Consider the following 115,343-nt stretch of genomic DNA (forward strand, 5'->3'; position numbering starts at 1 on the left):
AACTCTTTTCATAATAAAAACACTCCTATCAAATTCATTTTAATATGAATTCAACAAGAGTGCTTTTTTATTTTGTCTCACTAAATGGGGTCAGTTCGATGCGAAGAGGCTTTAGTAAAATCATAATTTTTATAATGTTAAGATGACAAAAATTAATATTCGTACTTATCCAACTTTAAGTATAACTATTATCTCTATGTTTTAAGACTTAAAAAAGATTATATCTAGGCGGTGGCATGAAAATGCAGAACTTTAAGTTTTTAAAAGAAACTAGTATTTTAAACAATAAGGTTGAAGAAAAAGTAGAATGTATTATTAAAAAATATAGTATAACTTTAAAGGATTTAATTTGTTAGAAGTTTTGTTTAAATATGATGATATGAATGTATCAGAAATAGATGAGTATATTTTCTGGAACAAGTCTTCAGCTTCTGTCAATCTTAGAAGTCTCGAAAAAAAGGGATTGATTACTAAAATGAGACAAGAAAAAGACGAGAGAGTAGTCAAAGTAAAACTTTCCAATGAAGGGCTCGAATTATTTGGAAGACTCAAAGTTGAAATCGAAAATGATAAAGAAATTAGCAACCTAGTGAGTAAATATACGCACCTTAAGTTCTTAAATTTTTCAAATCTATATTAATATTGATAACATGACAATACTTTAATTTATATTAAGAATGCAAAATCTAATTTACACTATTTTTCTTATTATTGTATTTAGATTCATTATTTATTATATAGAGTTAATAAGTATAGTTTATTTAATGATATTAATAAATCATCAACATTAAATTATACATTAGATTTTGACTAGAGAATTTTAAAATAATTGCTTATAAAGTGATAGTTAATGCCTAAGGAAAGGCAAAGATTTCATTGTGGGAGATTGGAAATATTGGATAAATTAAGGTCTTTTTTAGAGGTTCAAATTAAATTAAATAAAATCGAGGATGAATTTGAGCTCATCTGTAAAAAATATGGTATTACATTAAGAGAGTTATTTATATTACAAATTTTGTATGAGAATAAGAAGCTTAATATTACTGAATTAAAGCAGTATAAATTTGGTGAAAATACAGGCATGTCGCAACATATCAAAAAACTTCAAGTTAGAGATTTGGTTGATAGAAAAAGATCTAAAAATGATGATAGGGTTGTGGAAGTTAATATAAAAGATAAAGGTATTAAAGTTATAAAAGAAGTAAAAGAAGAAATTGAAGAGAATAAAAGTCTCGATGTAGTTTTAGAACCCTTCATTGAAATTTGAAAGATTTTCTAGTTATTGCCAAGTTTCCTCGTCACTTTTTAGTTATAAATAAGGGACTGAATCCTATGATAATTTAAGTTAGAATTTTTTTGAAAATAATGGTTAAGATATTATCTATAGCATTATGCAGTATTATTTTTCCAATAAATTTTTTGCCTGGATTTCATAGGAAAATGGAAGGACTATCTTTAGTGTCTTATATCAAAAAACTATATTTCTTTATCATTCTCTTTTAACTCTTCTTTAGAACTTTTTTAATTACTTTATCTTTAGTTTACTAACTCAAAGCGTTCTGACGCACCTTTTGAAAATTTTAAAAGAGAACGCAATTCATTCAAATTAAGATATAGAGTATTGCGTTCTCTTTGTTGTTTTTAAATAAAACGATTTGTTTTGTAGTTGATTATATCTGTAGCTACTATATATGATTTTTTATTTAAGAATAATGAAAGAGAGCAAAAAAATATAATTTTTAACTATAACAGCTAGCTCAGAAGAATGTTTCATATTTTAGTTTTCATATTTCGAAATACTCAGTTAGAGCCTGATCAATTTTTTTGTTATCTTCTTCGGTACCGATGGTTACACGGACCCCTATAGGAGGGGTCTGGAGATAACACCATATCTAATAAAAGTGTTAAAAAGGCTTTGGGGGTTATCAGTTTTAATAAAAATAAAGTTTGTCTCACTAGGTAATAGATGATGACTATAAGGTTTGGAAAATAGGCGTTCCCTCTCTCTTTTATTATCTTGTACATATTTATTCAGGTAGTCTTGGTCAGCCAGTGCTGTTTCGGCTGCTAATAGTGAGAGAGTAGTGACATTGAATGGCAACTTTACTTTATTGAATTCATCTATATATTCCTTTGATGTCATCGCATATCCTACACGCATAGAGGCAAGTCCATACGCCTTAGAGAATGTTCTGAGTACGATAAGATTGGTGTATTTTTTTAATAATGATACACCGTCAGGGTAGTCATCTGCTAAAGCGAACTCGAAATAAGCTTCATCTAATATTACGGTGATATGCTCAGGAACTTGGTCAAGGAAAGTTATTAACTGCTGTTCCGATACATATGTTCCTGTAGGATTGTTAGGATTACAAATCCAGATAATATTAGTCTTATCATTGATAGCAGCAACAATGCCTTCTAAATTAAACCGACCATCTATTAACGGAATAGCTTTTAGTTGGTTATCTTCGATTAGTGCATGTGTTGTATACTGGATGAACGTTCCTTCGCTCGTCAGTACTTCCCCACCTGGGACAAGCATTGCACGAGAGATAGCCATGATAACTTCGTCAAGACCTGCCCCAATAAAAATCTGTTCTTGAGTTATATTATAAAATTGAGCCAATTTTTCTTTTAAAGATAGTGCTTCTGGATCTGGGTAATAGTTAAGTGCAGTGATATTCTGTAACAATACTTCTTTAACTTTCGGTGTAGGACCTATAGGATTTTCATTTGATGCGAGACGGCTGAATTTACCCTTATAGCCCGTTTTGCGTTTCAGAGCCTCATCGGATAAACCGGCTGCATAAGCCTGTATATTTTTAAGTTGCGGTTTCATCATATTCCACCTTTCTTTGGAGTTCTTAATAATCTAAATATAATGATATAGAACATTTGTATATTCTTCAAACTAAATAAATTTTCTATAAATAGAATTTTAAAAATATTTATGATAGGATATAAACTATTATTCAAGATTAGAATCTTTATGGGATAATATCTTAATCTATTAATAAAGCGAATATATTATAGATCAATAGCATGAACAAAGATTTTAAGCTAGATCACATAATAAATAAAAAAGAGGTAATGATAATGAAATTAGGAATTATAGGTACTGGAAGAGTAGGGAGCCAAATACTAACTGATATACAATATTTAAATTTATTCACAGATATTATTTTGATTGATACTAACCAAAACGTTGCTGAGGGAGAAGCGTTAGATCATCGACATGCTCAAGGATTGAGCACAACGAATCATATTAATGTAAAGAGTGGCAGTTATGATGATTTAAAGGATGCAAGTGTAATTGTTGTTACGGCAAGTGCTCCAATGAATCCTAATATGCCTGATCGTACGGCATTAACTAAAAATAATATCTCCGTTGTTGAATGTATTATGACTCAGATTTCTAAAGTGACAAAAGAGGCAATTATTATCCTGGTAACAAATCCGGTTGATGCCATGACTTATCTGGCAAGTCAAACTGAAGGTTATCCTCGTCACAAAATTATAGGAACAGGAACATTATTAGAAACGGCACGTTTCAAGACTTTAATTGCTGATCATTATAATATTGATCCTAAAAGTGTAGAAGCATTTGTAATTGGTGAGCATGGGCAACATGCTGTACCTGTCTGGAGTAAAGTATCTATTGCAGGGATGACTCTAGATGAATTTGAAGGTATTTCAGGCAAAGAAAGAATAGATAAAGATTTTATTGGTGAACAGATTGACCAAGTATCATTTAATGTATTAAGGAATAAAGGATGGACGAACGCAGCTATTTCAAAATCAACGGTGGAAATCATTAGAAGTATTGTGCTCAACGAAAAAAGTATTTTTCCTTTGACTTCACTTAATCAAAAAGAGCAAGTTGCTATTAGTTTACCTACATTAATTAACGATGAGGGCATCGTTCAAGTATATGATATCCATTTATCAGATGATGAACAGAAGAGATTTAATAATGCTAAAAACTTTATAAAAAAAACAGTTCATATAAAATATGAATTGTAATCAATTTAATTTTTAATAGGTTGACTCACAAAAAATTTTCGATAAACTTATAAAAAGGTGATTTAGCAAGATAAAGTGTTAAAATTGGAATTATGAATATAGCAATTGTTATATTTAAAAAAATAATATGAGGAGAAACAATCATGACAATAGCAACGTTTGCCGGTGGGTGTTTTTGGTGTATGGTGAAACCATTTGATAGATTTGATGGTGTTAAAAAAGTCATTTCTGGATATAGTGGAGGACACAAAGAACATCCAACTTACGAAGAAGTATGCTCGAATACAACAGGTCATAGAGAGGCTGTTCAAATAACTTATGATGAATCGGTGATCTCTTATAGAGAAATTGTTGAAATCTTCTTTAAAACCTTTGATCCAACAGATGCAATGGGTCAGTTTGGTGATCGTGGAGAAAGTTACAAGCCTGCCATTTTCTATCATTCGAACGAACAGAAAGAAATAGCCTTAACAGTTATAGAAGAATTAGATGAGAAAAAAATATTTAATGCGCCAATAATTACACCAGTGATTCCTTATAAAAATTTTTTCCCTGCTGAGGAATATCATCAAGATTTCTACAAAAAAAATCCTCAACGATACCAAGAAAATCATCAAGTTTCAGGTCGTTCAGATTTTTTAGATAAACATTGGAATTAAAATACACTCCTGCCCAATGAATTTTTAATGATTGGATAGGAGTGCTTTTTTATATGAGGAAGTATAGCTAGTAATTCTAACTGAGTATAATCATAGTCCTACTATCGGTTTTTTTTGAATTAAATCCGCTTAGTAGTTATTAAATTTTGCGGCATCTAATATATCAGATTTTTGTCCTATACTAGACTGCTTTTTTTGGATGCAAAGACCAATACGATACCATACGGACAAGATACTCTAGTGGGCCATATTTGAAGTGTTGCATATATCTATGACTAGCCACCATTTGTAAAATATAAAATATTAACGCGATTAGAAGTGATAATGTAAAGCTATTATCTCCGAAACGGTGTAATCCAAATCCATAATATATCCATGCATGAAAAATGGATTGTGAAATATAATTTGTAAGCGATAACTTGCCTACAGACTCAAAGTAATTAAAAATTTTTGCATCTTGATATCTATAGTATACAAACATAAATAAAGCGATATAACTTAAACTAACAGCGTAAGTAGAAAGAGTCCCCAAATCAGTTGTCCAGCTATTTTGTGGATAAAATAACATGATACTTTTAAATAATAGAAATATTGGCATAAGTATAATCATAATTTTTATGAATTTTGTATTATTCGCACTAAAGAAATTATTTTTAGCAAAAATCATTCCCATAATAAAGAAGATAGGAACATAAAAGATAGATATAAATGCTGATATTGTGGATAACTCTGTTTCCTCTGAAGTAAATGGGTAATCTTCTGTCTGGAAGAATTTTCTTCTCTCATAAGTATTTCCGTATTTATAAACTTTCATTTCTTTAGAAAGAAACTGCTCTTGCTTCAAACTAAGCTGATTGTGTGTTGTCAATTGTGTGTTTTCGGATTTATCATTATATGAGAAAAGCCCCATGCAAAGAATAATTAGTATACACAATCCAATCATGGCATACATTACTTTAATATGTCTTTTCACTAGCCAAAAGAAACATAATAACATACATCCGTATAATGATAATATATCACCGTTGAACAAAAAGATTGCATGCAGTATCCCGATAACAAATAACATAATACCGCGTCTTATTAATACTAGATTTACTGATTTGTTTTGTCTCATTAAACTTTCGCTCATTTTAACGACACCGAAGCCGAATAGTAGTAAAAATATTGGCATTGCACTGTCGTGTATGAGTACATAATCTGTATATAAAAGTATTTTATCGATTGTATTTAATCCATAAAAGTCTGGATATTTTGCTCCAGTTATTCCAAACTGAAATATTAAAAGGTTGGCAAATAATATACCAAGTAAACTAAACCCCCTTAAACTATCAACTATTGTTAATCTTCTCATTATTTTCTCCTTTTATCATAATATTCATCATAATTATTTATTCATAAGGAATATTCATCTTAAATTATTTTCATATAAAAAACACCGTACAAAATGTCAAAATCAAAAAATAACATTTTACACGGTATTTTATAATACGTATTTATATAATATAGTATATTTTACTACTTACGGATTTCGCGAGATAGTAAGTATACTATTTCATTTTCACCAGAAGCAGCAAACTTATTATTTATTTTTTTGTTATTTACATACACATCATAGTATGTTCCTACTGTTATTTTATTGATGAATGATGCAGTTCCATCATTTTTTGTAAATGATTGTCTAACTTTATTTTTACCACGGTAAAGTTCAACTTTTTGTTTCTTTAAAGGTTGTCCGTTCTCGTCTATTACTTTTACGACAGCAGGTTTTGTAGGGATATTATATTTTCCTGTACCTTTTCCTTTAACGAAGAATGTTCTTTCAAATACTGATCCTTCGATGCCACGGATTGTATAACCTTGGTTTTTACCATCGATAAACACAGCAAAGTTATGTTCGTCTGGTAAATTTTTGAATGTAACAATTCCTGAATTTCCAACAGTTTTCGTAGCATAATCTATTCTTTTGTTAGTAATATCTACTAACTTAACTTTCTTACCTTTTACGAATTGATATTTTTCGTTTAGGATATATGCTTTAAAAGTAACACCTTTTGTTTTTTTAGCAGCTAGTTCACTACTTTCAACATAAACACGTGAATCAGTCCCTTTTTGAACTTTATTATTAGGGATATTGATGCCTTCTACTTTCGCATCTAAATATACTTTGTCGGGTAAATTTGTGAAAATTGCATTGCCGTTCGCATCTGACATACTTTCCGCAACTTTTTTACCATTGTTAAATAATTCAACTTTAACAGAGGAAACACTTTCACCATTTTCATTTGTAACTGTAACAGTTGTTTGTGACATTGTTTCTTCTGCTTGCGCTTGACTAGTTAATAGGGGAGCAACAGCAGAGAATAATAAAGCAGAGCTTATTGTTAATTTGCTAATAGATTTTTTCATTATGGGGCCTCCTAAATAGTAATTATTACGATTTAAGTATATATCAGTAATATTAAAAAGCAACTCTTTATTTTTGTATTTTTTATGTCTTAATTAAAAAAATTTAGACGTCATTGTAATGGATGTATTTAATAATGATATTCTTTACATTTATTAATAAAAGTAGTATTGTGACTGATGGACAAATAATTTAAGATTAGCTTGGATTATTGTTAATTAATCAACAGATAAGAGGGTTTTATGATGCAAGATGTTTTTGATTATGAAGATATTCAATTAGTTCCTAATAAATGTATTGTGAAAAGTCGATCTGAATGCGATACATCAATTCAATTTGGACCATTAAAATTTAGAATTCCAGTAGTACCAGCAAATATGCAGACAGTAATGAATGAAGAGCTTGCAGAAAAATTTGCTAGAAATCATTATTTTTATATTATGCATCGATTTGATGAAGCAGCACGTATTCCATTTATTAAAAAAATGCAATCTCAAGGACTATATGCGTCTATTTCAGTAGGTGTGAAACCAAATGAATATAAATTTATAGAAACATTGGTAAAAGAGAATCTGACACCGGAATACATTACAATTGATATTGCGCATGGCCATTCGGATCAAGTTATTGATATGATTCAGTATATTAAAGGGAATATTCCTAACACATTCTTAATAGCGGGAAATGTGGGTACACCTGAAGCAGTTCGGGAATTAGAAAATGCAGGGGCCGATGCTACAAAAGTAGGCATAGGGCCAGGACGAGTTTGTATTACTAAAATCAAAACTGGATTTGGCACTGGCGGATGGCAATTAGCAGCGCTCCGACTATGTGCCAAAGCAGCACGTAAACCTCTAATTGCAGATGGTGGTATTCGTACTCATGGAGATATCGCTAAGTCAATTCGTTTTGGAGCTTCAATGGTGATGATCGGTTCATTACTTGCTGCCCATGAAGAGTCTCCAGGGGAAACCATTGAAAAAGATGGTAAATTATATAAGGAATATTTTGGTAGTGCTTCTGAGTTTCAAAAAGGTGAGCGTAAGAATGTGGAAGGGAAAAAAATATTTGTTGAACATAAAGGGTCACTTAAAGAGAAATTGATGGAAATGGAGCAGGATTTACAATCGTCAATTTCATATGCTGGTGGTAAAGATTTAAAAGCAATCAGTACAGTTGATTATGTGGTTGTTAGAAATTCCATTTTTAACGGTGACAAAGATTATTAAGATTTTATAAAAAGAATAAAGCGAATTCTATATTTCAATGTGAAGAGTAGAAAGGCAGGCACATCAAATGATGTGTCTTTTTTGGTAAATAAATTAACCACCTCCTTAACCGATACGCTGAAAGTTATCACAAATGATGCGGTTATTTTCTAGAAAATATCGCAGCCTTTAGAGATACGCACAAGCGTGTTATAAAATGAGAATTTTTTGCATGAAAGTTAAAAAGACCTAATATCTTATTCATAAAATAAGATATTAGGTCTTTTTTGATAAATTATTATTTGTAAATTTATATATTAATCAAATAATTACTCTAAATCATTTGTATAAGATAAATATAAAAATTCAGTAGCATAGTATTTACCTTTAATTTTCTCAAAAGTAATATTCACATACCCATTTCCTAAATATTTTTTACCATTTCTAGTTACTGTTTTGAAATCCTTATTATACAGTGGGTAAATCTTAGAATACTCATATTTTGTTGTTTTATTTTTAATAGTTATCATACTTAGGCGACTGTTATTGTATTGATAATTAAGGGTGACATTATTATTTTTACCATAAATATAAGAAGTTCTTTTATATTTTTCTGTCTTAGTTAATTTAGGAGTACCCCATTTTTTAATAACGTTCGATTTGCTCATGAGGAAATTAACACCATAATAACTATAAGTATGATTATTAATTGCAATAACTGTTTTTGAATTTGTAAGGTTCGGAAGTTTTAAATCTTTATTTGCCATATTTAACTGGTTTGCATTGGCCTCAGAAACTGTCCCCAATATCATAATAAGTAATAATGAAATGGAAACAAGAATAAATTTAATTTTTTTCATTCGATATACTCCTACTTATTTTCTACTTTTACAAATTTTTCGTTAATGTATCCATATAATATGTCATTTTTATCATACAATGAAAGATATTTATTACCATCCGGTAAGTTATAATAGTACTTTGCTTGAAATACTTTTCCTAACATTCCTGAAGTGGACGATTTTTGTAGAGAAAGTGCTAAGTTACTCCAAATTTTTTCGTTCTCTTTATTAATAGTAACTTGAACTTTAGAATCCCCATATATTCTTCCTGGATATGCATTCATCCAATATAGTAAATAGTCATAGGTTTCTTCTGTAAATTTGATTCCTTTATTGTACTTTTGGTTTAATACGCTTGAAGTCTGATCTGGACTAGTAGACGTAGTGTGTAATCCCACTAATAGTTTTGCACTATTCCAAATAGGAGAACCACTCTGTCCATGATATGTATCAAGATCGTGATAAAAAATGTGGTCAGTATAATCGATCATTTTTCCTTTAGTACTATACATTGTATTTTTATTCAAATCAGTTGGATAGCCAGCTGTTTCAAGTGTTTCACCTTTAAACAACATTGTTGATAAACCCATCCAACCTGTAACATTACCTAGTTTTGTATCTAATTTAATCATTCCTATATCACTATCATTATTTACCTTTGGACTAATCCACTTTTTTGGAATCAAAAATTTATTGCTTAAACCCATCCCTTTACTATAAGTAGTGTTTGATGTGAGGCCTACTACAACTTCACATTTTGTTGCAAATTTTTCTGATGATATGTCATACAAAAGGTGTGCAGCGGTAAGAACTGAATCACTGCTTATTATTACACCAGTGCCCTCTTGGATAGATTTATCGGTATAAGAACATACTACTTTTGTTATGTGATTGTAAGGGTCAACAGATAAATTTTTAACTATTTTTCTATCATCGATAGGCCCAATGACGGATCTTTCTAAATAGGCAGGAGAAGTAGTCTTCGAATTTAGTTGTTTATAAGTTAAACTATCTTTTGATAAAATACCTGGTTGAGCCAAGTCAATCGGTTTATGAGATTTTAGAGAAATTCTAGTTTCAGATTTCTTTATTTCATCATTGATAACAAAGTTACTCAAAGTACCAGTATTAGCATAACTTATATTTGTTTCTACTAACAAATATAAGGATGTAGCTAGTAAAAATGCAGATGTTTTTTTCATGAATCCTCCGAAAATTATTGATTATAATGGGTACTAAATGAATTAAATATAGAATCTGTTGCTAATATAACCAACAGATTCTATACATTTAAATTTTTAAAAATTATTGTGCTGTTTAGATACATTTTTTTTTAAAAACAACATGAAAAGAGAGTTACATATCGTTAATAAAAGAACTACCTTTATACCGGTTGAACCCAAATCAATAATTTTATATATCTGCAACACAATTATAAGCACAAATAATATATTGATTATCTTAGAAGCTTTAGAATATTTATTCATCGCATTAATCTTTCCAAATACCGAAACTATATTTGAAATAATTTGTGACATTCATATATATTTTGCTTTTTTGATGTGCACTATTGTAGTTACGTAAATCATGAGCTAATAAATCTGCATAGCCAGCAGAAGGTATTCCAACAACGGCAACACCTGGTACTAAAGACATAAGTAGAATTCTTCTAGATGCTGATTCCCATTTTCCAGCTTGATAATCTACAGCTGCATTAGTTCTAAAGATGTGTTTTACACCCCAATAATATTTTTTAATTTGATGGGAAGGGCGTTTAGAACTTTCTAATAAGCTTGCTTCATTTACTATTTCTTTTGTTGTTGGATCGATAAAATTGCCAGAAGCGGATAAACTATCATTTGTAGTTTTTAATGAATTGTTAATGCTTTTAACTATTTCAGCAGGAGTATCACTAGGCAGATTGGCAACATATTTTCCTTGAGAAACTGTAATGTATTTATCATACTTTTGTAAATCTACTGTTGTATTTTCGGGGGTTGTTGAATCAGCATGTGCAATTTTGTGATCTTGTAAAATGATGTTAGATAGAGATGTGGAGATAATAACTGATGCAATTGATACAGATAAAAGCTTTTTATTCATTATGAGTGCTCCTCAGCAAAGAAAATTATATTACTCTCGAAGTATAAATCTAATTTTTTCCAAAGTAAACAGTAATTTAAAAAAATGTTTAAATTAATAATTTGACTCTATGTGAATTGTAATTATTAATAGTATTAGTTATATTATCAAAAAAGAATAAAATGACATCATTCTTTATAATTTGTCTTTGCCCAATTACAAAGAGATAAAAATTGTGATGATTAATTTTTGAAAATTTAATTCAAAATCGAAAGTTCAAAAATTTAATTACATTAGTATTGTAATTAAATATATAAGTAATATCCTTGAAGTTAATTCTAATAAACAAATAATGGATATAGAGATACGCTCAGAGTCTTTTATGAAATAAAAATTGATGAGTATTTAAAAATGATGCATAACGTATCTGACATAAAAGACGATATTGTAAAATTGATATATGATTTAGGCAAAGAATATTTCGTTGAAGCAGAAGTAGCTTATACTACTTCTGCAATGTATTGGAATTACTGTAACTCAGGTATGGATAGAAGAATGTATGATTACATCAAAAGTTAACTAATGACGTATAGATAAATACTTTAATGAATTATGCAGCATATTAGAGATTATAACAATTAAAAGTATGTGCCTATTATTAAAACAATATCATAAAAATGATATAATGAGAACAAATGTTCTTATGAGGTGGTAATTATAGAATTACAAGATATTTATAATAAAATAATAGAATTATTTGAAGATATGAAATTACTGGGATATGAATATAGAGATGGGCAAGAGACATTGATATACCATATTTTAGACGCTTTTGATAAAAATCAAAATCTAATCGTCGAAGCATCAGTAGGTATCGGAAAGTCACTAGCATACCTTTTGCCGGGCATTTTAATTTCTAAAATGACTAAAAAACCCCTTATAGTTTCTAGTTCTACCATTCAACTAACAGAGCAGTTAGAAGAAGATGTACTACTTGCGAAAAAACTTTTAGATTGCGAAGTTGAGTTTGTTATTGGTAAAGGTACAAAAAATTATGCATGTGAATATAAAGTTTCCAATAATACAGATATATCTTTTGAGAAGAAAACATTACTTCTGGAAGAGATAAAAAAGGGCGCAACTAAGCAAAAACCACTAAAAATCCCTTTGTCTGACTGGAAAACTGTTGAAATCGGTGAATGTAAGTTTGATAAATGTAATTATCGCCATGATTGTATATTTTATAACATGAGGCAAAGTATAAATAAGAATAATATAGAAAGGCTAAATAGTAGCTATATTCCAAAGGTAATTATTGTGAATCATGATTTACTTTTAGCACATTATAAGAAAACTGAAAATTCTATCAATGGTTTAATTTATAATGATCCTTGTATGATAGTTATAGATGAAGTTCATAATTTAGAAGAAAAGCAAAGAACAGCAGTAACAGATAATATTAGATTTGATAAAGTCGAAGATGATTTACGTGAACTTTTAAATGTTACAAAAAAGTATTTAGATAATAATAACAAAATAACTAATAAACAACAAATTGACGAGTTAGGATCTTGTATTAAAGTAGAGAAAACAAAAATATTGTCTAGTATAGAAGAGGGAGTAACAGAAGCACGCACAAAAATTAATGACACATTATATTCATTAGAAATACATAGTGTAATAAAAGAATTGATTGATGTATATGATATTTTTTCTACCAATACTTTTAATAATAGATTTAGAACAATAACTGAAACCAAATTAAACCGAATTAGATTATTTGAAAAATACTTATTAATCGAGAAGAAAAAAAGAAAGGGATTTATTGTATGGGCAGAAGTGAATAAAAACAAAGTGGATTTGTCGTTTTGCCCTGACAATCAGTCAGAATATTTACAGGAAAGTTTATTTTCGAGAAGTGTAAAGTGTCCGGTAATTTGTGTTTCTGCCACTATCAGAGTACCGGAAGCAGAAAGTGGAGGTTATGACTACATAATAAAAAGTATAGGATTTGATATAAATAAAAAAATAGGTGACTATGAGCATGCATTAGAAAATGATTTTAACTATAACCATAGTCGTTTATATATTCCTCCTCACCTTCCAGATTATAATATAAAAAACGAATCATATTATCACAATATTGCAAATCATATTGCTACGGTAACTTGCAATAACAAAGGCGGAACGCTTGCATTATTTACATCAAAAAAAGATATTCAAATTATTTATGATTTGCTAATAAAAAATCATGATTTGCCCCAAAAAATATTTATAGATACTGGTCAGATGAGCCAAAGAGATATTATCGAACAATTTAAAAAAGAAAAAGGTCTAATTTTAGGGACAGGTGTTTTTTGGGAGGGAATTGATTTGAAAAAAGAGTACCTCACTTCCTTAATTATTGTTCAATTACCATTCCCAGTACCAGATCCTATTATTGAAAACAAAATACAGAGAATCGGCGATAGAGATAAAGTTGTATTACCTGAAATGTTAATTAAACTTAAACAAGGTGTAGGTAGGTTAATAAGAAGTCAATCAGATGTAGGTCTACTTACAATATTGGACAATAGAATGAACAAAGAGAGTTATAGATTTCGCCAAGCTATTATTAATTCTTTATCTATAAAAAATGAAATAACATCAAATGAAATCGAAGACTTTCAAAAAAATATTAATCAAAAATATTTTAGTGTATAGATTATAAGAGTCATTCAACTATTTCATGGGTTGAACGCGTATGACGATTTTAAGTACAAATAAATATATGATTAATAATAGAACAGAGAGGAACAATTGAATGAATATATACATACTACAACACGTACCTTTTGAGAATCCAGGTATTCTCGAAGCATTGAATGCAAAAGTTATTAACTTATATGAAAACAATCATATTTTACCTGATGAAAAGGATATCGACATGCTTATTGTGCTGGGTGGTCCGATGAGTGTACACGATGATATCCCGTGGCTTAATCATGAGAAGGAACTAATAAAAGATTTGATAAAAAATAATAAGCCTTTACTTGGAATATGTCTTGGTGCTCAGTTAATCGCAGAAGTTCTTGGTGGAGAAGTATACCCAAACTCTAAAGGAAAAGAAGTAGGATTTGGTGTTATTAAAAAACAAACTAATGATTACTCATTCCTGCCACAACAGTTAGATGTATTGCACTGGCATGGAGATACCTTCACATTACCTGATAAAGCAAAAAGACTATACAGTTCAACCCATTGTGAGAATCAAGCCTTCATCTATAATGAAAATGTGATTGGATTACAATTCCATATGGAAACGACAAAAGAGACGTTAAGTGATTTGGTGGAAGCGGATCGTGAATATATAACTGGTAATGTTTTAAACAATACAGAGGAAGATATTATGACATATGATATCCCTGCTGAAAATCAGAAAGTATTACTGAGTATGGTGAATTACATAAGTGGAGGTCGTCTAAGTGGAAAGTAGAGTACATAAAGAACTATTAGAAACATTTAAGAAACTGACACCGATGGATTTGTCGGAAGAAAAGCTTCCTTCAATACGAACAGCTAACAAACTGTTAATTCAACCTTATATTGATGAAGCGATTACGCAGAACGAATACTTTGCTGAGCATGATGAGGAGAATATACAAGTTAGGCTCAAAGTCTATGCTCCTGTGAACCAAACAGATACATTACCGGTCGTGTTATTTATCCATGGTGGTGGTTATATGTTTGGTTCGGTAGAGGGTAATGATGCTAAGTGTGCACGATATGTAAAAGACGTGAACTGTGTTGTAGTTTCGGTGGATTATCGATTAGCACCAGAGAATCCATATCCTGCAGCAATTGAAGATTGTTATCTAGCACTTCAATGGATTGTTGAAAATAAAGACCAACTTAATGTTGATGTTGATAGACTTGCAGTGGTTGGAGGAAGTACAGGTGGTGGACTAACGGCAGCCTTGTCATTATTAGCAAGAGATCGTAAAGGTCCAAAAATTAAGTTTCAGATACCGTTATTCCCAATGATTGATGATAGCTGTACAACATATTCAAGTAATGAGTTTAATGATAAAAGAGTGTGGAGCAAGGAACTGAATCAGTTTGCCTGGTCTATGTATCTGAAAGGCGTGGAAGGTGAGACACCTAAGTATGCTGCACCAATGCGTGAAACAGACTTTAGCAATTTACCACCTACATATACAACAGTTGGCTCACTTGATCCGTTTAGAGATGAGACGATGAACTATGTAAGAGTATTAACAGAAGCAGGCGTACCTGTTGAGTTTCATTTATATCCAGGTGGATACCATGAGTTTGAAGCGATGGTTCCTGATTCTGAGATAAGTAAAAGAGCTATATCAGATTCTATTAGAGCGCTAAATGAGGCTTTAAATACAAATTAATATGTAAGGGGTATTTGAAATGTCGGAATATCTTTGGTTTGTTGTTTTCATACCATTATTTATTGCTTTGATAGTCGCATTTAATAATAAAGATAATAATCAATAGATGATTAGCTTTTCTTAAGAACCATTTTAGGTATAAGTATTATCCACTTAGTGATCTTTGGAGGTTTTATTTTGGAATCCAATAATATATGGAATAAAATTTTTGAGGGTAGAGAAGTTGTTATAAAACAAGACAAATGGAACGAAGAGTATGAAGGTTTAAATATTTCAAGTGGAAATTTTAATTTTAAAAGTAGATTAGCAAAGAAAACTCCTAAGAAACCGGGATATTTCGTTGCTATATGGAAGAAAGATTCCCTTAATAAAAATATACCTTTTAATGACGATGATATTGGCGATTACCTTGTAATTAATATTCTCGATGACTATAATGAAAGTCAGTTTGTTTTCCCTGTTTCGATCCTAATCGAAAAAGGTATTGTCAAAGCAGATAATTCAAAAGGGAAAATGGCTTTTAGAGTCTATCCGCCAGGGGTCAAAGATTTGAATAAAACTGCAATGGCTAGTCAGAAATGGCAGATTGAACATTTTTATAAGATGGGTGAATATAAGTTTGAATAATAAGCATAAATTAAGTCCAAAGCTAATAAAGCTTTGACTTAATTTTATACTAATAATTCTTTGCTATTAATTTCCTTTTTCAATTCCTTAATAAATGTTGTGATATCTTTTGATACATTCTCTGACTGACCGTATTTTCTAACAGATAATGAATTATTATTTTGTTCCTCATCACCCACTACAATAGTGTAAGGGATTTTATTCATTTGACTTTCTCTAATTTTCTTACCTAGCTTTTCGTCTCTGTTATCAATATTTACTCTGATGTTTTCCTGTGCAAGTACTTTTTGAATTTGTTTTACATATTCAATATTATTTTCAGATACTCCAATAAGATTCACTTGAGTTGGTGCCATCCATAATGGAAATGCCCCTTTAAAGTGTTCAATCAATATTCCAAAGAAACGATCAAGTGATCCAAATATTGCACGATGAATAACTACGGGTGGTTCTTTTTCATTGTTTTCATTTACATATGTTAAATCGAATTTTTCAGGCATTTGGAAATCAAGCTGTACAGTAGCACATTGGTGACTTCTGTTAAGTGCATCTTTAATATGAATATCTATTTTAGGACCGTAGAAAGCACCATCACCTTCATTAATACTATAAGAGAGATTCAAGTGATCTAAAACATTGGATAATGATTTTTCAGCTTCTTCCCATAGATTTAAATCTCCAAGATATTTTTCCGGACGTGTTGATAGTTCTATTGAATATTCGAATCCAAAAATTTTATACAGGTAATCAATAAGCTCTAATACATTTTTAATTTCCTCTTGGATTTGAGATTTCATTACAAACATATGTGCATCGTCTTGACAGAACGTTCTTACACGAAGTAATCCATTTAGAGCTCCACTGAATTCGTGACGATGTACTTGTCCAAATTCAGCAATTCTTAGTGGTAAATCTTTATAAGATTTTAATTCATTTTTAAATATTAGCATATGACCAGGGCAATTCATTGGTTTTAATGCAAAATCATTTTCATCGACTTTTGTAAAATACATATTTTCATGGTAATGATTCCAATGTCCAGAAGCTTCCCAGAGTCTTTGATTCATCATCAAAGGTGTTTTAACTTCTTGGTATCCTCTTTCTAATTGTATTTCTCTTAAAAAATCTTCCATTTTATTTTTAATAAACTGACCATTTGGTAAATAGAAGGGCATTCCTGGTGCGTCTTCAGAAAACATGAATAGTTTTAGTTGCTTACCTAGCTTTCTATGGTTTCTTTCATCTGCTTCTTTCAAGAAGTCAAAATAATTATCTAGTTCTTCTTTGGATGCAAAAGCTACACCATATATTCGTTGAAGCATCTTATTATTACTATCACCTTTCCAGTAAGCACCTGCAACTTTTGTTAATTTAAAGTGATTTACATATTTAGTACTTGGTACGTGTGGACCTGTACATAAGTCTGTAAATTCACCTTGTTGATATATTGAAAGTTGCTCTTCTTTATGGCTTTCTATGATATTCACTTTATAAGAATTATCTTTAAATACAATCTTAGCTTCTTCATAAGATACCTCAGAACGAATGAATGTAAGATTTTCTTTCTGAATTTTTTTCATTTCTTTTTCGATTTTACTTAAGTCACTCTCACTGATAGATTGATCTAAGTCTATATCATAATAAAAACCATTTTCAATAACTGGTCCAATTGATAGTAGTGCATTTGGATAAATTCGTTTAATCGCTTGAGCTAAAATATGTGCTGTGGAGTGTCTCATCACTTCAATACCTTCGGCAGTATTTATATTATAGAAACTAAGTTCTGAATCTTGATGGATGGGATAGGTCAAATCAACTAAGGTTCCATTGACGCGGCAAACAATGGCTTCCTTGAATAAAGAATTACTAATCGATTTTGCAACTTCACTTGCAAGAATTCCTTTGGGATATTCTTTTTTACTTCCATCTGGAAATTTGATACTAATTTGTTGATTTGACATTTAAATCTCTCCCTAAATTTTATTTTTATAATAAAAAGACCCGTCCCTCAAAAAAGGGACGAGTCTTCTATTACCCGCGGTTCCACCCAAAATTCCATCATTAATGATGACACTCTAGCATGTTTAACGCACATGAACGTGACATGTTTCCATATCATTTATTGTTAAGGTAGTAATTTTATTATCTAATTTAGGAATCTCTCAGCAATTATTCCCTCTCTGTTAATCGACCAAATAAAATCGTGTCCTTGTATGTAATATTAAATTAAACATATGATATAATTGATTGAATATTTTGTCAACATTTTTTGAATTGGAAATCCTAAAAGTAATTTCTGATGGAAATTTTAGATTATACACAGTGCTTTGAATATTCATAGATTCGATGTAGAACTTTATTATTTCTTTACACACGGTATCTTGATGGAATCCTTCAGTCTAAAATCGATGGTATAAAAAATAGATTTTCTCCATTTAACTCGTACTCTTATTTCCATACGATTTTTTTATTGGAAACATGACAGTTAGAATGAACATTCATAAAACGGTAGTAGACAGAATTTATGAGTATAAAGGATATGTAAAAATTCTTAGGGGGTTTTAGCATGAAAATAGGTAGTATTGCCATACCAAATAAAATTGCAGAATATATAAAAAATCAGAGTTATAAAATTGATAATATTGGTCGTTCCCATTCCTCTGTTATTATCTTTGAAGACTATGTTTTGAAGATAGAACCCATATCATTAGAGTCTAAAAACGAAATAAAACTAATGAAATGGTTGAAAGGACGTTTACCTGTTCCAGTGATAATTGCTCACTGTGAAAATAATGATACTAGTTACTTACTTATGTCACGATTAAATGGAGAGATGCTATACGAAGTTAATAATTCACTTGAACTATATGCGAAAGCAATAAATGAATTAAAAGAAATTGATTTCAGAAATTGTCCTGTAGATAATCGACTACAACATTATATAAAGAAAGCTGAATATAATGTTGAAAATGGCTTTGTTGATATTGAAGATGCTAATCCAGATACGTATGGACCTGAAGCATTTAAGGATCCTCAAGAGTTATTAACTTGGTTGAAAGATAATCAACCAGATGAAGAAATAAGCTACACGCACGGTGATTTATGTATGCCGAATATTTTAGTCAATAATGGCAAGGTTTCTGGTTATATTGATTTGGGACGAGGTGGTCTAGGTGATCCTTATCGAGATATAGCACTTTGTTATAGAAGTTATCTTTATAACACAGATATTAATGAAGAAGAATTGAAGAATGAGTTAGAACGACTTTTAGGTTTCAAGTTAGATATGCAAAAGATTAGATACTATATTTTAATTGATGAGCTCTTTTAATTGAGGAATAGTTTATAGTACTTTAAATGTAAACAGTGTTTAATTTGAAATTAATTCTGAATTTGCTAGAAGTAAAGAGCAAAAGTAGCGCTTAATTAATTAAGTCGCTACGTTTACTTTTAATATTTTTTTAAGACACTATTCATTAATTTCTCGAAATCCTCATTTTTAATATTCGATTCCGTTAACGTTATTTGATAACCATCAAGATCTTCAATTGTCATTTCCATCGCATTCCACGGCATCTGTTCTAACGATTGTAATACATACTTCTCAGAAATAGAATGTGCAATGGTTTTTATATCATCAACAAGAATATTGATGAAACAACCATTACCACTTTTAAAGTCATCAGACTGAATCAGCATGATATCCTGATATTTTTTCAATCGTAAGTGATACATAATCACTTCATTTTCTTCATTGCGAAATTTGAAAACACTTTGAAATCCTAAGTTGTGACGATACCACTTCTCAGCTTTTTCAATATCTCTCACCAATATTTTATTAAACAACGGCATCTGATAGAATTCCATGTCATCACCTCCTTACTTTAATCGTAAGGTATGACGTGACGTTAGAGTAAAGTATATAAGAAGCTAAAATTAAAAATAATTTTGAAATATAAGTAATTCAATGATATTTTAGTAGTGAATGTAAAAACACAATATTGGTTGGTAGTCCAATAGCACTTGATAAAGTGTAAGTAACCTTCCCTCCTCGGGTCGTCCCTCATTCGTAATAAATTTAGAGGAGGTGCCATTTATGGAAATGAACATTTTTCATAATGGTCAATTTTATATTGGTGTTATTAAGTTTGAGAAAGATGGGAAGATTTGTTATGTAGAGCGAGTATTTGGAATGGATCCTGATAAAGAGACATTAGATCAATTTATTCATCAGGAATTGCTATATTTAATTGATAATGTGAAAACAGAAGGATACAAAGACAAGAAGGTTTCAAATCGAATAAATCCTAAAAGGTTGCAAAGAAAAGTATCAAAGGAAAGAAAAATGTATCAACTTTCAACAAAGACTCAGGATTTTTTGAAGAAAGAATATGAAACGAATAAGAAAATTAGAAAGAAATTATCAAAAGAAAGAAAAGAAGCTTTTGAAGAGCGAAAGAGAATGTTGAAAAGAAAGAAGGCAAAACAGAAACACAAAGGAAAATAATTAATAACTCTCATCGTAAAGTAGTCCTGTAAAATTTAGTTCTAGGGCTACTTTATTTATTGAGAATCAACAACACATGTTTAAATGAAATTGATGAATATTTGGTAAATAAACGATTTGAAACAGCGTATGCAATGAAAGGTGTCATAAGTGCAATAATATCGTGCGGTATTGCTACCGTTTGGTAACGGAATGTCACTAAAAATAATCTTAAAATGATATCAGGAGATGATTTACATTTATGATTAATAAACAGATAAAAGTTCTGCGAAATAACCATAATTACACACAGGAAGATTTAGCTGAAAAATTGAATGTATCAAGACAGACAATTTCAAAGTGGGAACTAGGAACTTCAGAACCAGATTTAAACATGATTATTCGTTTATCAGAGTTATTTTCTGTTAGTACAGACTACCTTATTTTGGGAAGTGACTATGTAGCATCAGAAAATGAAGTAAATTCCAATCAGAATATGGATTTTTGGATGTTTGTCTCTGAAAAGTGGTGGCTAGTTATTATTATCTTATTAATAATCTGTGGAACAATAGGACAAGTTTATTCAAATTGATGTAAATCTCTCTAACATTTTGGGAGGTTATATTATGAGTTTAAAAAAATTTTTTAAGGTGATTTTGGCCGTTCTTGCTTGTTTTATATTTTCTGTATTAATACAAAATATCACGATGTTGTGGCATATAAAGAGCATTTGGAGTATCGAGTATATTTTTCATGCTTTAACTTATATACTCTTGTCTTACATATTAATTAAATGGTTTATTGAAAAGATTCTTAAAAGTAATTTAGAAGTGTATAGAATCTTACCTATAAGACTTTATAGACTTTGTTTTATTAGTGGAATGGTCTTAATACTCACAGTTGATTTGGTATATATTTTTTTAATTCCCGGGAAATTGGTAATGACGCATTATTCAAGCCCTGTTGAATACATGGAAATGTTCTTTAGTGCGTTTTTAATTACTGGGGTTGCAGCACCAATACTAGAGGAAATGATATTCAGGGGAATATTAATGGGATACTTTGAAAAACAGTATGGATTTTTGGCAAGTATAATTGTACCATCAATTTTATTTTCTTTAGTTCATTTATTTAACGGTAAGTTACATGGAGCAAGTCTCCTTTTGTTATTAATAGGAGGAACTCTCGCTGGAATAATGTATGCTATTACTGCATGGACCTTTAATAGCGTTTGGGCTTCAATTACTTTACATATGTTTTGGAATATTAATGGATTGTTCAATATCACTAATCAGGATGATCATTGGGGAATGTATCAATATATTTTAGATACAAATAATATTCTTATTACAGGAGGAGAATACGGCATTGATACTTCATTAATATCTATAATAGGTTATCTTGCAATTATTTTTGTAATGGTTAATAAAAAAATAAAAAGATCAATAAGAAATCATCTCGAAACATTTTAAATAATTTCTATTGATAAATTTATTATAGATTTCGCACTCTTAAAAGATACACTGAAAGTTATCACAAATGATGCGGTTTTTTCCTAGGAAATACCGCAGTCTTCAAAGATACGCTCGAGCTTATCATAAATAACATATTTATAAAATTGCCTTTATATAATAAAAGGAATAAGGGAAGATCTATCTTACTGCGTCTAACTACGCGGATAGAGGCGAAAGACATGTCATTTTTGGCATGTCTTTTTTAATTTTATAGAGAAATTTTAATACTAGTTATAACCAAACTGTCCACTTTGAAAAGCTTCTTTCCTTTACAACTCTCTCTATAGAACTAACTTATCATCTGCCTTACCATTGGTTTATCTGTGATGAGATATAATGCTTTTGATTTTCAAGAGCAGCAAACCAGTCATATTTACTTCATAATTGATACCTTCTAATACGTCTAGATCTTTTGTCACTTTCTTCATAGCCGTAAGTAGACATGCGTTGTATAAGAGTTTGAGTAATCATTCGGCTGTCTGTTCACCAGTTTAGTAATATAATCATATTAAATAATATTTACAAGGTATAGATTGAGAAATATATGAGTATTACATACTCGTTTAACGAGAATATTTAATGGTATAATAAGGATAATAGTTAGCAATTTATAGATTAATGCTAATTATGGGCACAGCTATATTTAAGCTGTTTTACAGTAAAGGAGGATTTATGAGGCCTATTAAACTAATAGTTATAAATAGTATAGCATGGTTCACAGCACATATAATCATAGCCTCGTTATCAGCGAATATTTCAGACAGATATTTTCAACATAATAAATTATTTAAAACTTTCAAGGTTGAACGCTCAGGTGACATTTGGAACGAGTTGTTCAAGGTTAAAAAATGGAAATCATTTTTACCTGATGGTTCTATTCTTATAAAGCACGGCTATAACAAATCAGAATTACCTGACTTCAGCTCTTCGACTATTAATAAATTCATCATTGAAATGCGACGTGCTGAGTTTACACATTGGATCTCAATGTTACCTGCACCGTTATTTTTCTTATTTAATCCACGTTATGCAGCATGGATTAACGTATTCTATGCATTAATTAGCAATTTTCCATTTATAATTACACAACGTTATAATAGGCCAAAACTCGAAAAAATTTATCACTATAAGCAAAATAGAAAATAAAGATTAAATAGTAAGAGGGAGATTATGTGGATAAAAGAATTTCGAGGAAAGATGAACATATTCAGTTGGCTCTAGGACATCCAGATATAGAGGTATCAGATTTTGATTCTATCCATCTTATTCATCAATCTTTACCAGAATGTGATGTTAAAGATGTTAAGTTAAACACGAGAATTAATAGTATCAATTTGAATACTCCAATCTATATAAATGCAATGACAGGTGGAAGTAAATGGTCTCAAGAAATAAATGAGAAACTTGCTATTGTTGCGCGTGAAACTGATAGCGCAATGGCAGTAGGATCTACGCATGCAGCGTTAAAAAGCAATCAATTAAAAGAAACTTATTCAGTTGTCCGTAATATATACAAAGGTCCTCTATTTAGTAATGTTGGGGCTGATGTTCCTGTAGAATTCGCTAAAAGGGCAGTAGATTTCTTGCAGGCTGATGCACTTCAAATTCATGTGAATGCTCCTCAAGAACTGATTATGCCTGAAGGTAATAGAATATTTAGTAATTGGCTAAGTCATATTGAATCCATTGTGAATGAGATAGATGTTCCGATTATTGTTAAAGAAGTGGGCTTCGGTATGAGTCGTGAGACTATGCTCAAGCTTAAAAGTGTGGGAGTAACGACGATAGATGTAAGCGGAAGTGGTGGAACTAACTTTATTCACATAGAGAATGAAAGAAGAACCTTGAAAGACTTCTCTTATATGAAAGGGTGGGGCCAAACTACTGCTATATCCTTGTTAGAAAGTAAAGGAACTGGATTAGAAGTTTTAGCCAGTGGTGGCATTAGAAATCCACTTGATGCTTTGAAATGTATGGTTCTTGGTGCGCAAGCAGTAGGTATTTCCCGCCCAATATTACTTAAAGTTGAAAATGAAGGTATAGAAGATGCAATTAAATATATTAATGATTTTAATGAGCATTTAATAATACTTCTCACCATGTCAGGTAAAACTTGTATACAGGATTTGACTTCAATTAACTATATTCTCAAAGGTGATGTATGGAGTTGGTATCAACAAAGAAATGAGAACATGGGGTGGAATACATGAAAAAAGTAATAGTTATAGGAGCTGGTGTAGCAGGACTTGCTAGTGCAATTCGTTTGCAGCATGAAGGTTATGATGTAGAAATTTATGAAAAAGAGTCTTTGCCTGGTGGGAAAATGCATCAGATTGAAAAGGATGGTTTTTTCTTTGATGTAGGACCGACAATTGTAATGATGCCTGAATTGTATCGGGAAGTTTTTGAACTGGCTGGTAGAAATCCAGATGATTATATACCGATGCAAAAACTGAACCCAATGTTCTCAGGATATTTTAATAATGGAAGAGAGAAAATCGATATTTCCAATGATTTAGTAGAACTTATGCAACTTTTTGAGATGTCTAGTGAAAAAGATGCAGAGGGATTCTTAAGATATATCAGCGATTTATACAGCCGCTTTAATATTGCAAAAAATTATTTTCTTCAAAGGCCATTTAGAAATAAAAAAGATTTTTATAACCTTAATATGATAAATCAGGGATTAAAGTTGAGAACACTAGGTAATGCAGAGAGCACGATGAATAAGTATATAAAAAATAAAAAGCTTAGAGATATGATTAGCTTTCAAACATTGTACATCGGAATCTCACCTTCTAAAAGCCCATCTTTATATACAATTATCCCGATGATAGAGTTTCTGTATGGAATCTGGTTTATTAAAGGTGGAATGCATACAATGGCAAAAGCCATGGAGCGCTTATTCATAGAGCTAGGGGGTAAAATTCACTATAAAACAGAAGTCCAGGAAATAAAAATAGAAGATGGTATTGCCCAGGGAATTATGATAGATGATGAACTTATACCTTCAAACTATGTAATGTGTAACGCTGACTTTCCATATGCTATGAAATCACTTGTGACATCAAAAGAAGCTAAAGGAAAGTATACGGATGAGAAGATAGATGAATTAGATTACTCATGTTCATGCTTTGTTTTATATTTAGGTACAAACCGTAAATATGAAGAAATTGAGAATGTTCATAACTTTGTATTTGCTGAAGATTTGGATGACAATATAAAAAAAATATTTGATGGGCGCAAGATAGAAGATCCATCTCTCTATATGTATATTGCTTCAAAGATTGATCCATCACTTGCACCTCCTGATAAAGATGGGTTATATGTACTTATGCCTGTATCAGAGCTTTCTACTGCACAATATGAATGGAATGAGGAAACAAGGAAATTCTATAAAGATAAGATTCTCGATAAGTTAGAAAAACTACCTGGTATGAAAAATATCAGGAATGAGATTATCACTGAAATGATGATGACACCAGCTGAGTTTAAGAAAAATTTCAATGCTTATAATGGTGCAACATTTGGTTTGCAGCCTACACTTTTTCAGAGTAATCATCTACGTCCTCAAAGCAAAGCCACGCACTGTGAGAACCTATATTTTACTGGCAGCAGCACCCACCCAGGAGCAGGTGTACCTATCGTACTCCTGTCATCTAAAATTGCTGCAGGCGAGCTTATGCTGGATGACAAAGGTTAAGGTGAGACTATGAATGCAATCTATACAGACTACAAATATTGCAGAGAAATTATAAAACGTCACTCAAAATCATTTTATTATGCTTTTAAGCAGCTCCCGGAAGATGATGCAAATGCAGTATATGCAATATATACTTTTTGTCGTATGGCTGATGACATTGTAGACCGGACTGCTTCTGTTGATTATAGAAAAGCAGTTCTTGATACTTTTAACAGTAAACTTCTCCAGTTTGAAGAAGGAATCTTGATTGATGAACCCATGTGGCGCGCATTAAAAGATGTACATCAACGATATCCCCTTGATTTGACAGCTTTTAAGATGCAGATAACAGGTCAACAGATGGATTTAATGTATACACAACCTGAAACGATTAAAGATATTGAACGTTATAGTTTGTATGTTGCAGGTTCTGTCGGAAGAATGCTGCTGCCGATTCTTTCGACTAATGTTACTTTAGAAATGAAAGAAAATGCAGAAAAACTAGGCATTGCGATGCAGATTACCAACATCTTGAGAGATATCGGAGAAGATTTTAAACGATACCAACGTGTCTATATTCCAAAACAGATTATGAATAAGTTTAACTATACAAATCAACAACTAGCATCCTTTGAGATCAACAGTGATTTCATCAATATGTGGGAATATCTTGCTGAATATGCTGAAACCCTTTATGATGAATTCCTTCATTATATAAACCAATATCACATTCATGCACGACTACCTCTATTATTATCTATGCTCGTATACAAAGAGATACTAAATGAAGTCAGAAGGAATAACTATGATTGCCTTACTAAAAGAAATCATGTTTCAACATTAGACAAGTATCGTATACATCAAGAAGCAATAGTATATTTGAAAGGGGAGAAATAATCATATGAATAATAAAACTGTAGTAGTTATTGGTGGAGGTCTGGGAGGTTTATCTGCTGCAATTACATTAAGGCAGGCAGGGTTCAATGTATCGTTATACGAAAAAAATCGTCATTTTGGTGGAAAGCTTAATCGTCTCACCCAGGATGGCTTTGGATTCGATCTTGGACCTTCTATTCTGACAATGCCATATATCTTTGAGAACTTATTTAAAGGTAGTCACAAGCGAATGGAGGATTACGTTGATATCATTGAACTACCATTACAATGGAGATGTTTCTTTCCATCCGGTCATATCTATGATCTTTATAAAGATCTTGAAGCAATGCAGGAAAACAACGAACATCTCACTGCCAAAGATATAAATGAGTATAGAAATTTTCTGACATATGCAGGACGTATTCACGAATTGACAAAAGATAGTTACTTTGACCAGGGTATCGATACAAAATTAAAGTTAATCAAACATCATGGACCTATTAAAGCGTTTAAAGGTTTTGATTATTTCAGTACGATGCAACAGGCTATCAATCGCTATATATCGAATGAGGAATTTAGGGATATAATCGGATATTTTATCAAATATGTAGGCTCTTCCTCTTATGATGCACCTGCTGTGCTCAATATGATGAGTCATATGCAATATCAACAAGGAGAATGGTATGTTCCTGGTGGTATGCATCTGCTAGGAGAAGCAATAGTAAAGCTCGCTGAAGAGATAGGGGTCAAACTTCACCTAGATAGCGAAATAGTAAAATTAGAAACAGAAGGCAAACGTATAGTCGCTATGGAACTTGTGGACGGTAAGCGCATAACTGCAGATTATTTCGTTTCTAATATGGAAGTTATACCGTTATATGAAAAGCTAGTGAATCCACCAAAAAACTTAACATCATTAAAGAAAAAATTTAAACCTGCAAGCTCAGGTCTTGTACTTCATATTGGAGTAAATAAGGAATACCCTCAGCTTCAGCATCATAATTTCTTTTTTTCTAATAATTCTAAGAAAAATTTTGAACGTGTATTTAATGAAAAAAAACTACCGATTGATCCTACGATTTATGTAGTAAACACTAACAAAACAGATAAAGCACAAGCGCCAGTGGGGCATGAAAATATTAAAATACTACCGCATATTCCTTATATTCAAGATAAACCATTTACGAAGAAACAATACCAGGAACTAAGAGAAAGTGTTTTAGTAAAGCTTGAAAATATGGGACTTGAAGATTTACGTCGACATATCGTTACAGAAGATATGTGGACACCTCATGATATTGAAGACATGTATCTTTCAGATCGTGGTGCGATTTATGGTACGTTATCTAATCGTAAAAGCAACAATGGATTTAAGCATAGAAAGCACAGTGAACATTTTGACAACCTTTATTTTGTTGGTGGCACAGTTAACCCAGGTGGAGGTATGCCTATGGTAACATTGAGTGGACAACAGGTAGGCAGAATGATAAAGGAACAAGAACAATGATTGTTCTGTGGAGTTTAATAAGTATTGTATCAGGATTACTGCTATTTGTTCGCAGACCGCTCATTAACACGATTCCGACACACAGCCGTAAAGTCAGTGTGATTATTCCTGCGAGAAATGAAGCACATAACTTAACAAAATTGCTCAGTTCTTTTGATTTATCAGATGTATATGAATGTATAGTTGTAGATGACGGATCAACGGACGATACTGCTCGGATTGCAAAAAGTTTAGGTGCGATTGTCATAAGTTTTGATAATCAATCTGACTGGAAAGGGAAGTCAGCAGCATGTTATAGAGGTGCTGAAGCAGCGAATGGAGATATTCTTTTGTTTTTGGATGCTGACACACATTTCCATGACACAAAAGCAATCCAGCGTATTACTACTGCCTACAAGGGTGGACTCATGTCGATACAACCATATCATGAAATGAAACAATGGTACGAACAAGGATCATTATATTTTAATATACTTACAGTATTCGGTCTAAATGCGACCTCAATCTTTAAAGGTGAAGATGGTGTGTTTGGACCATGTGTGATATGCAGAAAGCAAGATTATATTACAACGGATGGACACCGTGCAGCAGCAGGTCAATTGATTGAAGGTTTTGGTCTAGGCACAGTATTCAAAGCACATCAGTTTAAGCTTTATAATCATATCGGTAAGAATATAATCCATTTTCGTATGTATCCAGATGGAATACATGCTATGACAAGAGGATGGATGAAACATTTTGCTGCAGGTTCTACCGCAACAGATAAGCGTGTGTTAGCACTTATCATTTTATGGATGTCAGGAGCTTTTATTCCCTTATTAGTAGTGATATGTCCAGAAAAATGGTTAATAATAATAATACTTTATCTTATGTATACAATTATCTTATACTGGATATCTAGTATGCTTGGAAATTTTAAATTACTAACAATTATGTGCTATCCGTTAGTTCTCGCTTATTTCGTATTTGTATTTACGAAATCCATTGTCGCGATTTATATCAAAAAAGAAGTGAAATGGAAAGGTCGTAATATTAATCTGTAAAACTTAGAAGAGATTGTAATTATATAGTTTATTAATATCATAAAAATTAAGGAGTAAATATATGAATAATAATCACTATGATGTCATTTATATTGGTAGTGGTCATGCAGCATGGCATGGTGCACTGATATTAAATCAAATGAAAAAACGTGTAGCAATTATTGAGAAAGATAAAATTTCAGGTACGTGTACGAATTATGGGTGTAATCCTAAAATCTTATTAGAAGGTCCATTTGAAGCGGTAGAATCTCTGCAACATTATAAAGATATTGTGAAAAACACACCACAAATTGACTGGTCAAAATTGATGGAATACAAACAACAAACGATACGTCCTCTGCATAAAGGATTAGAAAGTATATTTGAATCACAAGGTATCGATATTATTAAAGGTGAAGGTATCCTAAAAGATAATCATACTGTAAATGTAGGCGATACGGACTATAAAGCAAAGTATATTGTAATTGCAACAGGTCAAAGAAGTAATGAGCTTGACATAGAAGGTAAGGAATTAACTCATAATAGTACAGATTTCTTAGATTTAATAGAATTTCCAAAGCGTATTACATTCTTAGGTGGCGGTTTCGTCAGTATTGAATTTGCATCTATTGCTGCGAAGATGGGCAGCGAAGTTTCAGTTGTTGTACACTCTGATAAAGTGTTAAAGCCATATCACCAGCCTTATGTGAAGAAACTGATTGAGAAACTTGAGGCAGAAGGCGTAAAATTCTATTTTAATATTGATGTCACGAAATTAGAGAATATCGAGAATGGTTTAAAGTTATCGGATGATAAAGCATTCCAACTTGAAACTGATTATGTAGTAGATGCAACAGGCCGTATACCAAATGTTGAAAATATTGGACTTGATCAAATAGGAATAGATTATGATAAGCATGGTATCAAAGTAAATAAATATATGCAGACAAATATACCTAACATCTATGCAAGTGGAGATGTTGTAAATAAGAAAATACCGAAATTAACGCCAACTGCTACATTTGAATCAAATTATATCGCGCTGAATATACTAGGTAGAGATGCAGATATGAAAAAGTTCCCATTAAAAGCACTTAAACTTATACCGATTAAATATCCGGCAATTCCAAATGTGGTGTATTCACTACCAAGGATTGCACATGTTGGTATGTCAGTTGAGGAAGCAGAACGAAAACCTGGATATAAAGTAAAAACCGTTAAATTTGGAGAACAGTTGGAATTTCAGTATAAACACGAACGTGAAGCAGAAATGAAGGTTGTTCTTGATAGTAGAAATAGATTAAAAGGTGCGGTTATCTATGGCAGTGCGGCAGATGATCTGATTAATATATTGACAATTATCATTAATAAAAAAATGAGCGGACGTGAAGTGAATAAGATGATATTTGCTTTTCCAAGTGCATCAAGTGGTGTTATCCAACTGATTGGTATGCATATGTTGGGTGTAGATATTAATTTATAATATTAGCCCCCAATCGACTGTAAACAGAGTTTTTAAACTAATGTAAAGCAAAGCTAAGTATTTTAAAAAACAGGAAATTTATAAATAAATATTGATAAAAGAGTTTTATGGATTAACGATATATTAAAAATGAGGGGGAAAACATGATGACTGATTTGAAAAAGATAACGAGAAGAGTATTACCACTTGCAGGGGGATTAATTATAGGAAGACTGACAGCTAAAGCCCAAGATGATTATAAACAATATAAAAAACCACCATATTCACCACCAGCTATTGCTTTCCCTATTGTATGGCCAATACTTTATACATCAATGGGTATAGCATATGATAAAGCATATGAAAAAGCGGAAGATAAAGCAGAAAGAAAAGAACTAAAAAGCGTGCATTATACTCAGTTAGGCCTAAATTATGCATGGTCTTTATTGTATTTCAATTTAAAATTAAGAAAAATATCATTGCTTGAAAGTTATGTATTACTAGCCGCAAGTAATATTGCAGCTAATAAGTTCTACAAATTTGAAAAAACAGCAGGATTATTGATGATCCCATATGTTTCATGGTTAAGTTATGCGAGCTATCTGAACGGTGGTAATTGGATTTTAAACAAAGATAAAGAAGGTTATACAAGGGATTAATTAAATAGAATTTAATATATTTAATAATTTCTCCGACGGCTCATAAGATTGGAGGAATTTCTTTCGTAGTTAATATATTATTTCAAGAAGATTGGAATGAAGAATATGAAGGTATGAATTTATCATGTAAAGTATTTAGTTTCAAAATAGATTAGCAAAGAAAACTCCTAAGAAACCTGGATATTTCGTTGCTATATGGAAGAAAGATTCCCTTAATAAAAATATACCTTTTAATGAAGATCATATTGGCGATTACCTTGTAATTAATATTCTTGATGACTATAATGAAGTTCAGTTTGTTTTCCCTGTTTCGATCCTAATCGAAAAAGGTATTGTCAAAGCAGATAATTCAAAAGGCAAAATGGCTTTTAGAGTCTATCCGCCATGGGTCAAAGATTTGAATAAAACTGCAATGGTGAGTCAGAAATGGCAGACTGAACATTTTTATAAGATGGGTGAATATAAGTTTAATATGTAATATATAGAACAGTAGCGATTTAAAATTCTAATCGCTACTGTTTATTCTAAAAGTTTTTAGAAGCACTATTCATTAATTTATCAAAATCCTCATCTTTAATATTCGATTCCGTTAATGTTATTTGATAACCATCAGGATCAATAATAGTCATTTCCTTCGCATTCCACGGCATCTGTTCTAAAGGTTGTAATACATACATATCAGATATCGATTTCGATATTGTTTCGATATCATTAACAAGAGTATTAATGAAACAACCATTTCCACTAGTAAAGTCATCAGACTGAATCAGCATGATATCCTGATACTTCATAAGTCTCAAGTGATTCATAATTACTTCATTCTCTTCATTGCGAAACTTGAACACACTTTGAAAACCTAAAGTGTGAAGATACCACTTCTCAGCTTTTTCAATATCTCTCACCAATATTTTATTAAACAACGGCATTTGATAGAATTCCATGTCATCACCTCCTTACGTCAATCGTAAGGTATGACGTGACGTTAGAGTAAAGAGGAAAATATATTGGGAATGATAAATGTTAAAAGTTCTTTACATTTTAGTGTAAATATTATACTATAAGAATGTAAAGAACTTTTAACATTTTGAGGAGGGATTTAGATGAGAATACCAGATGAGATGGAATTACATCAATCAAACCAGAGCATTAAATTCAGTTGGTTTTTCGGTATGGGAATGCTGCTCATTATGAGTATCTATCACTTTGTTGTTAATGGTAATCTTTCTAATTCATTTTTAGTGATGTTATCAATGTTGATAGTTTATCGAGTTAATATAATGATGATGCAAAGCAAAATGGGAAATGACAAAATAAAACCTATTTTAATAACAATGTTCCTTGTATTCGCAATTTGTCTTGTACTAGGTTTGGTATATGGATATTTAAGCTGATGAAAAACAATTTGAAGATATTAAGAAAAGAGAGAAAAATAACCCAAGAGCAATTAGCAAAATCAATGGGTGTAACGCGACAAACTATTATTGCTATAGAACAAGATAAATACGATCCAACCCTAAAACTGGCATTAGCTTTAAGTGAATACTTTGAAATGACGGTGAATGAAATCTTTTATACGAAATAGAACATCTCTAAGGAGGATAATATTTATGAATAAAGATCTGAAATTTACTGATTCTGAAGAAACGATTAAACCAGGAGAAAGAGTTATTATCGAGTTTGATTTCCCAAAAAATTTGAACTTTGTCGGAAGAGCGGATAGAGTGCTAGAAAAAATTATTAATGAAAATGATGGAATAATTAAGAAAGCATACCAATAATACAATGGTCAGCTTTCTTGGTATGCTCTTTTACCTCACTCTAAAACGATACGCGCAAGTGTATCATTGTTAATGAGGTTATTGGGTTATTTTTGAACCTTAGGATTAACCGATACACTGAAGCGTACCACAAGTGATGCGGTTTTTATTATTACATACACATGATAAGAGACCTCTCTATAATTATAGGAAGGTCTCTTTGTCTATTTTCTGATTCTTATCACTCTAAATTCGCATGATTATTCTGCATTGTTTCTTCGTCAACATTTAGTGCTTCTTGAATCGTTAACACGACACTGTCTAAATAGATTTGACTGCTCTGCTCAAAGAGACTTCCTAAAGGTTGTTTTGAACCTTCTGCATCGTATTTTGTACCAGCAGGTAATACGATGGTTAAGTCTGCAATATCAGCAATGGGTGATTCGTCTTTTGTTGATAATAATAATACGTATGCTTCATTATCTTTCGCTGTTTGTGCGAGCAATTTTAAATGAGCTGTAGATCCTGAACCTGATGCTATAACAAAGACATCATTTTTCTGGATTGATGGTGTATTTGTTTCACCCACGACATATGCCTTTTTGCCTAATTGGTTTAATCTCATGGCGAAGCTCTTAATAACGAGACCAGAACGGCCTTTACCAGCTACAAATATTGATGATGCATTCATAAGCTTTTTTGAAAATTTTTCTGAATTTGTTTCATCAACATGTGATAATGTCTGCTTTATTTCATTTAAAATTAATTCAAAATGATTAAGCATGTGCATCAACGATTTCACGACATTTTTTAGCAGCAGCTTTTGGATCATCAGCATTTGCGATACCGCCACCTACGATGATTAGGTCAGGTTTTTCGGCTGCTACTGTTTCGATTGTATCAGGTTTAATACCTCCAGCTACAGCTACTTTAGAATTTGAAATCACTGATTTCACAGTACGTAAACTTTCTAAAGGTGATACTCCTTCAGCTTGTAAATCATAGCCAGTGTGAACTGCGATATAATCAGCACCCATTTTATCTAATTCAGCTGCGCGCTGTTCTAAATTTTGAACTGCGATCATATCAACTAATAGTTCTTTACCGTGTTTGTGTGCTTCTTCAATAGCGCTTTTAATTGAAGCATCTTCAGCCACTCCTAAGATTGTTACGATATCAGCACCAAACTTTATAGCTTGGCTGACTTCATATCCAGCAGCATCCATAATTTTTAAGTCTGCTAATACTTGTGTGTTATTAACTGATTTACTCATATGTTCAACGGCAGATAGCCCTTCGTTTATAACGATAGGTGTTCCAATTTCTACGATATCAATATATTCTTCTACTTCTTGAGCTAACTTTGCTGCCTCTACTTGATCTAATAAATCGATTGCTAATTGTAATTTCATAATAATTTCCCCTCTCTATCTTTTATAATGCCATTATGATACTATAGATTACAAATAACAATACTGACATTTTAGTCACCATAGAAAGGAGGAATGAATATGTTCATTGAATATAATAATAAAGAATTTTATACATCGAAAGATTTGGCGTTATCTGTAATTGGAGGTAGATGGAAAATTGCAATCATTTATCATCTCTTACATGATGATAGATTAAGATTAAGTGAATTACAAAACAAATTGCCGGACATCAATCAACGTATGTTAATCAGACAGTTGCGAGAATTAGAGCACGACAAAATTATTGAAAGAACCGTCTATCCAGTCGTTCCCCCTAAAGTAGATTACAAGTTAACAGAAATAGGATTAAAACTTGATAATGTTGTTTCTTCAATTTGTAATTGGGGTGATGACTTTTTGGCTACAATTAATCTTGATAATGGCGATAATTCAAATGAAAAATAAGATTTATTTAAGATGCTATTAGAAATTAAGATTTATGTATGTAGTATAGCTAAAACAGACTTTAATAAAATCCGATAATCAGGGTATATAAACTATAAATTACTATGGAGTGATTCAATGAAACCGATCAAGATTATTGGAGCAAAGCAGAATAATTTAAAAGATATATCTCTTGAGATACCGAAACATAAACTGACTGTCTTTACAGGACGCTCGGGTTCTGGGAAGTCTTCTCTAGTATTTAATACGATTGCTGCAGAAAGCGAGCGCCTATTAAATGAAACGTATAGTACTTATATACAAAATCAGCTTAATCATTATGATAAACCTGTTGTCGATCGTATTGAGAATTTGCCTGTATCAATGGTCATTGGACAAGATAGAATTGGTGGAAACTCAAGATCCACGGTAGGAACAATTTCAGATATCTACTCTGGTGTGAGATTATTGTGGTCACGTATTGGACAGCCATTTGTAGGATATTCTATGGATTTTTCTTTTAATAATACGAATGGTATGTGCAAAACGTGTGATGGGTTAGGTTATTTAGAAGATATTGATTTAAATGAGTTATTACATTTCGATCGTTCACTAAATGAAGATGCAATCAAGTTCCCATCTTTTGGACCTAATACATGGCGTGGTAGACGTTATTTAAATACGGGATTATTTGACAATGATAAGAAATTGAAAGATTATTCTAAAGAAGAGATGGATACATTTTTGTATCAAGAACCTATAAAATTAAAAAATCCACCATCAAACTGGCCGAAGACGGCTAAATATGAAGGATTAATTTATCGATTCAGAAGATCATTTCTAATCAACGATACATATGAAAAGAAGAAATTTATTAAAGATGTGAATCGTATCGTTACAAAGCAGGTTTGCCCGGATTGCAAAGGTAAACGTCTAAATGACAAAATATTAAGTTGTAAAATCAATGGCTTAAACATTGCTGATTTTTGTGAACTAACGATAAATGATGAAATTAAGTTCTTGAATAACATTGTTGATCATAAAGCACAGTATATTATTGAACCTTTAGTCAAACAATTAGAAGCGTTAAAACGTGTTGGTTTAGGCTATTTGACATTAAGTCGAGAAACGACCACTTTATCAGGGGGAGAATCTCAAAGAATTAAGTTAATTCGTCATTTAAATAGTCCACTTACGGATTTAGTCTATATTATTGATGAACCAAGTGTGGGCCTACATCCTGAAGATATTGAAAATATTAATCAAATCATGCTGTCAATTCGTGATAAAGGTAATACCGTGCTCGTTGTTGAGCATGATCCTGATGTCATTAAGATTGCAGATTATTGTGTTGATATCGGACCAGGAAGTGGTAAGCATGGAGGAGAAGTTATATTTACCGGGAAATATAATGAATTGCTCAAAGGTAGTAGCCCGACTGGTAAGGCGTTATCTCAGCCACACGTATTTAAATCCGAAGTAAGAGTGTCAAATGAAAATCTAGCACTAAAAAATATTACGAAGAATAACTTGAAAGATGTATCAGTAAATATCCCTAAACATGTTTTAACTGTTGTAACAGGTGTTGCAGGTTCCGGTAAAAGTACGTTAATACAAACAGGACTGCGTGAAAGAGAAGATGTGATTTATATCGATCAGAAACCTGTAAATGCGACAAATCGCTCCAATTTACTTACCTACCTCAATGTCTTTGATGATATTAGATCATACTATAGCAAAGAGACAGGGCTTAATAAAGGAATGTTCAGCTATAATTCTGAAGGTGCATGCCCAAATTGTAACGGTAAAGGGGTCATAAAGACGGAGCTTGCATTCATGTCAGACTTTGTTCAGCTATGCGAAGTATGCCACGGTAAACGCTATCGTCCAGAAGTACTTGATGCAAAAGTTAAAGGATATTCTATCGCAGACATGCTTGAACTCTCAGTAGAAGAAGCAATCGATTTCTTTCCGATAGCAAATGTTAATCAAGTGTTGAACAGTGTAAAGCGTACAGGACTAGACTATATGACTTTAGGGCAGTCATTAGATACTTTATCAGGTGGGGAAAGTCAACGTGTGAAACTTAGTCGATATATTAATGAGGGTGTGGAAGATAAAATATTTATCTTTGATGAACCTACAACAGGTTTACATGAAGCGGATATTGATAACTTAAAAAGCATCTTTGATTATTTAATTGATGAAAATAATACGGTGATTGTAATAGAGCACAATTTAACAATGATGACTTATGCAGATTGGATGATTGACATTGGACCACGTGCAGGGTTAGACGGAGGAAAAGTACTCTATAGTGGAGTGCCTAGTGAAATTGTTTATGAAGAAAAATCATTAACAGGTAAGCATTTGATGAGATTTGTTAATCAAAACAATTAAAAATATTGCACATAAACAGATGCTTATATACAAAAAACAGCTATTAGCTTAATTGCTAGTAGCTGTTTTAATATTAAGCAGGTACTTCTACACGTTTTTCACTATGTTTTCTAAATGTCACTGCAAGGAGTGTAGAGATGGTTCCAAACACTGCTAGTAGCTGTTTATTACTCCAAGTACGGGGTACTAATTTCGTATGTAACACAATATAAAAGGGGAGTGTTGTATATGAAGGCAGTAACATTTCAAGGTAAGAAGAAAATGAAAATGAAAAAAGTTCCAGATCCAAAGATAATTGAGCCAACTGATGCAATTATTAAGATTACCGCTTCGGGTATATGTGGGTCGGATTTACATTTATATCATCAAGGCGATATGTTTATGGATAAAGATTTTGTTATCGGGCATGAACCGATGGGAATTGTTGAAGAAGTCGGTAAAGACGTTAAAAAACTAAAAAAAGGTGATCGTGTAGTCATTCCGTTTAATATAGGTTGTGGTGACTGTTTCTACTGTAATAATCAAATGGAATCGCAATGTGATCAATCTAATGAAGAACCTGCCAACTGGAAGATGGATAACGGTGCATTATTTGGTTTTGGGAAGATGCACGGCAATTTCTGGGGTGGACAAGCAGAGTATTTAAGAGTTCCTCATGCTGATTTCTCTTCATTTGTAGTCCCGGATAGTGATTTAAAAGATGAACAAGTATTATTTTTATCTGATGTAGTACCTACTGCATATTGGAGTGTTGAACATGCAGGTGTGAAAGCAGGAGATACTGTTATTGTATTAGGATGTGGTCCTATTGGATTAATGGCACAAAAATTTGCAAAGCTAAAAGGTGCTGATCGTGTTATAGCAATAGATAATGTCGAACATAGACTAGAGCATGCCAAAAAATATAATGGTGCGGAAGTTTATAATTTTGATAAAGAAAAAGAAATAGGAAAGTTATTAAAAGAACAAACAAGTGGTGGTGCAGATGTGGTTATCGATTGTGTTGGATTTGATGGCGCACAATCAAGCCCGGAACCAAAACTTTCAAAAAAATCTCAACAGAGAGGAACAATTAGTCCGATTATTACTGCTGCAGAATCAGTTCGTAAATTTGGTACGATTCAACTGACAGGAATTTATGGTACACCAGCTGATAACTTTCCACTTGATTTAATATTTAATAGGAATGTTCGTTTAACTACTGGGCAGGCACCAGTTATTCACTTAATGCCTAAATTATATGAAATGATTAAAGATGAAGTATTTGATCCAACTGAAATTATCACGCATACTTTCCCACTAGAAAAAGCGGATGAAGCTTATAAAGTTTTCGATAAAAAGCGTGATAATAATATTAAGGTTGTATTTAAGCCAGAATAATTATTTAAGGATAAGTTAGGAGAGCAATACGTTGCTCAAAAGCGTTAAATCTGAAAAGATATAAAACTGATTTGGCTATATATTTGAGACTGGTCTGGCGGTTTTTATTGACGAGATTATTTTTTATTAGTTTTTGTAGTGGGAACACTGTTATGATGAGATGACAAAAGAAATCTGTTCAGCATCTGATGGTGTATTATTAACTGCGATGTGTGGCTTTGTTGTAATGCCATGTTTATTTTTACATACCGACGCATAAAGAAAGTAGTCAGATATACTAGCAATTCTGGATAGGCAATGCAGTAATAGGCATAGGTACTTTTCAGATTTATGATGGAATTATTAATTTAAAAAGGTCTGGTGCATAAGTAAGTAAACCTTCGATTTACCATAGCTAAGCGAAATTCGAAAAAAATTTTCGGGTTTCGCTTTTTATATATACATACATAAAAAATATTAACCATAGGAGAGATGGTTATGAACTGGAAAGAAAATTTCATGAAATCTATTAATAGGCATTGGATAATGTTTTGTATCAAATTATTTTATCTGATGATTTGAGACGATAGACGAATCAAATATGTATATTTTATTTGTTTCAGCATTTTACATATAATACCAAATGATGTAAAGACCTCTTTTTTAGGGTAATTAAAAACTAAAGGAGGAGATTTTATGAAAGATAAAGCACTTTATATCATCCAGACCATCGAAAGGTTAGCGAAAACTTCAAAAGGTGGTAAGCGTGCGCATACGAAAGGATTTAATTATTCTGGAGAAGTTAAACTGAATGTTGAAGGACAAAAGGTTTTAGGTCAGTATCACAATGCTCGTGTTAGATTATCGGATGCTTTAACAACTAAAAATCATATTACAACGTTAGTTCCACTAAAAGGTATGGCGATTCGTTTCGAAGGGTCTAATCCCTTCGATTTAGTATTAGTGACATTTCCTTATTTTCCGTGGACTAAGGCCGACTCAATATACAAGATTGCACAATATAGCAATGCAATTCATGATGAAGATAACGTAGGTGTTAAGCTTAATTTATTCAGACATTTAATGAAGATTGAAGGATTCAATAAAGATTTGAAGAAATTTATCTTCAATCAACCTATACTGCCAACGTTTAAAGAGAAAACGTATTACAATCTACATTACTTTAAAACGAATGAGGGTAAATTTGTAAGATTTAGAACAACGTTAAAAGGTGAAAGGATTATTTTACAAGCAGAGATTCACCAACAACCCCATCCTATCTCTGAATTACCGAATGATTATCAGTTGGTTGAAATAGGTACTATTCAAATTAGAGAAGCGGTTAAAGAAAATATTGAGGTCTTTGATTTATTTCAAACGGGTTCTAACTTAACTCCGTTAGCTGATGATGAGATAATTCAATTAAGATCAGAACTTTATACAATTTCACATCAGAGAAGGATTGCAGAAGGTATTGATTATGATAATGTTATACCTTTAGATAAGCTGGATTAATAAACAGTCGATTTGAATGTGTTATTTATTGCAAAAAGTGAAATGCGATATTTAATCGTATTTCACTTTTTTAATATGAGAGAATTAGTATATATAATTAAGTAAGAGCAAAACATTAGTATTTACAAATCACACCACGTACTGTGTGTTTGCCGGAAGATAGACGTTTCTTCCCCTGAATACCGAAATACTCTTCTAATGTTACGTTATTATATTTGATACGTGCTGCATGTGTACGTCCTACATATCGAATATGCCAAGGTTCATACATAAATCCTGTGATTTGTTCTTTACCTTTTAGATATCGGATGATAAATCCGTATTTATGAGCATTTTTCTGAAGATATTTTGACGCAGCGGTATATTCAAATGATGTCGATAATGTACCATAATTCGTGCCATCTTTAATATCCATAGCAAGCCCCAATTGATGTTCACTTGTACCAGGTCTTGCTGAAATACGGTTTGCATAAGCTTGTCCGTAAGATGCGACATAACTATTATAAAGATATTGCTGTGTTGCATACGATCTATAGCCATATGCTCCAGTTTGACCAACGATTTCAAGATTGATACCTTGCTTTCTAGCATCTGCTTTCATCTTGTTGTACCACTTAATCATCGTTTTATTGGCACCTGGATTATATTTTCTTGACATATAGTATTGTTTATTCGCTATAGGTATACCATTGATTTTAGATATTGTCTTATTACTGACATGAATAGAACAACTTTTATGGTTAGCTGCATGTGTCTCATGTAATGGGGATGTTGTGGCGACAATTAAACCAACCAGGCTCAATTTAGCAAATGCATTCATATGAAGTCTCCTTATAATATGTTCTTGTTATATTATACTATGCTTTTTATGTCCCGCAATACGTCTGATATACTCTGTCAGTTGGAGGGGCTGGACTTAAATACTGTGCCTCATGATGATCATCGAAAGGATGACTTAATGCTTCAAGTAATTGATGTAACTTCGTATAATCCTGAGCAAGTGTAGCATCACTCAGTGCTTCTTCTACGAGATGATTTCTTGGGATTACTGCAGGATTGACGGATTGCATTAAACTAAATGCATCGGTTGATTCATCTTGTTGAATAATATCTTCCCATCGTTTATACCAGGCTTGTACATCATCGTGTTTAAAGCATACTTCTTCTTTAAATGTGTGAGTCGCTAAACTTCTGAAAGTCTTCGTAAAGTCGAGTTCATATTTCTCTAATAATGCAAGTAAATCAATCACGAGTTGGAAGTCTTGTTGTTGAATGTTCTCAATGCCAATCTTTTGACCAAAGCGTTTCATATAATGAGAAACATATAAATCCTGAAACGTACCAAGTGCAGTTTCTGCATATTGTATTGCTAGTGCATCATCATCATCAATTAATGGAATAAGCGTTTCAGCAAAGCGTGTTAAGTTCCAAAGTGCGATACTCGGCTGATTATCGTAAGCATACCTACCATATTGATCGATTGAGCTAAATACAGTCGATGGATGATACGTATCCATAAAAGCACAAGGACCATAATCAATTGTTTCACCACTAATCGTCATATTATCTGTGTTCATTACACCATGGATAAATCCAATCGATTGCCATTGTGCGATAAGAGAAGCTTGCTTTTCAATCACTATGTTAAGTAAAGAAAGATATGGGTTATGATTGTGCTTTATTTCTGGATAATGACGTGATATTGCGTAATCTGCTAATTGTTTAATATTATTTTTATTCTCAGTGCGCACTGCATATTCAAATGTGCCGACGCGTAAATTACTTTGAGCAATGCGAACAAGTACAGCACCTGGTAAAGATGTTTCACGGTAAACATTGTCTCCGCTGAGGGACGCTGCAAGACTTCTTGTAGTAGGAATATTTAATTGATACATCGCTTCACTAATAATATATTCTCTAAGCATCGGACCAATAGCAGCGCGACCATCGCCTGAACGAGAAAAGATTGTACGACCAGAACCTTTTAACTGTATATCATAACGCTTGTTGTCTTCTGTCAAATGTTCACCAAGCACATGTGCACGTCCATCTCCAAGCATTGTGAAATGACCAAATTGATGTCCGGCATATGCATGTGCAGCAGGTAGACTTCCGGGCAGTATCTCTTTTCCTGATAAATATTCAGGATGATCTTGAATGGATACATCTATATTAAGTTGCTCCGCTAATTTTGTATTAAATATAACAACTTCAGGTTGAGCGGGTTTGTCGGGCTGACTAATTTCATAAAAGTCATCAGATAACTTTAAATAAGAGTTGTCGAAACGAAGATTAAACATGTGAACCTCCTTGAAAGGATATTGTAGTTTCATCTTAACATTAAGACGGACAAAATGATGATATTTTAAATTAATGATAAAATAATGATGGATAAGATATTACTGATATTTTCTTATAAAGTCTAACAAGAAAGAGATGATCTGATGCGTTACGTGATTAAAAGTAAAAACATATTTACTGAAGAAGGTATAGTTGATGGTTATATTGTTATTAATAATAAAAAGATAGAAGCCATTCAAACGGGTTTATATTCTGGAGAAGACAGTGTATGTGATTATCATGATGCTTATATAATGCCAGGATTTATAGATATTCATATTCACGGTGGATATGGTGAAGATGCTATGGATGCATCATTTGAGGGACTAAAGCATTTATCGAAATCTTTGCTGAGCGAGGGCACAACATCATTTCTTCCCACAACAATGACACAATCGAATGACAATATTATTCAAGCACTTCAAAATATAAAAAATGTGCACAATGATGAATATGAAGGTGCAGAAATATTAGGAGTACATTTAGAAGGTCCGTTTATTTCTGAAGAGAAAATTGGTGCACAAAATCCTAAATACGTTCAGCAGCCAAATGTAGAACAACTCAAAACATTCCAGGAACAGTCAGGAGATTTAATAAAGATTATTACATTTGCACCTGAAAAAGAGGGTGCAAAAGAAATGATTGAAAGTTTCCCTGAGATTATATTCTCAATTGGGCATTCTGCTGCAACTTATGAACAGGCGGAACAAGCAGTAGCTAACGGTGCACGACACATTACACATCTTTATAATGGCAGTTCAGGTTTCCAGCACCGTGAACCTGGTGTAGTAGGAATGGCGCTTACTAATGATAATATTCATACGGAATTAATAGTAGATGGATTGCATGCACATCCGGCAAGTGTAAAACTTGCCATAACAGCAAAAGGTAATGAGAAATTTTATTTAATTACAGATGCAATGAGAGCGAAAGGAAAACCAGATGGTGTTTATGATTTAGGGGGCCAGGCAGTAACTGTGAAAGATGGAGAAGCCAGAATAAGTTCTGGCGCACTTGCAGGTAGTGTATTAAAGATGAATCATGGTCTTAAGCAATTATTAGAATATAGTGGGAAAGATTTAAGCGAACTTTGGCGAGTGACAAGTCTAAATCAGGCGATTGCTTTAAAGATAGATGATAGTAAGGGTTCAATTAAAGAGGGAAAAGATGCGGATATCGTTATACTAGATGAGAATTTTGAAGTTATATCGACGATCAAGTCAGGTAAACGATATGAATTCAAATTATGAATTAAATTATAAATCTTGTGATAGAAGGGAATGTAAAATAAACTGCGAAGTAGAGGTGTACGCACGCTACTCACACAGTCTATTTTACATTCCCTAAAATTGGTGTTTTTATTATTATAGAGACCAATTTATGACTCGGCCACTTTCTTTATATTTTATAACTCTATAGATTTATTGATTGAAGTATCGCTACCAGTATCGTTAGAAACTAATGATTTAATACCTTCTACAACAGTTTTAACTTTATCATCTGTTGCCCAGTATTCAGCTGAATCTGGTACAACTTTAATAAGCACTACATTTGGATCATCATGTGATGTGCTTAAGAATAGTTCAATCCCTTTACTCCAATATTCTTTTTTCTTCGCATCATCATTTATAATTTCAGCATGTCCTGCGATGGATACATAACCTTTTTTCGTAAATGCTAAATTCACACGATTATCTTTTTTTATTTCTTCAGTTTTCTCTGTAAGTGTTGATAAGAACCATATGTTACCTTGATCATCTACATCTTGATAACTCATCGGTCTAGATACTAATTTATCTTGGTGGATTGTTGTTAACATTGCAATATCGTTCTTCTCGATTAACTCAAATAACTTATCATAAGATTGCTTGCTGCTCATACTTAATCCCTCCATATTATTGATATTATTATAATACCCATCTTAATGGGAGATTATTCATATATATATATAAATTTATTGACTATAATGATATATACTTGAATGTAATAGACGGTATTTATTAAAGTGTTATGCCCAAGTATTCGGAGCAATAATGGTAGAATAACTGAAGATATTATATTGTATGCTGAAAAAAGGTGATGATCATATGGATATTAAGCAGTTAAAATACTTTGTAGAGATTGTACAACACAAAAGCATGACAGAGGCCGCTAATCAATTATATATGTCACAATCTACATTGAGTAAGGCGGTTAGAGATTTAGAAAAGGAATTTAATACTTCATTATTCACTCGTCAAAACAGACGTCTTATACTTACAGACGAAGGAAAGTTACTATATGATCAATCTTTAGAATTGATTCGGTTATACAATCAATTACCGGATGAATTACATCAAAAAGACGGTAATGAAACCGGGCATATTCGTTTTGGATTATCTACGATTGCAGATGCTAATAAATTCATGAATACTTTTCAAGCTTATCATGATAGATATCCGAAGATTACTTATCAATTGACACAGGGCGGTGGAAAGTCAATTGAGCAGAAAATATTGAGTAATCAATTGGATCTTGGTATAACATCACTTCCGGTTGATACAAATAATTTTGATTACTTACCGATTTATAAAGAGCATTTCTATATTGTTTTATTAAAGAATCACGTGTTATGCAGTAAAAATGTTATTAAATTAAACGATTTAAAGGAAGAATCGTTTATTATGTTTGATGAAGCTTACTATATCAATGATTTAATTCAGACAGTATGCAGACAACAGGGGTTTGTACCGAAAGTCATCGCTAAGATAACGCAATGGAATATTATAGAGTATTTAATTACATCGAATATAGGTGTAACGATATTACCGGAAAATATTGCTAAGACACTCAATAAAAACCCTGAAATAACAATTGTACCGATTGAAAAAGAGATACTTTCATGGGAAATCGGTGTAATCTGGAAAAAGAATGTTTACTTAAATCAAGTATCTAGAAAATGGATTGATTATATGACGATTCATTTAAATCAATGATACATGAATTTTTTTCATAAAATCTATCGATAATTGCTATTTTTATCGATAGATTTTTTGTATTACAATAGTATAGCTGGGGGGCGAAATGAATGGCGAAAAAAATCATGATTACGCTATTTCAATTACTATTGATTATTTTAATTACGAGTGTGGGCAACTTACTGCAACAATTTCTGCATCTACCGATTGCAGGTAGTATTATCGGTCTTGTATTATTTTACATCTTACTTATGACTGGCGTGGTAAAGGAAACCTGGATTAAATCAGGTGCCAATTTATTTTTGACGACAATGATATTCTTCTTCCTGCCTTCTATTGTAGGAGTAAAGAATATTATAGGCCAAATGGATAGTAACTTTGTAATTTTCTTTTTATTGATCGCATTTGGTACTGTCACTGTTGCCTACTTATCAGGTTATATTGCAGAGAAATCTATCAATCGTATAAAAGGTCGTGTACAAGATGTTAGTCATTAAAACAATTAGCATGATTATTATTACAATAGTTTTCTTTATCATCGCCAAGATGATACAAAAAAAGTGGCATTCACCTTTACTGAATCCCGCAATTATAGCAGGTATTGGTATAATCGTGATTCTACAACTATTTCATATCAGCTATAACACGTATATGTTGGGTGGGCAATGGATTAACTACTTATTAGGCTGTACAGTAGTGAGTTTGGCTTATCCTTTGTATTTACATACCGATAAAATAATAAAATATGCTCCGACGATTTTTTTGAGTGTATTTTCAGCGATTATCCTTAACTTTTTACTTATATTCAGTACGTTAAAAATCTTAGGATATGCTAAAGAAGATATCGCTACTTTACTTCCGCGATCAGTTACGGCAGCAGTGGGATTGCAAATTTCTAAACAAATTGGTGGAGATGATACCATTACGATATTGTTTATATTGGCGACAGGGATAATTGGCAGTATTTTAGGTTCCTATCTCCTCGAGAAATCAAACTTTCAATCAAGTATCGCTAAAGGAATGTCTTTCGGGAATGCATCTCATGCTTTTGGAACTGCAAGAGCTTTAGAAATTGATAACGAATCAGGTGCATTTAGTTCTGTAGCAATGATACTTTCAGCAATATTAAGTTCATTTTTATTACCTATATTTTTAATGTTTTTATATTGAAAAGAGACCTTTTATTGATATTAAAAGGTCTCTTGTTTTATGAGTGTATAATCTGATTTTATGGTTTACTATTAATGTTTTGTATGAAAGTCTTTACCTGTTCGTTGATAGCTTCATCCTGGAACCATCCATCTTCTCGTTGACGACGTTTATTGTAACTAATAAGCAATTGCCATTCATCCTTCAGCTCTGCACCCATAATACTTAAGTGTCTATTCAGTGCTTCAACTGCATGCTTACCAATAGGTGAATGAATAACAAATGCGACTGGTTTTTGCATGAGCGTAGCTTCTGATAACATCCATTCTAATGCATTTTTAAGAATAGCAGGAACGCCCCCCATATATTCAGGGCTGACAATGATTAAAAAATCAGCTGCTTTAATTTTATTTCTCATTTGATTAACGATTTCATAGCGCTCCTGAAACTCAGTTTGAGGATTAAATAACGGTAATTCTTTTACTTCATAAATGACATCAAATGAATGACCTAATATAGTAAGTTCGCTACCAATTTTCTCGAGTACTTTTAAATTGGTTGAATTTGGATAAGGATTTCCGCTAATGCCAACAATTTTCATGGGTTTGTCTCCTATATTTTTTATTTATTGTATTGAAATAGTATTGTAAAACAACCTTTTTATCAAGCAATCAACACTTTTAATATTACAATCGATACTTTACTGATATAATCAACAAAGTTGAAACGGACACTTCTCTCATATATAATTTGCTCATATGATATTATTAGAGATTAAGGAGAAAAACATGGCTGTATTACCAACACATAAAGAAGCTTTATCAAATAAACAAGAAGAAAAGATAGATAACTATATAAAATTTCAAGACGAAAAAGAAATTAAACATTTAACGATAGATTATCTGAATGAATTAATAGCACACTATATGTTAAAAGTTCCTTTTGAGAATATTAACGTTCAAAATAAACAGGAAATCAATTTAACACTCGATGGACTTTATGATAAAATCATCTCAAATCATCGAGGAGGTTACTGTTATGAAATGAATACATTCTTCAGACATTACTTGCAGAAAAAAGATTTCGTTGCCTTTAATACATCAGCAACGATTGTTACACCAAAAGGAAGAAGTCGTGAAGGTTCCCATATGACAACTATCGTAGAAATCGATAATAATAGTTATATCGCTGATGTTGGCTTTGGAGATTTACCGATGAAAGCTATTCCAATTGGTACTCATGAACATTTTGAAACTGTTATGGATATTAATGGAACATTTCGTGCCATTCAGATAAACAATCAAATTTTCGTACAAAAGCTTGTTGACGGGGAATACAAAACGAAATATGAAGCAAGTATTCATGCACAGGAGTTACAGGATTTTAAAGACAATATAGAATATAATCAATACAATCCGGAATCTATTTTTGTTAAGCAGTTGTTAATTACAATGCCAAATCCTGATGGACGTAAAACCATGACGCATCGTCAAATGACAATAACAGATCACGGGGAAAAAACAACAACTCCCGTGAATAAAGATAATTATCGTAAGCTTTTGGAAGAAAACTTTGGGTTAAATATAGATATTAAACGAATTGATGAACAGTAAAAAATGCCTCGGTTGCGATTGCAACCGAGGCGTTATTTCATTATTAATCTAAATCTCTCGTATTTAAGCGTATATTTTTAAGATTTAATCGACCTAAGTAAGCGAAGTATAGCAGGCAACCGGCAACGATTCCAATTATAGCGATAATTGTGATAGCTGTATTAATCGGAATATTGCCTTCAAAATCGAATATTGATTCTCTTAATGCTTTGATGACATAAGTCATCGGTGAATATGTGTGTAGTGTCTGGAAGAATTTATTAGTTAACTGTATCGGGAAAGTCCCTTCACTTGAACCAAGCTGTAAGATTAATAAAATAATCGCCAGGAACTTTCCGATGTTGCCGAATGCTGCTACCAAAAATGATACGATCAGTACTGCAGCAATAGACCAAACGATTAAAGTAAGTGTGAAGTATCCACGATTGGCAATTTCGATATCTATTACGTACTGTGTAAATAAAGATAAGAATAAACCTTGTAACAAACCGTGTATTAACATTAAGCCAAGTTTGTTCAGCCACCAGTTAACAGCGCTCTTTGATTCCCCTACGCGTTTATCGACTGGATAAATTGTAACAAATGCTATGGCCCCGACATATAGACTTAAACTTAGTACATAAGGTGCGAAACTTTGTCCGTAGTTTTCTACCTTTGTGACATTATGTTCAACTGTAGTGACTGGATCACTAATGGTCATTGCATTATCTTTGCTAAAAGATAAATTGTCGGTTTGCTTTAATGATTTATCGATATTTTTAGTGATTTGATTTGTATTTTCAGCGAGTTTATTTAATCCATCAGTGATTTGACTTGAACCTGTGATCAATTGATTAAACTGCTCATTTTGTAATTGAGGTAATGCAGTTTGGGTTTTAGCAAGCCCACTATCAACTTGTTTAGAACCATTTGCTAAATCAAGCTCAGCTTTTTCCATCTTCTTTAAACCACTAGAAAGCTCTTGAGATTGACCACGCATATCTTTAATTGAACCAAATATTTTCTTTAAATAAAGTTCACGCAAAGATAATGAAATGTTATCTTTAACCGCTTGAATACTCTTGTCACCAATACTTTGTCCGGAATAGCTATAACCTGGGTTAGTTTGAACGTGCATTTCCATATGTTTAGGGTTTGGATTGAGCATTGTAGAAGCATCATCTGAGAAGTTTTTAGGAAACTCGATGACAGCAAAGTAATCTCCTTTTTCAATGCCATTTTTAGCTTTTTTTGAATCGATGAATTCCCATTTGAAATCATCATTTTCTTTGAGTTTCTCGATTACTCGATTTCCAAGATTCTCTTCTTTGCCTTGAATCTTAGCGCCTTCATCATTGTTAACGATTGCAATGGGAAGATTTTGTGTCTGACCGTAAGGATCCCACATAGAGTAAATGAATACGGCACTATAAATAATCGGTAAGAATAAAATAACGATTAGCGATAAAAATAAGACAGGATGTTTCTTTAAAGCCTGAAAGTCTTTGAACATGTTTATTTACTCCTTTTTATTATATTAGTAAAATAAAAATATTATTTGCAGACAATTATTATAATTTTTATTTCAAAATATATTTTACTAGTATATTATATGTAAAATTACAACACAAGTTATTTGTTCTAAAGCATTTAAAAAATTAACTTTTATTCAACACAAAAAATAATAAAATTAGACAACGCTAAAACTTTAGATTATACAAAAATGAAATGGGTATGATGAAAATAATATAAAAATTAAGAAGCGGGAGGTTTGTTATGCATAACGGGAAATTATATTGGCCGGAAACTTACGTAAAGAAAAACTATTTGGATGAAACTGAATCGCATTATGATGTAGTGATTATTGGGGGTGGAATGAGCGGGGCATTGACAGCATTTAGAGTTGCACAGGCAGGACATCATACATTACTCATTGATAAAGGTGAAATAGGGAGCGCGAGCAGTGCAGCCAACACTGGGTTAATGCAATATATGAGTGATAAATTGTTGCATGAATGTGTAAAAGACTTTGGAGCGCTTGAAGCCTATCACTTTTATAAAGCAAGTAAAGAAGGTCTGGAGGATATCGAAGCGATTTCGAAATTATTAGACGCGCGCGTAAATTTCATTAAACGTGACAGTCTATTTATCGCTTCTACTAAGCGTGATAAAAAAATCATTAAAGATGAATACGAGGCATTGAAACACTTTGATTTCCCGGTAGATTACGTCGATTCAGAGCAACTTGAAGAAGTATATGGAATTAAAAAATACAATGCACTTATTACACATGAAGATGCTGAAATCAATCCTTATGTATTTGTGAATGAAGTCGTAAAATACGCACATAGTAACTTTCATTTAGATGTTCTTGAAAATACTGAGTTAGTGAAGTATGAGAAGAAGGAAGAACAAATATTATGTCAGTTAAATGATAGAGTAATTATAACTAATAAACTAATTATGACAACAGGATATGCGAAAAATAAAATAACGAAACGTTATATTCATCGTGAAGAATTTGTCGCGAGTTATGCAGTTGTGACGCAGCCGATTGAAGAAAATCAATTCTGGAAAGATAAAGCGATGATTTGGGAATCTGCAAGACCATACTTATACATAAGACATGTCCCGGGAAATAGAGTGTTAATTGGTGGATTGGATGAGAAGACAGATAAGATACCTAATGAAAAGCATATTCAAAAACAAGGTAAACGATTAATTAAAGCGTTTAACAAACTGTATCCGGACATTGAATTAGAAGTAGCGTATGCGTACGGTGCAAGATTTGGTGAAACGAAGGATGGGAAACCATTTATCGGGAAGATAGAAGAAGATGCTGAAGTATATGGATTATATGGATATGGTGGCAATGGAACAGTTTACTCCTCATTTGGTAGCAAACTACTGCTGGATATGATCGAAGGGAAGTACAATCCTTTATCTGAGATTTTTAAGTTGAAGCGATAGACTATATTACTTTGGTTTTAAATGAATAATATGTATAAATGTAATAAAAATAATTCGAGTAAATCTTTATTGTTATATTTTGGGGGTATATAAGAAGTATTAAATTTTCTTAGGAGGAATTACAAATGAGTAACAATCCATTAAATAAGTATTTTAACGAAAAATATGAAGAGCAGCCACAGGAATATCCTGGTATTCAAAGTAAGATGACACCTGTTCCTGATTGTGGTGAAGAGAGTTATAAAGGTGCTGAGAAGTTAGTTGGAAAGAAAGCGCTAGTTACAGGCGGAGATTCTGGTATAGGTCGTGCTGCTGCTATTAGTTATGCTAAAGAGGGCGCAGATGTTGCAGTTAACTATCATCCGGATGAACAGTCTGATGCTGAAGAGGTTAAACAAGTTATCGAAGCAGCTGGTCAGAAGTGTGTATTAATTCCTGGTGATCTTCGTGATAAGCAATTTGCTAAAGATATGGTAGATAAAGCTCACGAAGCGCTTGGTGGGTTAGATATATTAGTATTGAACGCTGGTATGCAGCAATATGAATATGATATTGAAAACTTAGATGAAGCGCAATTACGTGACACTTTTGAAGTGAACGTGTTCTCTGGTGTCTTCTCAATTCAAGCTGCATTGAAATATTTACAACCTGGTGCAAGTATTATTTTGACAAGTTCTATCCAGGGTGTAAAACCAAGTCCACATTTATTAGACTATGCAATGACGAAGAGCTGTAATATTTCATTGACGAAAGCATTAGCAGCACAACTTGGCCCTAAAGGCATCCGTGTCAACGCTGTAGCACCTGGTCCAGTTTGGACACCACTTCAAATTTGTGGTGGACAACCGCAAGAGAAAATTCCTGAATTTGGTAAGAAAGAACCGTTACAACGTGCTGGTCAACCTGTAGAACTTGCTGATGTATACGTGTTACTTGCGAGTGATAATGCAAGCTTTATTACAGGTCAAGTGTATGGTGTAACTGGTGGTTCTCCAATTAATTAATATATTTATTAAATTTATTAAAATTAACGACTTATTTGCATATAGATATGAAAAGACATGCCAGCCGGCATGTCTTTTCATTATGGTTTTTATTGTTGTGTTTACTATTTCGTTCGTGAATTCGGTAAAGTCAATGCCATGATCCAATCATAAATAAGATTAATGCTGTATTGAATAATCGTCTTGTAGAATATTTAGACGTTAAGTAAGAAAATTGGAATCATAATACCATAAATGAGCATAAATATTGTCGTCAACCTTTCACTTGTAAACGGACACTATTCTCACTTATAATAATCACATCAGTAATATTTGTCAATAAAATGATTTTTGGAGGTGACGTATGAAGCAACGAAGTGATGCCATGCATAATAAAAAACGTATACTAGAAACAGCAAATCGTTTATTTAGTGCAAATAGTATCAGTGAAGTGGCGATGAAGCAAATTGCTATGGATTGTGGTATTGGACAGGGCACTTTATATCGACATTTCAGTAGTAAAGCAGAGATTTGCCAAGCTTTAATGGATGAAGCGATAGAGGAGATGTTTGTAGAGATTAAACAGATTCAACAAACGCAGTTATCAGATTCTGAAAAGGTGAAGGAAATCCTTCATTCATTTGTTACATTAATAAGTGATAATCGAGAGAAGTTAGAGGAAATGAAAACTGAAGGCAGTAAGCGTAAAGTTATGATGGACTTACATTTCTATCCGCAACTTAAAGCTGCTTTATTAAATTTAGTTGAAGCATTGAATATTGTAAAAGATGCAAATTTCCATACAGATATTATGCTAAATTCATTTTCGAAAGACGTATTTGAACACCATTGTATTGAAAAAAACGTTCAACCTAAAACATTTGCAGATAGAATTCACTACATATTTATTGAAAGATTAATGGAATAATTTAAATACGAATCTAATAATAATAACGGAAAAAGATGATAGACTTTAAAAAAACAGCACTTGTATTAATCGATTAACAAAAAGGAATATCAGTATGGATATAATCAATACTTTATTACAGATATGATGAGTGCGCCTAGAGCAGATTTACATCAATTTCCGATTGATAATGTATTTCCTGTAATGGGTCAAACGATGACACCTGAAGCATTTTTAGATTTAGTGAAGTAACAAAAAAGACGTCTACGTAAGTGTAGGCGTCTTTCATCTATTAGTCAGTAGTTACTGATAATTCAATATTAATGCTTTCTTTTAAAGCTTTTGAGTAAGGACAGAAATTGTGTGCTTTTTCTACGAATGATTCAGCAGTCGCTTGATCTAAACCTTCAATGCGGACTTCTAATTCAGCAGCTAACTTAAAGCCACCATCAGATTCATCTGAAATTAACTTTGCAGTACCTCTTACTTCAGGGTCGATATCGGTATGACCGGCTTTTTTTAATAGTAATGTTAAAGCACTGTTAAAGCATGCTGCATAACCTGCTGCAAATAATTGTTCAGGATTTGATTCAGTTGTACCTTTACCGCCTAATGCTTTTGGTGATTCGATGTCTAAATAGAATGTGTTATCTTCACTAAACACCTTACCGTTACGACCACCTTTACTAATCACTGTTGTTTCATATAATACTTTATCCATTCTAAAGACTCCTTTTCGATTTATTAATCGCGCGCGATTGATAAATATAATATTAAACTTTATAATCTTTGAGGTCAAATGATATACTTATTAAAATAAAATATCGTGAACGATTGGAGGAAAAGATGAATACGCAAGGAAATAATTTGTCAAAACAATTATGCTTTTCATACTATAATGTGAATAGATTGTTTAATCAGTTTTATAAATCGTCATTAAAATCATTTAATCTGACTTATACACAATACTTAGCATTAGTCAGTTTATGGGAGAAGCCGAGTCAAACTTTAAATGAATTAGGAAAAGAGCTGGATCTTGCAAGCAATACATTAACGCCACTACTTAAACGTTTAGAAGATAAGGGGTATGTGATGAGATTACGCCCTGAGAAAGATAAACGCCAATTGATCGTGCAGTTAACTGAAGAAGGGCGTATGTTACAAAAGAAAGTTGAAAACCATCTGTTAACATGTTTCTCAACGATTGAAGGTTTGACTGAAGAGAGAGCAAGTGAATTGATAGCAGAAAACAATCGTTTGATAGAGGCGATTCAAAAGAGTAATCTTAAGTGAATATCTTAAAGAGATGAGATATTATAAGGTGATATAATGAGTATAAATATGATGAGGAGGTCTGAGTGTGTTAAAAGAACAGCTGGATGGAGTATTCATAAAAGAAGAAGATGGTTATTTTGATGAAGATAAAGTCGGTGCACTATTCTATAGTATGATTAAACAATTATCTGGAGAAGAAGCATATCAGTTAATCGATGAAGCGATTAATTATTTATTGCAATCAACAGATACTGAAGTTATTGCATATATGCTGGAATTTATCTCAAGCCTATATGGTATTGCCGGAACAAACGAACTGACAGATTTACATGAAATTAAAGCTTCCGTCATTGATCGTCAAGTAGAAATCTATGGTAATCAGTTTACGCATAATGTATTAAATAATTTAAAACGAGAATTAGGCACTGCGACGTAAAGGGTCGTTCATATGTTATCTGTATGGAAAATATGTATATAGTAATCTTCTAATTATAAAATTAGAAATGTCAGTGTAGATATTATAAGGAGGACATAATGGATCAACTATATAAAAAACAAAGTTCCTCTAATAAAAACTTTAAAACAAAAGATTTTATAAAGTTTGTAACAAAGATGAATCCTAAAAAGAGAGTATTTATGATAGGTATGTTTTTTACGCTATTAACGAGTGGTGCAGCACTTATCGTACCTCAGCTTACAAAGAATTTAGTGGATGGTAGCAGATTAACTCAGATGAATATGTCATTGCTTTTTACTTTGATTCTGGCATTTGTTGCTCAGCTTGGATTTGGAGCATTAGGTAGCTATTTATTACGCTTTAGTGGTGAACATACTGTAAAGTCATTACGTGAACAACTGTGGGATCACTTGCTTACATTGCCAGTTAAGTATTATGATGATCATAAATCAGGAGAAACGAGTTCAAGATTAGTCAATGATACGACTGTCATTAATGAATTGATGACCTCACATTTCCCTAACTTTATTTCTGGGGGAATTCAGTTGATTGGCTCGATGATTATTTTATTCATCATGGACTGGAAGATGGCAGGATTAATGTTCTTAGCCGTACCAGTAATCGGGCTGATTATGGTACCAATCGGGAGAATGATGTCTAAAATCGGTCGTCAGTTACAAACAGCGACTGCAGCTTTTAATGCAGATGCCAGTGAGAAATTATCAGAAATTCGTTTAATTAAATCGAGTAATGGTGAACAATATGAGAAACAATCTGGACGAAATCTCATTATGAACGTATTTAAGTTAGGGATTAAAGATGCGAAGATTGAAGCGGTCTTACAACCGATTATGATGACAGCAATGATTGGATTATTCGTAGTAGTATTAGGATACGGTGCGGTACGTGTACAAGATGGTAGTTTAACAAGTGGACAGTTCGTTGCGTTCTTGCTTTATCTATTTAATATAATGATGCCAGTCGGAAGTTTCGCGACATTCTTCTCTCAATTACAAAAAGCAATGGGAGCGACAGAACGTGTTGTTCAATTAATGAATATGCCCTCAGAAGCCATTGATAAAGGTATGACAAAAAATGTTTCAGGTGAAACAATTATGTTTAACAACGTTTCTTTCCAATACGAAGAAGATCGTCCAATCTTGAAAAACGTTTCGTTTGAAGCGAAAGAAAATACCGTCGTAGCGTTTGTCGGACCAAGTGGTGGTGGGAAATCTACTATCTTCTCATTACTAGAACGTTTCTATCATCCGAGTAACGGTGAGATTAAGATTGGTAACACCAATATTGATGATGTACAACTCCATTCATGGCGCAGTCAAATAGGATTCGTGTCACAAGACAGTGCAGTGTTTGCAGGTACGATTCGAGAAAATTTACAGTACGGTTTGGATCGCACGTTATCTGATGATGAGTTATGGAATGGATTATCTTTAGCGTATGCAGCATCATTTGTTAAAGATTTCCCGGAACAATTAGATACTGAAATTGGTGAACGTGGTGTGAAATTATCTGGCGGACAGAAACAAAGAATTGCGATTGCACGTGCATTCTTGCGTAATCCACAAATATTAATGCTCGATGAAGCAACAGCATCACTCGATTCACAATCTGAAGAGCAAGTTCAGCGTGCATTAAATCAATTGATGGAAGGACGTACTACACTCGTTATTGCGCACCGTTTATCAACCATTGTTGATGCTGATAATATTTACTTCGTTGAAAAAGGTATGATAACAGGATCTGGTACGCATCAGGAATTAATTGCAACACACGTATTATATCGAGATTATGTGAAAGAACAAATCGTTAATTAATGCCTATGATGAATGTCGAATCCCCTTTATAATAAAATTAATATATGAGGGGAGCGTTGGAATAATGAAAGTACTATTAATTGAAGATAATGAAACATTAGGTGGATTTCTCAAAGATATTTTAACTTTGAAAAAATATAATGTTGAATGGCTAAAAGATGGTAACGATATTGAATATTATTGCCAATCGGGCGGATATGATATTTTATTATTAGATTGGATGTTACCATCTACAACAGGTATTGAAGTTATTAAAAAATTACGTGCACAACATATTCTGCTTCCAGTCATTATGCTGACTGCAAAATCTGAAGTGACTGATAAAGTTGAAGGACTTACTATAGGCGCAGATGATTATTTAACAAAACCGTTTGATATGGACGAGTTAGAAGCGAGGATGATAGCAGTCGTAAAACGTTATCAAGCGATAGGAAATAATACTAAATCCATCGGAAATATAACTTTTGATATTATCAAGCATGAATTTTTAATTGAGTCATCCGTAATTAATTTATCACAAAAAGAATATCAATTATTAGAACTATTATTTTTAAATCAAATTGTTTCACGTGATATGATTTTGGATAAAATTTGGACGATTGATCAAATTGTAGGAGACAATAATATAGATGCACTCATCCGTTTATTAAAGAAAAAGCTGGAAGCTGTCCATGCCACTGTAAAAGTTAAAAACATACGTGGGGTTGGATATAAGCTGGAAGTGATAAAATGAAATCCTATCATTTTAGAGATGCTTTCATCCGATACACTATTTTACTCTCATGTATTATGCTTGTTTTATATGGAAGTTTAGTATTTGTCTATAATGCACAAGTAAATACTGAAATTAAAGAAACTTCTGAACAAAATTTAAAAGATTTGAAGTTAGTTATTCAATCTAAAGAGATTATCAATCAAGGTAGATATTATATTATTGAATCAAAGGGACATATTGAAAATCATTCGAAATTATCCGGACACACGGTTTCGGGAATATTAGATAAAATGAAAAATCGTAATACATTCAAATACGAAGGATCAGAAGGTATTTTTAATATCAATAAAGATAGTGTGAATCGTCAAACGATTTATAGCATTACTGACGTATCTGATTACGAGGAGACAAAAGATTTATTATATAATCTGATGTTATTTCTAATGCTATTTACACTCATTCTTATTGTCGGCGCTGCCTATTATCTTGCGATTAAACCGATTAGAGCATATGAAGAAATGTTACAGGAACATCAGACATTTATTCAAAATACAACACATGAAATGAAGACACCAATTGCTTCTGTGTCGCTTGGTATAGATTATATTAAAGCGCTGGAATCAGATCTTTCAGAGCAAAGCTTACAATCATTAACTAAAATGAAGCAGGAAATTAATTACATGCAATCATTAATCTCTAAAACTTTAAATATTTCTTCTGAAAAAGATACTGTACCAGTTGATATTATTCCGATATTAAATTATACGATTGAACAATTTGAAAATTTGTTTCAAATTAAAGTTGAGAGAATCTATGAAGCGTCAATAATTTATGCTGTCGACCAAGAAGATATAAAACAAATTATGACTATATTATTGGATAACGCAATTAAACACAACGATTCTTTAGTGAGTATTTCTGTGAAAGCTATGATAAAAGAACAACGATTGGTTTTAGAAGTTGCCGATAATGGTGTTGGCATTCGACAAGATCAAATCCCATTTGTATTCGATCGTTACTATCGAGGTAATAATGAAACAGAAGGGTCAGGTATAGGATTAGATATATTAAAAGTAATTGTAAAACAATACAGTGGGACGATTGAAGTACAATCAGAACAAAATAAACAAACCAAATTCATTCTAATTTTATAGAATGAATTTGGTTTGTTTTCAGTTTCATTTCAGTTTCTATTGTTATATTCATTTCAACAAATAAGTAATGGAGATGAAAACAATGGATGCAAGAACGAAAACAATGTTGAATAAAGTGCCTCAGATTACCGTATTCTTTTGGATTATTAAAATTTTATGTACGACTGTCGGAGAAACATTTGCAGATTTTATAAACTTTAATATCGGATTAGGATTAACGGTTACAACTTTAATTATGGGTGTAGCTTTGATGATTGCTTTAATACTACAATTCAAGTCGATTCGTTATCGCCCTTCAATTTATTGGGTTACTGTTGTACTGTTAAGTGTTTTTGGGACGTTGGTGACAGACAATTTAACAGATAATTTAGGAGTACCGTTAGAAGTTAGTACAATTGTATTTTCAATTTTATTAGGATTAACATTTTTACTATGGTATATTAGTGAAAAAACTTTGTCGATTCACTCAGTTTTTACATTAAAAAGAGAAGCGTTTTACTGGTTAACGATTCTTTTCACATTCGCATTAGGTACTGCAGTTGGAGATTTATATTCTGAACAACTAGGATTTGGTTATTTATATACAGGTATTGGAGTTTCATTGATTATCGCAGCAATTTATATTGCATTTAAATATTTTAAACTCAATAGTATATTAGCATTCTGGATGGCATACATTTTAACGCGTCCGCTCGGTGCATCGTTAGGTGATTTATTATCTCAACCTAAGGCAAATGGTGGTTTAGGGTTTGGTACGACAATGACAAGTATTATTTTCTTAGTAGCCATTTTGGGCATTATCATCTATTTAGCAACTTCAAAAATAGATAGAGTGGAATCAACGAATGTTGCAACGACAACTCTTAATCCTCAGCAACAAAAACGTGTTTTATTTCAGACGATAATTGTACTTGCTTTATCTTTAGTATTAGGTGTTGGCGGGTACTCTGTAAGAATGCACAATATTAATCAGGCTAATCATAAAGTAAGTTTTAAATCTGAAATGAAACAGTTTGCAGCGATAGAATCGAAATTAAATGATGCTTCGAAAAAGCAGGATTATAATCTTGCAAGTCAAAAAGCAGACCAATTAGAGCATGATTGGGATAAACAAGAACCAAAACTTAGAGCATTAGACAGTAAGCAATGGACACAAGTAGATGTGACGATCGATAGGGTATTATCAGCAGCGAGAGATAGTCACCCAAGTACAGCAAAAATTGCAAGTGCAGTGAAACACTCTCAAGATGTAATCCATACGCTTAAATAAAATCGTATGAAGGAGGTTGTTTCATGATAGATTATCGTTATTCCAAACGATTTATTATCATTATTTCAGTATTTTTCTTAAGTATATTTTTAAGTATCTCAGCAGGTTTGGAATTAAAAGTAAAATGGATTCATCATATGGATTTATCTACATTTAATTGGTGGATGTATCATTTTGGAGAACCACAAATGAATTTTTCGAGTGGGTTTATTACTGGTTATTTTACGATATTTGCAAAATACTTTGATGTATTGACTGTAGTCGGTATGACATTAGTAACAGCGGTTTATTTTATTCGTAAACATTACTATGTTTTCAGTATATGGCTAATTACAGTAGTAGCATCAGGAGGAATATTAGGCATCCTATTAAAAAAGTTGTTTCATAGACCAAGACCATATGATCATCTTTTACAGGATACTGGATTTTCATTTCCTAGTGGACATTCGCTTTCAAGTACCTTGTTTGTATTGATTGTATTAATCATCTTAATTCCTAGATTGCAGAAATTTTTTCCACAATTTATAGCGAATGTTTTAGTGCTTGTATGCTGGTGGAGTATTTTACTAAGCAGAATGTACTTTCATGCACACTTTTTAACAGATGTTATCGGTGGTGTTACATTTAGTGTGTTCTGGATAATGCTCTGTATGGTAATGTATGACAAGATATTTGAACCGGTTGGAAATAAAATAATAAAAAATAATAATAAGTTAAATTTAATGAAATAAAAAATAGCTGATGGATAGACGGTATGTCTATCTGCAGCTATTTTTATAGTTGTATCTGTTAAGAATTTATAGTAAATGTAATTATATACTATATCTGATAATATTGGTGTATATTGTTGCCGTTTATTAAATTAATGGAACTAATAAATGGCTATCATATTGTCCACCTGTATAAATGGTATGTTTGCCGTTATTGATTGTTTCTGTATGTTCGTATCGTGTTTTTAGTCCGAATGAGCTATTACCTTTAACAATTTCACTCGCTTTAATAACTACTTGAATACTCTCACCAGCTTTAAAAAATGTGCCTGAAGGTAATAATTCAATTTCAACTGAGACTATTTCATGTGGAGATAGTTTTAACTGACGTTCATGTTTTAGCCAAGGCTGTAGTGGTGTAGATTTTGTTTCATCTAATTCTCGATGTGATACACGTAACCAACCTGTGGCAACTTGACCATTTTCAATGTGGTTGAAGTCAGGAAAATACAGTTCGTTACCATGTTTATCTAATTTCTTAATACCAGCAAATAAATCCATATCTTCATTATCAGTAGATACCCATAATTTTAATTTCATATTACCAGTAAGTTCAGTATCTTGTTCAAATACTTTTGTGAATCGTACTTCATCGTTTTCAGATGATGTATCATATGAAATACTTTCCTGTTCATCACTAAGAGTATCTGTCATTTTTAATGTTTTCGCATCTAAATAATAAGGCATTGCTTTTGTTTCTGGTAATGGCCAATTTGATGCAGTTTTACGTGTACCTTTATAGAATTTATCTCTTAATTCATATGTAACACTTGGCGTTTCTTCCCAATCGTTATCCATATCTTTTAAGAAGTGGTCAAAGAACGCTTTTTGCATTTCTAATGCTTCGCGCGTGTAGTATGTTTCCCACTCTTTACGACCGTGAATGTATAACCATTTTTGTTTTGACCCTGCTTGTTTAAATCCTTCAAAACTACCACGATTATGAAGACCTTGTGTTGACCAACTTGCACAAGCTAGAATAGGAACCTGGATGTCTTTTAAGTTAGCTTGCTTACCTCTCCAATAATCATCAAACAATGTATGATTATTTTGAAGTTCAACTAAATTTTCTATTTGTTTATTGTCTGGCCATCTTGTAACTAAACCTTGATACCAGAATCTAAAGAAGCCTGTATCGGGAATACCACCATGGAACGCTACTTCACGATACATATCATTTAACCCTTCCCAAGGAATCATTGCTTTTAAATGATTCGGTTGTAATGATGTTTAAGCTAGATAAAGATAGTTGCATAGAGAGGAAACTTTATTTATTATTGAATGAACATTTAAATAAATTTATGAAACGCAATGAAACAATAGGTGATATACCTTTTGATTACTTTATGAGCTATATTACAGGAGCGGGTATTGCTTTGATAAAATACTGGATATTAGATACTAATAGGATACCAAGCGAAGATTTAATTAAACACTTTTATAAAATTGTCACACGAGGTCCAGCACAAATTATTGCCGAGGAAGTAGAATAATATTTAATAATTCAACGTTCTTATAGATAATAGGAGTGAAAATAGTGGAAACTTTCAATAATCTTAAATGGACACGAGCCCCAAAGATTTATGATATTACAGATGAACGTATTCAAATCACGACAGAACCTAATACAGATTTATGGCAAAGGACGTATTATGGGTTCCGAAATGACAATGCTCCTGTATTACAAATGACAATGACAGAAACTTATTTCTCGTTTACAGTAAGAACAGATTTTAATACGAAACGTCGCTTTGATCAATGTGGTGTGGTGATATATTTAGATAGTGACAACTGGTTAAAAGCATCTATTGAATATGAGGATGATACGTTTCAGCGTTTAGGTAGTGTTGTCACAAATAATGGTTATTCTGACTGGTCATCATTTGATATTACTAGTGACATAACTTCTATGTGGTACAGACTGAGCCGCCGCGAGAGTGATTACTGTATCGAGTATTCTGAAGATGGTAAAGATTTTAAACAGATGAGAATTTGTCATTTGAATGAAGGGCAAGGAGAAATTCAGTTTGGTATTTATGCTTGTTCTCCTGAAGCATCATCATTTGTCGCAGAATTTACTCATATGAACGTAGGTCCTTGTCAATGGGAACCACATGTATAGTAAGTACTAAAACCACGAAGCTCATCACTTCGTGGTTTTTTAAATATTTTAAAAATTCAATTCATTTCACTGCTTTATAATGCTATAATAAAAAACTATATTATTTATTCTTTTAATAATAGAACAAAAAATTATTTTATTGCTCTGGAGGGATCCCCATTAATACAAAAACGAAACTTTCATTAAAAGAAAATATCTTTATCGGTTCTATGCTGTTCGGTTTATTCTTCGGAGCAGGTAACTTAATCTTCCCGATTCATTCAGGGCAGATGAGTGGGTCAAATGTCTTCATTACGAACATTGGTTTCTTAATTACAGCAATTGGATTACCTTTCTTAGGTATTATTGCCATTGGTGTGTCTAAAACGAATGGTTTATTTGATATTGCTTCACGTGTGAATAAGACATATGCGTATTTATTTACAATTGCACTTTATTTAGTAATCGGTCCATTGTTTGCTTTACCGCGTCTTGCAACAGTGCCATTCGAAATCGCATTCACACCATTTATTGCTAAAGAAAATGTTCGTCTTTATTTATTTATTTTTAGTCTGTTATTCTTTAGTATCGCGTGGTTCTTTGCAAGAAGACCATCTAAAATATTAGATTATATCGGTAAATTTCTAAATCCTTTATTCTTGTTATTATTAGGTGTATTGTTTATTCTTGCATTCGTAAAACCGATGGGTGGCATAGATGCACCAATTCAGCCGGAATATAAAGATGGTGCTTTACTTAAAGGATTTATTGATGGATACAATACATTAGATGCTTTAGCTTCACTTGCTTTCGGTATTATTATCGTAACAACGATTAAGAAGCTAGGTATTACGAATCCATCTGATATCGCAAAGGAAACAGTGAAGTCAGGTTTCTTAAGCATTGTACTTATGGGTGTAATTTATACATTACTCGCACTGCTCGGTACCATGAGTTTAGGTCAGTTTAAAGTAAGTGAGAATGGTGGTATAGCATTAGCGCAAATCGCACAGTATTACCTGGGCAATTACGGTATTATTTTACTGTCATTAATTATTATCGTAGCTTGTTTAAAGACAGCAATTGGCTTAATAACAGCTTTCTCTGAAACATTTACTGAGTTATTCCCGAAACATAGCTATATCATGTTTGCTACGGTAGTAAGTATTGTTTCATTTATACTGGCAAACGTAGGTTTAACTAAGATTATTGAGTATTCGATTCCCGTCTTGATGTTTTTATATCCACTTGCGATTACATTAATACTGTTAACTTTAATCAGTGGTTCTTTCAATGATTCAAAAATTATCTATCAATGGACGACTTTTGTCACGATGATTGCAGCGATTATTGACGGTATAAAAGCTAGTCCTGCATTTCTTTCAAAATCTGCTTTTGGAGAAAGTGTAGCTACTTTCGGCGAGAAATTCTTACCTTTCTCTGCCATCGGTATGGGGTGGGTATTGCCTGCATTGATTGGTTTTGCAATAGGATTTATTTTGTATAAAATGCGTAAACCTGTTAAACTGTAAACAAATATAAAAGGAGGCATCAATATTTAGAGATGATCATTCGATAATGAAAACTGAGCAAATTGAATTGCACAACGTTTGAATTATCGGGATGAGTCTGTCTATTTATTGTATGTCTATCGTTCATAGGCTTATTTTGTGTATCCCAAACGTTGTGCGGGATACTTTTTTTATGAGGTGAGTTTATGAGATTAAATAAAACAGACATTTATGCAGGGGAAAAATTATTGTTCAAAGATTTACACTTTGAAATAGAAGCAGGTAAGCATGTTGCTTTGCTTGGAAACAATGGCATCGGCAAGACGACAATACTGAATACATTGATAGCGCAAGATGAAGAAATTGGACTGCTGGAACAACAACTTAAACAGTCGGACGTATCCGAATTAACGGTAATCGAGTATATAATGCAAGGACGACCAGAATTATATCAGTTGAAAATAAATTTAGACACAGATATGAATGCAATGAGTGATTACCTGGAACAGGATGGTTATACATTTGAATCTGAGATTATTACGATGATGCATAAGTTTAATTTATCTGAAAGTGATGCTGAAAGGAAAGTAGTAACGCTGTCAGGTGGAGAGCAAACAAAAATATCTTTAATACGTTTGATGCTATCAGGGAAGACAAAGTTTATCTTTGATGAACCCACAAACCATATTGATGATGAAACGAAAGATTGGCTCGTAAACTGGATGAAACACAATGATTTTACGATTCTATATGCCAGTCATGACAGAGCATTTATTAATCAAACAGCAGATTATATATTGGAGTTAACGCGTGATGGATTAAGGAAGTTTCATATGACATATGATCAATATAAATCACAGATTGATCTAGAAGAGAAGACGAATGCAGCACGCGTTGAAAAAGAACAAAAAGAAAAGAAACGTATGAAACAAATGATTCAGGAGATGCGTGAATGGCATCATGAAATGAATCATAAAGCGAGTGTACGAGATTTCGGGGAGCAGAAAAAGCTTGCCAAAATGGCAAAAAGGATGAAGGCACGAGAATCGAGATTGAATCATGAAATGTCAAACTTTGAAGGTAAAGTAGAAAAAGCAGTGCGTACGGAATATGATATTGAAGCGAGTGAAATCAATAATAAATACGTATTGCAATGCATAGATGTAAGTCATGCATTTGATGAACCATTATTGAACCATGTTACTTTTTCATTAGAACGCGGTGAAATCGTTCAAATTAAAGGAAAGAATGGCTCAGGAAAATCAACGTTACTCAAATTGATTACCGGAGGAATACCGATACAACATGGAGAGATAAGAACGCCACCCACACTTGAAATAGGATATTTTTCTCAGAAACTTGAGAATTTAATATCAAGTCATACCGTCCTGGAAGAAATAACAGCACTTGAAATTGACGTAACTCAGGCACGCACGATACTAGCAGCATTCAGATTTGATGCATCACGTATGGATGATCTCGTTCAAAATTTGTCTATGGGAGAGAAGTGCAGGCTATCATTTGTAAAACTCTATTTCTCAAAAGCACATCTACTTGTGCTCGACGAGCCGACAAATTATTTCGATATTGAAATGCAGGACATTATCGGTAATCTGCTTAAACAATTTAAAGGAACAGTGCTCTTTGTCAGTCATGATGCATATTTTAGTGACATGATTAAGACGCGTACATTAACGCTGCAGGATAAACACGTAGTAGACTCAAAAACGACAATTGATGAAACAATTAATACGGAAGCACTTACAAAACAACTTAAGCATATAGATAATTTAGAAAACAAATAATTTATACTTGATAACGCTTACAAAAACACTCATGTATTATACAATGTAGATAAGATAAAAGTTTAGAGTGAGGTGTAAGTATGCGTAACGAACAAAAGTTATTACTTCCGGTGTCTGTGTTAGCAATACTTTTATTTATGGGTATCGTTTGGCTGAAGATATCGTATGATGAACAAGATAAACAGGAAGTGAAGACAGAACATATTACTGCAGTAGAGAAAGGGTTATATGATTCGGCAGAAGATGCGCAGAAGGCAATGGTGAAAAATATTATAAAGACAGATGATGTTGTTTCTGCTATTTATACACCAAATAAAGCATGGAAGACACAGTTCTATGTGATTCAAGTATCTTATCACAAAAATAAATCAACATATTCCGGGTTTGCATTTGCAGTGCCGGAAGGAAATCAATATCGATTGGTACTGGGTGACGTTAATATTAAGACGTATGACGGCATGCAACCGAAAAAAGATACGATGAAGGTAGGCAAAGATACAGTTCAAATGTATGTAGGAAATCCGGTAAGTAATCCTTTTGAAGACAGTATTCGACACTCGTTTGTTGAAGATCAGGTAGAAGTAGCGTATCAGGTACAATAGATAATGCCGAAGCGATTCCGCTTCGGCATTATTTTATGATAAGTTTGTTTCTATTGTTGTACGCTTAGATTCCAGATATTCCGGTAATACAAGAGGAATGGTATCAAAATCTATACTTTCTTTATTCGGTTGAGGTGGTTTTGTACCATCCATGGTAGCAACTTCGAATAATATGTTGTTTGGATCTCTATAATAGATAGATTGGAAGAACTCACGATTTTTAATGTGAGAGTTCATAATATTTCTCTGTTCTAAACTATTTTCTAACACCTGTAACGCTTCGATATCTTCAGATGATAAAGCTAGATGGTGAATTGAACCGATACCAGAGATACTATAATGAGATACGTCATCATGAATAATGTGTAACTCATGGCGGTCTTTTTTCTTATGATTGCTCATGATGGTTACTTTATTCTTTGAATCAAAGAAGTCAATTGTCTCTATTGTTTCAAAATCGAAATAGTGTTTAATTTCCTTGATTGTAGCCTGGTCATAACGTGTACGTAGATGGACAGAATCGAGAGCGATAATACGATGTTCTTCTGGGATTTCTGTATGTTCAGGAACAACATAGTCAGTGATATTCTCTTCTGAGTGCATCACGGCTAAACCAAGATTCGTATCATCAGGTCCTTCAAATCTTAATATGTAACGACCAGCATATTGCTCTAAGCCATAATGACAAATATCAAAATTATCGAATCGCTTCATAAAAAACTCAAGCGAACTTTTAGATTGAACTTTGAACATTAAACGCTCAATATCATTTGTTCCAAACTGCTTGTCAACCCCTTCAGTAATTTCGAAGATCGTCACTTCGGTACCTGGACGTCCGGTCTTATCACCGAAGAATAAGTGATACATATTATTGTCATCTTGATTGACAGTCTTCATAAGTAAATCCAGACCAAGTACTTCTCTATAGAACTCAAAAGACTTTCGTGCATTGCGGTTAACGATGGAAACGTGGTGGATAATTGTCATAGAACCCTTCCTATCTGTATGTTTGATATAACTTATTATGTACTGTGAGTATAAAGTGTTGCAAATTTTTTAGGTTGGTAGTATATTAAATGTACCAAGTATAATAATTATACCTTATGTGAAGAAAACAGTTTGAAATATTAAAGAAGATATAATTATAAATCAGAACAGGAGTGAATCAAATGAACGAAATGAATCAATTAACAGGAATCCACCATGTAACAGCAATTACAAGTAGCGCTGAGAAAATCTATGACTTTTTCAATGATATTTTAGGTTTAAGATTAGTAAAGAAAACAGTTAACCAAGACGATATTAATACGTACCATTTATTCTTTGCAGATGATGAAGGTAATGCCGGAACAGATATGACATTCTTTGATTTCAAAGGTATTTCAAAAGGACAACATGGTACAAATGAAATTGCTAGAACTTCATTTAGAGTACCGAATGATAAAGCAGTAGAATATTTCTTAGATCGCTTTGAATCATTTAATGTAAAACATGATGGTATTCAGGAAATGTTCGGTAAAAAGATTTTACCTTTTGAAGATTTCGATGGTCAGTTATATCAAATTATCTCTGATGAGCATGATAATGGTGTAGCACCTGGTGTCGCATGGAAAAATGGGCCGGTACCTGAAGCATTCGGTATTTACGGATTAGGACCAGTGTTTATTACAGTAAATCAATTTACGGCATTTAAATCAGCATTTGAAGCGGTATATTTATTTAAAGAAACTCAATCAGAAGGTAATTATCACTTATTTGAAACAGGAGAAGGCGGTAATGGTGCATCGGTAATTATTGTAGACGACACTACAAGTCAAACAGCTTATCAAGGATTCGGAACAGTGCATCATGTAGCTTTCCGTGTACCAGATGAGGAAACACTTAGCGCATGGATTGAACGATTAGATTCATTTAACTTACCAAACTCTGGTTATGTTGATCGATTCTTCTTTAAATCACTTTATGCTAGACTTGCTATGCCGATTCTATTTGAAATTGCAACTGACGGTCCTGGATTTATGGGTGATGAACCTTATGAAACATTAGGTGAGAAATTATCATTACCTCCATTTTTAGAAGGACAACGTGACTACATCGAATCACAAGTAAGACATATTGATACAGTGAGAAGTAAATAAGGAGGGTAATGATGAACTATTTCTATCAGAAAAATGATTCAAATGAATTAGTTGTTTTATTTCATGGCACCGGAGGAAATGAATATCAGTTATTAGGCATCGCTGGTGAATTATTTCCTGGTGCTGATGTATTAAGCTTTGAAGGTGATAGTGGAAGTGCGATGAGTAGACGCTTCTTCCCACCTTTAGTGAATGGTGAGATGGATCGAAATGCTTATAACGATGCGGTCCGTCGTGTAACAAAAGTAATAAATGAACTAAATTTAGATTATGATAAGGTAACTTTCCTAGGTTATTCTAATGGCGCTAACTTTATTATAGGATTCTTAGAGAATGCTATTGAGATAGATGTGGCAGTATTAATGCACCCATCAGACTTAAAGTATGACGTATCGAATGCTAAACGTAATACGAAAGTAATCATAACAGCGGGTGCAAACGACTATATGGTATCACCTGGACAAGCTAAAGCATTAGAAATGCAGTTTAAATCATCATTCGCTGATGTAAACTTTATGTTGTTTGATGGTGGCCATGAAATAACACAAGCAGAAATTGAAAGATTGAAAGCAATACTATAGATTAAAGTCGACTCAACAAGTTATCAAAACTTGTTGAGTTTTTATATACATATACAATATTTGTATTTTTATTTTATAATGAAAGCTATATAAATTTAACGAGAGGTGTCTATTATGAAATCTATTGATATATTGATAGATAAATTACCTAATGAGTTACAAAAAATTGTTGTAGATTGTGACGCTAATGAAGTGATGAATTATTTTATGGAAGAAGAAGCGAACACAGAATTAGCCTATTTGGTTTCAAATATTGCTACGCATATGGATACAGTTGAGGCGCATACCATGGGACAATTATTGTTTGATATCGCTGTTAATTGGCTGGATCAATCCTATTATTTAGCAGCCTTTCATGGTTTCAGAATTTTAGAATTACAAGAATTTAAAGATGTTGCATCGATGAAAGCATTTATTGGTAATGCAGAACACCCTGATTATGATATTATTCCAAATGCACGTTTTAGATATGTAGCTGAAAAGATTAAAGCCATCGAGCCCAATTACAAACTTCAAATTCCTGATAATGTACATGAAATTGAATTGCCGGATATACTGGATAAAAAAGTGATGAAAGCTATGAAAGGCAAAACTTATGGCTTTAAAGATGCTAAATTCGGTATTACGAGAAAAGAATTTGAAGCAATCTTTGGTGAACCGACAGAAGCATTGATCAATATGGGAGAAAAATACGTAACTGCATTGTATTACCGCAGTCGATATAATCATACAATCATCTCTCCGTTCTTTAAAGGAGCAAAAGGGATGGATGAACAGAACTATGTATTTACTGATATTAATTATTATTATGAAATGCATGAGAATATTAGTATGAAGGCATTCATGAAAGTATGGGGTAAACCTGAGCAAAAAGGGATAGCTTTAGGTAATACAAGTTATCGCTATAGCAACGTGAATGTCTCGTTTGATAAGGATTGGGAAGGAAAGTTTTACGTGAAACAAGTGTGGTTTGGTAATGATGAAAGTGCACAAAAAGAACGCGAAAGATTTGATTTTGAGGAGCATTAAATGGTGAAATATAAAGCTATGAAAGTGCCGGATATTTTGAACGAAGAAGTTCTAAAATGAACATAGAATATTATTTGATAAATAGTTATAAACCTTTTATGTGTAATTTTTCATTAAATGATTAAATGCGTTATAATATACTTAAATAATTTAGAATAGGAGCTGTTGAAATTGAGACTTTATGCAAAGAAAAAGTTACTTTCGTGGACTCAAGATTTTTCGATTATGAACGAACAGGATGAAATCGTTTATACGGCGAAAGGTCAGCATGATTTATTAGGACGTAGAAAGCTAAGAATTCTTGATACAAATGGTAATGAGTTAGCGTTTATTAAACAACGTGCAGCAGCTTTTTCTACAACGATGGATGTATCAGTAAATGGTTATGAGACACTAACGATTCGCAAGAAGATGTTATCGTTTAGACCGACTTACCTTATTGAAGGAGAAGACTGGATTGTACGTGGTAACTTCTTAAATTATGAATATACGATTGAAGATGGATCTGGACGTATTGTTGCTGAAATCAGTAAACAATTCTTCCAATGGAGAGATACATTTGGCATTGATATTATTGATGAAAGTGCAAATGTAGCACACGTTATTGCGATTGTTATGGCGATTCACACAGACATGCAGGAAGGGAACACCACAGCTGCAACATCGGCAATATTATAGGTTGTTATCGCAGAAAAAGAAAAGAGGAAATCAACTTCGGTTGATTTCCTTTTTCAAGTTATTTCATATCTCTTATATATCTATACCTATATTTCTATTTCTTAATTAACAATATAATCTGGTTGTTTGTTATTCAGTTTCTTGTATACATTTTGTGTAACGATATCGGCCATCATATCACGCGCTTCAAATGTTGCGTTTCCGATATGTGGTGTGATGACTACATTGTCTAATTTTTTTAGTTTTTCATTGATTTCAGGTTCGAATTCAAATACATCTAAAGCTGCACCTTCAATGACTTTCGCTTCCAATGCATCAGCAAGTGCTGCTTCATGAACGACCGGCCCACGTGATGCGTTGATTAAATATGCAGTCGGTTTCATCATTTCGATTTGTGCTTTATCAATCATATGTTTCATTGATGGATTGTATGCAGAGTTAATTGTAATGAAATCAGACTGTTGAAGTAGTTCTTCAAGTGATACATATTTCGCGCCAGTTGATGTCTCACGATCTTCATGACGATTGGGTCCAGTATATAGAATGTTCATATCGAAACCTTTCGCACGGCGTGCCACAGCTTGTCCGATTTCTCCTAGACCAATAATACCAATTGTCTTACCTGAAACTTCACGGCCACGGAAAAATAAAGGAGCCCAACCGTTAAATCCTGTCGTACGGCATACTTTGTCTCCTTCAATCACACGTCTTGCTGCAGCAAGTAGTATAGCAAATGTCAGATCTGCTGTTGCATTTGTTGAAGCTTTTGGCGTATTAGTAACGTCGATGTCTTTTGTACGTGCATATTCACTATCAATATTGTTAAATCCAGCACCATAATTAGCGATGATTTTTAAATTTGGTGCAGCATCAATGACATCTTTATCTACATTAGTAGAGAGTAAACTGATCAATGCATCTTTATCCGCAATACGTTTAATTAGTTCATCTTTAGTTATTAGTTTATCTCCTTTGAATACATCAACATCGTCGAAATTTTCCTCTAAGTACTGTAGACCCTTTTCTGGTATTTCACCGGCTACTAAAACTTTCATTGTATTTCCTCCTCATTTTATATGATGCGTATATGTATATCTTAACAAAAATGATATATCGTTTGCACATAATGGAAATAGGGATTATACCTATAAGATGAGTAATTTGATTACTATTGTTTGCAAGGGGTAATGTAAATAATATGTATAAATATGAGTGGAGAAAGGAATGTGAACGACTTGTCAAAACTAAAAGCGAACCATGCACTTGTTAAAGCACTTAAACATTGGGAGATTGACCATGTATATGGTATTCCAGGTGATACGATAGATACAGTGATTGATGCATTGAAAGGTGCTGAAGATGAGATTAAATTTTATAATGTACGCCATGAAGAAGTGGCTTCTCTTGCAGCAGCAAGCTATACGAAATTAACAGGTAAAATTGCGGTATCTGTTGCAATTGGTGGACCTGGCGCAATTCATTTGTTAAATGGTATGTACGACGCTAAGATGGATAATATTCCACAGCTTGTCCTCGTTGGTCAAGCTAACACAGATTTATTAGGTACAAAGTACTTCCAGGAGTTAGATTTAACAGCAATGTTTGCTGATGTTGCTGTGTATAATAAACAACTCGATCAGGCGGAAAATGTATTTGAAGTTGTCAATGAAGCGATACAAACAGCTTACGATAAAAAAGGTGTCGCAGTGCTTTCGATTCCCGGTAATCTATTAAGCACAAAAATAGAAGATCATACAGCAGAAGCACCAATTAAAATGCCAGTACAAACGTCTGAGATTGATAAGGCAAACATTTCAGAAGCAATAAAACTGATTGAACAAAGTAAGCATCCAGTAGTGCTTGCCGGAACAGGAACGAAGCATGCTAAAGAATTACTTGTGCAGTTTATTGAACATGCACAATTACCTTCTATTGTGACTTTACCTGCAAAAGGATTAATTCCTGATACCCATCCAAATATGTTAGGGAACTTAGGGAAAATTGGTACGAAACCTGCATTTGAAGCAACTAAAGAAGCGGACTTATTGATTATGATTGGTACAAACTTTCCATATGTAGATTATCTACCGGATGAAGATGTACCATGTATTCAAATTGATAATAACCCGGAAAAGATTGGCACTCGCCATAAAGTGACAGTACCATTGGTGGGTGATTCAAAAGAGATATTGCAATTATTAATTGAAAAATTACCAGCAATAAAAGAAAGACCATTCTTAGAAGCATGTAAAGAAAATATGGCGGAATGGAATAAATGGCTTGATGAAGATAGAGCAAATAACAGTTTTCCTTTACGCCCAGAGCGTATCATGGCAGAAATTGATAAGATCGCAGATGAAGATGCAGTATTCTCGATTGATGTAGGAACATCAACCGTATGGGGAACAAGATATTTAAGACTTGATCATAATAATCGCTTCTTAACTTCACCATGGTTAGGTACGATGGGCTGTGCTTTACCTGGAGCAATCGCAAGTAAGATAGCGTATCCAGATCGTCAGGCAATTGCAATTACAGGTGACGGAGCTATGGCAATGGTAATGCAGGACTTTGCTACAGCTGTATACCATAACTTACCGATGATTATTGTTGTATTAAATAATAAACAGTTATCATTTATTAAATATGAACAACAAGCAGCGGGTGAATTAGAGTACGCGATTGATTTTGGAGATATTGACTTTGCTAAATTTGCAGAAAGTTGTGGTGGAGTAGGTATTACTGTTACAAAACCAGAAGAACTTGCAGGTGCCTTTAGACATGCAAAAGATGTGAACAAACCAGTAATTATTAATGCGTATGTAGACCCAGATGCAGCACCACTTCCTGGACAAATTGTATGGGATGAAGCGTTAGGATATGCTAAATTTGAGTTACGTTCATTATTAGAGGAAAATAAATTTGAAAAGATGCCACCGTTAAAAACAATTATGAGAAGATTCTTTTGATACAATATAATAATGAAAGAGACAATCACTTAAGATGTTGATTGCTTCTTTTACTAAATAATAAGCATCGAGGAGAAAATGACACGTGCTTAGAAAAATTATACTGGGAATGTTATCCGGACTTTCATTATATATATTGTTGTTAATAGGCGATTATTGTTTTGGTACAAACACTGTCCGACTATTATTAAATATTGATTTTTTGACACATCAAAAAGAAATGGTTTTATGGAAAGAGTTATTACCACACTTTTTCGTTAGCATCATCCTCTTCAGTACGCTAGAACAATTATATCGAAAAGAAACATTATTCAAAATAGCGCTACTAATAACTCTACTTGTTTTTATTTTGCTGTATTTATTATTAATAAATATTGCAGTATATCAACAATATTCATCTTCTTTACCGATGTTTTTAGTTTGGATGGTAGGTCATGTTATCTATTTATATATCGTATATCAATTTATGAAGGACGAAGATCACCATGCAAATTTTTAGAGTTAGCGAGAATCATGAAATATCTGCACGTTATTTAGATAATAGAAGATTGTCTAAACAAGTGTTAGAACTTTATCAGATTATTCGTGTGTGTTTATCGGCATTAAATATTATTGATGGGAACATTAGATACTTACACCATCCTATTGTTAAACATGTGTATAATGAAGGTCATCCATATATGTTAGATTGCTTTGCTATGCTAAAAGTGATGGATGATGAACATACACGAAGAGGCTGTAAACGTTCAGAAACGTTTAAGAAAGATATCGACATTCTGGCTACTATTATTTCCGAACATAAGCATTTATTTAATACAGCAGCCCTACCACCATTATATGTATATGGTCCAGATAAGATTTATGGAGAGAATGCTTATATAGCTTATCAGAATTTACTATATGAAAAGTGGTTAAATGATAAAATAGCACCAAGGTGTAGTTTTAAAATTAATAAAATTATGGAGAAAGAAAATGAATAAAGATCAATTGATTAAAAAATTACGTATGCAGCCACATCCTGAAGGTGGCTATTATTATGAAACATATCGCTCAAATGAAGTAACTGCTGATGGTAGAGCACTATATACAAGCATCTATTTTCTTTTAGAAACAGGAAATATCTCACATTTTCATCGGATAGATTCAGATGAATTATGGTATTACCATGGAGGGGATTCACTTACCGTTCATATGATTTATCCCGATGGTAAGTATGAAGCAGTTAAATTAGGATTAGACGTAATGAATGGAGAAGTACCACAATTTTTAGTACCGAAACATACCATCTTTGCATCAAGCGTTGAAGAGGATAATGCATGGAGTTTCGTTGGATGTATGGTATCACCTGGATTTACATTTGAGGGATTTGAATTATTTACGAAAGATGAATTAAAGCAAGTGTATCCGCATTTGGAAGATGTCATTGAGAAATACGCACTAACAACAATAGAGGAGCAATAATAAAATGAAATTAATAAAATTATTACTGAAAACGATACTAGGATTAGGATTTTTTACGGCAGGAGTACTTCATTTCCTAAGAGAGCCGAATTTTACGAAGATTGTTCCAGGTTATATACCCTTTAAAAAGGAAGTTGTCTATATTTCCGGGGTAATTGAGATGATAATGGGTGTTTACTTGATTATCAAAAAACCAAGTGAAAGTGCTAAGAAGTTAATCAATATATTTTTATTAGGCGTATTTCCGGCGAATATTTATATGGCAAGAAAAGGAATTCCATTAGGTGATAAACGACTACCGAAGAGCGCTTTATATGGGAGATTACCATTGCAATTCGTATTGATGAAATTGATAAAAGTTTTATAAAACTCATTCTCGCTTAATATTTAGATTATATGGTGATTGCTATACATATTGATAATATTTGTTTGTATATATTAAATTTTGGGTATAAATTTAATAACTCAAAAAAGGAGCTGAATATGATGAATAAATATATAAAACAATCTTCAGCACTTGTTCTAGGTGCATCATTACTATTAGGGGCCTGTGGCAATGAAGATGATAAATCAGTTGATTATAGCGAAGTAAAGACGGATGCGACTCAGGCGATTGAAACCGCACAAAAAGAAGTTAAAGGTGATCTTGAAAGTATCTCTTTTGACTATGATGATAAAGAGAAAAAGTGGGCATATGATGTTAATTTAAGAGATGGAAATGAATCTCATGAAGTGACAGTTGATGCTGTAAGTAATAAAGTACTTAAAAAAGAATCAGAAAAAGAAAATGACAAAGAAACGACAATCAATTATAAAGATGTAACGCCAGTTGAAGACATCATTGAAGTTGCTAAGAAAGAATATAACGGAGATGTGAAAGAATGGAGTTTAGATGAAGATGATGGCGTAGTAAAATATGACGTTGAACTCGCTAAAGATGGAAAATCAAAAGAATTTGAAATTGATGCTAAAACTAAAAAAATCATCAAATAGATGCTTAATCATAATATAGAAAAAGCTACAATTCGATAAGAATTGTAGCTTTTTCTGTTTAGACTAATCGAATAAGTAACATATAGTATAGCGTTCCTACAGCGATAGATAAAAGCATATTACGTTTCCATGAATGTAATACGATAATCAAAGTAATTGCAAGTATTGCAGGAATATTGGCAGAAGGTAAACTCCATTTAATATCCTTTAATGCATATACAACAAGTAATCCAAATACAGCGGGAGGTAATACACGACCTAAATATTCAATAAGCTCAGGTAATGGTTTATCTCCTTTAAATACGATGAAAGGTAAGAAGCGGGTTAACATTGTAGCGATAGTAACCGAAAAGATAATAATTAGCTGTTCTGCTATCGTCATATGCGCTCACCAACTCTTGTCAAAGGACGTTTAAAGACAATGAAAATGATGAGCATAATAAACATGGTAGGAAGAACAAAGTAAGACTTACCAAATATTAATAGACAGACAATAGAAATGATTATACCGAGCGTTGAAAAGCGTCTTCCACCTTTGAACCATTGTTCAAGAAAAATAACTAAAAAGAGTGCTGCCATTACAAATTCCAAACCTTCCAAGTCAACTGTAATAAAGCCCCCAATAATACTTCCTAGAAAAGAACCAGTTACCCAGTATAAATGATTGAATAACGTAACATACGTCATAACTAATCCTTTGTCGACATTTTTAGGAATGGACATTGTTTGATTAATAACGAATGTTTCATCACACATGCCAAATATTAAATACCATTTCTTTCTCCCGGTACCTTTAAATCGTTCGAGCATTGCAATCCCATAAAACAGATGTCGTGCGTTAATCATCAGCGCGAGAATAAAAGCGCTAAATGGATTAAAGATACCAAGCAGCATCGTTGCTGCTACAAATTCCATAGAACCAGCAAAAATACAAGCACTCATAAGAACAGCCATCCATATCGGATGTCCTAAAGAATGCATATATATACCAAAAGTCATTCCGAGAAAGATAAACCCAGTTAAGATTGGAATAGTGGGTGGAAATGCAACCTTTAATGCGAGTTTATGTCTGTTTTGATTCATACAATCAGCTCCGTACAATATATTATGACTTATCTTACATGAATAAATGATGTCACACAATCACAATTGTTTGAAAATTAAAAAAAGTAACTGGAATTATCCAGCTACTCAATTAGTTCTATATTATATCGCGTATTTCTTCTTGCTCATCAGTAAAATGAGCTCGATAAATGCAATGATTATGAGTGAGATGCCAAATAGAGGCATTAAAATTCCCATTAGAATAAGTAATATTGCGAAAAACCAAGTATATTTCATATAAGGCTGTGACTTAGGTGTTGATAGTTTACCTTTCTGTTTACGCATAAAGTAAATTTTAATTCCGAAGAAAGTCAGCACTAATAATCCAGCTAAGAATAATAGGTTAATGACTTTATTTGCTAGCCCAAATAAATTCCCTTCATGAAGTGGGATACCGACTGCAATAAATTTTGCAAGTATACCATAGTCATTAAAGTCGTAAATTGCAAGTTTCATTCCTGAATATTGATCAAGATGAATAGTGCGTTCGTCTAGTGGATTTGCATCTAGACCAGTCACACCTGTTCCAGCAGCTTTAGATAATACATAGGTCCCCTTATCATCCATCGGTACAGTGATACTATAAGGCTTCTTAAATCCTTCCTCTTGCGCAATTGCATTGATATGGGTAATCGGTAGTCTATTGCCGTCGTGAGATTTAGAATTTGTATGTTCACCACGTGTTGCCCATGCAATCTCATTATTAGATACAGGTGGCGTCTTTACGGATTCAGGGTAACCGACAAGTGAATGATTTACTGCAAAGTCATAAATTTTTGCACCTATAAATCCTGACCAGGGTAATCCAGTTAACACAATTAGTAATAAAGGAATACTTAAAACTGTACCGAGTATTGCATGGAACTTCGCTTGATTTTTACGTTTGATTTTAGAGGTGCTGTTTGTAATATATTTACGGAAGAAAGTCATGAATAATCCTGTAATGATTAAGAATATTGCCCAGCAACTTGCAAGCTCCACTAAATAATTAATAAAGGTATTACCAGTTAATAGATTTGAGTGCATTTCACGAGAGAAATTTGAAAATAATTTAGAAGGTTCTATTTCACCTTTCACTTGATTATGATGATCTAGATAGACAACTTTAGAAGTATCATCTGGTCCCATTATAGATACACGTGTGTTGTAATCGCCTTTTAGGAAACTTATCTTCATAACATGATACCCAGGATGACTGTTGAGTATGTCATCAATACCATCATTAAGCGATTGTTCTGGTTGATTCGTTTGTTCAAATAATAAATCGTGATTTAATTTGTTTTCTACTTCTGGATAGAATAAATACATGATGCCTGAAATACTTAATGTAATGATTAGGGGTGTAATGAAAATTGCTGCATAAAAATGCCATCTCCAAAACACATTATTAAAATACTTTTTCACAAACTTTCCTCCATATTTTCACAAGTTAAAATAAATATTAGCATAAAAGACATAAATAAAAATCACAAGATTGTGAATATAATAGGTCAGAAATATGGAAATTTTGTGTATGAGTTTTTTGATTATCAACTAAATAATTACCTACAATTATATTTTTATTATATAAATTTAGTATTTTTGAAGAAATGGATTGAATACTTGTAAAATTTATATTGAATTCTTTACTTGTAGTGTCTATATATGATTCCTTTACATCTATTTTCGAATGTGAGAAAATACTATCGAACAAAAATATTATCTAGTCTTAGTACTAGGTTATAATCAGAAAGAAGGAATATAGATGATTAAGGTAGTTATTCCTGGTGGTTCAAGACCAGAGATATTAGAAGTGATAACAAAAGCGAAACAATTATATAAAGATGTTGTATCTTTTTTCGTATTTGATACAGAAGAGAATATTGATTCAAATGATGTATGGATGTATGAGCAATGTGAAACGGAGGGAGATTCTGTTAAACGTGCTGTAGAAATGGCGGCAACTGGAGATGCCCAAGTGCTTATGAAGGGGATGGTTCAAACGCGTACGGTATTAAAAGAAGTACTTCAAAAAGAATATAATCTTCGCGGTCAATCCGTGTTATCTCATGTGGCGCTTGTTGATTTACCGGGAAATAACAGGCAGTTATTATTAACGGATGCTGCAATGAATATCACACCAACTTCTGAACAGTTAAAGCAAATTGCTGATAATGCCATTGATGTAGCGCATCGCATAGGTATTTCGCAACCTAAAGTGGCTATGATTAGTTCTGCAGAGACATTTAATCCGAAGATGCCATCTTCAGTATTAGCAAGTGAGGTCGTTTCATTATTTAAAGGTAGTGAAAATGCGCTTGTAGCTGGTCCTATTTCTTTTGATTTAGCTACTTCTAAGGAAGCTGCAGATCATAAAGGGTATGACGGCGTTATTCAAGGCGATGCAGATATCTTAGTAGTACCTACAATTGATGTTGGTAATGTATTGTATAAAGCTTTCTCAGTAATAGGAAATGCTGTAATAGGAGGTACAATTGTTGGGGCAAAAGTACCGATTGTACTTACTTCACGCAGTGATTCTCCAGAAAGTAAATTGTACGCTCTAGACTTTGCAGTACGACAAGTGAGGGACATATAATGGACGGAAAATATATATTAGTCATTAATCCAGGTTCAACTTCTAGTAAGGTTGCTCTATATTGTAGTGATAATTGTGTGGACGAAAGTATTTTTAGATATACGGTTGAAGAGATTGGAAAGTATGATACAGTAATGGATCAAATTGAGATGCGAGAAGAGCGTTTACGTACTTTCTTAGAGTCTCATAATATTTATCCGGGAGATTTAGCAGCAGTTGTTGCCCGTGGTGGACTGATGAAGTCGATTATTGGAGGCACGTATTTGGTGAATGAAGAGATGGTAAATGATCTTCGTTCTGGTACATATGGTATGCATGCTTCAAATTTAGGAGCAATCATCGCTAATGATATTGCGCGTGATTACGGTGTGAAAGCATATACAGTAGATCCGGTTGTAGTGGATGAATTTGAAGATCTTGCACGCATTTCAGGATTTAAAGGAATTGAGCGCCGAAGTGTATTTCATGCATTGAATCAAAAGGCTGTGGCACGTAAGGTGTTATCTGAAGAGGGTATGGATTATTTTAATGCCAATGTGATTGTTACCCATATCGGTGGCGGTATTTCAATTGGTGCACATCAGTCAGGGCGAGTTATTGATTGTGTAAATGCATTTGATGGCGAAGGACCTTATTCTCCCGAGCGAACTGGGCAACTACCATTAATAAATTTTGCGAAGCTCATTATTGAAGAAAAGTTAAATATTTCACAAGTGAAATCAATACTAGCTGGAGAAGGTGGTATGAAGTCTTATTTAGGTGAAATTGATATTCAAACGATTGAACAAAAAGCTTTAAACGGAGATAAGGAAGCAAAGCTTTATTTTGATGGCATGTGTTATCAGATTGCTAAAGGTATTGCTGAAATGGCAGCGGTATTGAAAGGTGATGTAGATTATATCATTTTAACAGGTGGTGTGAGTCATTCCCAATATGTTGTTGATAACATAAAATCACATGTTGAGTGGATTTCTAAAGTAAAAGTAATGCCTGGCGAAGAAGAATTACTAGCTTTATACGAAGGTGTCATGCGTGTGTTGAAAGGTGAAGAAACAGCCTTAACATATTAGTTATTTCAATGAAGACATAATTTAAGACTTTAATATTAGTCTGATGATATAATTTCTTCAGAAAGACTTATTATGGGAGGTACGATATGAATATTTATATTTCAGATAAAGCACTGCAATGGTTCAAAGACGAAGTTGGTTTAGAAGCAGGACAGGCAGTTAAATTCTATGCTAAAATTTATGGTTCAAGCAAGATTCAGGAGAGTCACTCTTTAGCATTTAATGTGGATCCGGATTATGATAAAGCAATTGCAAAAGTTGAAGCAGATGGTATTATTTTCTATGTTAACGAAATGGATGAGTGGTTTTTCAAAGATTACGATTTATATATTGAATATGATGAAAAATTACAAGAGGTTGCTTACGATTATAAAAAATAAAAGGAAATAATCTATTTGAAAATAATTTTTTCAAAAAAGTTTAAAGCGTTAAAGCACGTGGGTGTAAGGGTTTTCTCTTGCACCCTTTTCATATTCTCCTAAAGTTTATAAATAGTACTTCTAATTTTCTGAAATTATAGTATAATTTCAGAATAGTAAAGAATGTTTTAATATTTAAAAAACAAAAGGGGATAGAAAAAATGGAAGACAATCATTTAAAGAGAGGTCTTAGTTCAAGACAAGTCCAAATGATCGCATTAGGTGGTACCATTGGGGTAGGTTTATTCATGGGTGCATCAAGTACGATTAAATGGACTGGACCATCAGCAATTTTAGCTTATTTAGTTGCTGGATTATTTTTATTTTTAGTAATGCGTGCGATGGGGGAATTAGTTTATTTATTCCCTACAACTGGATCATTTGCTGATTATGCTTCAACATACTTACACCCGGTGTTTGGTTATGTTACAGCATGGGCAAATATATTCCAGTGGGTTGTAGTTGGTATGAGTGAAGTAATCGCTGTTGGACAATATATGCAATATTGGTGGCCGGATTTACCTACTTGGATTCCAGGTATCATCGTAATTGTGACTTTAGCATTAGCGAATATGGCTTCAGTTAAAGCATTCGGAGAATTCGAATTCTGGTTTGCAATGATTAAGATTGTAACAATTGTTTTAATGATCATAGCAGGTTTAGGTATTATATTATTTGGATTTGGTAACAATGGTAATCCTATTGGATTTGGTAACTTAACGGAGCATGGTGGATTCTTCCCTAAAGGTATCGTAGGATTCTTCTTTGCATTATCAATGGTAGTTGGTTCTTATCAAGGGGTAGAATTAATCGGTATTACTGCTGGTGAAACAAAAGATCCACAGAAAAACGTAGTAAAAGCAGTTAATGGTATTATTTGGCGTATTTTAATCTTCTACATTGGTGCAATCTTTGTTATCGTAACTGTTTATCCTTGGGATGAATTAGGTAACGTAGGTAGCCCGTTCGTAGCGACATTTGCTAAAGTTGGTATTACAGCTGCAGCAGCAATTATTAACTTTGTAGTGATTACAGCAGCAATGTCTGGTTGTAACTCAGGTATCTTCAGTTCAAGCCGTATGATCTACACATTAGCAAATGAAGGTAAAATGCCGCGTGCATTTGCAAAAGTTATGAAAAATGGTGTACCAGTTTATGCTGTACTTACGATTTCAATTGGTATCTTTATCGGAGTAATTTTAAATGTAGTATTACCAATGTATATTGATGGCGCAGCAAATATTTTCGTATATGTTTATAGTGCATCTATCTTACCAGGTATGATTCCGTGGTTTATGATTTTATTCAGCCATTTACAATACAGAAAACAAAGACCTGATTTAGCTGAAAATCATCCATTTAAAATGCCATTCGCGCCATTCTCGAACTACATTACAATTGCTTTCTTAGTAATGGTATTAATCGGAATGTTAATTAATGATGAAACACGTGTATCAGTTATTATTGGTATCATCTTCTTATCAGCTATGGCAGGTGTATACTTCTTAAGAGGATTCCAAAAATTAGATGAAGGTCGTGACTTCTTAGATAAATAATTAAGAATAACAAATTAATATATTTTCATACCGTTCGTTTTAGCTCATGCTAAAATGGACGGTTTTTTTTGTTATAACAGAGATGTTACATGCATATCGAATATTTATTAAAAAATATATTAGAATTTAAAAATGTTATTAAAGTAAATTATGTTATATTTTATCAAATATAAATAATATTTTATTTATACCACACACTCTATCATTTTTGTAATATAATACTTTATCTAATTAAAGAATATCAGATAATTTAAAACCTTTTAAATTCATTGATTTTAAAAGGTTTTGAATTATTAGTGATAAAAATCACATTTAAATATTTATATATGTATAACAGAAATTAAATAAATAAAAGCTTTAAAGCGGTGAAGTGTAGGAGTAACAAGACTGTTCTAATTCCGAAATAAAAATCAAAGCATAATTATACATAATAAAATATAAATATACAAAATCTATTCATATTTTGTTCATTGTATCCGTTTTCAAAAATGATATGATTAATTTGTGAAAAAGATAACAAACTCTTTTGATGGCCATTGAAAGATGATGAATGTCAAAATTCAAAGTATAAAAATTAATCTTAAATAAAGGAGAAATAATCAATGGATATTATTATTGGCGTAGGAACATTATTAGTTGTACTTATTTGTATGTCGTTATTTTTAAATTTTGCACCATACGGTAAGGAAGGTCTTCAAGCACTCTCCGGAGCCGCCTGTTCAACATTTTTACCACAAGCATTTCTTAGTTATGCAATAGGAGGAGTGTTTGATATTCCTTTCTTTGTACAAGTTGGTGATACACTTGGAGGCCTTGGTGGTTTGGCTGTCGGAATATTAACATGTATCAAATTAGGTATCTCACCGGTATATGCTTTAATCGTAGGTTTATCACTGCTAAAAGTTAAATTGTTACCAGCGTTTATAGCCGCATATGCTATTAGCTTTTTGATTAAACAAATAGAAAAACGTGTACCTGAAGGTTTGGACTTAATCGTTGTAATTTTAGTGGCACCAGCTTTAACGACACTTATTGCTTTAGCAATTCAGCCTTCTGTAATTGCAGTATTAACTCAAATTGGATCAGCAATCACTGCTGTGGGAGATGCAAATCCTTATGTATTGGCAATCGTACTTGGAGCTATTATCCCTGTAGTTGGGATGACACCGCTAAGCTCTATGGTATTAACAAGTCTGTTGGGACTAGTTGGTACACCGATGGCTATAGGGGCTCTATGCTGTACAGGTAATTCATTTGCAAACTTTGTATTGTTTAAAAAATTAGGATACGGAACTAAAGCAACACCATTTGCTGTAGCGATTGAACCATTAACACAAATTGATATTATTGCAGAAAAGCCTGTTCAGCTTTACGGCTCAAATGCGATTATCGGTATGGTAAATGCTTGTATTATAACAGCGTTTGGATTAGTTATCAATGTTACAGGAATGGCTACTCCAATCGCAGGATTTATTGTAGCATTCGGATTTAACGATACAGTTCCTGTTCTACTTTGTGGATTAGCAGTAGCGGTTTCAAGTATGGTATTAGCTTGGCTCTTTGCAACATTCTTTAAGAAACATGACATCTCAGTATCTGTAAAGATGCCTACTTTAAAAAGAGCAAGAAATCAAAATGCATAGTAAATAAACCTATAAAAGATTTGTAAAAATATATTGTTAAAACAATAGGAGGAAATAATAATGGCTAGAACATCAGATTATAAAAGTGCATTCGATATTATAGGTCCAATTATGATTGGCCCTTCAAGTTCACATACAGCAGGAGCAGTTAGAATAGGATTGGCGTCAAGACATATTTTGGGTGAGGAACCTAAGAAAGTAAGTATTTCATATTATGAATCTTTTGCAGAAACACATCTAGGACATGGAACAGATTTAGCATTAATCGCCGGGATTTTAAATTTCCCAACTGAAGATCCACGCGTAAAAGATTCTATAGATATCGCTAAGGAAAAAGGTATTCAAATTGAATTTATTGAAGAAAAAGGACCAAGTAAAGGTGAACATCCTAACACAGCGCTTGTTAGATTAGACAGTGAACATAAACATATTGAAGTATGTGGAAACTCTATAGGTGGCGGTACTATTAAATTGAGAAGTATTCATGTCAATGGAGCCTGTGCACTTCTCAACCATACTTTACCAATACTTGTTTTGTATGGAGAGCAATCGGTAGGAGAATTTAATAGATGTATTAATGATCTTGCAGAAAGTGGTTTACAAATCAACGAGGAAATTAAATCACAAAAAAATAACAAATATATTGTAGCTTTACATTTACACAAACCGATTAAACCAGCATTATTGCAAAATATTAAAGAGAAATATCCACAAATAGAATTTTCAAATCTAGTATAGATTTAGAAAGAATATTATTGATTCAAGTAAAATGAGGAGGAACTAAAATGTATAACTCAATTAAAGAAATTATAGATACTGCAACACAAACTGGTAAATCATTTGCTGAAATGATGACAGAGATGGAGATGGAAACGTCTGATATGACGTATGAAGAAGTAAGAAATAAAATGAAAGAGAACCTAAAAGTAATGAAAGCTGCTGTTCTACGTGGCTCCTCGGGAGAGGGTGTGAAATCTGTAACAGGTCTAACTGGACAAGATGCAATTAGAATGAAAAAATATCGTGAACAAAATGAACCTTTATCCGGTAGCGATGTTGCAAAAGCATTGCAGTATGCTATTGCTACAAATGAAGTGAATGCTGCAATGGGTTTAATATGTGCAACGCCTACTGCAGGGTCATCTGGAACAATACCTGGTGTATTATTTTCTGTTGAAGACAAATTAAATTTAACTGAAGAACAGGAAATAGATTTCTTACTGACAACATCATTATTCGGTATTGTAATTGCCAATAATGCATGTGTTGCCGGTGCAATGGGTGGATGTCAGGCAGAAGTAGGTAGTGCTTCAGCAATAGCAGCAGCTGCAGCAGTAGCGATAAAAGGTGGAAAACCTGAACAATCTTCACATGCATTAGCACATGCTTTAGGAAATCTACTTGGTCTTGTATGTGATCCAGTCGCAGGTTTGGTAGAAATACCATGTGTTATGAGAAACACAATTGGAGCAGGTAATGCACTGATTGCTGCTGATTTAGCTTTGGCTGGTATTGAGTGTAAAATTCCTGCAGATGAAGTAATCGAAGCAATGAACAAAGTTGGCCGTAGTCTTCCTGCAGAATTACGAGAAACAGGCTTAGGAGGACTTGCTGGAACTCCAGCAGGTGAAGAAATGAAGGCAAGAATATTTGGTGCCAAAAATCCTGTGTTTAATTAATCCAGATTTTTTAATTAATCATGATATTTGGAATGACGATGTAACTGGATATAGTAATAAAGGATTGTAAAAATTAGTGTGACAAGAAAAGATTTTGCGAAGAGATCAGCGGTAGATCCTTTCGTTAATAAAGTCATATCGATAACTGAAATGATAATAAAACAAACAATTGAAATTAGAACACGTATTAGATAGTATTTCACATCAACTCACCACTTTCCAAGCTTTAACCTATTATATAAAACGCTTACATCAAAGTAAATAACTATAATGATAAGTTTAGATGTAAGGTCAAAATTACTAAAATTGCATTCTACAATTAGAATGCAATTTTTTATTATATAAAATTCCATACAAAAAGTGTACAACGTTTCTATTTATTTGAAATGGGAATAAGTAATTTGTATGTAAATATAATATAGGGGGCACTACAATGACTAATGAAAAAGATAAGCAATTAGAAGCATTTCGTAGAGACCATTCTGAAGATACACCGTTAACGACAAACCAAGGTTTAAAAATGGCAGAAGATGAATTTTCATTAAAAGCAGGGGAACGTGGTCCGACATTATTAGAAGATTTTCATTTCAGAGAAAAGATGACACATTTCGACCATGAACGTATTCCTGAAAGAATTGTTCACGCGCGTGGTTATGGGGCACATGGTGAATTTGAATTATATGAAGATTTAAGTGAATATACTAAAGCAAAATTTTTAACAGATACGAGTAAGAAGACGCCTGTATTTGTTCGTTTCTCTACTGTACAAGGTTCAAAAGGATCTAACGATACTGTACGTGATGCGCGTGGATTTGCAACAAAATTTTATACTGAAGAAGGTAACTATGATTTAGTAGGAAACAATATTCCAGTATTCTTTATTCAGGATGCCATTAAATTCCCTGATTTAGTACACGCAGTTAAACCAGAACCACATAATGAAATTCCTCAAGGTGGAACAGCTCATGATACATTCTGGGATTTCTTTGCACAAAACCCAGAGTCAACACATATGACAATGTGGACAATGAGTGACCGTGGTATCCCGAAAAGTTTCCGTACGATGGAAGGTTTTGGAGTGCATACTTTCCGTTTAGTAAATGCGGAAGGGAAATCACACTTTGTTAAATTCCACTGGAAACCATTGCTTGGAACACATTCATTAGTTTGGGATGAAGCTCAAATTATCGCTGGTAAAAATTCAGATTATAACCGTGAAGACTTATACGAAGCAATCGATAAAGGTGATTACCCTGAGTGGGAATTAGGTTTTCAAATTCTTCCTGAAGAAGATGAATTTAAATTTGATTTTGATATACTAGATCCAACGAAATTATGGCCAGAAGAAGAAGTGCCAGTAAAACGCGTTGGTAAAATGACTTTAAATCGCAATGTAGATAATGTCTTTGCAGAAACAGAGCAAGTTGCATTCCATCCTGGACATCTTGTACCTGGTATTGACTTCAGTAATGATCCGTTATTACAAGGACGTTTATTCTCATATACTGACACGCAATTATCACGTTTAGGTGGACCGAATTTCCATCAGTTACCGATTAACAGACCAGTATGTCCGTTTGCTAACAATCAACGTGATGGTATGCATCAAACATTTGTCCATAAAGGACAAACTGCATACCATAACAATGCGATCAATAATAACAATCCACACACAACACCAGCTGAAGAAGGTGGATTTGAACATTATCATGAAAAAATCGATGCTCATAAAGTGCGTGCTAGAAGTGAAAGCTTTAAAGAACATTATTCACAAGCGAAAATGTTCTATAACAGTTTAAGTCAACCAGAAAAAGAACATTTGCGTGATGCGTTTGCTTTCGAATTAGGTAAATGTAAACATGACTTTGTAAAAGAAAATGCGGTTGCAAATATTAATAAAGTAGATAAAGATTTAGCGACTCAAATTGCTGAAAAAATTGGTGTTGATGCACCTACTACAGATGAAGAAGTTAAGTCAGATAAAAAATCTCCAGCATTAAGCATGGAAAATACAGTTAAAAAATTAGATACTTTATCTGTTGCTATATTAGTAACTGAACAATCAGATGAAGCTAAGATCAAAAAATTAATAACTACACTTGCTGATAATAAAGTAAATTATAAATTAGTGAGCGAGAAAGCATTTAAATTAGGTGAATTGAAAGTGTCTGAAACATTTGATACAGTACATTCTACGTTATTTGACGGTCTGATTGTATTAGATGTTAAAACACCATTATTACCACCTGTGAAAGATTTCATTGAAGCAGCTAACCGTCACTTTAAAACAATCGGTTATGATGCATCTGTTGCTAAAGCATTAGAAGAAACTGCTGTTGATGTAACACAACCAGGCATTGTTGAAATGAGTGATGATACAAATAAATATTTAGATGCGCTTGTTGTACAAAGACATTGGGATAGAAAACTATAATAAATATTTGAAAATGAATGAAAAAATAAAATGATTAATTAAGTTACTTTTAAAGTCTGTGAATTCACAGGCTTTTTTTGATATTCGATAATCCAATATGTATATTACGGTTCATGTATAATAGATTTATAGTATCTATATATTTCCTATGACATACTACTATTGGGAGGATGTATGACTGAATTAATTAATCATTTACAAACATTAGATTTCAAAGATCATGCATGTATTGTTTCTAATATGAATCAACAAAAAGAAATTATCACTCATTTTGAGGGAAGAGATGTATGGATAGAAACTTTTAATACACCTTTTCATGAACGTTTAACAGTTAAAGAACAATTAAAATTTTATATGAGATGGTTTAGTGCAACATATAATATAGATGATGTTTTACGACAGTTTATGTTAATAGAATATAGCAATGTGAAAGTAAAGAAATTAGAATATGATGAATTTGTGTTATTGAAAGTAGCTTTGGCATATGTACAGGATAATAAACTTATCATTTTTAAAGATATATTACATAACTTAAAAGTGGAAACAGTTGATACAATCTTAAATGTACTCACGCAATTTAATGCGGATCGTAAAATTCTACATATACTCTCATATTTAGACCATGGATTATTATTATCAAATGAAATTTATCAGGTAAAAAAATTTCAATTTAAACGTTTAGAAGTTTATGAGGACATAGAAGAAGCAGTAGAATTAGCTGATTCAATTGAAAAAGGACAATCTGCTCAGATATTTAATAATCGCGATATGCTGGATAGTGTGATAAATAAGAACAATCAAGAAAGTATTAATGATACATATGATGAAAAGAAAATAAATAATAAAGAAAATGATAAAGTCAGAGGAAATATTAATGACATACAAAATATTTCCCAAGAAATAAATTCGAATTTTTCCCGTAGTAACGTATTTAGAATAACTGTTAAAACAGAAGATAAGACATTATTTATTAATCCTGAAGATATCGACTATATTGAGGGAGCAGAAGGAAAGGTAAATATTCATTTTAATAATGAATCATTTAAAGCAGATTATACTTTGAATGAACTTGAAGAAAAATTAAAGGTGTATGGCTTCTATAGATGCCATCGTTCTTATATTATCAATCTGCAGAAAGTAACAGAGATGATTACATGGTCGAAGAATTCATATTCGATTAAAATAGATGGTTTAGAAAATACATTCGTACCATTATCACGTAACAAAGTGAAAGAAATTCAAGGATATTTTAATAGTCATACGGTACAGTTCACGGAAAATTAAGTACATTTAACGTGTATTTTATAGTGAGAACCCCTAGTCTCTAATACAATTTGGGTAACAAATTGATTGGAGGCTATTTTTATGACACTTATACAAATGAATGATGTAGTAAAGATGTACGACAGTCAAAAAGCAGTTGATCATTTATCTTTAAATATTAATCAAGGTGAGATATTTGGATTACTTGGACCGAGTGGCTCAGGGAAGACAACGACGATTAAGATGCTAACAGGAGAAACATCTATCACAGAAGGTAGCATTCAAGTATTTCAATATAAAGATAAAGCACTTCAAACAGCAGAGTTTAGAGAACAAATAGGTATTCTCTCTGATAACAGTGCACTATATGAAAGGTTAACAGTATTTGATAATTTAAAAATGTTTGCAGGACTTTATAAGCAACCTGTAAATAGAATCGATGAGGTACTTTCATTTGTACAATTAGAAAATGAGAAGAAAACAGTGGTTAAAAAGTTATCGAAAGGGATGCGTCAAAGAATATTGCTTGCAAAAGCTCTAATACATCAACCTAAACTATTATTCCTGGATGAACCAACTTCAGCCCTAGACCCAAATACGACAAGACATATTCATAAAGGTTTATTAAAATTAAAAGAAAGTGGAACAACTATATTCTTAACAACACATGATATGGATGAAGCGGAAAGTTTATGTGATTGCATTGCGTTAATTAATAACGGAAAACTTATTGCACTGGATACACCAGATAATTTGAGATATCAACATTCAGATCAGACAATTACTGTGGAAATGAATAATTTAGAGAAGAAAAGAGTGCATAAAGAAGATGTAATGCAAATTACAGATTTACTCAATACGAAACAAGTGAAACGTATTTATACCAACGAACCGACATTAGGCGAAGTATTTATTAAAGTGACTGGAAAGGAGCTTGTTTAATATGAAGATGAATAGAGTAATGGCAATTGCAGAAAAAGATTTCAAAGAATTTATGAGAAACATGATGTTACTAACGATGCCGATATTGCCAATTGTAATGTCTTTAATATTTAGTAAAACTCCTTTACAAGGAGACGGGGGGAAAAGTCTGGCAATATTAATGATTGCAATTTGTTTAGGGGCAGTCTTGACTGGAACAATGATGACAATGATAGCTGAAGAAAAAGAGAAGAATACCTTAAGGGGACTTGTTAATTCCCCTGCATCGATGTTGGATATTCTTATAGGCAAAAGTTTAGTAGTGAGTTTCTTTACTATAATTACGATTTTTATAAGCCTAATAATTATAGATGTCAGTGTACTTACAAATGGAAAAATGATTATAGGATTTATTCTATTATTCTTATTTTTCCTATTTATAGGAATTGCTATAGGTTTAGCAGTTAAGAATGTATCTGAAACTAGTGTATACTATTTACCAGTACTATTTTTATTTGCAATGGCACCAACCTTCTCTAATATGGGGTTTGATAAAGATAATTTCTTTGTGAGACTCAATAGTTATAGTCCTACAGCGCAATATGACTTATTAGCTCAAAATAATGATATAAAACATATTATTATTATTGGGATTTGGACACTTATTTCGTTTATTATCACAGCATTTTTGTTCAAGAAAAACTCAATCGATTAAAAAAGAGAGCCACTCGGCTCTCTTTTATATTATATCCATAATCATCTTAATCGCTGCGATGATTATTAAAGCAGTCAGTATATATCTTAATACTGTTTGATTTGTTTGTTTAGATACTTTCGTGCCAAGTGGTGCAAATATTAAACTGGCGATAATTAATGGTAGTGCATGCTCCATATCAACACTGCCTGTTATGAATTTCGTAAAGAATGTACCAATTGATGATACGAAAGCAACGATGATACTGTTAGCAACAACAACTCTAAAGGGTACTTTAAAGAATGTAAGTAGGATCGGAACGATTAAGAATGCTCCTCCAGCACCTACAATTCCTGATAAAATTCCTATTACTGCAGCTACAATAAATAATGCTATTTTATTATACTTTGCGTTCGTGTCATTTGGGTTCACTTTAATAAACATAAGAATAACTGCCACAATAGCGAGAAATGTATACACGATATTGATGATACTTTCATCAAATACTGATGCGACATATGCGCCTGTAATACTTCCTGAAAGAATACCGATACTCATCGGTATAATAATAGATGAGTTGAGATTTTCATTCTTTCTTTGGCTAATACTTCCACTGAATGTACTAAAGAATACCTGGGCTGCAGTGAGACCGGCTGCTGTCGTTGGTGACATATCAATATTAAATAATGGTGGAATAAATAGTAGCATCGGATACATAATAATTGCACCACCAATACCAATAAGTCCAGAAAGGAATGCACCGAGTGCTCCAATAACAGCAAATAATAGAAATGCCATTATAAAGCTTCCCAATCTAACATGCCACCATCTACATTAGTCGTTTTTATCCCTAAATCACTTAAATACTGACAAGCTTGCCCACTTCGGTTACCTGATCTACAGATGATGTAGTAATGGCCATCTTTATTGAGCTGATCGGTATGTTCTGATAATACGGATAGAGGGATATTAACTGCTTCTTGAATATGATGCTCTTCATATTCATAAACTTCTCTCACATCGATGAGATTAATTTTCTTCTGATCTAATAATGATTTTAATGTTTCGACATTAATTATTTGATAGTTTGTCATTTGTGTTACCTGCTTTTTATTAACAAATCAACAGCTTGTTTTACAAGTTCATCTGTATCTTCATTATTTTTAACACTTTCTTTAACGCATTCAGTTAAATTCTCGCTAACAATCACTCCAATTAAGCGTTCAATACCGCTACGAGATGCACTAAGCTGCATAACAACGTCTCTGCAATCTTTTCCTTCTTCCATCATTTTAATCACACCATTTAATTGACCTTGTATACGTTTAAGTCTGTTCATTGCACTTTTATCGTATTCCATTATATAACCTCTTTCTGTTTTGTAATGTCTACAACTATATACCTAACGGGGTATTTTTGTCAATCATAAAAATAGGGGATGGGGTATTTGACATGTTGATATATATAGTTTAATATACCCCTATAGGTATTTTGGTTGAGGAGGAATAATAAATGAATAAAAAGATAGTAATCGTTGGTGGCGTAGCAGGTGGGGCGTCATTAGTAGCACGTTTAAGAAGATTAAATGAACAAGATGAAATTACTTTAATTGAGCGAGGTAGTTACGTTTCTTTTGCTAATTGTGGCTTGCCATATCATATCGGTGAGGAAATAAAAGATAGAAGTAAATTGTTAATTCAGACCCCAGAACTCATGGAAAGCAGAATGAATATTAATGTGATGACAGATACGAATGTTGTTGTAATTAATAGAGAAGACAAAACAATTACGATTGAGGCGGATGGACAACGTAGTGAGATTGCATACGACGTTTTAGTACTTTCAACTGGGGCTAAACCTATTCATGTACCAATTGAAGGTGCAGATTTTAAACATGTATTTTCTTTAAGAAATATTCCGGACATGGATAAAATTATTGCATATATTAAAGAAAATAATGTGAAGTCAACGGCAGTCGTTGGAGGAGGGTTCATTGGTTTAGAGATGGCTGAAAACTTGAAAGCATTAGACTTAGATGTTGCTTTATTTGAGTTAGGTGATCAAGTAATGCCTGGTATTGATATGGATATGGCAATTGAATTACATAATCATATGATAAATAAAGGTGTGGACTTACGATTAAAACAATCGATTGAAAAGATAAATGAAAATACAGTGTTATCAAGTAATGGTGATGTCGTAAATGCAGACATGGTTATTATGGCTATTGGTGTATTACCAGAATCTACTTTAGCAGAAGAAGCAGGATTAGATTTGGGTGTGAAGAAAACGATTAAGACAAATGATGTATTCCAAACTTCAGATGCATCGATCTATGCCATTGGTGATGTTGCAGAAGTAACGCATGCGATTAGTGTACAAGATGTTCACATTCCACTTGCATGGATCGCTAATCGACAAGGCAGATTGCTTGCCGATCATTTAAATGGCAAGCAAGTTGAAAAATTCAATCCGATTGGTACAGCGATTGCTAAAGTGTTTGATTTAAATGTTGCAAGCACAGGTTTAAATGAGAAGGCTTTAAAAACTTTAGGAAAACAATATCATGTTATTCATGTGTCTGGTCAATCTAATGCAAGTTATTATCCTGGTGCAACGCCGATGACAATCAAAGTAATATTTTCTCCTGAAGGAGAGATTTACGGAGCGCAGATTGTCGGACGAAAAGGTGTAGATAAACGTATTGATCTAATTGCCAGTGCAATTACATTTGGTCAGAAAGTTACAGATTTACAACGTATTGAAATTGCATATGCGCCACCCTTCTCATCTGCAAAAGATCCGGTGAATATGGCGGGATATATTGCACAAAATGTATTAGAAGATGACATGAAATTGATGCAGGTGAGTGACATTGATGATACTGAACATCAGATTATCGATGTAAGAGAACCTATTGAATATGAAATGGGACATATTAAAGATGCTAAAAATATACCGTTAGGTGAGCTAAGAACACGTTTGTCAGAAATTGATAAAGAAATGCCGGTTGTTATTTATTGTCAGGTTGGACAACGTGGATATAATGCAGCTCGTATCTTAAAAAATGAAGGATTCGATGTTATTAATTTAGATGGTGGTTACAAATTATATAAACAGAATTACTTATCGCAACCACAAAATATATCAAAATCACCTCAAAGAATGAATGATATGAATATAAACAATAAAGAAGAAAAGATAACAAATACTGAACAAAGTGGAGATGTAAAACAAATGATGTTAAGAGAAGATAGAAGATTTGTAGAAGCAAGTGGATTGCAATGTCCAGGTCCAATATTAAAAGTAAAAGGAAATTTAGATGGTATGCAGGATGGTGAACAACTAGAAATCCACGTTACAGACTTTGGTTTCTGTCAGGATATCGAATCATGGGCTAAAGTGACAGGCAATACAGTTGTAAAGAATGAGACAGAAGGAAACAAAGTCATTGCCGTAATTCAAAAGGGTAAGCGTTTACCGGTGAATGTGATGGACGATAGTAATGGTCATCAATTAGTTGAAACTAAGACCGGTGCTACGATGGTTGTGTTTAGCGGAGATTTAGATAAAGCCTTAGCATCATTTATTATAGCGACTGGGGCAGCTTCTATGGGTAAAGAAGTGACGATGTTCTTTACTTTCTGGGGTCTAAATGTGATTAAACGACCAGGAATAAAAGTAGATAAACAAGGTTTAGATAAAATGTTTAGTCAGATGATGCCAAAACATGCTGGAAAATTACCTATCTCTAAAATGAACATGGGTGGTATGGGGTCTAGAATGATTAAACATGTTATGAATAAGAAGAAAGTAGATTCGTTAGAAGTGATGATTGAGAAAGCGCAAAGTATGGGCATCAAGATGGTAGCCTGCACAATGAGTATGGATATTATGGCTGTTTCACGTGAAGAGTTAATTGAAGGCGTTGAATATGGCGGTGTAGCGACATACTTAGGTGATACTGAAAAAGCAAACTTAAACTTATTTATTTAATTGATAATGGAGGTAAAACAATGTATTTTAAATCATTTTTTAATCAGCAATTAGCACAAATGTCTTATTTAGTAGGTTGTCAAAAGACAGGAGAAGCAATCATCATCGATCCACTGAGAGATCTTACTCCTTATATTGAAGCTGCAGAGCAAGAAGGGCTGACGATTAATAAAGTAACTGAAACGCATATTCATGCAGACTTTGCTTCCGGGTTAAGAGAAGCGAATGAAACGTTAAATGCTAAAGCATTTGTCTCTGGATTAGGTGGAGATGACTGGTCATATCAGCATATTAATGGAGATTATCAATTACTAAAAGAAGACGATATTATTAATGTCGGCAATGTAAAACTTAAAGTAATCCATACACCAGGACATACGCCTGAAAGTATTAGTTTTCTGTTGTTTGATAATGCAACAGAAGTACCGATGGGACTCTTTACTGGAGACTTTATCTTCGTAGGAGATGTCGGTCGTCCGGATTTATTAGAAGAAGCAGCCGGCATAAAAGATACTACTGAAATCGGTGCAAAAGCAATGTTTGAATCGCTTAAAAAGATGGATGCATTACCAGATTATATTCAAATATGGCCAGGACATGGTGCAGGCAGTGCCTGTGGTAAGTCACTTGGTGCAGTTCCAGTAACAACTTTAGGATATGAACGTGAAAAGAGCTGGGCATTTCAAATTAAAAATGAAGCAACTTTCATTAAAACATTAACAAGTGAACAACCAGAACCACCATATTATTTCAAAGAAATGAAACATATGAATCGTGATGGTGTAGCATTAATTGATAATGCCATAGTACCACCACTACAAAATTTATTTGACGGTATAAAGAGCATTGATTTAAGGGCGAAAGAAATTTTCTTAGATAATTTAAGTAAAGGTATTAACGTGCCGTATAACAGCAAATTTTTAGGATTTGTAGGATGGTATCTGGACTACGAAACACCGATTCAGTTAATTGGTTCGTTCGAAGACGTGCAGAACGCAGCAAATGATTTAAAATTAATAGGATTTGATAATGTGACTGGTTACGTTAAAAATGTGACTGGTGGATCAATGCAACAAATTGAACCACAACATTTCAAATCAATCGATCAAACACAAATTAATATTTTGGATGTACGCAACAATCAGGAATGGCAAGAATCACATTTTGATAATGCAAAACATGTCCATTTTGGTAAATTAGAAAAAGAGGAAATACCATTTAAAAAAGATGAAAGAGTTTATGTTCATTGTCAATCAGGTGTCAGAAGTGCGATAGCAGTGAGTGTGTTACATCGATTAGGATATAACGATATTATTAATATTAAAGGTGGATATAGCGCTGTTAAACAGTAAAATAAATTATCTTTATAATATTGACTTTAACTGCATTGTAGTTAAAAATATGAATTAATTCATACAAATAAAGAGGGATATTATGCACAAAGATTTTGTGACAGATGAAGAGATTCATGCAATGGGTGTGCCTTTTGATTTACTATCTACCTGGATGACGAATGGTTTAATTCAGGTCGCGTACCAGGCAAATCATATTCGCTACTTCTGGACAAAGGATGTAAATTTATTAAAACAGCAATTTAATATAAAATAAAACAGCGGCATCTTTAAAATAAGATGCTGCTGTTTTTTAAATATTGTACATCATATTTTTCAGCAAGCTGCTTAAGTAATGTATGAAGTTCTGATTCTTTATTATCAAAGTTTTGAATAAATGTTCGATATTGTGATTTTTCATCTTCAGTAGCAATTTTTTTGAAATATCCCCACATATGCTGATAGCTATTTAACTTCGAGCCTCGCGTTGGTGTCATGCGATATGTTTCATCAATAATTTGTTCTAATATGTGTATATCATCCAGTTGTTCACGCATCAATTGACGAATAAAGTTATATTGATTCTGGTTATAGTACATCACTTTATACTTTTCTTTTCGCCACAGCTTTTCAACTGCTTTCTTTCTTTCTTTATTCACCATACAACTGCTCCAGAGCTAACTGAACTGTAGGATATTTAAATGTATATCCGGCCTGCAATAGATGATCAGGTAATACGCTTTGTCCTTTTGTAACCATTACGGATTGCTCTCCTAGTACAATGTCCATTACTTTGTTGGGTACTTTCGTCCAGTGTGGTCGGTGTATAACACGCGCAATGGTTGTTCCGAGCTGTTGTTGTGTTACAGGTTGAGGAGAAGTCATATTAAATATACCTGTTAATTGTTTGTCATAAATATAAAGCATACTTTCTGCAAGATCCTCGATATGAATCCAGCTGTAAGGTTGCTGTCCATCACCAATATTACCACCTGCAAAGTATTGATAAGGCTTTAACATCAAAGGTAATGCCCCACCTTGGTTAGAAAAAACTACTCCAAATCTGCAGATTGCTGTTTCTACACCTAAAGCTTCAATTTTTCGAGCTGCTTGTTCCCATAGATAAATAGTCTTTGATAAGAAATCAAACGGTGAGAATACATTGGTTTCGTTATAAGTTAAAGATTTAGAAGCGGGATAATAACCTACCGCACTTGCTGATATAAAGAATGGTTTCTTGTTAAGAGATTTGAATAATGGCATAAGCTTTTCAGTACTTTCAACACGACTTTTAATGATCGCTTCTTTGTGTTCTTTCGTCCATCTGTTATTTAAGGATGCACCAGCCAGATTAACTACTAAATCTAGTTGTGGTATTGCCTGATACCAATCATCTTGTTGCCAGTTGACATAGCTGATGCCAGTCGAACTTTGTTTATTGCTTCTCGTTGTAATATAAATATGCGCATTTTTATATTTTTGCTGAATAGTGTTTATAAGAGCTGAACCTACTAGTCCTGTACCGCCTGTGATTAAAATGTTCATATGCAACCTCCATCAGTATTGGTATTTTATACTATTATAGCGATTATCAATTATTTATTCATTGGAAATGATTATTTATTGATCATTAAACCCCTAAATCGCAATGTTTTAGAACGAATATTTAATTAAATATTCAGAATAATCAATAAATACTATTGCAACATGTAATATGTGACTATATAATAAAAAAGTAAGTATTTTTCGTTTATACATTAAAGGGGTGTAGTTATGGAAAGTATTGTGAGTTTTCTAAATGAAATTGTGTGGAGCAAACCGTTAGTGTATGGGTTGTTAATTACAGGGATTTCATTTTCATTAATGATGAAGTTCTTTCAAGTCAGACATTTAAAAGAGATGATTCGACTAATGTTCCAAGGGGAGAAGTCGCCTACAGGGATTTCTAGTTTCCAGGCAATTGCTTTATCGCTTGCTGGACGTGTAGGGACGGGTAACATAGTCGGTGTTTCAACAGCGATCTATATCGGTGGTCCAGGAGCAGTATTCTGGATGTGGATGACCGCATTTTTAGGTGCAAGTTCAGCGTTTATTGAGTCTACGCTAGCGCAAATTTATAAACGTGAAATTAATGGGGAGTATCGCGGTGGACCTGCTTACTATATAGAAGCAGGTATGAAAGGTGGATTTGCAAAAGGGTACGCTGCATTGTTTGCGGTACTTGCAATTATTTCTACAGCGTTACTTTTACCGGGTATTCAGTCGAATGCGATTGCAAGTTCAATGAAGAACGCATTTGGTGTTGAAGGATGGATTATCGGGGTAGTGCTTGCGATTGTTTTAGCTTTAATCATATTTGGAGGGGTACGCTGGATCGCTTCAGTAGCAACAGCAGTAGTACCATTTATGGCGATATTATATATTTTACTCGCAGTAGTGATTATCGTAATTAATTTTGATAAAGTACCTGGATTAATGGCATTGATTATTAAATCAGCATTTAATATGGAATCGGCATTTGGTGGAATTCTAGGTGCGATGATTGAAATCGGAGTAAAACGTGGTCTTTATTCAAATGAAGCAGGACAAGGTACAGGTCCGCATCCTGCAGCAGCTGCAGAAGTTTCACATCCTGCTAAACAAGGATTAGTTCAGGCATTCTCTGTATATGTCGATACATTGTTTGTTTGTACAGCAACAGCGTTAATTATTTTATTATCAGGAACGTTCAATACGACAGATGGTACGATGAAAGGCGATATGCCAAACTTAATTAAAGATGGTGGTATATACGCAGTTAACGCAGATGGCGTGAAAGACTACTCAGGAACTGCAATGTATGTTCAGGCGGGTATTGATAAAGCATTCCATGGAAGTGGCTATCAGTTTGATCCGGCATATTCAGGCATTGGTTCATATTTCGTAGCAATTGCATTATTCTTCTTTGCGTTTACGACGATATTAGCATATGCATATATCGCAGAAACAAATGTATCTTATTTAACGAAGAATAGTAGCGTGTCTTTGAATAAGTTTTTAATAAACGTTGCACGTTTAATTATTGTTGGCGCTACATTCTATGGTGCGATAAAAACAGCGGATGTGGCATGGGCAATGGGTGACTTAGGTGTAGGATTGATGGCATGGTGTAATATTATCGCAATATGGATTCTGCACAAACCTGCATTACGTGCGCTTAAGGATTTTGAGAGACAGAAGAAAGAGAAAGGGTCAGGGAAATATGCGATATATCAACCAGATCCAAGCGAACTACCGAATGCGACATTCTGGACAGTAGATTATCCGGAACGTTTAAGAAAAGAACACTTTGATGAAAAAGTACATTAAGCATTAAAGACAGCCATTGCTGTCTTTTTTGTGTTTAATATTCAGAGAGGAGTGCCACGCTATTGAATAAAATATTTGTGAATGGAGTAAAAGTAATATTAGTATTATTTAATTTTTTTCTATTGAGTGCCTTTATTTTACTTTTTAATCAGAATTTTAAATTTGATTTAACTCATTTTTTTGAGGCTTTCCCCCAATTTATTAAACAGTTAATGCATATCGATACAGTCACTTTTAAGACACCAGGTAGTTACATAGAACATCCGTTTTTATCTTTTATCTTTAGACCATGGCGAAATTCAATGCTTATTTTATTTTTAAGTATAATGCTCGGTACTATTTTAAGTATATTATGTGTTGTTATAGCTAAAAGATTTAAGTTAATTGATTACATAATGAAGCGATTCGTAAAAATTTTAGGTTATTTACCGGATATCTTTTATATTCCTTGTGTCATTATCTTTATTATCTTTTTTTATCAGCAAACAGGTATATTAATAATGGAAGTAGCAAGTTACGGGGAACAGGAAGCGATTGTATTTCCAGCAATCATGCTGTCTGTAATTCCATTTGTCCAGTTATATAAAATTTTGGATCAGGTGATTACTGAAGAACTGGATAAAGATTATGTAGTACTCGCACGCGCAAAAGGACTCAATGATTTTGAAATTCTGCACAAGCATGTCTTGTCAAATGTATGGATAACATTTTACATCAATTTTAAGCAGGTCGTCTGGATGACGCTATCCAGTCTATTAATTATGGAAGTCATATTAGGTTATTTTGGCGCTACACAATTCTTATATTATTATCACGCCCCCATAATGTTGATGACGATATTGGTACTAATGTTTGTTCCGATATATATCGCGTTATTTATCATTCAGAAACTCGTTGAATTTAGAACGGGGGTGAAGTTATGAGGAAGTTATTTAAGATATGGCTGGCATTGATTATCCTCATCTTACCTTTTATAACAAGTGTCTTTTACTTTGATATGCTTCAGAACAAAGTAAAAGTATATAAATTTAACGTGATGACAAGTGAAATAAAAAATCCAGTGCCACCTGGCGTTGTCAATTGGTTCGGTACTGATCGCTTCGGCGCGTCAATATTTATGGAGAGCTGGCATGGATACCGCATCACGTTTATCTTTGTCATTGGTATTGTTCTTATTTCATTTATCATTGCTGTTATTCTTGGAAGTTATCTCGCTTTTCGTAAAGGAACAGCAGATATTGTTACAGATGGATTTTTGAATGCATATTATTTTATACCGCAGGCAATCGTTACATATATGTTGTTATTTCCGGTACTGACAGCAATAAAGGGTAAGTTTAGCTATGATATGCCGTTTAGAATAGGGTATATGTTAGTCGTGATTGCACTTGTGATGGTACCAACGACAATGGTAGTCGTTAGAGATCAGGTGAAACAAATATTGAATACAGAATACATGGATGCTGCAACCGTAATTGGTGCCAGCAAGACACAAAAATTAATACGTCATGTTTATCCCAATATTAAGAATAGATTATTGATTATCTTTGTCCGCATGTTATATCAAGCATTAATGGTACTCAGCCATATTTCATTTTTCCGTATTTTCTTTGGAGGAACGAAGACATGCGATGGTTTTGAAGCATGTTTAGGCAATGATTTTACACTTATTATGCCAGAGCTTACGACATTATTAGGGTTTCATATGCCAGAGTTGTATTCTTCATGGTGGACATTTATGGTACCTTGTACATTTGTCGTGTTGATTTTAATAGCAATCCAAATGTTGGCCGATGCACTTGAAACAGAATATAAATCTATGTAAAAAGCAGGATATTAAATATCCTGCCTTAAAAAATGCAATATATCTGTATAAAGTTTTTCTTTATCCTTACTTACTGTCATTAAATGGCCGGCATTAGCATAATGATCAATAAATTTTTTGGACTGAATACTGTTGTAAATAAATTGAGCACTGTCATGATAGCTCGTATCATCCCGATTACCATACAGTATGATTGTCGAACTATTGATTTTATTTAAGTTGTTCATTATATCTTTAATATAATCAACAAACTTACTGGCACCTGTGTAATTATCGATAAGCTGATAATTTGATTCAGGAAAAGGCTCAGAAGAAATGACTTTGTGCATTCTCGGTGCAAATTGTTTCAAACGGTATTTTATACCTTCAGGATCTTTTTTCATCGGAACACTCATCACGATAATTTGATTAACATCGTATTTTTCTGCGAGCTTAAGTGAAAATAGACCGCCTAAAGAGACACCAATTATAGAGATATTATTATATTGTTCCTTTAATTTTAAAAAGCTATCTTCAACTGTTTGCCACCAGTTATCGATATCATATTTCACAAAATCCTGGATAGGCAATCCGTGCCCTGGATAGGATGGGATAAGCACCGTGTATCCTTGCTCGTGTAGATGGTAGCCCAGTTGTTTAACGTCTCTAACTGTTCCGGTAAATGTATGAAGAAGAAGTATCGCGTGTTCATTTCCTTCTAAAAATATGGGATCTGGATTTTTTACTTTTATCATTGGAGTACCTCCATAGTAATCAGTATAATAAATGTAATATTCATTATACTACGAGTAACAGGGAGATGGAAAAATGACGTTTGAAGAAGTGATGGCAGAACTTGAATCTCTTGGCAAAGAACGTATGAAGAAAATATATATGGGCAATGGCGCAAAAGAACCTTTATTCGGTGTAGCAACGGGTGCAATGAAGCCAATGCGTAAAATAATCAAGAAAGATCAGGAGCTTGCAGATAAGCTATATGCGACTGGTAACTATGATGCAATGTATTTCGCAGGTGTAATTGCAGATCCCAATGCTATGACAGAAGAAGATTATGAGCGATGGATTGACGGCGCATACTTTTATATGTTATCTGATTATGTTGTAGCAGTAACGCTCTCAGAAGCAGATATTGCGCAGCAAATTGCGGATAAATGGATTGATTCTGGAGAGGATTTAAAGATGAGTGCCGGCTGGAACTGCTATAGTTGGTTACTTGGACATAAGAAAGATGATACATTTGATACCGAAAAGTTAAGTAAGATGCTAGATCGCGCTGAGAAAGAAATTCATACTGCTCCTGATAGAACGAAAGTAGGGATAGGTAACTTTATTCAATGTGTAGCAATTTCATATGTAGATTTACATGATAAAGCAACAACAGTTGCAAAGTCAGTTGGTGCCGTACCATTTAATCGAGAGCACAAACCAACTGGCGAAGTGAAACCATTAGAGACGATTGAGAAAGCGATTGAGAAAAATAGGATTGGTTTCAAACGTAAATATGTACGCTGTTAGTATTTACAGAATATAATAAATTGATATAATGAACTAAATAGGTGACAATTAATTTTGTTGGCAACTTGCAGCGCCTTCCATTTGGAAGGTGCTATTTTTTTGGAGGATAAATATGAATAAGAATCTATTAATACTGGCTATGCTTACATTTCTTGCAGGTCTTACCGAGCTAGTGGTCTCAGGTATATTGCCTTATATTGCGAAAGATTATCATGTATCAATTCCGATGGCAGGTAATTTGATAACAATTTTTGCGTTATTTTTTGCGCTTGCAGGACCGATATTGATGTCGTCAACAGCAGCATTCAATAGAAAAAAGCTACTGATTGGTTTCATCATATTATTTATTTTTGGGAATGTATTGAGTGCGTTAAGCATAAGTTTTACGATGCTACTAATATCCAGGGTTATTCTTGCGATATGTGTTTCAATGTTAATTGGCCTCGGGTTATCATTATCGGTCAATGTAGTTTCTCAAAGTTTTCAAACGAAAGCCATTAGTATGATAATGATGAGTATAAGTGGTTCACTCGTGTTAGGAATTCCACTCGGTATATTAATTACAGAACGATTCAATTGGCAGATGATCTTTTTGTTTGCGGCCACTCTATCTTTAATTATTTTAATTTTAGTAATTTTATTTTTTCCGAGTATTCCAGGAAAAGAAGCGACGTCATTTTTTAGTCAGTGGGGCGCTTTGAAAGATCATCGAATACTATTTACACATATGCAATCGTTCTTATTTTTTGTGGGTCAAAGCATTTTGTATATGTATTTAACCCCTTACTTTAATCAGTTAGGCTTACAAGCATCTATGGTAAGTCTGCTGTATTTACTGTACGGTGTAAGTGGTATAGTCGGAAGTGGTTTAGGAAGTATATTTATAGAGAAACTAGGTGTTAAAAAGACATTAACGATGTTAATGACAGTTTATATCTTTGTTTTACTTGCTTTTATTGTGACACAGTATAATGTATGGACATTAAGTATCAATGTCATGTTGTTAGGCCTAACTGGATGGTCGATGAATGCACCGACACAAATGCGCTTAATTCAAATTTCAGATACAAATGCAGGTTTTAATCAAACATTTAGTACGTCATCTACACAATTTGGAATGGCACTCGGAGTAGCAATAGGTGGTCTTATCATTGCCTGGCATTTACCATATAATGCTTTAATGATTGTAGGGAGTATATTTATTGTTTTAGCTTTGTTATCCATTAAATATTCTTATAAAGCCGTTGATTAATATATCAACGGTTAATTTATTTTAAAAATTGACAATATTCTGACAAATGAATAAAATGAAACTTGGGAGGAATTTTTACACGACATAAAGGGGAGATGATTTCATGAATCAACAGGATTATAACAAAATTGCAGCATCGAAAGATTTCAATGATTTAGTTGCAGCGAGAAAAAAGTTTATTTTTCCGATTACGTTGTTCTTTATCGTTGCGACATTGCTCTTTCCGATTCTGACAGGTTATACGACAATTTTGAATAATATTGCTTTCTGGAATATTTCATGGGCATGGATTTATGCATTCTTATTATTTGTGATGGTCTGGACATTAGTCACAATTTATATGCGTAAAGCGAAGCAGTTCGATGCCGCAAGTGAGCGAATCATTAATGAGTATAAAAGGGGGTCTCGCTCATGAATATGACAGTCATTATTATGTTCTTATTTTTTGTAAGTTTAACGCTACTTATTACATATTTTGCTTCAAAAAGAACGAATTCTGCTGAAGATTTTTATACAGCGGGTGGAGGTTTAACAGGCTGGCAAAATGGTTTAGCGATTGCAGGAGATTATTTATCGGCAGCATCATTTCTAGGTATTGCGGGAGCTATCGCACTTTGGGGATTCGATGGCTTCTTCTATAGTATTGGCTATTTAACGGCATATTTAATCGTATTATACATCGTTGCTGAACCATTAAGAAATTTAGGGAAATATACTTTAGCAGATATGATCGCAGCACGTTTTGAATTAAAAAAAGTGCGAGCGATGGCTGCAGTTTCATCAATCACGATAGTAATATTCTATATGTTAGCACAGCTTGTTGGAGCAGGTGCATTAATTCAACTGTTATTTAATATTCCATATACTTGGGCGGTTATTATTGTTGGCATTATGATGACGGTTTATGTATTGTTTGGGGGGATGACAGCAACAAGCTGGGTTCAAATGGTTAAAGCGATTCTTCTAATGGTTGGAACGCTCATCATTTCTTTTCTAGTATTAAAATACTTTAATTTCAGCATTGCTGAAATGTTTGGTCAGATGAAAAATATTAAATCAGCTGACTTTAAAGGAGAATATATTAATCCAGGTTCCCAAGGTAAATCACCTCTTGATAATATTTCGCTGATTATTGCCCTGTTATTTGGAACGGCAGGGTTACCACATATATTAATGCGTTTCTTTACGGTGAGTGATGCTAAAACAGCAAGAAGCTCTGTAATGTGGGCAACTTGGATTATCGGTATTTTTTATATTTTAACGATATTTTTAGGTTTTGGTGCTGCTAGTCTTTTATCTCGTGAGGAAATTATAAAAGCGAATCCTGCTGGAAATATGGCTGCACCGTTACTTGCAGATAAACTTGGTGGAGATTTGCTCATGTCATTTGTCTGTGCTGTAGCATTTGCAACGATTTTAGCAGTTGTTGCAGGCCTTGTGTTATCAGGAGCTTCTGCATTTGCACATGATATTTATGGTGAGATTATTAAGAAGGGTAACATTAGTGAGAAAGAACAAATGAGTGCAGCAAAGATTGCCTCATTAGCAGTTTCTATTCTTTCGATTGTATTAGCGTTATTTGCACAAAATATGAACGTTGCTTTCTTAGTATCATTGGCATTCTGTGTAGCAGCGAGTGCAAACTTACCGGTAATTGTTTATACGATATTCTGGAAGAGATTTAATACGCAAGGTGCTATAGCAGGAATCGTTGTAGGACTTTTGACATCTATTATATTAGTGATTTTAAGTCCGAATGTTATGAACCCGGCAGGAACAGGTTTTATAAATATGGATCCTATTTTCCCGCTTGCTAATCCTGCGATTATTTCTGTTCCAGCAGGTTTTATTGCAGCATTCCTAGGTACATTTTTAGGTAAGGCAGATACAGAAGAGAAATTTAAGGAAGTTCAGGTCAAGTCAGTGACGGGTATCGCAACTTCAGAAGTTACACATTAAAGAAAAATAAGAAATTCTCCCATAATAATAAGCCAAAGACGTTAATATGTCTTTGGTTTATTATGTTTATATTTATCTTTCTTTTACCATCTTTCCACCTTCTAAACGATAAAGATGATCGGCATATTTAAAAATACGATCATCGTGAGTGATGATGATACACGCACTTTGTTGTGCTTTTACACGTTCACGAATCGCTTCAATGACTTGTGTTGCACGCTCAAAGTCAAGACTTGCTGTAGGTTCGTCAGCAAGTATTAATGAAGGTTCATTCATGAAGGCTCGTGCAATGGCAACACGTTGTTTTTCTCCACCCGATAAATTTTTAGGATATTGTTTTGTACGATGTCCAAGACCGAAAGTGTTGAGTAATTCATCAGCACGTTTACTTGCTGTTTTTTTATCCATTTTATTTTCAAGCGCTACGTGCATCAATTGTTCTTTCACTTTTAAGAATGGAACAAGATGTGAGGCTTGAAAGATAAAGCCTATTTCACTTAAACGAAGTTGTGTAAGTTCATGCTGTTTCAATGTAGTTATTGATTTATTCTCAATCAGTACATCACCACGCGCTGGTTTAAGTAATGCACCAATAATCGTGAGTAGTGTACTTTTCCCGGAACCAGATGGACCATATAGACATACGATTTCACCTGGTGCGACTTCAAAATTGATATCTTTTAATACTGTTACTTCAGTATCACCTTGTTTAAATGATTTTGTAAGATGTTTCACGTGAATCATATTATTCTCCTCCTATTGCTTCTATTGGATCAATCTTAAGCACCTTGATGATAGATAACATTACACCAATAAACGATACAAATAAGAACAGTCCAGCTAGAATCATAATAAGATTATTATTTAGATAAAATGGCATGCCTGGTGGCATAAAGTTATTGATAGCGGTAATAATAAAGATAGCTAATGACACACTAAAAATTACTATAATAAATACTTCCTGAATCAGTTTAAATATAAGTTTTTTATGACTTGTTCCAATCGCTTTTAAAATGCCGTATTCAGTTGTCTTCTGAATCGTAATGATATAGAAGAATACCGTGATGACGATAGCTGAGATTAAAAATAAGAAAAATACCATTAAGTTTAAAGGCATTTGCTCAGCTTCATAACTTGGGATAGCTTTCATCGCATCTTCAGGTGTTATGATTTTAGAATGTTTTAAGTCTTGTTTTAACTCTTTAATTGAAACATTGTCTAATACATGTTGATTAATGATTGCTGTGTTGATAGCTTCATGTGGTACAACTTTGTTATAAGTTGCTTGATTAACAAGACCTACAGGCATGTGCGAATACATTTGAAATTTTTCAAAGTCTGAAATACGTAAACTTTCATTGCTATCTACAATATTTAGTTTATCTTTTAAGTCATACGACTTGTTAAGATGAACATCTAGAGCGACATCGCCATCTTTTGGCAATGCATGTAATTTAGAAATGGTAGTCAGTAAAAACTTATCGTTGTTTTGAATTTTAATCGGTTGCATCTGAACTAAAGGAATATTAAAATCTTTTAAAACTTTTACATCTTCTTTATCAAGTGGTGCGTTGAGCAAATTGTTATCTGCATCTTCTGAAACGACAAAATACTTACCATCCATATGTTCTATAAATGAAATATTATCTTTTCCTAAACCCTGTGCTAAACTTGAAACAAATAATACCAGAAATGCTAATAGAAATATGATTGCTGCAATCAATACATATTTCATTTTGTAATACTTAATTTCTTTAAGTGCTAAATTCATAATGATCACCTTTCTCGTTTTGTTGATAGTGTTATCATAAACAATCAATATGAACAGAATATGAACAAAGGAGTATATTGGATGAAAAATAAAATTTTAATTGTAGATGATGAACAAAGTATAAGAAATCAAGTGGTGGAAGGATTTATAAAACATCATTATGAAGTATATAGCGCAGGTAGTGGAGAGGCTGCTCTTAAAGTTCTGGAAAATGAGAAGATAGATTTGTGTGTAGTTGATATTATGATGCCCGGAATGAACGGATTTGAATTATGTGAAGCGATAAAAGAGAGTCATCAACTGCCGGTTATTATGCTTACAGCACGTGATGCGTTGGGTGATAAACGCATCGCATTTGAAGCGGGTAGTGATGACTATGTTACAAAGCCTTTTGAATTTGACGAATTACTTTTTAGAGCGAATGCAATCTTGAAACGTTATAACTTAGATATCACATCAATTAAAATAGGAAATGTGGAACTAGACCAGGATACATATGAACTCCATATACATCAGGATACACTTTATTTGCCACGTAAAGAATTTGAACTACTGTATTATTTAGTTAAACATCAACCTAATATTGCTACGCGTGAGCAATTAATTGAAGCAATTTGGGGGCTTGATTTTGAGGGAGATGAACGTACCGTGGATGTTCATATTAAACGTATACGGAAGCGATTAGAAAATTATGATACGCAAATGGAAATCGTAACAGTACGTGGTGTAGGGTATAAGGTGCATCATGTTTAAACATTTATCTACAAGGTTTATTGTTACAACGCTTCATGTCATGCTCATTAGTGCAGTAATTGCTTTTGTAATTTCTAATATGTATTATCACGTCATATTGAAAGAACAAAATGATGCAAGGGTGACGCAAGTATTATTATCTCAAAAAAAATATATTGAAAAACACCCTGAAATAAAACCACAAGCGTTTTTTGCGCAACTTGGGAATTTGAATTTTCAAGTACTGGCAATCAATAACCATGATTTAAAAGAAAATTATGGAACAAAATTTAGATTAGATAACCTCAAATTAGATACGATTAAAATGGAACGAGATGGCGTTTATCACGGTATTAAAAATCGTCCATTCAATCTATTTATCACTGGATTTTTTGATAATGAATCAATAAATACAGTAGGCACGAAAATGCAGATCAATCATCAGCAATATACAGTATTTATAAGACCGGATGTTGGTGAAAGTATGCATGAATTTCGATCATTTTTAGCGGTATTACTGCTTTTAACGATTGTCATATCAATATTGCTCGTCTTTATTTCTTCTAAGTTTATTGTGCATCCAGTAATCGAACTAAAAAAAGCTGCACAACGTATTGGTGAGCAGAGTGGTTATCAAACCTCGGTTAATCGTAAAGATGAATTAGGTGTCCTTGCTGAAGAAATGAATGAGATGAGTAAGAAGCTAAAGCAACATGAGGAAATCAATCAGCGCTTTGTGGCAAATGTAAGTCATGAAATACAATCTCCAATTACAAATTTAATCGGACAAATAAAAAAATTGAAAGAAACACAAGATTTGAGTTTACTTAATCAGATTGAACATCAATCATTACGTTTAAGTGGTCTGACGAAGCAGTTATTACTTTTAGCCTCAATTGAGCAGAATAAAATATCATTAACGAAACAAAACTTTAATTTTAAAATGCTTATTCAGGAAGTTATTCGAGATAATATGTACACTATTAATCAGAAAGATATATTTTTGAGTACCACGTTAGAAGATGTATATGTCCTGGGAAATAGAGATTTATGCTATCAAATGATTACTAATTTATTATCGAATGCGATTAAATATAGTCCGAATGACAGTGAAATTCATATTGAACTGAAAGAAGAACAGAATAATAAACAATTCATTATTGAAGATCATGGTTATGGGATGACTGATGAGACGAGAAAAATGATTTTTGAGCGTTTCTATAAGTCGAATGTGAACGAAGATAATGTCACTTCAAATGGTCTAGGCATGGCAATCGTTAAAGTGATATTAGATGTACATGACTTTACTATCGATATTGATAGTGAAATAGATATGGGAACAACGATAAAAATCAAACTTTAAAAAGCATAATAAGTGATTAACTAGCTTAAAGTAACAAATAAATAATCAGAATTATTTTTCGGATTAATTGAGGCTTATAGGTTCGTTTTGTGCTATCAGATATAATTAGGAGTATATAGTAAATTATACTCCTGGAGGTTATTATGAAATACTGTAAAAATTGTGGGCATGAATTAAAACCAAATCATAAAGTCTGTACGAACTGTGGTACAAAAGTTGAACAAAAAGAAGACCAAATTGTGACGCCGATTCAAAATTATGAAAAAACACAAAATCAAACATTTACAGATCAATACACAAATGTATCACAGCAAACAAAAATTCAAAGACAACCGATGTCTAAAAAGGCGATAATTTTATTAAGTACAGTAATAGGTTCTATTGCTTTATTAGCTCTGGCTTATTTTATACTTGGACAGCAATTTTCTTACAATAATTCTGTCACTGCTATTACAAATGCAATTCAAAAAGATGATGCCAAACAATTATCGGATCTTTTAAAAAGTGGAGATGCTTACCTTTCTGAAGAAGAAGCTAAAGCTTATATTGCATACAATAAAGCGAAGGGTATTGATCTAAAGACAAGCCTATTAGAAGCGAAAAAAGAAATTGATAATAACGAAAGTGGTACATCTATTACACATGACGCTAGTGAAGTAATGAATGTAGCAAAAGACGGAAAAAAGTATGGCCTATTTGATAAATATAGCTTCAAAGTCCCTCAGAAAGAAATCTATTTATCACCCGGTTCAGATGGTATTTTGAATTATAAAGTTAATGATAAACCTGTTGCAATTGAAACAACGATGTATGAGCAAGTTAAATTAGGTAACTTTGTATTAGGAGATTATCAATTTGATGCTCAAAAAGAAATAGAAGATGAAAAGATTAATGGAGAACTAGTTATTAATATGAGTGAATCCGATGTTGCAGTTGAAAAATTTGATGAAGATAAGATTGCAGAGTTTCAGGAACGTTCTCAAGAAAGACAAGAATTGGTGCAAGAAGAACAAGAAGAGCGTAGAACAATAGATACGAGTTCAAGAGATTTTCTGAATTCTTATATGTCTAAAGATAGAACAGATGGCTATAACGATATTGAAATTGGGATGGATAAAACAGAAGTTGAACAATTATTAGGTGATGAATCAGATTTAGTAGATCCTGATAATGACAACTTATTGAAATATGGGAATATGGGTATTGAATATAAAGATGATAAAGTAGAACAAATCTATATTATCCCGAATCCTTACGATGTCGCAACGAAAGATGAAGCAGAGGAAGCGTGGCAACCGAATGACTGGAATGGGGAGATGAATGGAGATTCCGTCCAGGTTATAGATAATGATAGAAAAGGAAATAATTTTGCAATACTTATTGTTTATGACGACGATGATAATATCAAATATATATTCCAGCAGAAACAAACAAAAGATGATCCATGGATAGAATAACATACTATTCATTATAAATACCCGTAGCACACTTAAACGTGCTACGGGTATTTGTTTACGCGAAATATCTTATGCCTCATATTTAAATATGTTTCTTGTAATCCATTTCTCGATTTCAATCAGGATAAAAACAGCAGTTCCGATACCTAACGGAATCACCCATTGTGAAAATGTTAGTGGAGCAGTTTTTAATATCGTATTAAAAAATGGCACATACGTAATGAGTAATTGTAGTGTGATGAGTAAACCAGAGACGATAAATGCGACTTTATTCTTAAAGAAATCTTGATTAATTGCAAATTGATTTAAGTGTCGGCAATTAAATAGATGGAAGATTAAAGCAAATACTAGTGATTGCAATGTGATTGTATTCAGTACAGTTTTATGTAAATCAAGATGACTTAAATACATATTTGCAAGAAGTATTCCACCAGCTACAATGACTGATACGAGTAGTATTCTAAATAAGAAATAATGACTTAGTAACGGTGTAGATTTATGTCTTGGCTTTCTATTCATTGCACCTGGTTCGAGAGGTTCAAATGCAAGTGCAAAAGATATGGTAATCGCTGTTACCATGTTCACCCAAAGTACCTGGATAGGAGTAAGTGGTATGGATATGCCGAATAGAATCGCTGCTAAAATGAGTAGTCCTTGAGAACCGTTTGTCGGTAAAATGAATAGTATTGTTTTCTTCAGGTTATCATAGACACGACGTCCTTCACGTACCGCATCTACAATTGTTTCAAAGTTATCGTCAACCAGTATCATACGCGCGGCATCTTTAGATACTTCAGTTCCTTTAATACCCATTGCAACACCGATATCAGCACGTTTTAATGCTGGTGCATCGTTAACACCATCACCGGTCATCGATGTTATTTCGTCATGTTTTTGCAATGCTTTTACGAGTTGTAATTTATTCTCCGGACTTGTTCTAGCAAACACATCGTATTCAATCGCGGTTTCGTATAATGTTTCTTCATCCATATTATCGAGTTCGCGACCTTCAATGGCCTTAGTACCATCGCCGATTCCGAGTTGTTTCCCAATTGCCATTGCAGTTTCTTTATGGTCACCTGTAATCATTTTTACGGCAATTCCGGCTTTTTGACATTCTTTTACTGCTTTTATTGAAGATTCACGTGGAGGATCTATAATCCCTACTAACCCAAGCAAGGTGATGCCACTTTGTAAATCGTCATGTGAGAGTGTGGTTGTGTCACGAGGCACATCTTTATATCCTGCTGCAATTAATCGTTTACCTTCTTTAGCGATTACACTTAATTTATCTTCCCAGACCTGTCTATCATCAGAATTGGTAAATACACGATCGAATATTCTGTCAGGTGCTCCTTTGATATAAATACGTTTCTTGCCCTGATCTTCGACGAGATATGCCATATATTTATAAAGTGAATCAAATGGGATTTTATCGATTGCCTGTAAGTTTGGAATTTCTAAATTAGTTTTATGTACGAGTGTCATTAAGCAGCCTTCAGTGGGCTCACCGGTAATTTGAAAATGACCATTTTCATCTTGTGAGAGACGTGCTTCATTGACTGTTTTAACGCATGTTAAGAACTGGTATAATTCTTGTTCTGTTTCTGGTGTTTCAGTATGTTTGGGTATAATTTCTCCGATTGGTTCATAACCTGTGCCCGTAACTTCATAACGATTATGAGTTAAATCAATTGAAGTTACAGTCATTTCGTTTTTTGTAAGCGTACCAGTTTTATCGGTGCAAATCACTGAAACTGAACCTAAAGTTTCCACTGAAGGTAAGTTCTTTACGATGGCATTATTCTTTGCCATCGACTGAACACCAAGTGCTAAAATAATTGAAATGACAGCAGGTAATCCCTCCGGTATAGCACCAACTGCAAGTGCGATAACAGATAAGAGTAGTTCACCTGCTGGATAATTGTGATAAAACAAACCGAATAAATAAATTGCGATAGAAATTACAACGATACCAATACTCACTGATTTACCGAACTGACCGGTTTGTTGCATCAATGGGGTTGTCATCTGTTCTGTGTCAGTCATTGCCTGATTAATCTTACCAAGTTCAGTGTCTTTTCCGATTGCAACAACTACACCTATTCCAGAACCTGAAGTAATAGATGAGCTTGAATAAGCCATATTTTTTCTATCACCGAGTACAGCATCTTCTGAGATTTTATGTATATTTTTTTGGACGGGTACAGATTCACCGGTTAAAGCAGACTCTTCAATCTTTAAATTATTCGCTTCTATTAACCGTAAGTCTGCAGGTATCTTCTCACCGGATGATAAAATAACGATATCTCCGATTGTCAATTGTTCGCCTGGAATAGTTTGACTGCGACCATCACGAATTACTACAGCCTCACTCGTCATCATTTTACGAATACTTTCTAATGCTTTTTCAGCACGCGATTCCTGAACATAACCAATAATCGCATTGATAACTGCAACAAGAATGATAACCGACATATCAAGAAAGTGTCCTAAAAATCCTGTAATCGCTGCAGCTACTAGTAATACATATATTAAAATATCGTTAAAGTGGCCGAAAAACTTAATGATTTTAGGCTTCTCCCGCTTTGCTGGAAGTGCATTTAGACCATAAGTTGATTGGTTTGCTTCGACTTGTTCATGGGACAAACCACTATTTATTGAGGTGTTAAACGCTTGAAGTGTGTCATCGATAGAGCGTTGATGCCATTTTTCATTTTTCATAACGAACATTCCTTTGCGTATAGTATTACTCTTATCGTAACGCAAATAATTAAGTAATTCTAACGAAAGGAATGTATATAAAAAGAATTAACACAATGTTTAAAATTTTGTAAACTTTTAA

114 protein-coding genes and 2 pseudogenes are annotated in these 115,343 nt (G+C 33.0%); 84 read left to right on the forward strand and 32 right to left on the reverse strand.

The window, feature by feature from the left end; translation table 11 throughout:
- Positions 1-349: 349 nt before the first annotated feature.
- Together BHU61_RS13750 and BHU61_RS07755 are read left to right on the forward strand one after the other, a co-directional pair.
- Positions 350-640, forward strand: coding sequence for a MarR family winged helix-turn-helix transcriptional regulator (locus BHU61_RS13750; RefSeq protein ID WP_111715915.1), 291 nt, complete (start codon positions 350-352; stop codon positions 638-640).
- A gap of 255 nt (positions 641-895) precedes the next feature.
- Positions 896-1,267 carry a MarR family winged helix-turn-helix transcriptional regulator gene (locus tag BHU61_RS07755; protein ID WP_170122504.1) on the forward strand — a complete coding sequence of 124 codons (372 nt, stop codon included), beginning with the start codon at positions 896-898 and terminating at the stop codon, positions 1,265-1,267.
- A 594-nt stretch (positions 1,268-1,861) separates the two neighbouring features.
- On the opposite strand, the gene hisC is transcribed toward BHU61_RS07755, so the two are convergent.
- Complete coding sequence (gene hisC / locus BHU61_RS07760) at positions 1,862-2,842, reverse strand: histidinol-phosphate transaminase (protein WP_242444235.1); 981 nt, start codon at positions 2,840-2,842, stop codon at positions 1,862-1,864.
- A gap of 257 nt (positions 2,843-3,099) precedes the next feature.
- Between hisC and BHU61_RS07765 the strand changes: the two genes are divergently transcribed.
- Together BHU61_RS07765 and msrA are read left to right on the forward strand one after the other, a co-directional pair.
- A complete protein-coding gene (locus BHU61_RS07765; RefSeq protein WP_338066928.1) occupies positions 3,100-4,026 on the forward strand; it encodes a lactate/malate family dehydrogenase in 927 nt (308 codons plus the stop codon).
- A 143-nt stretch (positions 4,027-4,169) separates the two neighbouring features.
- Complete coding sequence (gene msrA, locus BHU61_RS07770; protein WP_111715918.1) at positions 4,170-4,685, forward strand: peptide-methionine (S)-S-oxide reductase MsrA; 516 nt, start codon at positions 4,170-4,172, stop codon at positions 4,683-4,685.
- A gap of 181 nt (positions 4,686-4,866) precedes the next feature.
- Here the strand turns inward: msrA and BHU61_RS07775 are convergent, their stop codons facing one another.
- Together BHU61_RS07775 and BHU61_RS07780 are read right to left on the reverse strand one after the other, a co-directional pair.
- Positions 4,867-6,039, reverse strand: coding sequence for a DUF418 domain-containing protein (locus tag BHU61_RS07775; protein ID WP_111715920.1), 1,173 nt, complete (start codon positions 6,037-6,039; stop codon positions 4,867-4,869).
- 164 nt (positions 6,040-6,203) lie between these two features.
- On the reverse strand, positions 6,204-7,094 hold the full coding sequence (locus BHU61_RS07780) for a carboxypeptidase-like regulatory domain-containing protein (protein WP_111715922.1): 891 nt from the start codon (positions 7,092-7,094) through the stop codon (positions 6,204-6,206).
- Between the two features lie 243 nt (positions 7,095-7,337).
- On the opposite strand from BHU61_RS07780, the gene guaC reads away from it, so the two are divergent.
- A complete protein-coding gene (guaC, locus tag BHU61_RS07785) occupies positions 7,338-8,321 on the forward strand; it encodes a GMP reductase (RefSeq protein WP_111716232.1) in 984 nt (327 codons plus the stop codon).
- Between the two features lie 308 nt (positions 8,322-8,629).
- Here the strand turns inward: guaC and BHU61_RS07790 are convergent, their stop codons facing one another.
- The 3 genes from BHU61_RS07790 to BHU61_RS07800 all read right to left on the reverse strand — a co-directional run bounded on the left by BHU61_RS07790 (position 8,630) and on the right by BHU61_RS07800 (position 11,245).
- The gene (locus tag BHU61_RS07790; protein ID WP_111715924.1) at positions 8,630-9,160 is read right to left on the reverse strand and encodes a hypothetical protein; all 531 of its coding nucleotides are present in this window, start codon (positions 9,158-9,160) and stop codon (positions 8,630-8,632) included.
- 11 nt (positions 9,161-9,171) lie between these two features.
- A complete protein-coding gene (locus tag BHU61_RS07795) occupies positions 9,172-10,344 on the reverse strand; it encodes a trypsin-like serine peptidase (RefSeq protein ID WP_111715925.1) in 1,173 nt (390 codons plus the stop codon).
- 289 nt (positions 10,345-10,633) lie between these two features.
- The gene (locus tag BHU61_RS07800) at positions 10,634-11,245 is read right to left on the reverse strand and encodes a hypothetical protein (protein ID WP_111715927.1); all 612 of its coding nucleotides are present in this window, start codon (positions 11,243-11,245) and stop codon (positions 10,634-10,636) included.
- Positions 11,246-11,635: 390 nt separating this feature from the next.
- Here BHU61_RS07800 and BHU61_RS13420 point away from each other — a divergent pair, with 390 nt between their 5' ends.
- From BHU61_RS13420 to BHU61_RS07820, 5 genes are all read left to right on the forward strand, one after another.
- Positions 11,636-11,803 (forward strand): hypothetical protein, encoded by a 168-nt coding sequence (locus BHU61_RS13420; protein ID WP_170122505.1) that lies wholly within the window; start codon positions 11,636-11,638, stop codon positions 11,801-11,803.
- 129 nt (positions 11,804-11,932) lie between these two features.
- On the forward strand, positions 11,933-13,927 hold the full coding sequence (locus BHU61_RS07805; protein WP_111715928.1) for an ATP-dependent DNA helicase: 1,995 nt from the start codon (positions 11,933-11,935) through the stop codon (positions 13,925-13,927).
- A 100-nt stretch (positions 13,928-14,027) separates the two neighbouring features.
- Positions 14,028-14,699 (forward strand): type 1 glutamine amidotransferase, encoded by a 672-nt coding sequence (locus tag BHU61_RS07810; protein ID WP_111715930.1) that lies wholly within the window; start codon positions 14,028-14,030, stop codon positions 14,697-14,699.
- On the forward strand, positions 14,689-15,624 hold the full coding sequence (locus tag BHU61_RS07815) for an alpha/beta hydrolase (RefSeq protein WP_111715932.1): 936 nt from the start codon (positions 14,689-14,691) through the stop codon (positions 15,622-15,624). The genes BHU61_RS07810 and BHU61_RS07815 overlap by 11 nt, the downstream gene beginning before the upstream one ends.
- A 177-nt stretch (positions 15,625-15,801) precedes the next feature.
- Entirely contained in the window at positions 15,802-16,251 is a 450-nt protein-coding gene (locus BHU61_RS07820; protein WP_111715933.1) for a MepB family protein, read from the forward strand.
- Between the two features lie 44 nt (positions 16,252-16,295).
- Here the strand turns inward: BHU61_RS07820 and thrS are convergent, their stop codons facing one another.
- Complete coding sequence (thrS, locus tag BHU61_RS07825) at positions 16,296-18,212, reverse strand: threonine--tRNA ligase (RefSeq protein ID WP_111715935.1); 1,917 nt, start codon at positions 18,210-18,212, stop codon at positions 16,296-16,298.
- A gap of 605 nt (positions 18,213-18,817) precedes the next feature.
- Between thrS and BHU61_RS07830 the strand changes: the two genes are divergently transcribed.
- Positions 18,818-19,582, forward strand: a complete 765-nt coding sequence (locus BHU61_RS07830) for an APH(3') family aminoglycoside O-phosphotransferase (RefSeq protein WP_111715937.1) — start codon at positions 18,818-18,820, stop codon at positions 19,580-19,582.
- Positions 19,583-19,701: 119 nt separating this feature from the next.
- On the opposite strand, the gene BHU61_RS07835 is transcribed toward BHU61_RS07830, so the two are convergent.
- On the reverse strand, positions 19,702-20,118 hold the full coding sequence (locus BHU61_RS07835; RefSeq protein ID WP_111715939.1) for a VOC family protein: 417 nt from the start codon (positions 20,116-20,118) through the stop codon (positions 19,702-19,704).
- Positions 20,119-20,347: 229 nt separating this feature from the next.
- Here BHU61_RS07835 and BHU61_RS07840 point away from each other — a divergent pair, with 229 nt between their 5' ends.
- The 12 genes from BHU61_RS07840 to BHU61_RS13425 all read left to right on the forward strand — a co-directional run bounded on the left by BHU61_RS07840 (position 20,348) and on the right by BHU61_RS13425 (position 31,937).
- Positions 20,348-20,758, forward strand: coding sequence for a YjdF family protein (locus BHU61_RS07840; protein WP_111715940.1), 411 nt, complete (start codon positions 20,348-20,350; stop codon positions 20,756-20,758).
- Between the two features lie 241 nt (positions 20,759-20,999).
- Positions 21,000-21,329, forward strand: a complete 330-nt coding sequence (locus BHU61_RS07845; protein WP_111715942.1) for a helix-turn-helix domain-containing protein — start codon at positions 21,000-21,002, stop codon at positions 21,327-21,329.
- A gap of 34 nt (positions 21,330-21,363) precedes the next feature.
- Positions 21,364-22,209: a CPBP family intramembrane glutamic endopeptidase gene (locus BHU61_RS07850; RefSeq protein WP_111715944.1), complete on the forward strand. Its 846-nt coding sequence runs from the start codon at positions 21,364-21,366 to the stop codon at positions 22,207-22,209.
- A 714-nt stretch (positions 22,210-22,923) separates the two neighbouring features.
- Positions 22,924-23,397: a glycosyl-4,4'-diaponeurosporenoate acyltransferase CrtO family protein gene (locus tag BHU61_RS07855; RefSeq protein ID WP_111715945.1), complete on the forward strand. Its 474-nt coding sequence runs from the start codon at positions 22,924-22,926 to the stop codon at positions 23,395-23,397.
- 26 nt (positions 23,398-23,423) lie between these two features.
- On the forward strand, positions 23,424-24,461 hold the full coding sequence (fni, locus tag BHU61_RS07860) for a type 2 isopentenyl-diphosphate Delta-isomerase (RefSeq protein WP_111715947.1): 1,038 nt from the start codon (positions 23,424-23,426) through the stop codon (positions 24,459-24,461).
- The gene (locus tag BHU61_RS07865; RefSeq protein ID WP_111715949.1) at positions 24,458-25,954 is read left to right on the forward strand and encodes a phytoene desaturase family protein; all 1,497 of its coding nucleotides are present in this window, start codon (positions 24,458-24,460) and stop codon (positions 25,952-25,954) included. The genes fni and BHU61_RS07865 overlap by 4 nt, the downstream gene beginning before the upstream one ends.
- A gap of 9 nt (positions 25,955-25,963) precedes the next feature.
- Positions 25,964-26,830, forward strand: a complete 867-nt coding sequence (locus tag BHU61_RS07870; protein ID WP_111715950.1) for a phytoene/squalene synthase family protein — start codon at positions 25,964-25,966, stop codon at positions 26,828-26,830.
- Between the two features lie 4 nt (positions 26,831-26,834).
- A complete protein-coding gene (locus BHU61_RS07875; RefSeq protein WP_111715952.1) occupies positions 26,835-28,316 on the forward strand; it encodes a phytoene desaturase family protein in 1,482 nt (493 codons plus the stop codon).
- A complete protein-coding gene (locus BHU61_RS07880) occupies positions 28,313-29,359 on the forward strand; it encodes a glycosyltransferase family 2 protein (RefSeq protein ID WP_111715954.1) in 1,047 nt (348 codons plus the stop codon). Before BHU61_RS07875 ends, BHU61_RS07880 begins: the two co-directional genes overlap by 4 nt.
- Before the next feature lie 61 nt (positions 29,360-29,420).
- A complete protein-coding gene (locus tag BHU61_RS07885) occupies positions 29,421-30,821 on the forward strand; it encodes a dihydrolipoyl dehydrogenase family protein (RefSeq protein WP_111715955.1) in 1,401 nt (466 codons plus the stop codon).
- A gap of 146 nt (positions 30,822-30,967) precedes the next feature.
- Positions 30,968-31,459, forward strand: coding sequence for a TspO/MBR family protein (locus tag BHU61_RS07890; RefSeq protein WP_111716234.1), 492 nt, complete (start codon positions 30,968-30,970; stop codon positions 31,457-31,459).
- 193 nt (positions 31,460-31,652) lie between these two features.
- Entirely contained in the window at positions 31,653-31,937 is a 285-nt protein-coding gene (locus BHU61_RS13425; RefSeq protein WP_242444241.1) for a MepB family protein, read from the forward strand.
- A 46-nt stretch (positions 31,938-31,983) separates the two neighbouring features.
- Here the strand turns inward: BHU61_RS13425 and BHU61_RS07900 are convergent, their stop codons facing one another.
- Complete coding sequence (locus BHU61_RS07900; RefSeq protein WP_111715958.1) at positions 31,984-32,400, reverse strand: glyoxalase superfamily protein; 417 nt, start codon at positions 32,398-32,400, stop codon at positions 31,984-31,986.
- 159 nt (positions 32,401-32,559) lie between these two features.
- Between BHU61_RS07900 and BHU61_RS07905 the strand changes: the two genes are divergently transcribed.
- From BHU61_RS07905 to BHU61_RS13430, 3 genes are read left to right on the forward strand one after another with little or no spacing between them, the layout of a single operon-like run.
- Positions 32,560-32,850, forward strand: a complete 291-nt coding sequence (locus BHU61_RS07905) for a hypothetical protein (RefSeq protein WP_111715960.1) — start codon at positions 32,560-32,562, stop codon at positions 32,848-32,850.
- A complete protein-coding gene (locus tag BHU61_RS07910) occupies positions 32,850-33,041 on the forward strand; it encodes a helix-turn-helix transcriptional regulator (protein WP_111715962.1) in 192 nt (63 codons plus the stop codon). Before BHU61_RS07905 ends, BHU61_RS07910 begins: the two co-directional genes overlap by 1 nt.
- A 25-nt stretch (positions 33,042-33,066) precedes the next feature.
- Positions 33,067-33,237 (forward strand): hypothetical protein, encoded by a 171-nt coding sequence (locus BHU61_RS13430; RefSeq protein ID WP_170122506.1) that lies wholly within the window; start codon positions 33,067-33,069, stop codon positions 33,235-33,237.
- A 220-nt stretch (positions 33,238-33,457) separates the two neighbouring features.
- Here BHU61_RS13430 and hxlB read toward each other — a convergent pair whose 3' ends face one another.
- Together hxlB and hxlA are read right to left on the reverse strand one after the other, a co-directional pair.
- Complete coding sequence (hxlB, locus tag BHU61_RS07915; protein ID WP_111715963.1) at positions 33,458-34,006, reverse strand: 6-phospho-3-hexuloisomerase; 549 nt, start codon at positions 34,004-34,006, stop codon at positions 33,458-33,460.
- Positions 33,993-34,628 (reverse strand): 3-hexulose-6-phosphate synthase, encoded by a 636-nt coding sequence (gene hxlA, locus BHU61_RS07920; RefSeq protein ID WP_099482777.1) that lies wholly within the window; start codon positions 34,626-34,628, stop codon positions 33,993-33,995. Before hxlA ends, hxlB begins: the two co-directional genes overlap by 14 nt.
- A gap of 99 nt (positions 34,629-34,727) precedes the next feature.
- Here hxlA and BHU61_RS07925 point away from each other — a divergent pair, with 99 nt between their 5' ends.
- The 4 genes from BHU61_RS07925 to BHU61_RS07940 all read left to right on the forward strand — a co-directional run bounded on the left by BHU61_RS07925 (position 34,728) and on the right by BHU61_RS07940 (position 40,346).
- Positions 34,728-35,093, forward strand: a complete 366-nt coding sequence (locus BHU61_RS07925; RefSeq protein ID WP_111715965.1) for a winged helix-turn-helix transcriptional regulator — start codon at positions 34,728-34,730, stop codon at positions 35,091-35,093.
- A gap of 117 nt (positions 35,094-35,210) precedes the next feature.
- Positions 35,211-37,472, forward strand: coding sequence for an ATP-binding cassette domain-containing protein (locus BHU61_RS07930; RefSeq protein WP_111715966.1), 2,262 nt, complete (start codon positions 35,211-35,213; stop codon positions 37,470-37,472).
- 228 nt (positions 37,473-37,700) lie between these two features.
- Entirely contained in the window at positions 37,701-38,852 is a 1,152-nt protein-coding gene (locus BHU61_RS07935) for a zinc-dependent alcohol dehydrogenase (RefSeq protein ID WP_111715968.1), read from the forward strand.
- A gap of 675 nt (positions 38,853-39,527) precedes the next feature.
- Positions 39,528-40,346 (forward strand): catalase family protein, encoded by an 819-nt coding sequence (locus tag BHU61_RS07940; RefSeq protein WP_111715970.1) that lies wholly within the window; start codon positions 39,528-39,530, stop codon positions 40,344-40,346.
- A 115-nt stretch (positions 40,347-40,461) separates the two neighbouring features.
- Here BHU61_RS07940 and BHU61_RS07945 read toward each other — a convergent pair whose 3' ends face one another.
- Together BHU61_RS07945 and BHU61_RS07950 are read right to left on the reverse strand one after the other, a co-directional pair.
- Positions 40,462-41,166 carry a M15 family metallopeptidase gene (locus BHU61_RS07945; protein ID WP_111715971.1) on the reverse strand — a complete coding sequence of 235 codons (705 nt, stop codon included), beginning with the start codon at positions 41,164-41,166 and terminating at the stop codon, positions 40,462-40,464.
- 46 nt (positions 41,167-41,212) lie between these two features.
- Positions 41,213-42,646: a protein adenylyltransferase SelO gene (locus BHU61_RS07950; protein ID WP_242444236.1), complete on the reverse strand. Its 1,434-nt coding sequence runs from the start codon at positions 42,644-42,646 to the stop codon at positions 41,213-41,215.
- 141 nt (positions 42,647-42,787) lie between these two features.
- On the opposite strand from BHU61_RS07950, the gene nagA reads away from it, so the two are divergent.
- On the forward strand, positions 42,788-43,936 hold the full coding sequence (nagA, locus tag BHU61_RS07955) for an N-acetylglucosamine-6-phosphate deacetylase (RefSeq protein ID WP_111715975.1): 1,149 nt from the start codon (positions 42,788-42,790) through the stop codon (positions 43,934-43,936).
- A gap of 155 nt (positions 43,937-44,091) precedes the next feature.
- On the opposite strand, the gene BHU61_RS07960 is transcribed toward nagA, so the two are convergent.
- Positions 44,092-44,565 carry a pyridoxamine 5'-phosphate oxidase family protein gene (locus BHU61_RS07960; protein ID WP_170122507.1) on the reverse strand — a complete coding sequence of 158 codons (474 nt, stop codon included), beginning with the start codon at positions 44,563-44,565 and terminating at the stop codon, positions 44,092-44,094.
- Positions 44,566-44,773: 208 nt separating this feature from the next.
- Here BHU61_RS07960 and BHU61_RS07965 point away from each other — a divergent pair, with 208 nt between their 5' ends.
- From BHU61_RS07965 to BHU61_RS07975, 3 genes are all read left to right on the forward strand, one after another.
- Positions 44,774-45,661, forward strand: a complete 888-nt coding sequence (locus tag BHU61_RS07965; protein ID WP_170122508.1) for a LysR family transcriptional regulator — start codon at positions 44,774-44,776, stop codon at positions 45,659-45,661.
- A gap of 92 nt (positions 45,662-45,753) precedes the next feature.
- Positions 45,754-46,140: a CidA/LrgA family protein gene (locus BHU61_RS07970; RefSeq protein ID WP_111715979.1), complete on the forward strand. Its 387-nt coding sequence runs from the start codon at positions 45,754-45,756 to the stop codon at positions 46,138-46,140.
- A complete protein-coding gene (locus tag BHU61_RS07975; RefSeq protein ID WP_111715981.1) occupies positions 46,127-46,813 on the forward strand; it encodes an LrgB family protein in 687 nt (228 codons plus the stop codon). Before BHU61_RS07970 ends, BHU61_RS07975 begins: the two co-directional genes overlap by 14 nt.
- A 58-nt stretch (positions 46,814-46,871) precedes the next feature.
- On the opposite strand, the gene BHU61_RS07980 is transcribed toward BHU61_RS07975, so the two are convergent.
- On the reverse strand, positions 46,872-47,393 hold the full coding sequence (locus BHU61_RS07980; protein ID WP_111715983.1) for an NADPH-dependent FMN reductase: 522 nt from the start codon (positions 47,391-47,393) through the stop codon (positions 46,872-46,874).
- Between the two features lie 187 nt (positions 47,394-47,580).
- Here BHU61_RS07980 and BHU61_RS07985 point away from each other — a divergent pair, with 187 nt between their 5' ends.
- On the forward strand, positions 47,581-48,405 hold the full coding sequence (locus tag BHU61_RS07985; RefSeq protein WP_170122509.1) for an arylamine N-acetyltransferase family protein: 825 nt from the start codon (positions 47,581-47,583) through the stop codon (positions 48,403-48,405).
- A gap of 43 nt (positions 48,406-48,448) precedes the next feature.
- On the opposite strand, the gene BHU61_RS07990 is transcribed toward BHU61_RS07985, so the two are convergent.
- Complete coding sequence (locus BHU61_RS07990) at positions 48,449-49,897, reverse strand: YhgE/Pip family protein (RefSeq protein ID WP_111715986.1); 1,449 nt, start codon at positions 49,895-49,897, stop codon at positions 48,449-48,451.
- 263 nt (positions 49,898-50,160) lie between these two features.
- Here BHU61_RS07990 and BHU61_RS07995 point away from each other — a divergent pair, with 263 nt between their 5' ends.
- The 4 genes and pseudogenes from BHU61_RS07995 to BHU61_RS13725 all read left to right on the forward strand — a co-directional run.
- Complete coding sequence (locus BHU61_RS07995) at positions 50,161-51,354, forward strand: NAD(P)/FAD-dependent oxidoreductase (RefSeq protein WP_111715988.1); 1,194 nt, start codon at positions 50,161-50,163, stop codon at positions 51,352-51,354.
- A gap of 125 nt (positions 51,355-51,479) precedes the next feature.
- Positions 51,480-52,358 carry an SDR family oxidoreductase gene (locus BHU61_RS08000; protein WP_111715989.1) on the forward strand — a complete coding sequence of 293 codons (879 nt, stop codon included), beginning with the start codon at positions 51,480-51,482 and terminating at the stop codon, positions 52,356-52,358.
- A gap of 343 nt (positions 52,359-52,701) precedes the next feature.
- Positions 52,702-53,265 (forward strand): TetR/AcrR family transcriptional regulator, encoded by a 564-nt coding sequence (locus BHU61_RS08005; RefSeq protein WP_111715991.1) that lies wholly within the window; start codon positions 52,702-52,704, stop codon positions 53,263-53,265.
- Between the two features lie 87 nt (positions 53,266-53,352).
- Positions 53,353-53,496, forward strand: a pseudogene (locus BHU61_RS13725) (isochorismatase); the annotation flags it as partial.
- A 40-nt stretch (positions 53,497-53,536) separates the two neighbouring features.
- On the opposite strand, the gene BHU61_RS08015 reads toward BHU61_RS13725, so the two are convergent.
- Positions 53,537-53,965, reverse strand: coding sequence for an organic hydroperoxide resistance protein (locus BHU61_RS08015; RefSeq protein WP_111715993.1), 429 nt, complete (start codon positions 53,963-53,965; stop codon positions 53,537-53,539).
- A 125-nt stretch (positions 53,966-54,090) separates the two neighbouring features.
- On the opposite strand from BHU61_RS08015, the gene BHU61_RS08020 reads away from it, so the two are divergent.
- The 7 genes from BHU61_RS08020 to BHU61_RS08050 all read left to right on the forward strand — a co-directional run bounded on the left by BHU61_RS08020 (position 54,091) and on the right by BHU61_RS08050 (position 60,681).
- The gene (locus BHU61_RS08020) at positions 54,091-54,537 is read left to right on the forward strand and encodes a MarR family winged helix-turn-helix transcriptional regulator (protein WP_111715994.1); all 447 of its coding nucleotides are present in this window, start codon (positions 54,091-54,093) and stop codon (positions 54,535-54,537) included.
- 67 nt (positions 54,538-54,604) lie between these two features.
- The gene (locus BHU61_RS08025; RefSeq protein ID WP_111715996.1) at positions 54,605-54,955 is read left to right on the forward strand and encodes a hypothetical protein; all 351 of its coding nucleotides are present in this window, start codon (positions 54,605-54,607) and stop codon (positions 54,953-54,955) included.
- A 98-nt stretch (positions 54,956-55,053) separates the two neighbouring features.
- The gene (locus tag BHU61_RS08030) at positions 55,054-56,811 is read left to right on the forward strand and encodes an ABC transporter ATP-binding protein (RefSeq protein WP_111715998.1); all 1,758 of its coding nucleotides are present in this window, start codon (positions 55,054-55,056) and stop codon (positions 56,809-56,811) included.
- Between the two features lie 64 nt (positions 56,812-56,875).
- Positions 56,876-57,544: a response regulator transcription factor gene (locus BHU61_RS08035; protein WP_111715999.1), complete on the forward strand. Its 669-nt coding sequence runs from the start codon at positions 56,876-56,878 to the stop codon at positions 57,542-57,544.
- Positions 57,541-58,680, forward strand: a complete 1,140-nt coding sequence (locus tag BHU61_RS08040; RefSeq protein WP_111716001.1) for a sensor histidine kinase — start codon at positions 57,541-57,543, stop codon at positions 58,678-58,680. Before BHU61_RS08035 ends, BHU61_RS08040 begins: the two co-directional genes overlap by 4 nt.
- A gap of 82 nt (positions 58,681-58,762) precedes the next feature.
- The gene (locus BHU61_RS08045; protein WP_242444237.1) at positions 58,763-59,950 is read left to right on the forward strand and encodes a COG4705 family protein; all 1,188 of its coding nucleotides are present in this window, start codon (positions 58,763-58,765) and stop codon (positions 59,948-59,950) included.
- A gap of 23 nt (positions 59,951-59,973) precedes the next feature.
- Positions 59,974-60,681 (forward strand): phosphatase PAP2 family protein, encoded by a 708-nt coding sequence (locus BHU61_RS08050; protein ID WP_111716004.1) that lies wholly within the window; start codon positions 59,974-59,976, stop codon positions 60,679-60,681.
- Between the two features lie 126 nt (positions 60,682-60,807).
- Here BHU61_RS08050 and BHU61_RS08055 read toward each other — a convergent pair.
- A pseudogene (locus BHU61_RS08055) lies at positions 60,808-61,947 on the reverse strand (CocE/NonD family hydrolase); the annotation flags it as partial.
- Here BHU61_RS08055 and BHU61_RS08060 point away from each other — a divergent pair.
- From BHU61_RS08060 to BHU61_RS08080, 5 genes are all read left to right on the forward strand, one after another.
- A complete protein-coding gene (locus BHU61_RS08060; protein WP_111716007.1) occupies positions 61,947-62,213 on the forward strand; it encodes a TetR-like C-terminal domain-containing protein in 267 nt (88 codons plus the stop codon). The pseudogene BHU61_RS08055 and the gene BHU61_RS08060 sit on opposite strands and share 1 nt — an antisense overlap.
- Before the next feature lie 44 nt (positions 62,214-62,257).
- Positions 62,258-62,842 carry a DUF1349 domain-containing protein gene (locus BHU61_RS08065; protein WP_111716009.1) on the forward strand — a complete coding sequence of 195 codons (585 nt, stop codon included), beginning with the start codon at positions 62,258-62,260 and terminating at the stop codon, positions 62,840-62,842.
- Positions 62,843-62,994: 152 nt separating this feature from the next.
- On the forward strand, positions 62,995-64,353 hold the full coding sequence (gene brnQ, locus BHU61_RS08070) for a branched-chain amino acid transport system II carrier protein (protein ID WP_111716010.1): 1,359 nt from the start codon (positions 62,995-62,997) through the stop codon (positions 64,351-64,353).
- Between the two features lie 185 nt (positions 64,354-64,538).
- On the forward strand, positions 64,539-66,137 hold the full coding sequence (gene abc-f, locus BHU61_RS08075) for a ribosomal protection-like ABC-F family protein (protein ID WP_111716012.1): 1,599 nt from the start codon (positions 64,539-64,541) through the stop codon (positions 66,135-66,137).
- Between the two features lie 80 nt (positions 66,138-66,217).
- The gene (locus BHU61_RS08080) at positions 66,218-66,739 is read left to right on the forward strand and encodes a hypothetical protein (RefSeq protein WP_111716014.1); all 522 of its coding nucleotides are present in this window, start codon (positions 66,218-66,220) and stop codon (positions 66,737-66,739) included.
- A gap of 33 nt (positions 66,740-66,772) precedes the next feature.
- On the opposite strand, the gene BHU61_RS08085 is transcribed toward BHU61_RS08080, so the two are convergent.
- The gene (locus BHU61_RS08085; RefSeq protein ID WP_111716015.1) at positions 66,773-67,726 is read right to left on the reverse strand and encodes a VOC family protein; all 954 of its coding nucleotides are present in this window, start codon (positions 67,724-67,726) and stop codon (positions 66,773-66,775) included.
- 191 nt (positions 67,727-67,917) lie between these two features.
- Here BHU61_RS08085 and BHU61_RS08090 point away from each other — a divergent pair, with 191 nt between their 5' ends.
- The 4 genes from BHU61_RS08090 (at position 67,918) to BHU61_RS08105 (ending at position 71,165) form a co-directional block, all read left to right on the forward strand.
- Complete coding sequence (locus tag BHU61_RS08090; RefSeq protein WP_111716235.1) at positions 67,918-68,877, forward strand: ring-cleaving dioxygenase; 960 nt, start codon at positions 67,918-67,920, stop codon at positions 68,875-68,877.
- 11 nt (positions 68,878-68,888) lie between these two features.
- Positions 68,889-69,458, forward strand: coding sequence for an alpha/beta hydrolase (locus tag BHU61_RS08095; RefSeq protein ID WP_111716017.1), 570 nt, complete (start codon positions 68,889-68,891; stop codon positions 69,456-69,458).
- A gap of 114 nt (positions 69,459-69,572) precedes the next feature.
- A complete protein-coding gene (locus tag BHU61_RS08100; RefSeq protein ID WP_111716019.1) occupies positions 69,573-70,487 on the forward strand; it encodes a hypothetical protein in 915 nt (304 codons plus the stop codon).
- Between the two features lie 171 nt (positions 70,488-70,658).
- Positions 70,659-71,165, forward strand: a complete 507-nt coding sequence (locus BHU61_RS08105; RefSeq protein WP_111716021.1) for an LURP-one-related/scramblase family protein — start codon at positions 70,659-70,661, stop codon at positions 71,163-71,165.
- 101 nt (positions 71,166-71,266) lie between these two features.
- Here the strand turns inward: BHU61_RS08105 and BHU61_RS08110 are convergent, their stop codons facing one another.
- On the reverse strand, positions 71,267-72,220 hold the full coding sequence (locus BHU61_RS08110; RefSeq protein ID WP_111716022.1) for an NAD(P)-dependent oxidoreductase: 954 nt from the start codon (positions 72,218-72,220) through the stop codon (positions 71,267-71,269).
- A 180-nt stretch (positions 72,221-72,400) separates the two neighbouring features.
- Between BHU61_RS08110 and BHU61_RS08115 the strand changes: the two genes are divergently transcribed.
- From BHU61_RS08115 to BHU61_RS08140, 5 genes are all read left to right on the forward strand, one after another.
- A complete protein-coding gene (locus tag BHU61_RS08115; protein ID WP_111716237.1) occupies positions 72,401-74,134 on the forward strand; it encodes a pyruvate oxidase in 1,734 nt (577 codons plus the stop codon).
- Between the two features lie 485 nt (positions 74,135-74,619).
- The gene (locus BHU61_RS08125; protein WP_111716025.1) at positions 74,620-75,114 is read left to right on the forward strand and encodes a pyrimidine dimer DNA glycosylase/endonuclease V; all 495 of its coding nucleotides are present in this window, start codon (positions 74,620-74,622) and stop codon (positions 75,112-75,114) included.
- Positions 75,107-75,595: a cupin domain-containing protein gene (locus BHU61_RS08130; RefSeq protein ID WP_111716027.1), complete on the forward strand. Its 489-nt coding sequence runs from the start codon at positions 75,107-75,109 to the stop codon at positions 75,593-75,595. The genes BHU61_RS08125 and BHU61_RS08130 overlap by 8 nt, the downstream gene beginning before the upstream one ends.
- Positions 75,596-75,599: 4 nt before the next feature.
- Positions 75,600-75,962 (forward strand): DoxX family protein, encoded by a 363-nt coding sequence (locus tag BHU61_RS08135; RefSeq protein WP_111716029.1) that lies wholly within the window; start codon positions 75,600-75,602, stop codon positions 75,960-75,962.
- A gap of 119 nt (positions 75,963-76,081) precedes the next feature.
- A complete protein-coding gene (locus BHU61_RS08140; RefSeq protein ID WP_170122510.1) occupies positions 76,082-76,588 on the forward strand; it encodes a PepSY domain-containing protein in 507 nt (168 codons plus the stop codon).
- Positions 76,589-76,646: 58 nt separating this feature from the next.
- On the opposite strand, the gene BHU61_RS08145 is transcribed toward BHU61_RS08140, so the two are convergent.
- The 3 genes from BHU61_RS08145 to BHU61_RS08155 form a co-directional block, all read right to left on the reverse strand.
- On the reverse strand, positions 76,647-76,970 hold the full coding sequence (locus BHU61_RS08145) for a branched-chain amino acid transporter permease (RefSeq protein ID WP_111716032.1): 324 nt from the start codon (positions 76,968-76,970) through the stop codon (positions 76,647-76,649).
- On the reverse strand, positions 76,967-77,671 hold the full coding sequence (locus tag BHU61_RS08150) for an AzlC family ABC transporter permease (RefSeq protein WP_111716034.1): 705 nt from the start codon (positions 77,669-77,671) through the stop codon (positions 76,967-76,969). Before BHU61_RS08150 ends, BHU61_RS08145 begins: the two co-directional genes overlap by 4 nt.
- A 123-nt stretch (positions 77,672-77,794) precedes the next feature.
- The gene (locus BHU61_RS08155) at positions 77,795-79,096 is read right to left on the reverse strand and encodes a PepSY-associated TM helix domain-containing protein (RefSeq protein ID WP_111716035.1); all 1,302 of its coding nucleotides are present in this window, start codon (positions 79,094-79,096) and stop codon (positions 77,795-77,797) included.
- Positions 79,097-79,436: 340 nt separating this feature from the next.
- Here BHU61_RS08155 and BHU61_RS08160 point away from each other — a divergent pair, with 340 nt between their 5' ends.
- The 11 genes from BHU61_RS08160 to BHU61_RS08210 all read left to right on the forward strand — a co-directional run bounded on the left by BHU61_RS08160 (position 79,437) and on the right by BHU61_RS08210 (position 91,970).
- Complete coding sequence (locus BHU61_RS08160) at positions 79,437-80,270, forward strand: phosphate acyltransferase (protein ID WP_111716037.1); 834 nt, start codon at positions 79,437-79,439, stop codon at positions 80,268-80,270.
- On the forward strand, positions 80,270-81,340 hold the full coding sequence (gene buk, locus BHU61_RS08165; RefSeq protein WP_111716039.1) for a butyrate kinase: 1,071 nt from the start codon (positions 80,270-80,272) through the stop codon (positions 81,338-81,340). Before BHU61_RS08160 ends, buk begins: the two co-directional genes overlap by 1 nt.
- A gap of 86 nt (positions 81,341-81,426) precedes the next feature.
- Entirely contained in the window at positions 81,427-81,720 is a 294-nt protein-coding gene (locus tag BHU61_RS08170; RefSeq protein ID WP_111716040.1) for a HesB/YadR/YfhF family protein, read from the forward strand.
- 200 nt (positions 81,721-81,920) lie between these two features.
- Positions 81,921-83,315 carry an amino acid permease gene (locus tag BHU61_RS08175; protein ID WP_111716042.1) on the forward strand — a complete coding sequence of 465 codons (1,395 nt, stop codon included), beginning with the start codon at positions 81,921-81,923 and terminating at the stop codon, positions 83,313-83,315.
- Between the two features lie 602 nt (positions 83,316-83,917).
- Positions 83,918-84,958: a PTS sugar transporter subunit IIC gene (locus tag BHU61_RS08180; RefSeq protein WP_111716043.1), complete on the forward strand. Its 1,041-nt coding sequence runs from the start codon at positions 83,918-83,920 to the stop codon at positions 84,956-84,958.
- Between the two features lie 60 nt (positions 84,959-85,018).
- A complete protein-coding gene (gene sdaAB / locus BHU61_RS08185; protein WP_111716045.1) occupies positions 85,019-85,696 on the forward strand; it encodes an L-serine ammonia-lyase, iron-sulfur-dependent subunit beta in 678 nt (225 codons plus the stop codon).
- A 47-nt stretch (positions 85,697-85,743) separates the two neighbouring features.
- Positions 85,744-86,637, forward strand: coding sequence for an L-serine ammonia-lyase, iron-sulfur-dependent, subunit alpha (gene sdaAA / locus BHU61_RS08190; RefSeq protein ID WP_111716046.1), 894 nt, complete (start codon positions 85,744-85,746; stop codon positions 86,635-86,637).
- A 433-nt stretch (positions 86,638-87,070) separates the two neighbouring features.
- Positions 87,071-89,071 (forward strand): catalase, encoded by a 2,001-nt coding sequence (locus BHU61_RS08195; RefSeq protein WP_111716048.1) that lies wholly within the window; start codon positions 87,071-87,073, stop codon positions 89,069-89,071.
- 174 nt (positions 89,072-89,245) lie between these two features.
- Entirely contained in the window at positions 89,246-90,355 is a 1,110-nt protein-coding gene (locus BHU61_RS08200; protein ID WP_111716050.1) for a LytR/AlgR family response regulator transcription factor, read from the forward strand.
- A gap of 81 nt (positions 90,356-90,436) precedes the next feature.
- On the forward strand, positions 90,437-91,276 hold the full coding sequence (locus tag BHU61_RS08205; protein ID WP_111716052.1) for an ABC transporter ATP-binding protein: 840 nt from the start codon (positions 90,437-90,439) through the stop codon (positions 91,274-91,276).
- Between the two features lies 1 nt (position 91,277).
- On the forward strand, positions 91,278-91,970 hold the full coding sequence (locus tag BHU61_RS08210) for an ABC transporter permease subunit (RefSeq protein WP_111716053.1): 693 nt from the start codon (positions 91,278-91,280) through the stop codon (positions 91,968-91,970).
- A 24-nt stretch (positions 91,971-91,994) separates the two neighbouring features.
- On the opposite strand, the gene BHU61_RS08215 is transcribed toward BHU61_RS08210, so the two are convergent.
- From BHU61_RS08215 to BHU61_RS08225, 3 genes are read right to left on the reverse strand one after another with little or no spacing between them, the layout of a single operon-like run.
- Positions 91,995-92,747: a sulfite exporter TauE/SafE family protein gene (locus tag BHU61_RS08215; RefSeq protein WP_111716055.1), complete on the reverse strand. Its 753-nt coding sequence runs from the start codon at positions 92,745-92,747 to the stop codon at positions 91,995-91,997.
- Positions 92,747-93,043 carry a rhodanese-like domain-containing protein gene (locus tag BHU61_RS08220; RefSeq protein ID WP_111716056.1) on the reverse strand — a complete coding sequence of 99 codons (297 nt, stop codon included), beginning with the start codon at positions 93,041-93,043 and terminating at the stop codon, positions 92,747-92,749. Before BHU61_RS08220 ends, BHU61_RS08215 begins: the two co-directional genes overlap by 1 nt.
- 5 nt (positions 93,044-93,048) lie before the next feature.
- Positions 93,049-93,309: a metal-sensitive transcriptional regulator gene (locus BHU61_RS08225; protein ID WP_096077637.1), complete on the reverse strand. Its 261-nt coding sequence runs from the start codon at positions 93,307-93,309 to the stop codon at positions 93,049-93,051.
- Positions 93,310-93,461: 152 nt separating this feature from the next.
- Here BHU61_RS08225 and BHU61_RS08230 point away from each other — a divergent pair, with 152 nt between their 5' ends.
- The 3 genes from BHU61_RS08230 (at position 93,462) to BHU61_RS13435 (ending at position 97,553) form a co-directional block, all read left to right on the forward strand.
- Complete coding sequence (locus BHU61_RS08230) at positions 93,462-95,945, forward strand: DsrE/DsrF/DrsH-like family protein (protein WP_111716058.1); 2,484 nt, start codon at positions 93,462-93,464, stop codon at positions 95,943-95,945.
- Positions 95,946-95,965: 20 nt separating this feature from the next.
- A complete protein-coding gene (locus tag BHU61_RS08235) occupies positions 95,966-97,297 on the forward strand; it encodes an MBL fold metallo-hydrolase (protein ID WP_111716059.1) in 1,332 nt (443 codons plus the stop codon).
- 82 nt (positions 97,298-97,379) lie between these two features.
- Entirely contained in the window at positions 97,380-97,553 is a 174-nt protein-coding gene (locus BHU61_RS13435; RefSeq protein ID WP_170122511.1) for a hypothetical protein, read from the forward strand.
- Positions 97,554-97,566: 13 nt separating this feature from the next.
- Here BHU61_RS13435 and BHU61_RS08240 read toward each other — a convergent pair whose 3' ends face one another.
- On the reverse strand, positions 97,567-97,938 hold the full coding sequence (locus BHU61_RS08240) for a DUF1722 domain-containing protein (protein WP_111716061.1): 372 nt from the start codon (positions 97,936-97,938) through the stop codon (positions 97,567-97,569).
- Positions 97,928-98,821, reverse strand: coding sequence for a TIGR01777 family oxidoreductase (locus tag BHU61_RS08245; protein ID WP_111716062.1), 894 nt, complete (start codon positions 98,819-98,821; stop codon positions 97,928-97,930). The genes BHU61_RS08240 and BHU61_RS08245 overlap by 11 nt, the downstream gene beginning before the upstream one ends.
- A 228-nt stretch (positions 98,822-99,049) precedes the next feature.
- Between BHU61_RS08245 and BHU61_RS08250 the strand changes: the two genes are divergently transcribed.
- From BHU61_RS08250 to BHU61_RS08260, 3 genes are all read left to right on the forward strand, one after another.
- Positions 99,050-100,624: an alanine/glycine:cation symporter family protein gene (locus BHU61_RS08250; RefSeq protein WP_111716064.1), complete on the forward strand. Its 1,575-nt coding sequence runs from the start codon at positions 99,050-99,052 to the stop codon at positions 100,622-100,624.
- A gap of 62 nt (positions 100,625-100,686) precedes the next feature.
- Positions 100,687-101,547, forward strand: coding sequence for an ABC transporter permease subunit (locus BHU61_RS08255; protein ID WP_111716065.1), 861 nt, complete (start codon positions 100,687-100,689; stop codon positions 101,545-101,547).
- A complete protein-coding gene (locus BHU61_RS08260; protein WP_111716067.1) occupies positions 101,544-102,449 on the forward strand; it encodes an ABC transporter permease subunit in 906 nt (301 codons plus the stop codon). Before BHU61_RS08255 ends, BHU61_RS08260 begins: the two co-directional genes overlap by 4 nt.
- A gap of 11 nt (positions 102,450-102,460) precedes the next feature.
- Here the strand turns inward: BHU61_RS08260 and BHU61_RS08265 are convergent, their stop codons facing one another.
- Positions 102,461-103,183: an alpha/beta hydrolase gene (locus tag BHU61_RS08265; protein WP_111716069.1), complete on the reverse strand. Its 723-nt coding sequence runs from the start codon at positions 103,181-103,183 to the stop codon at positions 102,461-102,463.
- A 73-nt stretch (positions 103,184-103,256) separates the two neighbouring features.
- Between BHU61_RS08265 and BHU61_RS08270 the strand changes: the two genes are divergently transcribed.
- The 4 genes from BHU61_RS08270 (at position 103,257) to BHU61_RS08285 (ending at position 107,175) form a co-directional block, all read left to right on the forward strand.
- Positions 103,257-103,964 carry a DNA alkylation repair protein gene (locus BHU61_RS08270; RefSeq protein ID WP_111716071.1) on the forward strand — a complete coding sequence of 236 codons (708 nt, stop codon included), beginning with the start codon at positions 103,257-103,259 and terminating at the stop codon, positions 103,962-103,964.
- Between the two features lie 112 nt (positions 103,965-104,076).
- Positions 104,077-105,216, forward strand: a complete 1,140-nt coding sequence (locus BHU61_RS08275) for an MFS transporter (protein ID WP_111716073.1) — start codon at positions 104,077-104,079, stop codon at positions 105,214-105,216.
- Between the two features lie 103 nt (positions 105,217-105,319).
- Positions 105,320-105,631: a DUF485 domain-containing protein gene (locus BHU61_RS08280; RefSeq protein WP_111716075.1), complete on the forward strand. Its 312-nt coding sequence runs from the start codon at positions 105,320-105,322 to the stop codon at positions 105,629-105,631.
- Entirely contained in the window at positions 105,628-107,175 is a 1,548-nt protein-coding gene (locus tag BHU61_RS08285; RefSeq protein ID WP_111716076.1) for a solute symporter family protein, read from the forward strand. The genes BHU61_RS08280 and BHU61_RS08285 overlap by 4 nt, the downstream gene beginning before the upstream one ends.
- A gap of 72 nt (positions 107,176-107,247) precedes the next feature.
- Here BHU61_RS08285 and BHU61_RS08290 read toward each other — a convergent pair whose 3' ends face one another.
- Entirely contained in the window at positions 107,248-107,919 is a 672-nt protein-coding gene (locus BHU61_RS08290) for an ABC transporter ATP-binding protein (protein WP_111716078.1), read from the reverse strand.
- Between the two features lies 1 nt (position 107,920).
- On the reverse strand, positions 107,921-108,946 hold the full coding sequence (locus BHU61_RS08295) for an ABC transporter permease (protein WP_111716080.1): 1,026 nt from the start codon (positions 108,944-108,946) through the stop codon (positions 107,921-107,923).
- A gap of 81 nt (positions 108,947-109,027) precedes the next feature.
- Here BHU61_RS08295 and BHU61_RS08300 point away from each other — a divergent pair, with 81 nt between their 5' ends.
- From BHU61_RS08300 to BHU61_RS08310, 3 genes are all read left to right on the forward strand, one after another.
- Positions 109,028-109,699: a response regulator transcription factor gene (locus BHU61_RS08300; RefSeq protein WP_111716081.1), complete on the forward strand. Its 672-nt coding sequence runs from the start codon at positions 109,028-109,030 to the stop codon at positions 109,697-109,699.
- Entirely contained in the window at positions 109,692-111,041 is a 1,350-nt protein-coding gene (locus BHU61_RS08305; protein WP_111716083.1) for a sensor histidine kinase, read from the forward strand. Before BHU61_RS08300 ends, BHU61_RS08305 begins: the two co-directional genes overlap by 8 nt.
- Positions 111,042-111,184: 143 nt before the next feature.
- A complete protein-coding gene (locus BHU61_RS08310; protein WP_111716085.1) occupies positions 111,185-112,498 on the forward strand; it encodes a TcaA second domain-containing protein in 1,314 nt (437 codons plus the stop codon).
- A 69-nt stretch (positions 112,499-112,567) separates the two neighbouring features.
- On the opposite strand, the gene BHU61_RS08315 is transcribed toward BHU61_RS08310, so the two are convergent.
- A complete protein-coding gene (locus BHU61_RS08315) occupies positions 112,568-115,222 on the reverse strand; it encodes a cation-transporting P-type ATPase (RefSeq protein WP_111716086.1) in 2,655 nt (884 codons plus the stop codon).
- Between the last annotated feature and the right edge of the window lie 121 nt (positions 115,223-115,343).

The sequence above is a fragment of the Macrococcus epidermidis genome (assembly GCF_003259695.1).
Lineage (GTDB): Bacteria > Bacillota > Bacilli > Staphylococcales > Staphylococcaceae > Macrococcoides > Macrococcoides epidermidis.

What these genes read in the sequence shown, in the direction of transcription:
- hisC (WP_242444235.1), bottom strand. Translation starts at nt 2,842, where the DNA reads ATGAAACCGCAACTTAAAAATATACAGGCTTATGCAGCCGGTTTATCC.
- BHU61_RS07765 (WP_338066928.1), top strand. Translation starts at nt 3,100, where the DNA reads ATGAAATTAGGAATTATAGGTACTGGAAGAGTAGGGAGCCAAATACTA.
- msrA (WP_111715918.1), top strand. Translation starts at nt 4,170, where the DNA reads ATGACAATAGCAACGTTTGCCGGTGGGTGTTTTTGGTGTATGGTGAAA.
- BHU61_RS07775 (WP_111715920.1), bottom strand. Translation starts at nt 6,039, where the DNA reads ATGAGAAGATTAACAATAGTTGATAGTTTAAGGGGGTTTAGTTTACTT.
- BHU61_RS07780 (WP_111715922.1), bottom strand. Translation starts at nt 7,094, where the DNA reads ATGAAAAAATCTATTAGCAAATTAACAATAAGCTCTGCTTTATTATTC.
- guaC (WP_111716232.1), top strand. Translation starts at nt 7,338, where the DNA reads ATGCAAGATGTTTTTGATTATGAAGATATTCAATTAGTTCCTAATAAA.
- BHU61_RS07790 (WP_111715924.1), bottom strand. Translation starts at nt 9,160, where the DNA reads ATGAAAAAAATTAAATTTATTCTTGTTTCCATTTCATTATTACTTATT.
- BHU61_RS07795 (WP_111715925.1), bottom strand. Translation starts at nt 10,344, where the DNA reads ATGAAAAAAACATCTGCATTTTTACTAGCTACATCCTTATATTTGTTA.
- BHU61_RS07800 (WP_111715927.1), bottom strand. Translation starts at nt 11,245, where the DNA reads ATGAATAAAAAGCTTTTATCTGTATCAATTGCATCAGTTATTATCTCC.
- BHU61_RS13420 (WP_170122505.1), top strand. Translation starts at nt 11,636, where the DNA reads ATGATGCATAACGTATCTGACATAAAAGACGATATTGTAAAATTGATA.
- BHU61_RS07810 (WP_111715930.1), top strand. Translation starts at nt 14,028, where the DNA reads ATGAATATATACATACTACAACACGTACCTTTTGAGAATCCAGGTATT.
- thrS (WP_111715935.1), bottom strand. Translation starts at nt 18,212, where the DNA reads ATGTCAAATCAACAAATTAGTATCAAATTTCCAGATGGAAGTAAAAAA.
- BHU61_RS07830 (WP_111715937.1), top strand. Translation starts at nt 18,818, where the DNA reads ATGAAAATAGGTAGTATTGCCATACCAAATAAAATTGCAGAATATATA.
- BHU61_RS07835 (WP_111715939.1), bottom strand. Translation starts at nt 20,118, where the DNA reads ATGGAATTCTATCAGATGCCGTTGTTTAATAAAATATTGGTGAGAGAT.
- BHU61_RS07840 (WP_111715940.1), top strand. Translation starts at nt 20,348, where the DNA reads ATGGAAATGAACATTTTTCATAATGGTCAATTTTATATTGGTGTTATT.
- BHU61_RS07845 (WP_111715942.1), top strand. Translation starts at nt 21,000, where the DNA reads ATGATTAATAAACAGATAAAAGTTCTGCGAAATAACCATAATTACACA.
- BHU61_RS07850 (WP_111715944.1), top strand. Translation starts at nt 21,364, where the DNA reads ATGAGTTTAAAAAAATTTTTTAAGGTGATTTTGGCCGTTCTTGCTTGT.
- BHU61_RS07855 (WP_111715945.1), top strand. Translation starts at nt 22,924, where the DNA reads ATGAGGCCTATTAAACTAATAGTTATAAATAGTATAGCATGGTTCACA.
- BHU61_RS07865 (WP_111715949.1), top strand. Translation starts at nt 24,458, where the DNA reads ATGAAAAAAGTAATAGTTATAGGAGCTGGTGTAGCAGGACTTGCTAGT.
- BHU61_RS07870 (WP_111715950.1), top strand. Translation starts at nt 25,964, where the DNA reads ATGAATGCAATCTATACAGACTACAAATATTGCAGAGAAATTATAAAA.
- BHU61_RS07875 (WP_111715952.1), top strand. Translation starts at nt 26,835, where the DNA reads ATGAATAATAAAACTGTAGTAGTTATTGGTGGAGGTCTGGGAGGTTTA.
- BHU61_RS07880 (WP_111715954.1), top strand. Translation starts at nt 28,313, where the DNA reads ATGATTGTTCTGTGGAGTTTAATAAGTATTGTATCAGGATTACTGCTA.
- BHU61_RS07885 (WP_111715955.1), top strand. Translation starts at nt 29,421, where the DNA reads ATGAATAATAATCACTATGATGTCATTTATATTGGTAGTGGTCATGCA.
- BHU61_RS07890 (WP_111716234.1), top strand. Translation starts at nt 30,968, where the DNA reads ATGACTGATTTGAAAAAGATAACGAGAAGAGTATTACCACTTGCAGGG.
- BHU61_RS07900 (WP_111715958.1), bottom strand. Translation starts at nt 32,400, where the DNA reads ATGGAATTCTATCAAATGCCGTTGTTTAATAAAATATTGGTGAGAGAT.
- BHU61_RS07905 (WP_111715960.1), top strand. Translation starts at nt 32,560, where the DNA reads ATGAGAATACCAGATGAGATGGAATTACATCAATCAAACCAGAGCATT.
- BHU61_RS07910 (WP_111715962.1), top strand. Translation starts at nt 32,850, where the DNA reads ATGAAAAACAATTTGAAGATATTAAGAAAAGAGAGAAAAATAACCCAA.
- BHU61_RS13430 (WP_170122506.1), top strand. Translation starts at nt 33,067, where the DNA reads ATGAATAAAGATCTGAAATTTACTGATTCTGAAGAAACGATTAAACCA.
- hxlB (WP_111715963.1), bottom strand. Translation starts at nt 34,006, where the DNA reads ATGCACATGCTTAATCATTTTGAATTAATTTTAAATGAAATAAAGCAG.
- hxlA (WP_099482777.1), bottom strand. Translation starts at nt 34,628, where the DNA reads ATGAAATTACAATTAGCAATCGATTTATTAGATCAAGTAGAGGCAGCA.
- BHU61_RS07925 (WP_111715965.1), top strand. Translation starts at nt 34,728, where the DNA reads ATGTTCATTGAATATAATAATAAAGAATTTTATACATCGAAAGATTTG.
- BHU61_RS07930 (WP_111715966.1), top strand. Translation starts at nt 35,211, where the DNA reads ATGAAACCGATCAAGATTATTGGAGCAAAGCAGAATAATTTAAAAGAT.
- BHU61_RS07935 (WP_111715968.1), top strand. Translation starts at nt 37,701, where the DNA reads ATGAAGGCAGTAACATTTCAAGGTAAGAAGAAAATGAAAATGAAAAAA.
- BHU61_RS07940 (WP_111715970.1), top strand. Translation starts at nt 39,528, where the DNA reads ATGAAAGATAAAGCACTTTATATCATCCAGACCATCGAAAGGTTAGCG.
- BHU61_RS07945 (WP_111715971.1), bottom strand. Translation starts at nt 41,166, where the DNA reads ATGAATGCATTTGCTAAATTGAGCCTGGTTGGTTTAATTGTCGCCACA.
- BHU61_RS07950 (WP_242444236.1), bottom strand. Translation starts at nt 42,646, where the DNA reads ATGTTTAATCTTCGTTTCGACAACTCTTATTTAAAGTTATCTGATGAC.
- BHU61_RS07960 (WP_170122507.1), bottom strand. Translation starts at nt 44,565, where the DNA reads ATGAGCAGCAAGCAATCTTATGATAAGTTATTTGAGTTAATCGAGAAG.
- BHU61_RS07965 (WP_170122508.1), top strand. Translation starts at nt 44,774, where the DNA reads ATGGATATTAAGCAGTTAAAATACTTTGTAGAGATTGTACAACACAAA.
- BHU61_RS07970 (WP_111715979.1), top strand. Translation starts at nt 45,754, where the DNA reads ATGGCGAAAAAAATCATGATTACGCTATTTCAATTACTATTGATTATT.
- BHU61_RS07975 (WP_111715981.1), top strand. Translation starts at nt 46,127, where the DNA reads ATGTTAGTCATTAAAACAATTAGCATGATTATTATTACAATAGTTTTC.
- BHU61_RS07980 (WP_111715983.1), bottom strand. Translation starts at nt 47,393, where the DNA reads ATGAAAATTGTTGGCATTAGCGGAAATCCTTATCCAAATTCAACCAAT.
- BHU61_RS07985 (WP_170122509.1), top strand. Translation starts at nt 47,581, where the DNA reads ATGGCTGTATTACCAACACATAAAGAAGCTTTATCAAATAAACAAGAA.
- BHU61_RS07990 (WP_111715986.1), bottom strand. Translation starts at nt 49,897, where the DNA reads ATGTTCAAAGACTTTCAGGCTTTAAAGAAACATCCTGTCTTATTTTTA.
- BHU61_RS07995 (WP_111715988.1), top strand. Translation starts at nt 50,161, where the DNA reads ATGCATAACGGGAAATTATATTGGCCGGAAACTTACGTAAAGAAAAAC.
- BHU61_RS08000 (WP_111715989.1), top strand. Translation starts at nt 51,480, where the DNA reads ATGAGTAACAATCCATTAAATAAGTATTTTAACGAAAAATATGAAGAG.
- BHU61_RS08005 (WP_111715991.1), top strand. Translation starts at nt 52,702, where the DNA reads ATGAAGCAACGAAGTGATGCCATGCATAATAAAAAACGTATACTAGAA.
- BHU61_RS08015 (WP_111715993.1), bottom strand. Translation starts at nt 53,965, where the DNA reads ATGGATAAAGTATTATATGAAACAACAGTGATTAGTAAAGGTGGTCGT.
- BHU61_RS08020 (WP_111715994.1), top strand. Translation starts at nt 54,091, where the DNA reads ATGAATACGCAAGGAAATAATTTGTCAAAACAATTATGCTTTTCATAC.
- BHU61_RS08030 (WP_111715998.1), top strand. Translation starts at nt 55,054, where the DNA reads ATGGATCAACTATATAAAAAACAAAGTTCCTCTAATAAAAACTTTAAA.
- BHU61_RS08035 (WP_111715999.1), top strand. Translation starts at nt 56,876, where the DNA reads ATGAAAGTACTATTAATTGAAGATAATGAAACATTAGGTGGATTTCTC.
- BHU61_RS08040 (WP_111716001.1), top strand. Translation starts at nt 57,541, where the DNA reads ATGAAATCCTATCATTTTAGAGATGCTTTCATCCGATACACTATTTTA.
- BHU61_RS08045 (WP_242444237.1), top strand. Translation starts at nt 58,763, where the DNA reads ATGGATGCAAGAACGAAAACAATGTTGAATAAAGTGCCTCAGATTACC.
- BHU61_RS08050 (WP_111716004.1), top strand. Translation starts at nt 59,974, where the DNA reads ATGATAGATTATCGTTATTCCAAACGATTTATTATCATTATTTCAGTA.
- BHU61_RS08060 (WP_111716007.1), top strand. Translation starts at nt 61,947, where the DNA reads ATGTTTAAGCTAGATAAAGATAGTTGCATAGAGAGGAAACTTTATTTA.
- abc-f (WP_111716012.1), top strand. Translation starts at nt 64,539, where the DNA reads ATGAGATTAAATAAAACAGACATTTATGCAGGGGAAAAATTATTGTTC.
- BHU61_RS08080 (WP_111716014.1), top strand. Translation starts at nt 66,218, where the DNA reads ATGCGTAACGAACAAAAGTTATTACTTCCGGTGTCTGTGTTAGCAATA.
- BHU61_RS08085 (WP_111716015.1), bottom strand. Translation starts at nt 67,726, where the DNA reads ATGACAATTATCCACCACGTTTCCATCGTTAACCGCAATGCACGAAAG.
- BHU61_RS08090 (WP_111716235.1), top strand. Translation starts at nt 67,918, where the DNA reads ATGAATCAATTAACAGGAATCCACCATGTAACAGCAATTACAAGTAGC.
- BHU61_RS08095 (WP_111716017.1), top strand. Translation starts at nt 68,889, where the DNA reads ATGAACTATTTCTATCAGAAAAATGATTCAAATGAATTAGTTGTTTTA.
- BHU61_RS08100 (WP_111716019.1), top strand. Translation starts at nt 69,573, where the DNA reads ATGAAATCTATTGATATATTGATAGATAAATTACCTAATGAGTTACAA.
- BHU61_RS08110 (WP_111716022.1), bottom strand. Translation starts at nt 72,220, where the DNA reads ATGAAAGTTTTAGTAGCCGGTGAAATACCAGAAAAGGGTCTACAGTAC.
- BHU61_RS08125 (WP_111716025.1), top strand. Translation starts at nt 74,620, where the DNA reads ATGCAAATTTTTAGAGTTAGCGAGAATCATGAAATATCTGCACGTTAT.
- BHU61_RS08130 (WP_111716027.1), top strand. Translation starts at nt 75,107, where the DNA reads ATGAATAAAGATCAATTGATTAAAAAATTACGTATGCAGCCACATCCT.
- BHU61_RS08135 (WP_111716029.1), top strand. Translation starts at nt 75,600, where the DNA reads ATGAAATTAATAAAATTATTACTGAAAACGATACTAGGATTAGGATTT.
- BHU61_RS08140 (WP_170122510.1), top strand. Translation starts at nt 76,082, where the DNA reads ATGAATAAATATATAAAACAATCTTCAGCACTTGTTCTAGGTGCATCA.
- BHU61_RS08145 (WP_111716032.1), bottom strand. Translation starts at nt 76,970, where the DNA reads ATGACGATAGCAGAACAGCTAATTATTATCTTTTCGGTTACTATCGCT.
- BHU61_RS08150 (WP_111716034.1), bottom strand. Translation starts at nt 77,671, where the DNA reads ATGAATCAAAACAGACATAAACTCGCATTAAAGGTTGCATTTCCACCC.
- BHU61_RS08160 (WP_111716037.1), top strand. Translation starts at nt 79,437, where the DNA reads ATGATTAAGGTAGTTATTCCTGGTGGTTCAAGACCAGAGATATTAGAA.
- buk (WP_111716039.1), top strand. Translation starts at nt 80,270, where the DNA reads ATGGACGGAAAATATATATTAGTCATTAATCCAGGTTCAACTTCTAGT.
- BHU61_RS08170 (WP_111716040.1), top strand. Translation starts at nt 81,427, where the DNA reads ATGAATATTTATATTTCAGATAAAGCACTGCAATGGTTCAAAGACGAA.
- BHU61_RS08175 (WP_111716042.1), top strand. Translation starts at nt 81,921, where the DNA reads ATGGAAGACAATCATTTAAAGAGAGGTCTTAGTTCAAGACAAGTCCAA.
- BHU61_RS08180 (WP_111716043.1), top strand. Translation starts at nt 83,918, where the DNA reads ATGGATATTATTATTGGCGTAGGAACATTATTAGTTGTACTTATTTGT.
- sdaAB (WP_111716045.1), top strand. Translation starts at nt 85,019, where the DNA reads ATGGCTAGAACATCAGATTATAAAAGTGCATTCGATATTATAGGTCCA.
- sdaAA (WP_111716046.1), top strand. Translation starts at nt 85,744, where the DNA reads ATGTATAACTCAATTAAAGAAATTATAGATACTGCAACACAAACTGGT.
- BHU61_RS08195 (WP_111716048.1), top strand. Translation starts at nt 87,071, where the DNA reads ATGACTAATGAAAAAGATAAGCAATTAGAAGCATTTCGTAGAGACCAT.
- BHU61_RS08200 (WP_111716050.1), top strand. Translation starts at nt 89,246, where the DNA reads ATGACTGAATTAATTAATCATTTACAAACATTAGATTTCAAAGATCAT.
- BHU61_RS08205 (WP_111716052.1), top strand. Translation starts at nt 90,437, where the DNA reads ATGACACTTATACAAATGAATGATGTAGTAAAGATGTACGACAGTCAA.
- BHU61_RS08210 (WP_111716053.1), top strand. Translation starts at nt 91,278, where the DNA reads ATGAAGATGAATAGAGTAATGGCAATTGCAGAAAAAGATTTCAAAGAA.
- BHU61_RS08215 (WP_111716055.1), bottom strand. Translation starts at nt 92,747, where the DNA reads ATGGCATTTCTATTATTTGCTGTTATTGGAGCACTCGGTGCATTCCTT.
- BHU61_RS08220 (WP_111716056.1), bottom strand. Translation starts at nt 93,043, where the DNA reads ATGACAAACTATCAAATAATTAATGTCGAAACATTAAAATCATTATTA.
- BHU61_RS08225 (WP_096077637.1), bottom strand. Translation starts at nt 93,309, where the DNA reads ATGGAATACGATAAAAGTGCAATGAACAGACTTAAACGTATACAAGGT.
- BHU61_RS08230 (WP_111716058.1), top strand. Translation starts at nt 93,462, where the DNA reads ATGAATAAAAAGATAGTAATCGTTGGTGGCGTAGCAGGTGGGGCGTCA.
- BHU61_RS08235 (WP_111716059.1), top strand. Translation starts at nt 95,966, where the DNA reads ATGTATTTTAAATCATTTTTTAATCAGCAATTAGCACAAATGTCTTAT.
- BHU61_RS13435 (WP_170122511.1), top strand. Translation starts at nt 97,380, where the DNA reads ATGCACAAAGATTTTGTGACAGATGAAGAGATTCATGCAATGGGTGTG.
- BHU61_RS08240 (WP_111716061.1), bottom strand. Translation starts at nt 97,938, where the DNA reads ATGGTGAATAAAGAAAGAAAGAAAGCAGTTGAAAAGCTGTGGCGAAAA.
- BHU61_RS08245 (WP_111716062.1), bottom strand. Translation starts at nt 98,821, where the DNA reads ATGAACATTTTAATCACAGGCGGTACAGGACTAGTAGGTTCAGCTCTT.
- BHU61_RS08250 (WP_111716064.1), top strand. Translation starts at nt 99,050, where the DNA reads ATGGAAAGTATTGTGAGTTTTCTAAATGAAATTGTGTGGAGCAAACCG.
- BHU61_RS08260 (WP_111716067.1), top strand. Translation starts at nt 101,544, where the DNA reads ATGAGGAAGTTATTTAAGATATGGCTGGCATTGATTATCCTCATCTTA.
- BHU61_RS08265 (WP_111716069.1), bottom strand. Translation starts at nt 103,183, where the DNA reads ATGATAAAAGTAAAAAATCCAGATCCCATATTTTTAGAAGGAAATGAA.
- BHU61_RS08270 (WP_111716071.1), top strand. Translation starts at nt 103,257, where the DNA reads ATGACGTTTGAAGAAGTGATGGCAGAACTTGAATCTCTTGGCAAAGAA.
- BHU61_RS08275 (WP_111716073.1), top strand. Translation starts at nt 104,077, where the DNA reads ATGAATAAGAATCTATTAATACTGGCTATGCTTACATTTCTTGCAGGT.
- BHU61_RS08280 (WP_111716075.1), top strand. Translation starts at nt 105,320, where the DNA reads ATGAATCAACAGGATTATAACAAAATTGCAGCATCGAAAGATTTCAAT.
- BHU61_RS08285 (WP_111716076.1), top strand. Translation starts at nt 105,628, where the DNA reads ATGAATATGACAGTCATTATTATGTTCTTATTTTTTGTAAGTTTAACG.
- BHU61_RS08290 (WP_111716078.1), bottom strand. Translation starts at nt 107,919, where the DNA reads ATGATTCACGTGAAACATCTTACAAAATCATTTAAACAAGGTGATACT.
- BHU61_RS08295 (WP_111716080.1), bottom strand. Translation starts at nt 108,946, where the DNA reads ATGAATTTAGCACTTAAAGAAATTAAGTATTACAAAATGAAATATGTA.
- BHU61_RS08300 (WP_111716081.1), top strand. Translation starts at nt 109,028, where the DNA reads ATGAAAAATAAAATTTTAATTGTAGATGATGAACAAAGTATAAGAAAT.
- BHU61_RS08305 (WP_111716083.1), top strand. Translation starts at nt 109,692, where the DNA reads ATGTTTAAACATTTATCTACAAGGTTTATTGTTACAACGCTTCATGTC.
- BHU61_RS08310 (WP_111716085.1), top strand. Translation starts at nt 111,185, where the DNA reads ATGAAATACTGTAAAAATTGTGGGCATGAATTAAAACCAAATCATAAA.
- BHU61_RS08315 (WP_111716086.1), bottom strand. Translation starts at nt 115,222, where the DNA reads ATGAAAAATGAAAAATGGCATCAACGCTCTATCGATGACACACTTCAA.